Annotated in this window: 101 protein-coding genes, 10 pseudogenes and 4 other annotated features (1 of these 115 only partly in view); of the genes and pseudogenes, 56 read left to right on the top strand and 55 right to left on the bottom strand. The window is 65.3% G+C overall.

From position 1 onward, the window contains the following. The 3 genes from AC3B6C_RS08130 to AC3B6C_RS08120 form a co-directional block, all read left to right on the top strand. Positions 1-1778: the 3' portion of an IniB N-terminal domain-containing protein gene (locus AC3B6C_RS08130; protein ID WP_488375627.1), read on the top strand. The gene continues 1540 nt to the left of window position 1, outside the view; 1778 of the gene's 3318 nt are visible here — the last part of the coding sequence; the start codon falls outside the window, past its left edge; the stop codon is at positions 1776-1778. Positions 1779-1967: 189 nt separating this feature from the next. Then, positions 1968-3977, top strand: a complete 2010-nt coding sequence (locus AC3B6C_RS08125; protein ID WP_488375626.1) for a dynamin family protein — start codon at positions 1968-1970, stop codon at positions 3975-3977. Continuing rightward, the gene (locus AC3B6C_RS08120) at positions 3974-5482 is read left to right on the top strand and encodes a dynamin family protein (RefSeq protein WP_010844916.1); all 1509 of its coding nucleotides are present in this window, start codon (positions 3974-3976) and stop codon (positions 5480-5482) included. The genes AC3B6C_RS08125 and AC3B6C_RS08120 overlap by 4 nt, the downstream gene beginning before the upstream one ends. On the opposite strand, the gene AC3B6C_RS08115 is transcribed toward AC3B6C_RS08120, so the two are convergent. After that, positions 5463-6005, bottom strand: a complete 543-nt coding sequence (locus AC3B6C_RS08115; RefSeq protein ID WP_488375625.1) for a hypothetical protein — start codon at positions 6003-6005, stop codon at positions 5463-5465. The genes AC3B6C_RS08120 and AC3B6C_RS08115 overlap by 20 nt on opposite strands. Positions 6006-6225: 220 nt before the next feature. Here AC3B6C_RS08115 and AC3B6C_RS08110 point away from each other — a divergent pair, with 220 nt between their 5' ends. Then, positions 6226-6690 carry a hypothetical protein gene (locus AC3B6C_RS08110; RefSeq protein ID WP_488375624.1) on the top strand — a complete coding sequence of 155 codons (465 nt, stop codon included), beginning with the start codon at positions 6226-6228 and terminating at the stop codon, positions 6688-6690. Between the two features lie 71 nt (positions 6691-6761). On the opposite strand, the gene AC3B6C_RS08105 is transcribed toward AC3B6C_RS08110, so the two are convergent. The 4 genes from AC3B6C_RS08105 to AC3B6C_RS08090 all read right to left on the bottom strand — a co-directional run bounded on the left by AC3B6C_RS08105 (position 6762) and on the right by AC3B6C_RS08090 (position 11347). After that, on the bottom strand, positions 6762-7187 hold the full coding sequence (locus AC3B6C_RS08105; protein ID WP_010844677.1) for a DUF779 domain-containing protein: 426 nt from the start codon (positions 7185-7187) through the stop codon (positions 6762-6764). Between the two features lie 173 nt (positions 7188-7360). Continuing rightward, positions 7361-8884, bottom strand: a complete 1524-nt coding sequence (gene exaC, locus AC3B6C_RS08100; RefSeq protein ID WP_010844678.1) for an acetaldehyde dehydrogenase ExaC — start codon at positions 8882-8884, stop codon at positions 7361-7363. A 212-nt stretch (positions 8885-9096) separates the two neighbouring features. Further along, positions 9097-10389 (bottom strand): GAF domain-containing protein, encoded by a 1293-nt coding sequence (locus AC3B6C_RS08095; RefSeq protein ID WP_488375623.1) that lies wholly within the window; start codon positions 10387-10389, stop codon positions 9097-9099. 106 nt (positions 10390-10495) lie between these two features. After that, a complete protein-coding gene (locus tag AC3B6C_RS08090) occupies positions 10496-11347 on the bottom strand; it encodes a helix-turn-helix domain-containing protein (protein ID WP_488375622.1) in 852 nt (283 codons plus the stop codon). A 37-nt stretch (positions 11348-11384) separates the two neighbouring features. Between AC3B6C_RS08090 and AC3B6C_RS08085 the strand changes: the two genes are divergently transcribed. After that, positions 11385-11948 carry a maleylpyruvate isomerase family mycothiol-dependent enzyme gene (locus tag AC3B6C_RS08085; RefSeq protein WP_488375621.1) on the top strand — a complete coding sequence of 188 codons (564 nt, stop codon included), beginning with the start codon at positions 11385-11387 and terminating at the stop codon, positions 11946-11948. A 228-nt stretch (positions 11949-12176) separates the two neighbouring features. On the opposite strand, the gene AC3B6C_RS08080 is transcribed toward AC3B6C_RS08085, so the two are convergent. Beyond that, positions 12177-12431 carry a hypothetical protein gene (locus AC3B6C_RS08080; protein WP_488358479.1) on the bottom strand — a complete coding sequence of 85 codons (255 nt, stop codon included), beginning with the start codon at positions 12429-12431 and terminating at the stop codon, positions 12177-12179. Positions 12432-12522: 91 nt separating this feature from the next. Here AC3B6C_RS08080 and AC3B6C_RS08075 point away from each other — a divergent pair, with 91 nt between their 5' ends. From AC3B6C_RS08075 to AC3B6C_RS08050, 6 genes are all read left to right on the top strand, one after another. Further along, positions 12523-12930, top strand: coding sequence for a YccF domain-containing protein (locus AC3B6C_RS08075; RefSeq protein ID WP_488375620.1), 408 nt, complete (start codon positions 12523-12525; stop codon positions 12928-12930). A gap of 65 nt (positions 12931-12995) precedes the next feature. Then, entirely contained in the window at positions 12996-14315 is a 1320-nt protein-coding gene (locus AC3B6C_RS08070; protein ID WP_488375619.1) for an NAD(P)/FAD-dependent oxidoreductase, read from the top strand. Continuing rightward, entirely contained in the window at positions 14312-15115 is an 804-nt protein-coding gene (locus AC3B6C_RS08065) for a DUF1365 domain-containing protein (RefSeq protein ID WP_488375618.1), read from the top strand. The genes AC3B6C_RS08070 and AC3B6C_RS08065 overlap by 4 nt, the downstream gene beginning before the upstream one ends. Further along, entirely contained in the window at positions 15112-16443 is a 1332-nt protein-coding gene (locus AC3B6C_RS08060; RefSeq protein ID WP_010844686.1) for a class I SAM-dependent methyltransferase, read from the top strand. The genes AC3B6C_RS08065 and AC3B6C_RS08060 overlap by 4 nt, the downstream gene beginning before the upstream one ends. After that, positions 16440-17246 (top strand): DUF1295 domain-containing protein, encoded by an 807-nt coding sequence (locus AC3B6C_RS08055; RefSeq protein WP_488375617.1) that lies wholly within the window; start codon positions 16440-16442, stop codon positions 17244-17246. The genes AC3B6C_RS08060 and AC3B6C_RS08055 overlap by 4 nt, the downstream gene beginning before the upstream one ends. Before the next feature lie 70 nt (positions 17247-17316). Further along, positions 17317-18201 carry an anti-sigma factor gene (locus tag AC3B6C_RS08050; RefSeq protein WP_488375616.1) on the top strand — a complete coding sequence of 295 codons (885 nt, stop codon included), beginning with the start codon at positions 17317-17319 and terminating at the stop codon, positions 18199-18201. Positions 18202-18229: 28 nt separating this feature from the next. Here the strand turns inward: AC3B6C_RS08050 and AC3B6C_RS08045 are convergent, their stop codons facing one another. Then, on the bottom strand, positions 18230-19426 hold the full coding sequence (locus AC3B6C_RS08045) for an MFS transporter (protein WP_488375614.1): 1197 nt from the start codon (positions 19424-19426) through the stop codon (positions 18230-18232). Between the two features lie 171 nt (positions 19427-19597). On the opposite strand from AC3B6C_RS08045, the gene AC3B6C_RS08040 reads away from it, so the two are divergent. From AC3B6C_RS08040 to AC3B6C_RS08020, 5 genes are read left to right on the top strand one after another with little or no spacing between them, the layout of a single operon-like run. After that, positions 19598-20959, top strand: coding sequence for an RraA family protein (locus AC3B6C_RS08040; protein ID WP_488375613.1), 1362 nt, complete (start codon positions 19598-19600; stop codon positions 20957-20959). Then, the gene (locus AC3B6C_RS08035; RefSeq protein ID WP_488375612.1) at positions 20956-22296 is read left to right on the top strand and encodes a TRAP transporter large permease subunit; all 1341 of its coding nucleotides are present in this window, start codon (positions 20956-20958) and stop codon (positions 22294-22296) included. The genes AC3B6C_RS08040 and AC3B6C_RS08035 overlap by 4 nt, the downstream gene beginning before the upstream one ends. A 21-nt stretch (positions 22297-22317) precedes the next feature. Then, a complete protein-coding gene (locus tag AC3B6C_RS08030) occupies positions 22318-22587 on the top strand; it encodes a hypothetical protein (RefSeq protein ID WP_488375611.1) in 270 nt (89 codons plus the stop codon). Between the two features lie 23 nt (positions 22588-22610). Next, complete coding sequence (locus AC3B6C_RS08025; protein WP_488375610.1) at positions 22611-23585, top strand: cyclase family protein; 975 nt, start codon at positions 22611-22613, stop codon at positions 23583-23585. Between the two features lie 56 nt (positions 23586-23641). Continuing rightward, positions 23642-24409 carry an IclR family transcriptional regulator gene (locus AC3B6C_RS08020; protein WP_488375609.1) on the top strand — a complete coding sequence of 256 codons (768 nt, stop codon included), beginning with the start codon at positions 23642-23644 and terminating at the stop codon, positions 24407-24409. Between the two features lie 49 nt (positions 24410-24458). Here the strand turns inward: AC3B6C_RS08020 and AC3B6C_RS08015 are convergent, their stop codons facing one another. The 9 genes from AC3B6C_RS08015 to AC3B6C_RS07975 form a co-directional block, all read right to left on the bottom strand. Then, positions 24459-25976 carry an ATP-dependent DNA ligase gene (locus AC3B6C_RS08015; protein ID WP_488375608.1) on the bottom strand — a complete coding sequence of 506 codons (1518 nt, stop codon included), beginning with the start codon at positions 25974-25976 and terminating at the stop codon, positions 24459-24461. A gap of 595 nt (positions 25977-26571) precedes the next feature. Continuing rightward, on the bottom strand, positions 26572-27144 hold the full coding sequence (locus tag AC3B6C_RS08010; protein WP_488375607.1) for a DUF1214 domain-containing protein: 573 nt from the start codon (positions 27142-27144) through the stop codon (positions 26572-26574). A 9-nt stretch (positions 27145-27153) separates the two neighbouring features. Further along, on the bottom strand, positions 27154-28005 hold the full coding sequence (locus AC3B6C_RS08005) for a DUF1254 domain-containing protein (RefSeq protein ID WP_488375606.1): 852 nt from the start codon (positions 28003-28005) through the stop codon (positions 27154-27156). A gap of 137 nt (positions 28006-28142) precedes the next feature. Then, complete coding sequence (locus AC3B6C_RS08000) at positions 28143-29870, bottom strand: SulP family inorganic anion transporter (protein ID WP_488375604.1); 1728 nt, start codon at positions 29868-29870, stop codon at positions 28143-28145. 183 nt (positions 29871-30053) lie between these two features. After that, a complete protein-coding gene (locus AC3B6C_RS07995) occupies positions 30054-31421 on the bottom strand; it encodes an MFS transporter (protein WP_055477182.1) in 1368 nt (455 codons plus the stop codon). A 167-nt stretch (positions 31422-31588) separates the two neighbouring features. Then, a complete protein-coding gene (locus tag AC3B6C_RS07990) occupies positions 31589-32482 on the bottom strand; it encodes an SGNH/GDSL hydrolase family protein (RefSeq protein WP_488375603.1) in 894 nt (297 codons plus the stop codon). A gap of 164 nt (positions 32483-32646) precedes the next feature. Beyond that, positions 32647-33108, bottom strand: coding sequence for a hypothetical protein (locus AC3B6C_RS07985; RefSeq protein WP_488375602.1), 462 nt, complete (start codon positions 33106-33108; stop codon positions 32647-32649). Positions 33109-33171: 63 nt separating this feature from the next. Further along, on the bottom strand, positions 33172-33801 hold the full coding sequence (locus AC3B6C_RS07980) for an MBL fold metallo-hydrolase (RefSeq protein ID WP_055477179.1): 630 nt from the start codon (positions 33799-33801) through the stop codon (positions 33172-33174). Further along, a complete protein-coding gene (locus AC3B6C_RS07975) occupies positions 33801-34889 on the bottom strand; it encodes an S-(hydroxymethyl)mycothiol dehydrogenase (protein ID WP_488375601.1) in 1089 nt (362 codons plus the stop codon). The genes AC3B6C_RS07980 and AC3B6C_RS07975 overlap by 1 nt, the downstream gene beginning before the upstream one ends. A 256-nt stretch (positions 34890-35145) precedes the next feature. Here AC3B6C_RS07975 and AC3B6C_RS07970 point away from each other — a divergent pair, with 256 nt between their 5' ends. Then, positions 35146-35421, top strand: a complete 276-nt coding sequence (locus tag AC3B6C_RS07970; RefSeq protein WP_010844697.1) for a DUF7218 family protein — start codon at positions 35146-35148, stop codon at positions 35419-35421. Positions 35422-35664: 243 nt separating this feature from the next. Here the strand turns inward: AC3B6C_RS07970 and AC3B6C_RS07965 are convergent, their stop codons facing one another. Then, positions 35665-36552: a DUF5995 family protein gene (locus tag AC3B6C_RS07965; protein ID WP_010844698.1), complete on the bottom strand. Its 888-nt coding sequence runs from the start codon at positions 36550-36552 to the stop codon at positions 35665-35667. Positions 36553-36905: 353 nt separating this feature from the next. After that, complete coding sequence (locus tag AC3B6C_RS07960; protein WP_010844699.1) at positions 36906-37709, bottom strand: helix-turn-helix transcriptional regulator; 804 nt, start codon at positions 37707-37709, stop codon at positions 36906-36908. Positions 37710-37804: 95 nt separating this feature from the next. Between AC3B6C_RS07960 and AC3B6C_RS07955 the strand changes: the two genes are divergently transcribed. Beyond that, positions 37805-39382 carry an AMP-binding protein gene (locus tag AC3B6C_RS07955; RefSeq protein ID WP_488375600.1) on the top strand — a complete coding sequence of 526 codons (1578 nt, stop codon included), beginning with the start codon at positions 37805-37807 and terminating at the stop codon, positions 39380-39382. Between the two features lie 198 nt (positions 39383-39580). On the opposite strand, the gene AC3B6C_RS07950 is transcribed toward AC3B6C_RS07955, so the two are convergent. Further along, positions 39581-40234: a pyridoxamine 5'-phosphate oxidase family protein gene (locus AC3B6C_RS07950; RefSeq protein ID WP_488375598.1), complete on the bottom strand. Its 654-nt coding sequence runs from the start codon at positions 40232-40234 to the stop codon at positions 39581-39583. Positions 40235-40439: 205 nt separating this feature from the next. Here AC3B6C_RS07950 and AC3B6C_RS07945 point away from each other — a divergent pair, with 205 nt between their 5' ends. After that, entirely contained in the window at positions 40440-41009 is a 570-nt protein-coding gene (locus tag AC3B6C_RS07945) for a DinB family protein (protein WP_010844888.1), read from the top strand. A gap of 140 nt (positions 41010-41149) precedes the next feature. Beyond that, complete coding sequence (locus tag AC3B6C_RS07940; protein WP_193363213.1) at positions 41150-41815, top strand: fasciclin domain-containing protein; 666 nt, start codon at positions 41150-41152, stop codon at positions 41813-41815. A 98-nt stretch (positions 41816-41913) separates the two neighbouring features. On the opposite strand, the gene AC3B6C_RS07935 is transcribed toward AC3B6C_RS07940, so the two are convergent. Next, complete coding sequence (locus AC3B6C_RS07935) at positions 41914-44154, bottom strand: molybdopterin-containing oxidoreductase family protein (RefSeq protein WP_488375597.1); 2241 nt, start codon at positions 44152-44154, stop codon at positions 41914-41916. A gap of 135 nt (positions 44155-44289) precedes the next feature. On the opposite strand from AC3B6C_RS07935, the gene AC3B6C_RS07930 reads away from it, so the two are divergent. From AC3B6C_RS07930 to AC3B6C_RS07920, 3 genes are all read left to right on the top strand, one after another. Then, a complete protein-coding gene (locus AC3B6C_RS07930; protein ID WP_488375596.1) occupies positions 44290-45768 on the top strand; it encodes a flavin-containing monooxygenase in 1479 nt (492 codons plus the stop codon). A 244-nt stretch (positions 45769-46012) separates the two neighbouring features. Beyond that, complete coding sequence (locus tag AC3B6C_RS07925; protein WP_488375595.1) at positions 46013-47749, top strand: DUF6777 domain-containing protein; 1737 nt, start codon at positions 46013-46015, stop codon at positions 47747-47749. 62 nt (positions 47750-47811) lie between these two features. Further along, positions 47812-48444: an LGFP repeat-containing protein gene (locus AC3B6C_RS07920; protein ID WP_488375594.1), complete on the top strand. Its 633-nt coding sequence runs from the start codon at positions 47812-47814 to the stop codon at positions 48442-48444. A gap of 97 nt (positions 48445-48541) precedes the next feature. On the opposite strand, the gene AC3B6C_RS07915 is transcribed toward AC3B6C_RS07920, so the two are convergent. Next, positions 48542-49171, bottom strand: a complete 630-nt coding sequence (locus tag AC3B6C_RS07915; protein WP_488375593.1) for a hypothetical protein — start codon at positions 49169-49171, stop codon at positions 48542-48544. A 170-nt stretch (positions 49172-49341) separates the two neighbouring features. On the opposite strand from AC3B6C_RS07915, the gene AC3B6C_RS07910 reads away from it, so the two are divergent. The 6 genes from AC3B6C_RS07910 to AC3B6C_RS07885 all read left to right on the top strand — a co-directional run bounded on the left by AC3B6C_RS07910 (position 49342) and on the right by AC3B6C_RS07885 (position 55411). Then, a complete protein-coding gene (locus AC3B6C_RS07910) occupies positions 49342-50532 on the top strand; it encodes a lipase family protein (protein WP_488375592.1) in 1191 nt (396 codons plus the stop codon). A gap of 164 nt (positions 50533-50696) precedes the next feature. Further along, a complete protein-coding gene (locus AC3B6C_RS07905) occupies positions 50697-51128 on the top strand; it encodes an STAS domain-containing protein (RefSeq protein ID WP_044505591.1) in 432 nt (143 codons plus the stop codon). 6 nt (positions 51129-51134) lie between these two features. Then, on the top strand, positions 51135-51602 hold the full coding sequence (locus tag AC3B6C_RS07900) for an ATP-binding protein (protein ID WP_010844879.1): 468 nt from the start codon (positions 51135-51137) through the stop codon (positions 51600-51602). A 284-nt stretch (positions 51603-51886) separates the two neighbouring features. Continuing rightward, positions 51887-53056, top strand: a complete 1170-nt coding sequence (locus AC3B6C_RS07895) for a TY-Chap domain-containing protein (protein ID WP_010844878.1) — start codon at positions 51887-51889, stop codon at positions 53054-53056. Between the two features lie 142 nt (positions 53057-53198). Then, a complete protein-coding gene (locus AC3B6C_RS07890) occupies positions 53199-54011 on the top strand; it encodes a hypothetical protein (RefSeq protein ID WP_055476686.1) in 813 nt (270 codons plus the stop codon). 86 nt (positions 54012-54097) lie between these two features. Then, entirely contained in the window at positions 54098-55411 is a 1314-nt protein-coding gene (locus AC3B6C_RS07885; RefSeq protein ID WP_488375591.1) for a TY-Chap domain-containing protein, read from the top strand. A 247-nt stretch (positions 55412-55658) separates the two neighbouring features. On the opposite strand, the gene AC3B6C_RS07880 is transcribed toward AC3B6C_RS07885, so the two are convergent. Then, positions 55659-56201, bottom strand: coding sequence for a dihydrofolate reductase family protein (locus AC3B6C_RS07880; protein ID WP_488375590.1), 543 nt, complete (start codon positions 56199-56201; stop codon positions 55659-55661). A gap of 190 nt (positions 56202-56391) precedes the next feature. On the opposite strand from AC3B6C_RS07880, the gene AC3B6C_RS07875 reads away from it, so the two are divergent. Further along, on the top strand, positions 56392-57189 hold the full coding sequence (locus AC3B6C_RS07875; protein ID WP_488375589.1) for an SDR family oxidoreductase: 798 nt from the start codon (positions 56392-56394) through the stop codon (positions 57187-57189). A gap of 24 nt (positions 57190-57213) precedes the next feature. On the opposite strand, the gene AC3B6C_RS07870 is transcribed toward AC3B6C_RS07875, so the two are convergent. The 7 genes and pseudogenes from AC3B6C_RS07870 to AC3B6C_RS07840 all read right to left on the bottom strand — a co-directional run. After that, positions 57214-58173, bottom strand: coding sequence for a phosphotriesterase family protein (locus tag AC3B6C_RS07870; protein WP_488375588.1), 960 nt, complete (start codon positions 58171-58173; stop codon positions 57214-57216). A 127-nt stretch (positions 58174-58300) separates the two neighbouring features. After that, a complete protein-coding gene (locus AC3B6C_RS07865) occupies positions 58301-59740 on the bottom strand; it encodes a cytosine permease (RefSeq protein ID WP_488375587.1) in 1440 nt (479 codons plus the stop codon). Positions 59741-60479: 739 nt separating this feature from the next. Further along, positions 60480-61004 (bottom strand): annotated as a pseudogene (locus tag AC3B6C_RS07860) (IS630 family transposase); the annotation flags it as partial. A gap of 34 nt (positions 61005-61038) precedes the next feature. After that, positions 61039-61347, bottom strand: a pseudogene (locus tag AC3B6C_RS07855) (integrase core domain-containing protein); the annotation flags it as partial. A 4-nt stretch (positions 61348-61351) separates the two neighbouring features. Beyond that, entirely contained in the window at positions 61352-62806 is a 1455-nt protein-coding gene (locus AC3B6C_RS07850) for an IS30 family transposase (protein ID WP_420871536.1), read from the bottom strand. A 28-nt stretch (positions 62807-62834) separates the two neighbouring features. Next, positions 62835-63808: pseudogene (locus tag AC3B6C_RS07845) on the bottom strand (IS3 family transposase); the annotation flags it as partial. Positions 63809-63857: 49 nt separating this feature from the next. Then, positions 63858-64340 (bottom strand): annotated as a pseudogene (locus AC3B6C_RS07840) (IS630 family transposase); the annotation flags it as partial. 29 nt (positions 64341-64369) lie between these two features. Here AC3B6C_RS07840 and dszA point away from each other — a divergent pair. The 7 genes from dszA (at position 64370) to AC3B6C_RS07805 (ending at position 70834) form a co-directional block, all read left to right on the top strand. Continuing rightward, positions 64370-65668 carry a dibenzothiophene-sulfone monooxygenase DszA gene (dszA, locus tag AC3B6C_RS07835; protein ID WP_068970850.1) on the top strand — a complete coding sequence of 433 codons (1299 nt, stop codon included), beginning with the start codon at positions 64370-64372 and terminating at the stop codon, positions 65666-65668. Beyond that, positions 65665-66759 (top strand): type 2 periplasmic-binding domain-containing protein, encoded by a 1095-nt coding sequence (locus AC3B6C_RS07830; RefSeq protein ID WP_004022072.1) that lies wholly within the window; start codon positions 65665-65667, stop codon positions 66757-66759. The genes dszA and AC3B6C_RS07830 overlap by 4 nt, the downstream gene beginning before the upstream one ends. Positions 66760-67029: 270 nt before the next feature. Beyond that, on the top strand, positions 67030-67347 hold the full coding sequence (locus tag AC3B6C_RS07825; RefSeq protein WP_004022138.1) for a transposase: 318 nt from the start codon (positions 67030-67032) through the stop codon (positions 67345-67347). Further along, positions 67308-67436, top strand: a sequence feature (AL1L pseudoknot). It overlaps the preceding gene by 40 nt. Continuing rightward, entirely contained in the window at positions 67350-68090 is a 741-nt protein-coding gene (locus AC3B6C_RS07820; RefSeq protein ID WP_014928955.1) for an IS3 family transposase, read from the top strand. It overlaps the preceding feature by 87 nt. Next, on the top strand, positions 68005-69459 hold the full coding sequence (locus AC3B6C_RS07815) for an IS30 family transposase (protein WP_078114170.1): 1455 nt from the start codon (positions 68005-68007) through the stop codon (positions 69457-69459). Before AC3B6C_RS07820 ends, AC3B6C_RS07815 begins: the two co-directional genes overlap by 86 nt. Beyond that, positions 69440-69811 carry an integrase core domain-containing protein gene (locus tag AC3B6C_RS07810; protein ID WP_065632759.1) on the top strand — a complete coding sequence of 124 codons (372 nt, stop codon included), beginning with the start codon at positions 69440-69442 and terminating at the stop codon, positions 69809-69811. Before AC3B6C_RS07815 ends, AC3B6C_RS07810 begins: the two co-directional genes overlap by 20 nt. Positions 69812-69910: 99 nt before the next feature. Beyond that, positions 69911-70834 (top strand): acyl-CoA dehydrogenase family protein, encoded by a 924-nt coding sequence (locus AC3B6C_RS07805; RefSeq protein WP_014928945.1) that lies wholly within the window; start codon positions 69911-69913, stop codon positions 70832-70834. Between the two features lie 67 nt (positions 70835-70901). Here the strand turns inward: AC3B6C_RS07805 and AC3B6C_RS07800 are convergent. Further along, a pseudogene (locus AC3B6C_RS07800) lies at positions 70902-71144 on the bottom strand (MMPL family transporter); the annotation flags it as partial. Between the two features lie 4 nt (positions 71145-71148). Further along, positions 71149-71274 (bottom strand): annotated as a pseudogene (locus AC3B6C_RS07795) (TetR family transcriptional regulator); the annotation flags it as partial. 108 nt (positions 71275-71382) lie between these two features. Here AC3B6C_RS07795 and AC3B6C_RS07790 point away from each other — a divergent pair. Then, a complete protein-coding gene (locus AC3B6C_RS07790) occupies positions 71383-71859 on the top strand; it encodes a PaaI family thioesterase (RefSeq protein ID WP_004020623.1) in 477 nt (158 codons plus the stop codon). A gap of 5 nt (positions 71860-71864) precedes the next feature. On the opposite strand, the gene AC3B6C_RS07785 is transcribed toward AC3B6C_RS07790, so the two are convergent. Next, the gene (locus tag AC3B6C_RS07785) at positions 71865-72890 is read right to left on the bottom strand and encodes a helix-turn-helix domain-containing protein (protein ID WP_004020622.1); all 1026 of its coding nucleotides are present in this window, start codon (positions 72888-72890) and stop codon (positions 71865-71867) included. 99 nt (positions 72891-72989) lie between these two features. On the opposite strand from AC3B6C_RS07785, the gene AC3B6C_RS07780 reads away from it, so the two are divergent. The 6 genes and pseudogenes from AC3B6C_RS07780 to AC3B6C_RS07755 form a co-directional block, all read left to right on the top strand. Continuing rightward, the gene (locus AC3B6C_RS07780) at positions 72990-73310 is read left to right on the top strand and encodes a 2Fe-2S iron-sulfur cluster-binding protein (RefSeq protein WP_004020621.1); all 321 of its coding nucleotides are present in this window, start codon (positions 72990-72992) and stop codon (positions 73308-73310) included. Between the two features lie 26 nt (positions 73311-73336). Continuing rightward, complete coding sequence (locus AC3B6C_RS07775; RefSeq protein WP_004020620.1) at positions 73337-74728, top strand: cytochrome P450; 1392 nt, start codon at positions 73337-73339, stop codon at positions 74726-74728. Further along, complete coding sequence (locus AC3B6C_RS07770) at positions 74725-75924, top strand: NAD(P)/FAD-dependent oxidoreductase (protein ID WP_014928948.1); 1200 nt, start codon at positions 74725-74727, stop codon at positions 75922-75924. The genes AC3B6C_RS07775 and AC3B6C_RS07770 overlap by 4 nt, the downstream gene beginning before the upstream one ends. Then, positions 75921-76592 (top strand): transglutaminase-like domain-containing protein, encoded by a 672-nt coding sequence (locus AC3B6C_RS07765; RefSeq protein WP_004020618.1) that lies wholly within the window; start codon positions 75921-75923, stop codon positions 76590-76592. The genes AC3B6C_RS07770 and AC3B6C_RS07765 overlap by 4 nt, the downstream gene beginning before the upstream one ends. Positions 76593-76679: 87 nt before the next feature. Next, positions 76680-77717: a BtrH N-terminal domain-containing protein gene (locus tag AC3B6C_RS07760; RefSeq protein WP_472892132.1), complete on the top strand. Its 1038-nt coding sequence runs from the start codon at positions 76680-76682 to the stop codon at positions 77715-77717. 300 nt (positions 77718-78017) lie between these two features. Beyond that, positions 78018-78365, top strand: a pseudogene (locus tag AC3B6C_RS07755) (transposase); the annotation flags it as partial. A gap of 142 nt (positions 78366-78507) precedes the next feature. Here the strand turns inward: AC3B6C_RS07755 and AC3B6C_RS07750 are convergent. Next, positions 78508-79329, bottom strand: a pseudogene (locus tag AC3B6C_RS07750) (IS256 family transposase); the annotation flags it as partial. 31 nt (positions 79330-79360) lie between these two features. Then, positions 79361-80643, bottom strand: a protein-coding gene (locus AC3B6C_RS07745) for an IS3 family transposase (protein ID WP_085949824.1) whose coding sequence is annotated in 2 segments (ribosomal slippage) — positions 79361-80355 and positions 80355-80643 — 1284 coding nt in all. Because the reading frame shifts where the segments join, the coding sequence is not laid out codon by codon here. Continuing rightward, positions 80237-80365: a sequence feature (AL1L pseudoknot), on the bottom strand. Its footprint overlaps the gene before it by 129 nt. A gap of 148 nt (positions 80644-80791) precedes the next feature. Between AC3B6C_RS07745 and istA the strand changes: the two genes are divergently transcribed. Both istA and istB read left to right on the top strand, forming a co-directional pair. Then, complete coding sequence (istA, locus tag AC3B6C_RS07740) at positions 80792-82090, top strand: IS21 family transposase (RefSeq protein ID WP_165629285.1); 1299 nt, start codon at positions 80792-80794, stop codon at positions 82088-82090. Between the two features lie 6 nt (positions 82091-82096). Beyond that, positions 82097-82861 (top strand): IS21-like element helper ATPase IstB, encoded by a 765-nt coding sequence (istB, locus tag AC3B6C_RS07735; RefSeq protein WP_004021756.1) that lies wholly within the window; start codon positions 82097-82099, stop codon positions 82859-82861. A 56-nt stretch (positions 82862-82917) separates the two neighbouring features. On the opposite strand, the pseudogene AC3B6C_RS07730 reads toward istB, so the two are convergent. The 9 genes and pseudogenes from AC3B6C_RS07730 to AC3B6C_RS07690 all read right to left on the bottom strand — a co-directional run. Continuing rightward, positions 82918-83424: pseudogene (locus tag AC3B6C_RS07730) on the bottom strand (transposase); the annotation flags it as partial. Positions 83425-83667: 243 nt separating this feature from the next. After that, positions 83668-86709: an MMPL/RND family transporter gene (locus tag AC3B6C_RS07725; RefSeq protein WP_033206569.1), complete on the bottom strand. Its 3042-nt coding sequence runs from the start codon at positions 86707-86709 to the stop codon at positions 83668-83670. An 86-nt stretch (positions 86710-86795) separates the two neighbouring features. Next, positions 86796-87422, bottom strand: coding sequence for a TetR/AcrR family transcriptional regulator (locus AC3B6C_RS07720; protein ID WP_488375586.1), 627 nt, complete (start codon positions 87420-87422; stop codon positions 86796-86798). Between the two features lie 302 nt (positions 87423-87724). Next, on the bottom strand, positions 87725-88477 hold the full coding sequence (locus AC3B6C_RS07715; protein WP_238422777.1) for a TetR/AcrR family transcriptional regulator: 753 nt from the start codon (positions 88475-88477) through the stop codon (positions 87725-87727). An 85-nt stretch (positions 88478-88562) separates the two neighbouring features. After that, positions 88563-89468: an alpha/beta fold hydrolase gene (locus tag AC3B6C_RS07710; RefSeq protein WP_064572152.1), complete on the bottom strand. Its 906-nt coding sequence runs from the start codon at positions 89466-89468 to the stop codon at positions 88563-88565. Beyond that, positions 89458-90531 carry a ferredoxin--NADP reductase gene (locus AC3B6C_RS07705; protein WP_238422776.1) on the bottom strand — a complete coding sequence of 358 codons (1074 nt, stop codon included), beginning with the start codon at positions 90529-90531 and terminating at the stop codon, positions 89458-89460. The genes AC3B6C_RS07710 and AC3B6C_RS07705 overlap by 11 nt, the downstream gene beginning before the upstream one ends. Next, entirely contained in the window at positions 90528-91397 is an 870-nt protein-coding gene (locus AC3B6C_RS07700) for an SDR family NAD(P)-dependent oxidoreductase (protein WP_238422775.1), read from the bottom strand. Before AC3B6C_RS07700 ends, AC3B6C_RS07705 begins: the two co-directional genes overlap by 4 nt. Before the next feature lie 46 nt (positions 91398-91443). After that, positions 91444-92964 carry a flavin-containing monooxygenase gene (locus AC3B6C_RS07695; RefSeq protein ID WP_238422784.1) on the bottom strand — a complete coding sequence of 507 codons (1521 nt, stop codon included), beginning with the start codon at positions 92962-92964 and terminating at the stop codon, positions 91444-91446. A gap of 159 nt (positions 92965-93123) precedes the next feature. After that, complete coding sequence (locus AC3B6C_RS07690; protein WP_238422774.1) at positions 93124-94092, bottom strand: AurF N-oxygenase family protein; 969 nt, start codon at positions 94090-94092, stop codon at positions 93124-93126. A gap of 132 nt (positions 94093-94224) precedes the next feature. Between AC3B6C_RS07690 and AC3B6C_RS07685 the strand changes: the two genes are divergently transcribed. The 6 genes and pseudogenes from AC3B6C_RS07685 to AC3B6C_RS07660 all read left to right on the top strand — a co-directional run. Then, positions 94225-94563 carry a DUF4873 domain-containing protein gene (locus AC3B6C_RS07685; RefSeq protein WP_064572173.1) on the top strand — a complete coding sequence of 113 codons (339 nt, stop codon included), beginning with the start codon at positions 94225-94227 and terminating at the stop codon, positions 94561-94563. Positions 94564-94642: 79 nt separating this feature from the next. Further along, positions 94643-97675, top strand: coding sequence for an MMPL/RND family transporter (locus AC3B6C_RS07680; RefSeq protein ID WP_369519011.1), 3033 nt, complete (start codon positions 94643-94645; stop codon positions 97673-97675). A gap of 257 nt (positions 97676-97932) precedes the next feature. Beyond that, a complete protein-coding gene (locus AC3B6C_RS07675) occupies positions 97933-98250 on the top strand; it encodes a transposase (RefSeq protein WP_004022138.1) in 318 nt (105 codons plus the stop codon). Next, positions 98211-98339 (top strand) — a sequence feature (AL1L pseudoknot). (Overlaps the previous gene by 40 nt.) After that, a complete protein-coding gene (locus tag AC3B6C_RS07670) occupies positions 98253-98993 on the top strand; it encodes an IS3 family transposase (RefSeq protein WP_014928955.1) in 741 nt (246 codons plus the stop codon). Its footprint overlaps the feature before it by 87 nt. Next, positions 98908-100362 carry an IS30 family transposase gene (locus AC3B6C_RS07665; protein ID WP_078114170.1) on the top strand — a complete coding sequence of 485 codons (1455 nt, stop codon included), beginning with the start codon at positions 98908-98910 and terminating at the stop codon, positions 100360-100362. Before AC3B6C_RS07670 ends, AC3B6C_RS07665 begins: the two co-directional genes overlap by 86 nt. A 4-nt stretch (positions 100363-100366) precedes the next feature. Continuing rightward, positions 100367-100657, top strand: a pseudogene (locus AC3B6C_RS07660) (integrase core domain-containing protein); the annotation flags it as partial. 119 nt (positions 100658-100776) lie between these two features. On the opposite strand, the gene AC3B6C_RS07655 reads toward AC3B6C_RS07660, so the two are convergent. Genes AC3B6C_RS07655 through AC3B6C_RS07610 form a run of 10 tightly spaced genes read right to left on the bottom strand, consistent with a single transcriptional unit; the run spans position 100777 to position 110886 of the window. Further along, the gene (locus tag AC3B6C_RS07655) at positions 100777-102417 is read right to left on the bottom strand and encodes a long-chain fatty acid--CoA ligase (RefSeq protein WP_014928958.1); all 1641 of its coding nucleotides are present in this window, start codon (positions 102415-102417) and stop codon (positions 100777-100779) included. 29 nt (positions 102418-102446) lie between these two features. Further along, the gene (locus tag AC3B6C_RS07650; RefSeq protein WP_223258800.1) at positions 102447-103175 is read right to left on the bottom strand and encodes a hypothetical protein; all 729 of its coding nucleotides are present in this window, start codon (positions 103173-103175) and stop codon (positions 102447-102449) included. A gap of 6 nt (positions 103176-103181) precedes the next feature. After that, on the bottom strand, positions 103182-104138 hold the full coding sequence (locus AC3B6C_RS07645) for an MlaD family protein (protein WP_004023297.1): 957 nt from the start codon (positions 104136-104138) through the stop codon (positions 103182-103184). Continuing rightward, positions 104135-105178 carry an MlaD family protein gene (locus AC3B6C_RS07640; protein WP_004023296.1) on the bottom strand — a complete coding sequence of 348 codons (1044 nt, stop codon included), beginning with the start codon at positions 105176-105178 and terminating at the stop codon, positions 104135-104137. The genes AC3B6C_RS07645 and AC3B6C_RS07640 overlap by 4 nt, the downstream gene beginning before the upstream one ends. Beyond that, the gene (locus AC3B6C_RS07635; protein WP_004023295.1) at positions 105175-106236 is read right to left on the bottom strand and encodes an MlaD family protein; all 1062 of its coding nucleotides are present in this window, start codon (positions 106234-106236) and stop codon (positions 105175-105177) included. Before AC3B6C_RS07635 ends, AC3B6C_RS07640 begins: the two co-directional genes overlap by 4 nt. Continuing rightward, positions 106230-107225: an MlaD family protein gene (locus tag AC3B6C_RS07630; protein ID WP_004023294.1), complete on the bottom strand. Its 996-nt coding sequence runs from the start codon at positions 107223-107225 to the stop codon at positions 106230-106232. Before AC3B6C_RS07630 ends, AC3B6C_RS07635 begins: the two co-directional genes overlap by 7 nt. Continuing rightward, positions 107222-108235 carry an MlaD family protein gene (locus tag AC3B6C_RS07625; RefSeq protein ID WP_004023293.1) on the bottom strand — a complete coding sequence of 338 codons (1014 nt, stop codon included), beginning with the start codon at positions 108233-108235 and terminating at the stop codon, positions 107222-107224. Before AC3B6C_RS07625 ends, AC3B6C_RS07630 begins: the two co-directional genes overlap by 4 nt. After that, positions 108232-109269 (bottom strand): MlaD family protein, encoded by a 1038-nt coding sequence (locus AC3B6C_RS07620; protein ID WP_004023292.1) that lies wholly within the window; start codon positions 109267-109269, stop codon positions 108232-108234. The genes AC3B6C_RS07625 and AC3B6C_RS07620 overlap by 4 nt, the downstream gene beginning before the upstream one ends. 8 nt (positions 109270-109277) lie before the next feature. Next, positions 109278-110141, bottom strand: a complete 864-nt coding sequence (locus AC3B6C_RS07615; RefSeq protein ID WP_014928961.1) for an ABC transporter permease — start codon at positions 110139-110141, stop codon at positions 109278-109280. 10 nt (positions 110142-110151) lie between these two features. Continuing rightward, a complete protein-coding gene (locus AC3B6C_RS07610) occupies positions 110152-110886 on the bottom strand; it encodes an MlaE family ABC transporter permease (RefSeq protein ID WP_033206584.1) in 735 nt (244 codons plus the stop codon). Between the two features lie 258 nt (positions 110887-111144). Here AC3B6C_RS07610 and AC3B6C_RS07605 point away from each other — a divergent pair, with 258 nt between their 5' ends. Beyond that, the gene (locus AC3B6C_RS07605; protein WP_004023289.1) at positions 111145-111621 is read left to right on the top strand and encodes a PaaI family thioesterase; all 477 of its coding nucleotides are present in this window, start codon (positions 111145-111147) and stop codon (positions 111619-111621) included. 135 nt (positions 111622-111756) lie between these two features. Here the strand turns inward: AC3B6C_RS07605 and AC3B6C_RS07600 are convergent, their stop codons facing one another. After that, on the bottom strand, positions 111757-111897 hold the full coding sequence (locus AC3B6C_RS07600) for a hypothetical protein (protein ID WP_156422439.1): 141 nt from the start codon (positions 111895-111897) through the stop codon (positions 111757-111759). A gap of 129 nt (positions 111898-112026) precedes the next feature. Here AC3B6C_RS07600 and AC3B6C_RS07595 point away from each other — a divergent pair. Beyond that, a protein-coding gene (locus AC3B6C_RS07595; protein ID WP_085949824.1) for an IS3 family transposase occupies positions 112027-113309 on the top strand; the annotation gives its coding sequence in 2 pieces (ribosomal slippage) (positions 112027-112315 and positions 112315-113309; 1284 coding nt in all). Beyond that, positions 112305-112433: a sequence feature (AL1L pseudoknot), on the top strand. Its footprint overlaps the gene before it by 129 nt. Before the next feature lie 133 nt (positions 113310-113442). Here AC3B6C_RS07595 and AC3B6C_RS07590 read toward each other — a convergent pair. After that, on the bottom strand, positions 113443-113706 hold the full coding sequence (locus tag AC3B6C_RS07590) for a helicase associated domain-containing protein (protein WP_004022477.1): 264 nt from the start codon (positions 113704-113706) through the stop codon (positions 113443-113445). A 135-nt stretch (positions 113707-113841) separates the two neighbouring features. Between AC3B6C_RS07590 and AC3B6C_RS07585 the strand changes: the two genes are divergently transcribed. Continuing rightward, on the top strand, positions 113842-114933 hold the full coding sequence (locus AC3B6C_RS07585) for an IS630 family transposase (protein WP_068884350.1): 1092 nt from the start codon (positions 113842-113844) through the stop codon (positions 114931-114933). Positions 114934-114956: 23 nt separating this feature from the next. Continuing rightward, positions 114957-115295, top strand: a complete 339-nt coding sequence (locus tag AC3B6C_RS07580; protein WP_033204248.1) for a hypothetical protein — start codon at positions 114957-114959, stop codon at positions 115293-115295. Positions 115296-115343: the final 48 nt, after the last annotated feature.

The raw sequence follows: 115343 nt of genomic DNA, 5'->3' as shown, positions 1-115343 counted from the left end.
CAGGCCTCGGCGGCGCCCTCGAGACCGGACTCGGTCTCGGTGGTGCACTCGGAGCCGGGGTCGGTGGCGCACTGGACGCAGGCCTGGGGCTCGGTGCCGGACTGGGCGCCGGCCTCGGTGGCGCGGTCGAGGGCGCACTTGGCGGCGGCCTCGGGGTCGTGGGCGGTCTCGGCACCGAACTCGGTGCCGCACTCAACGGTCTGCTGTCGGCCGGCGCAGGCCTCGACACCGCGCTGAGCACCGTGCTCTCCGGCGTCCTGGGTGCTGCCGCGGGTGCCGACCTGGGGGCAGCCCTGGGCGGTGCGCTCGAGCTGGGCGGCGTTCTCGGTGCCGACCTCACGGGTCTGCTCGAGGGCGGCCTGGCCACCGACCTGGCCGCGCAACTGGGCGCGATCGTCGGCGGTGGCGGCGACCTCGCAGCCGGACTCGGGGCCACCCTGGGCGGCGTGCTGGGCGCGACCACCGGCATCGAGGGCATCCTCGACGCCGCGGCCGGCGCCGGCCTGAACCTCGGCGAACTGCTGGCCGCGGATCTGGGTGGTGCTCTCGGCGTCGACGGCGCACTGATCGCGCAGCTCGGTGGGGCGCTGGACGCCGCGCTCGACGCCGGCGCAGGACTCGGCCTGGTGACCGAGACCGCAGCCGACCTCAGCGGGACCCTCGAGGCCGTGCTGGCAGCCGGCGGCGATGTCGGCGCCGACCTCGGCGCGTCACTCGGTGCCGTCCTCGGGACCGCGTTGAGCGGGGAACTCGGTGGTTCGCTCGCCGGCCAGCTGACGGCCGGAGCGGACCTCCCCGCGGCGCTCAGCACCGTTCTCAGCACCGCGCTCGACGTGGATCTGTCGGCCACCGACGGCCTCGTCGCCACCCTGGACTCGACCCTGGAGGCCACCGGTGGCCTCGGCGGCGCGCTGACCGGTGAACTCGAGGCGATCATCAACCCGAGCCTCATCCTCTCCCCCGAGGGCACCATCACCGTCGGCGGCCCGATCCTGGTCACCGAATCACTCGGCGGCACGGTCGTCGACAGCCTCACCGGCAACCTGGGCGCCGGGACCCTGGCCGGCCTGGGCACCGTGGCCGAGACCGGCACGGACCTGGTCGCCGGACTGGACACCACCCTGGAGGGCGGACTCGCCGGCACCCTGGAGACCGGTCTCGGTATCGGCGACGCCGCGCTGGGAGCCACCGCCGGTCCGGTGCTCGACGGAGCCCTGGGTCTCGACACCGGCGCCGGCCTCGGCGGCGGACTGGGTGGGGATCTCGGCCTGGGTGGCGACCTGGGCCTGGGCGGCGCGCTCGACACCGAGCTGCCGGCAGACGTCACCGCGGAGCTGACCAACGCGATCTCCGGCACCGCCGGCGGGGCGGTCGACGCGGTCGGCGAGACCGCGGGTTCGCTCGAGACCGGGATCGGCGGCGCACTCGACACGACCGTCGGCGGCACCCTCGACACGACGACGGACATCGTCGGCGGGGTGGCCGGTGGACTCACCGGTGGCGCGGTCGCCGGTGGCGGAGTCGACGCGGGTGGCGGAGTCGACGCGGGTGGCGGTGCCGGTGCGGTGGGCGGCCTCGACCTCGGCGGCGCGACCGACACCGACGCCGGACTCGGCGGCGCACTCGACACGACCGTCGGCGGCGTGGCCGACACGACCGCCGGTCTCACCGGCGGATTGACCGGGGGCCTCACCGGAGGCCTGACCGGTGGCCTCGGTGGCGACACAGACACCGGGATCGGCGTCGACACCCCGGACGCCGGACCCGAGGCCGACTGACCCCTTCAGGTCGGCAACCCGCCCCGGGACCGCCCATCGCTCCAGCAACCCTGGACGTGGGCCGGCCCCGGGGCGGTCCTCGTCCGCGTCCCGTCAACCGGCCCGACCGCGGTCGCACCGACCGGCCACATGCGAAAGCCCGGCCGATGCCGACCGGACGCGCCGACTCACCGCTACCGTGAGGACACCATGACGACTCCACCCGCCGAACCGCCTCGGGTCGGCCGGCACGCCGCCGGTCGGGACGCCCAGGACCCCGCCCCGGCCCGGACACCGCCGACCCCGGCCACACCGGCTCGATCAGCACATGCCGCCGTCCCGTCCCGGACGTCTCCGCCCGCGACGACGCCACCGGCCCACTCACGTCCGGCGGGAACGACACAGTCGCCCAGCACCATCGGCGACCTGCTGGCCACGATGTCCGAGGTGGCCCGGGAGGCCGGTCGCAACGATCTCGTCAGCCGGCTCGACGGCGCGCGCACCCGGATCACCGACCCCCGGCTGCGGATCGTCGTGGTGGGTCAGCTCAAACAGGGCAAGAGTTCGTTCGTCAACGCGCTGCTCAACCTCGACGTGTGCTCGGTCGGCGACGACGAGACGACCGCGGTCCCGACCGTCATCTCACACGCCCCGCAGCCGGCGGCTCATCTGATCGTCGACGGCCCGTCGACAGACAACCGCATCCCGGTGCCGATGGACGCCATCGCCGGCATCACCCCCGACTCCCCGCTCGCCGGAGGCCGCGAGGTCCTTCGCCTCGAGATCGAGGCACCCGGCCCGCTGCTGGCCGACGGCCTGGTCCTCGTGGACACCCCCGGCGTCGGCGGCCACGGGCACCCGTATGCCGCAGCAACATTGGGCATGGTCGCGGCGGCCGACGCAGTGCTCGTGGTGTCCGATGCCAGTCAGGAGTTCACCGCACCGGAGATGTCGTTCCTCCAGCAGGTGGCCGGGCTGTGCCCGACGATCGCGTGCCTGATCACGAAAACCGACCTGTATCCGCACTGGCGGGCCATCGTCGACGCCGACCGGGCGCATCTGCAGACCGCGGGCCTCGACATCCCGCTGCTCCCGGTCTCGTCTGTGCTCCGTGCCCACGCGCTGCGCCTCGGCGACGAGAAACTCAATGCGGAGGCCGGATTCCTCGAGCTGTACCGCTATCTGCGCGAGCGCGTGGTGGCGACCGCCCGGCAGGCGACCCGCACCACCGTCGCCACCGACCTGCGCGTCGTCAGTGAACATCTCGCCCTCACGCTGAGCAGCGAGCTCGCCGCCCTGCGTGATCCGGAGACCGCCGGCCGCGCCGTCGGAGCCCTCCGGGAGGCCAAGTCCGACGCCGAGGCCATGCGCCGGCAGTCCGCCCAGTGGCAACAGACGCTGGCCGACGGGATCGCCGACCTCGCCGCCGACATCGACCACGACCTGCGGGACCGTCTCCGCGCGGTGACCCGGGAAGCCGAACGGGCGATCGACGAGGGCGATCCGGGGGTCGACTGGGAACAGTTGAGCGACTGGCTGGCCGACCAGACCGCGGCGGTCGTCGGCGACAACTTCGTCTGGGCGCACGAGCGGTCGGTGTGGCTCGCCGAGAGAGTCGCCGACCACTTCGCGGCCGCCGGTCAGAACTCGCTCCCCGACATCGACGTCGCGGACCTCACCGGCGTTCTCGACTCCGTCGCCGAACTCGCCGAACTCGACAGCGGCAGAGTCGGTGTCGCCCAGAAGCTGCTGATCGGCATGCGCGGCTCGTACGGCGGTGTGCTGATGTTCGGGCTCATCTCGACGATGGTCGGCATGGCGCTGATCAACCCGGTGTCCGTCGGCGCCGGGTTGCTGCTCGGCACCAAGGCCTACCGGGACGACAAGGAGGCCAAGGTTCTCGAGCGCCGCGCCAAGGCGAAGGTCGCCGTCCGCTCGTTCACCGACGACGTCAGTTTCCAGGTCGGCAAGGAGTCCCGCGACCGGTTGCGGGTCATCCAGCGGGTCCTCCGCGACCACTTCAGCTCGGTGGCCGAACAGACCGCCCGGTCGATCTCGGAATCCCTCAGTGCCGCACAGTCTGCCGCGACCCTCGCCGATTCGGAGCGATCCGGGCGGGTCGCCGAACTCGAGTCCCGGCTCACCGCGGTGGCCGCCCTGCGCAAGGCCGCCGATCACCTCGACCCCGACGACCCCGCCACGGAGCTCCCCCGCCGATGACCGACATCGCCCGCGTCCGAGCACTTCTCGAGGCCACCCGCACCGCCCTCGCCGACGACCCGCGTGCACAGGCCGAACTCGACGTGTGCGCACACCGGTTGTACCAGCCGGTGCGGGTCGCGCTGGCCGGCTCGCTCAAGGCGGGGAAGTCGACTCTGCTGAATGCCCTTGTCGGACAGGACATCGCCCCCACCGATGCCACCGAGTGCACGCGGGTCGTCACCTGGTACCGCAACGGCCGGTCGCCGTCGGTCACCGCCCACGTCGACGACGGCCGCGCGGTCGGCATCCCGGTCACCCGGATCGACGGCCGGCTCGGCTTCGATTTCGGGCGCCTCACCGCCGAACGCGTCGACCACCTGGACGTCGAATGGCCGGCACGGGCGCTGCAGTCGACGACCATCGTCGACACCCCGGGCACGGCGTCGCTCTCGACCGAGCTGTCCGCGTCCACGCTTCGGCTCCTCACCCCCGACGACGGCCTGTCCGGCGTCGACGCCGTCGTCTACCTCCTGCGTTCACTGACCGCCACCGACACGACGATGCTGCGTCGTATCGGGTCCGCCATCGGCGGCTCGTCGGGTCCGCTCGGCGTGATCGGCGTCGTGTCCCGGGCCGACGAACTCGGCGCGGGCCGGATGGACGCGATGATCTCGGCGCATCAGATCGCCGGGCGGTTCGCCGGTGAGCTCGAACGCACCGGGCTCTGCCAGGCGGTCGTCCCGGTCGCGGGACTCCTGGCCCTCGCCGCCCGCACGATGCGGGAGGTCGAGTTCCGCGCGCTGGCACAGCTGGCGTCGACCCCGGGACCCGACCTCGAGGCGGCATTGCTGACCATGGACAGGTTCTCCCGGCCCGACATCCTGCCCGACATCCCGGCGGACCTGCGTCGTTCGCTGGCCGAACGCTTCGGCGCCTTCGGGATCCGGATGGCGGTCACGCTCATCCGCTTCGGCGCCACCTCGTCGTCAGCGCTGGCCGCCGAGCTCGTCGAGCGCAGCGGACTCTCCGAGTTGGGTGCCATCATCGACACCCAGTTCGGACAGCGCGCGGACCAGCTCAAATCCCATTCCGCTCTGGTGACGATGGATCATCTGCTGGCCGCGTCACCGTCGGCGGGAGCCCGCGACGTCCGCGCCTCGGTCCGTCGGGAACTCGCCGACGTGCACGGGTTCCGCGAATTGCGCCTGCTCAGCACCATCCGGGCCGGTGGCGTCGACCTGCCCCCCGACCAGACCGCCGAGGTCACCCGACTCATCGGCGGTTCGGGTATCGACCCCGCGGCCCGGCTCGGGCTGCCACCGACCGCCGATGTGTACACGCTGCGAGACGCCGCCATCGACTCCGCGCGTGTCTGGCGGGCACGTGCCGGCCACCCGCTCCTACCGCCGTCCTCGGCGTCGGCGTGTCAGGTGGCGGTGCGCAGCGCGGAGGGCATCGTCGCGCAACTGGGCGCGGCCGTCCAGGCCGGCGGCAACGGCGGGTTCAGCGCAGGGATGCCGTGACCGACCGGCTGTAGGAGAACCCGGTGGCGATCACCGCGACGAGTGCCGCGGCCGCCGGAATCCATTGTGCGAGAACCGGAAATCCTACATCGGCGAGAGCGGTCGCGGACGGACTCACCGTGAGGTGAAACGCCCCCGCGCCGGCCACGGCGACGACTGCCCCGACGGTCAGGATGGTCCGGCCGGACCGTCGGCTGTCCCAGAGCCGGGCAGATCCGTACAGGCCCAGGACCGCCACGATCCCGGCGATGACCGCGCCGACCATCAGCGAGATGTCGACAGCGCGTGCGGCGTCGGTTCCGCTGTCCGGATTGGCCCGAACCAGGTCTGCGGCCAGGGTGGCCCGAATGTCGTTGAGGGACAGCAGTGTCAGTCCGACTGTCACCACCACCAGGGCCACCGAGATCAGCCAGCCGAGAATCACATACCGGATGGCGGGGGCGCGGCCGACCGGCCGTTGCGGGCGCATCGGTGTGACGGCGACGCGCGGGCGGGGCGGTGGGGAGGCGTCGGCGTTCGACATTCCTCGATGGTAGTGCCCATGTGGGTTGCCACTCCCCGAACTCGACGCACCTCGTGTCTCGTCCCTATCGTTTCTCGTCCACATCGGCCGGTGTCCCCCGATCGGTGGAGGTGCGGTTCAACCCCTCCATCACCCGGTCAGCGGAAACCACACACCGCCCCCGGCGAGCACAGTCATTGGTGTCACCGAAACAACCCCACCACCACACCGGGAGCACACCATGAAGACCACCACCCGCATCGCCACCGCCACCCTCGGACTCGCCGCCGCCACCGGCATCGCCCTCGGCGCCGCCGGAGCAGCCCACGCCGGCACCCTGCCCATCACCCGCCCCGGCGAACCCACCGTCGCCATGACCATCACCAACCACACCGACAAGCCCGAATACCTCCAAGGCGCCAACGCCGACGGCGGCCAATGGGTCAACGCACCCCAACACATCCTCTACCCCGGCGCCACCGAAACCATCACCGCCACAGCCCCCTACAACAACCACCTCGACGTCAACGCCATCTACCGCATCGGACTGTTCGGCCCCACCGCCAACTACCAACTCACCAACCACCCCCACAACGTCAACACCGACATGACCACCATCTGGGGACCACACGCCCAGAACTACTGGATCAACCCACACATCGACACCGGCTACCCCCAGGTCAACGTCGGCTTCGACCAGTGGTGAGACGCTGCGGAACGCAGAATGCGTCATACGTATCGGCTTCCGATACGTATGACGCATTCTGTGTGGGCCGGCTAGGGGCCGGCGGTGGCCCCCGTCAGCGGCGGGGACGCCGCCAGGACCTCGTTCTCCTCGTCGGTGAAAGTCCTTGCACGCGAGAGGAAACGGACCCCTTCCGGTGCTTCGAGGCTGAATCCGGCGCCACGACCCTTCACGACGTCGAGGATCAGCTGGGTGTGCTTCCACAGCTCGAACTGGTCGCCGTTGATCCAGACCCTGACGGCCGGAATGGGTTCGGGGAGTTCGATCTCGCCGACCAGCACATCCCGCTGGCCCACGCGGTACTCCCCGACCGGGTAACACATCGGGGCCGAGCCGTCACAGCACCCACCGGACTGGTGGATCATGAGGCCGCCGTGCAGCTCCGACAACTTGGTCAGGAGCTGCACGGCGGAGTCTGTGGCGACCACGCGATCAGGAACACTCTGCTCGGCGGTCATCTCGCTTCACTCTCTGTCGTCGTGCGTGGACCCTTCGTGACGCTCGCAAGCTCGCTCCTCAGGGAGCGGGATGAAGCCGAAGCGCTACCCCCAGCTCCCCGGGGAGCGGGTCTGCGGGCGTCTTCTCTCCGCTCCCTGAGGTGCGAGGAGCGTTAGCGACGAGCCTCGAAGGGTCAGAAGAAACCCTTGGCACTCTGAGCGTATCCGACCAGGAGGTTCTTGGTCTGCTGGTAGTGCTCGAGCATCATCAGGTGGTTCTCGCGGCCGATACCGGACTGCTTGTAACCGCCGAAGGCGGCGTGTGCCGGGTAGTCGTGATAGGTGTTCGTCCAGACGCGGCCGGCCTGGATCTCGCGGCCCGCGCGGTATGCGGTCGCACCGTCGCGGCTCCAGACACCGGCGCCGAGTCCGTAGAGCGTGTCGTTGGCGATGTGCATGGCGTCGGCGAAGTCCTTGAAGGTGGTGACCGCAAGGACCGGACCGAAGATCTCTTCCTGGAAGATGCGCATCTTGTTGTTGCCCTGGAAGACAGTCGGTTTGATGTAGAAGCCGCCGGCCAGGTCGCCGTCGAGCTCGGCCGCCTCGCCGCCGATCAGCACCTCGGCGCCCTCGTCCCTGCCGATGGCGAGGTAGGAGGAGATCTTCTCGAACTGATCGTTGGAGGCCTGCGCGCCCATCATCGTGTCGGTGTCGAGGGGGTTGCCCTGCTTGATCTTTCCGACGCGGTCGACGGCCTTGGCGATGAACTCGTCGTAGATGTCCTGCTGGATCAGCGCGCGACTGGGGCAGGTGCACACCTCACCCTGGTTGAGCGCGAACATCGAGAAGCCCTCCAGCGCACGGTCGAGGAACCCGTCGTCGGCGGACATCACGTCGTTGAAGAAGATGTTGGGGCTCTTGCCACCGAGTTCGAGGGTGACCGGGATCAGGTTCTCCGACGCGTACTGCATGATGAGCCGGCCGGTCGTGGTCTCACCGGTGAACGCGATCTTGCGGATGCGGTTGCTCGACGCGAGCGGCTTGCCCGCCTCGACACCGAATCCGTTGACCACGTTCAGGACTCCGGCGGGGAGCAGGTCGCTGATCAGGCTGACCAGGTACAGGATCGACGCGGGTGTCTGCTCGGCGGGCTTGAGCACGACCGCGTTGCCCGCGGCGAGGGCGGGGGCAAGTTTCCACACGGCCATCAGGATCGGGAAGTTCCAGGGGATGATCTGGCCGACGACGCCGAGCGGCTCGTGGAAGTGGTAGGCGACGGTGTCCTCGTCGACCTCGGAGATCGAGCCCTCCTGGGCGCGCAGCGCGCCGGCGAAGTAGCGGAAGTGGTCGACGGCCAGCGGGAGGTCGGCGGCGAGGGTCTCGCGGACGGCCTTGCCGTTGTCCCAGGTCTCGGCGACAGCCAGCTTCTCGAGGTTCTCCTCCATGCGGTCGGCGATGCGGAGCAGGGCCAGCGAGCGCTCGGCGACGGGGGTCTTGCCCCACCCGGGTGCGGCCTTGTGCGCGGCGTCGAGCGCGAGGTCGATGTCCTCGGCCGTCGAACGCGCGACCTCGCAGAACACCTTGCCGTCGACCGGCGACGGGTTCTCGAAGTACTGCCCCTTCACCGGCGGGGTCCACTGTCCGCCGATCCAGTTGTCGTAACGAGACTCGTAGCTCATCACCGATCCGTCGGCACCCGGCTTTGCGAAGACGGTCATGGTTGCTCCTTGCGTGTGGGCCTCAGCGTGAGGACGCTCTGCGGATGTCACACAGGACACCGAGGGCGTCCGTTGTGATCTGTTCCACACCTTAGGAGCGCGGTGGTTGCACGAGCGTTGCAACGTTGATTCCCCTGCCAGGCCGCCAGGGGCTCGCCGACGGAACCGTGCACCCCGCCCGGCGATCGGGCTCGGCCGGCGGGTTGCAGCCTTCAGGCCCCGTACCGCTTGTCGAGGAGCCGGATGCGTCCACCCACGACGGCGCGGTCGGGATCGCCGACGGGCAGGCGGTGTTCGAGGCGACGCCACGCCGCCAGGTCGTCGCGTCCGTGCGTCGACGAGGTCCACCGGCGCAGGGCTGCTATGTCGCCGGTCGCGAAGAGACGCGACCGCAGGTCCTCTCGCAGTTCCTCGAAGATCTCGACGATCCCCGGTGCACTCGATTCGGCGAGCAGCCCGCCGCGGCCGAGGTCGTCGACGACCGACACGAGGTCCGACCCCGACGCGATACGCGACCGGAGGGCATCGACGTCGGAGGTGATGTCGAGGGTGAGCCGGTAGGGCCGGCTGGCGACGACGTCGGCGCCGAGATCGCGGCGGAGCCGGGAGATCTCGGCCCGCACGGTCACCGGGTCGACTCCGTCCTCGGCCAGCTTCAGTGCGAGTTGCTCGGTGTTCAGTCCCTCGGGAAAGGCTTGCAGCAGAACGAGTATCTCCGCATGCCGACGCGACAAGGTGCGGGCGCCCGATCCGTCGGCGGTGCGGTGCCAGCGTCCCGAACCGTCGCCGAGGACGGTGAGATGCGCTGCGGCCCGGGACCCGAGAGCCGGTTCGAAAGTGGACGGGTCGGCGAGGTCGACGGCGCCCGCCCGCAGTTCACGCTCGACGGCCGCGACCACCGACCGGACGGCTGCCAGCGCGAACGGCGCCGCGACCTCACGCCCGCCGGTCACGTCGACGACACCGATCACGTGCCCGGTCAGCGGATCGTGCACGGGGGCTGCCGCGCAACTCCACTCCTGCACCGGCCCGGCGAAGTGTTCGGGTCCGACGACCTGCACGCCCCGATCGACGGCCAGCGCGAGGCCGGGGGCGTTGGTGCCGACCACCTCCTCGCTCCACACCGAGCCCTCGACGAAGTTGATGTGCCCGGCACGGTCACGGGCGGCGGTGTCGCCCTCGATCCACAGCAGCCGTCCGGCCTGGTCGGTCAGCGCGACGACGACCCCGGTGTCGGCGATCGCGTCGACCATCAGCGATTGCACCAGCGGCCGGACCGCGGTGATGGGGTGGGCGGCTCGATAGGCGGCGAACTCGTCGGGCGACATCGCGGACGCACGATCGCCGTCCGGCGCTGCCTCGCTCGGGTCGACGCCCCTGGTCAGCGACCTCGCCCACGACTCGCGGACGATCGAACGGACCGCATCCGCCGGTGGGTTGACACCGGAGAGGAAGTCCTCGTACGCCCGGCGGATGCGCGTGGCCACCGTAGCCGCGTCAGTCATGCACCCTCCGTCGATTGCCCGATATGTCGTCGATTCTGCCTGCACCGATGTGATCTCGGCAACATTCGACCAGCTTGTCGCCGTCGATCGGTGCACGACCCTACGGTCAGCTTCCGGGCCCGGCCTGGGAGAACCGGGCCGAGAACGTCCGCGGGGTCATGCCGGTGACGGTCTTGAAGTCACGCACGAAGTGCGCCTCGTCGGCGTAGGACAGATCCGCCGCGAGCGAGGCGAGGGTCCCCGACCGTTCTCGCAGTCGCTCGGCCGCCTCGTGCAGACGACGACGCTGGATCAGCCATTTGGGGGTCAGGCCGAGGCGCCGCCGCGTCAGCCGCTGCAGGCTGCGTTCGGTGAGGTGGAAACGCTCGCAGATCTGCGCGACCGCCGTGACGGTCGAGTCGGTCTCGACGTACTCCACGATCGCGTTGATCAGCCGGCCGTCGTCGTCGAGCGGGAGATAGGACCGCAGCCAGTCCTCGACCCGGTCGGTCGCGGCGCGCTGGGTCTCCTCGAGCCCGGGTTCGACGGCCATCGCCGACCGCACCGACCGCTCGAGATCGCTGCCGCGCCGGCCGAAGACCTCGGACAGTTCCGCGTGCCGATCCGTCCACTCGCCGACGTCGCCGGTCAACAACCCCCCGGCACCCGGCGTCAGCATGACCCCGACCGCCCAGCCGCCACCCGTCAGCACCGTCTCCGACAAGCCGGTCACCACGCCGTAGAAGCGGGCGTAGGTGTTGCTCACGACGATGAGGCACACGGGGTACTGCAGCACGCGCTGCGGCGCCTCCGCCCCGGGCGGCACCCACCACACCGGAACCCAGAAACGACGCACCAGGTCGGCGAGATCGGGGCTCGGCGTCCACCGTCCGATGCGATAACTCGCGTCCGATGGGTCGACGAGGTGTGCGCGCTCGACGTCGTCGAGCCGCGCCCGCCCCGGATTGTCGGGTTTCATCAATCACCGTCCCGTGGTCTCGCGGTTGACTCTCATCATGACCGCAATCAACGACACCTCACCATTGCTCGACCACTACGCCCGCCTCGCCGACGGATTCGCCGCCGTCCTCGACGCCGCACCCGCGGACACCTGGACCGAGAACTCCCCGTGCGAGGGATGGACCGGCCGCGACGTCGTCGGCCACGTCATCGACACCCAGCGCGAGTTCTTCGCGCGCCACGACGTCGATCTCGGGCCCGCACCCTCGCTCGACGACCCCGCCGCAGCCTGGCACACCCATCGCGACACCGTCGCGGGTCTGCTCGCCGACCCGGCCGTCGGCGACCGCGCCTTCGACGGCCACTTCGGACCGACCACCATCGGCGAGACCCTCATCCGCTTCTACGGTTTCGACATGATCGCCCATCGCTGGGACATCGCCCGTGCCGCCGGGACAGAGCATCGTTTCACCGACGACGAACTGTCCGAGATGGAGACGGCCGTCGAGGGTTTCGGTGACGCGCTCTATTCCGAAGGAGTGTGTCGCAAGGTCGAGATCCCCGCCGGCGCCGACCGTCAGACCACCCTCCTCGCGCGCCTGGGTCGCGTCGCGACCTGACAACCGGCTCTCCCGATCCGAAAGGAGCGCGTAACCCTTGCTCCCTGAGGTGCGAGGAGCGATAGCGACGAGCCACGAAGGGTCATCGCAACCCGACTCACCAAGACCCTTCGTGACGCTCGCAAGCTCGCTCCTCAGGGAGCAGGGGGTGAGCCGCAAGCTCGCCCCTCAGGGAGCGGAGTGACGCTCGCAAGCTCGCACCCCAGGGAGCAAGCGGGGCAGCGGAACTCAGGGAATCCAGCCGTTGTGCCGCGGGTAGCGTGCGCGCAGGTGGCCGTAGACGTAGGTGCTGACGAGGAGCGCGGCACCGGTCGCGATCGACGGCCAGAGGAACTCGTTGTCGAGCGACCCACGGACCGCCGCGACGGCCCAGCCGATCACGAGCAGCACGAGCGCGATGGTCGCCAGGATGCGGATGACGAGCACGACGGTGGCCAGCACCGCCCACAACGCCTCGCGCGCACGCCCCGCCCGTCCACCCACCAGGTCATCGTAGTGTCGCGCCGACCCGCAGGCAGTGCTCCTGCGTCTCGCATTTGTGCCCATCGACCCGCACCGCATGGACAATGGAGGAATGAAGACCATCCTCAACGTCATCTGGCTCCTGCTGTGCGGACTGTGGATGGCGATCGGCTACGTCGTCGCGGGCATCATCTGCTGCATCCTGATCATCACCATCCCGTTCGGCATCGCGTCGTTCCGGATGGCGAGCTACGCGCTCTGGCCCTTCGGCCGAACCGTCGTCCGCAAGCCGACCGCGGGCGTGGCGTCGATGATCGGCAACATCATCTGGATCATCGTGGCCGGCCTGTGGCTCGCGATCGGTCACATCACGACCGGCCTGGCCATGTGCCTGACCATCATCGGCATCCCGCTCGGTATCGCGAGTTTCAAGATGGTGCCGGTGTCGCTGCTGCCGCTGGGCGCCGAGATCGTCCCGACCGATCAGCAGATGCCAGGTGGTACGCCGGTGCGGATGTGACCGACCGAACGCCGCGCTGACCTCCCCGGACCCATCCGACGCGCCGTCGGATCCGAACAGCGGGCATGACACTCACGACCGGCCCCGACGAGGGGCCGAGATCCATCGCCGTGATCGGCAGTGGAGTTGCGGGCCTGACCGCCGCCCACGTCCTGTCCACGCAGGCGACGGTGACCCTGTTCGAGGCGGATTCGCGACTCGGTGGTCATGCGCACACGCATCTGCTCGACCTGCCGTCCGGTCCGCTGGCCGTCGACTCGGGCTTCATCGTCCACAACGACCGCACCTATCCGACGCTGATCCGGTTGTTCGACGAGCTGGGTGTGGCCACCCTCGACACCGACATGTCGATGTCGGTGTCGTCGACGGTCACCGGCCTCGAGTACGCGGGCGCGCTCGGGGCGTCGGGACTGTTCCCGACTCCGCGCAATCTCACCCGTGGGCGCTACCTGGTGATGCTCGGCGAGGTCGTGCGGTTCCATCGCGCGGCACGTCGCGTGCTCGACGATCCGCGAGCCGACGTGCCTCTCGCACACTTCGTCGAGCGCGAGGGCTTCTCCGAGTACTTCCGCGACAACTTCCTGCTGCCACTGGTGGCCGCGGTGTGGTCGTGCGATGAGCAGACCGCGGCGGACTATCCCGCGCGCTACCTGTTCGCGTTCCTCGAGCATCACGGCATGCTCACCGTTTTCGGTTCGCCCACCTGGCGAACGGTGGCCGGCGGGTCGATCCGCTACGTCGAGGCGGTCGCCGACGGAATCGTCGCACGTGGTGGGCGGATTCGTCGTGGTTCGCCCGTCCGGCATCTTGCGGCCACCGATGCGGGCGTCGAGGTCGGCGTCGGCCAGCTTCCGGTCGAGATGTTCGACGCCGCGGTCGTCGCCACCCATCCGCACCAGGCGTTGTCGATGCTGGCCGCTCCGACGCCCCAGCAGCGCGAAGTCCTGAGCGCGATCCAGTACCTGCCGAAACCTGCTGTGCTGCACTCGGACACCTCGCTGATGCCACGGGCCCGTCGGGCATGGGCGTCGTGGAACTACCAGATCCGCAACGATTCGTCGGCGTCCGAGGTCGCGGTCACCTACGACCTGACCCGGCTGATGCGTCTACCCGACACCGCGCCGCGGATGCTCGTCACCCTTGGTCGGACGGACCTCGTGGACCCGTCGACGGTGCACGCCGAGATGCAGTACGAGCACCCGATCTACACCACCGAATCCGTTGCCGCGCAGTCCCGCTTGGCCGACATCGGGACCGATCGGCTGGCTTTCGCCGGCGCCTACCACGGGTGGGGCTTCCACGAGGACGGCGCGGCGTCGGGCGCCCGTGCGGCCGCGCGGCTCGGGGTGAGCTGGGAGCAGACCACCCCGCCGGTGCCGGCATGAGCACCGCGCCGACGGAAAGACCCCTTTCCACGACGACCGCGCCGGTCCTGCCGGCACTCGTCGACGCCGAGATCGGGCACTCGCGGATCACGCCGCTGCGACACGCGTTCACCTACCGGACCACGTCGTGGCTCATCGACCTCGATGCCCTCCCCACGCTGCCGCGCGCGTTGCGTCCGTTCGCCCGCTTCCGCCCCGACGACCACTTTCCCGAGCCCGCCACTCCCGGTGCGACACTTCGGGATCGGCTGGACGCGCACCTGCGTGGGGCGGGCGTCGAGCCACCGGCCGGGCGGGTGACCGCGTTGCTGTCACCGCGAGTGGCCGGTTATGTGTTCAATCCGCTGAGCGTCTTCTGGTGCCACGACGCCGGCGGCCGGCTCGTCTACGTCGTCGCCGAGGTCCACAACACCTATGGGCAGCGGCACTGCTACGTCGTGCACACCGACGCCGCCGGCCGGGCCGACGTGGACAAGGAGTTCTACGTCTCGCCGTTCAACCCGGTGGACGGCCGATACCGCCTCTGGCTGCCCGAGCCGGCCGGGCGGCGCGTCGCGCTGTCGGTAACCCTCGAACGTCCCGGCCACCGCCCGTTCGTCGCGTCCCTGTCGGGTACGACGACCCCCGCGACACCCCGGTCCGTCCTGTCCGCGCAGCTGCGAACGCCCCTGGCGCCCATCGTCGTCGCCGCGCGGATCCGCCGTCACGGAATCGCCCTATGGGCGCGCCGTCTGCCCCTTGTCCCCCGACCCGACCACCCCGTTTCCACCACCATCGCACTTGAGGAGAAGGTTCGATGAGCATCCCCATCCGCCATCCCGGCCTGCCCGACCACGCGTCCGTGGACAGCACACGCTGGCCCGACGTCGCCGCCCCGCCCGTGGGACGAACGGTGTCCACGCGCGCCCGGGCCGCCGAGCATCTGTTCCGCCGGGCCACCGACCGTCTCGACATCCGGATCGAATACCCGGATGGCGCTCTCGGAGGACTCCGTCACTCCGTCGTGCAGCCGCGGATGATCGTCCGCCGCCCCGACGCACTCTGGCGCCGGATCGGGTCCGGGGGACTCATCGGATTCGGCGAGGCGTTCATGGCCGGCGACTGGACCACCGACGACCTCGTCGGCGTCCTGACCGCCTTCGCCGAACGCCCCGGCGATCTCGTCCCGCGGCCGCTGCAGTGGTTGCGGGCCGCCGCGCTCCCGAAACATCCACTGTCCGAGCACAACACGGCTGCGAACACGCGCCGCAACATCGCCCGGCACTACGACCTGTCGAACGATCTGTTCGCGTCCTTCCTCGACGACACGATGAGCTACTCGAGCGCTCTGTTCGACCAGCCGCTGCGGGGTTCGGACCGGCCCGCATGGTCCGACCTCGCCACCGCACAGCATCGGAAGATCGACCGGCTCCTCGACCTCGCCGGAGTCGGGCCCGGCACCCGGCTGCTCGAGATCGGCACCGGATGGGGAGAACTGTGCCTGCGCGCCGCGGCGCGCGGCGCCACCGTCCGATCGGTGACCCTGTCCTCCGAGCAACGCGACCTCGCACGAACGAGGGTCGAGGCAGCCGGCCACGCCGACCGCGTGCAGATCGACCTGCTCGACTATCGCCAGGTCGACGGTACCTACGACGCGGTGGTGTCGGTCGAGATGATCGAGGCCGTCGGCCAGAGGTACTGGCCGGCCTATTTCCAGACCATCGATCGGGTCCTCGCACCGGGAGGACGCGTCGCCATCCAGGCGATCACGATGCCCCACGACCGGCTCATGGCCTCTCGCAACACCTACACCTGGGTGCACAAGTACATCTTCCCGGGCGGACAACTGACGTCGATTCCCGGTCTGCGAGCGGTCGCCGCCGGCTCCACCTCCCTACGCCTCACCGAGACCGGTGCCATGGGCCGGCACTACGCGGAGACGCTCCGACTGTGGCGCGAACGCTTCCGCGGCAACGCCGACGAGGTGCTGCGCCTCGGCTTCGACCAGACCTTCCTGCGGATGTGGCAGTTCTATCTCGCGTACTCCGAGGCGGGCTTCCGGTCCGGGTACCTCGACGTCCACCAGCTCCTCTTCACCCGCGAAGTCGCCGGCACTGGTGACGGTCCGACGGGCCGGTCACCGCGATGACCGGATGGTCCGGCTTCCTCACGATCACGGTGGCGAGCCTGGTGTTCCTCGCGGTACTGCAGGCCACCACCTTCGCCGTCGGTCACCGCATCGGCCGCTACAACGTCGTCGATGTCGCCTGGGGGCTCGGATTCGTCGGCGTGGCCTGGCTGGGTCTGCTGCTCGGCGGCGGTGACCCGCTGCGCAACTGGCTGCTCGCCGTCCTCGTCACGGTGTGGGGCGTGCGGTTGTCGTGGCACATGCACGCCAAGTCCACGGGCAAGGGCGAGGATCCGCGATACGTGGACCTGCTGGAACGATCCGGTGGTACCGGCCTCGGTACCGTCGCGCGCAAGATCTTCGGAGTCCAGGGGGCGTCGCAATGGTTCGTCTCGCTACCGCTGCAGGTGTCGGCGGTGACCGAGTCCGCCGGCCTCCTGCCGGTGATGATCCTGGGCACGCTGGTGTGGGTGCTCGGCGTGTCCTTCGAGGCGGTCGGCGACGCGCAGTTGCGCGCGTTCAAGGCCGACCAGTCGAACCGGGGCACGATCATGGACCGGGGTCTGTGGGCGTGGACGCGGCACCCCAACTACTTCGGCGACTCGTGCGTCTGGTGGGGGCTCTGGCTCATCGTCGCGAGTGCGTGGCCGGGCGTGCTCACGGTGCTGTCGCCGCTCGCGATGACCTACTTCCTGGTCTACGCCACCGGTGCCCGCCTGCTCGAGAAGTCGATGAGCCGACGGCCCGGATACCGCGAGTACCAGCAGCGCACGTCATACTTCTTGCCGCGGCCCCCTCGTCCCCGGACGCACGCGGGCACGTGACACCCGCCCACCGGCGGGCGAGCCCGGTGGACCACCCATTCAGGTCGACGACGACGGCAGGAGGTACGTGATGACCGACCATCTCGATCCCGACGCTGCCGAGTTGTTGGAGATGGCCCCGCTCGTCGCGCTCGATGCACTGTCCGACGACGAACTGCGAGACGTCCAGACTCGGGTCGCGGCGGCGCCGCAGGATCTCCGCACCCTGTTCGACAAGCAGGTCCGCGCGACGCGCGAGGCGATGGCCGCGATCAGCAAGACCACCGCGACCCCGCCCCCGCCGACACTGCGCGACCGCATCCTCTCCGCCGCGCGTGCCGATGCCGGTCTCGATGGGCCGGACACCACGGAACCGCACGCCGACCCGTCCGCCGGCGCGGGGAACCCCGAGACGTCCGACCAGCCGCCCACACCCGGGCCCGCTGCCCGGGAATCTGCTGTCCCACAGCAGGATTCCACGTCGATCGCCGCCGAGTCCGAACAGGAAGACCGACGACCACGACGCCGCTGGACGTATCTCGCCGCCGCGGCGGTACTCGCCGTCGCCATCGGCGCCGCCGGGTGGGTCATCGGACAGTCGAGTTCGCCGGAACCGGAGGTGCGGCCGCTGGCCTCACCCGCCGAGCAGGTCTTCTCCGCGGAAGACCTACGGTCGACGGGAGGTCCGGTCGCGACCGGGAAGGTCACCGTCTATCTCGCGAAGTCGGCGGACACCGGTGTGCTGGTGATGGATTCGGTCCCGCCGCCCCAGCCGGGGACCGTCTATCAGATGTGGCTCATCGGGCCGGACGGTCCGCGCTCGGCGGGCACGATGACCGACAAGGACGTCGAACCGGTCACCACCGCCGTCCTGTCCGGGATCAACTCCGCCTCGACCCTCGCGTTCACCGTGGAACCGCCCGGTGGTTCGGACCGACCCACCACCACCCCGGTCGCACAGTTGTCGCTGATCTGACGAAACCCGGTGTGGCATCGGGCCGCGGTCAGCCCCTGGTGCCGTGCCACGTCAACGCCGCGGCCGCCGACAGCATTGTCGCCGTGGCCGCGAAGACCGCTCCGACACCGCTGACGGCGGCCAGGCCTCCGGCTGCGACCGGGACGATCACCTGGCCGAGCCGGTTGCCGGTCATCCTCAGCGACAACGCAGATCCGCGGTTTCCGGGCGGCACGAGTTGAGCCACCCACGTCATGCTCAGCGGCTGCGCGATGCCCCAGAAGAAGCCGGCCACCACCATCAGTGCCGCGGCCGCCCACGGATCGGTGAACACCGGTAGCGCCGCGACCGGTATCACCGTGGCCGCGGTTCCTGCGACAAGCAAGGCGCGTCGGGGGACCCACCGTAACAGCGGGGTCAGGAACGCTCGCGAGATCATCGAGGCCACGGCGCGACAGGTGAGGATCGCCGTGACGGCGGCGACGGTCCATCCGCGCTCGACGCCCAACAAGGGCAGATAGGCGGCGATCACGTCGATCGCGGTCAGCACCGTGAGGCTGCTGAAGATGGCAGCACGCATACCCGGATCGGCGATCATCGCCCGCGCAGTCCGTGGCGGAACGGCCCCCGGCACCGACCGATCGGCGGTTGCGGTGAGGGATCGGGCACAGCTCACACCGACCGCGATCACCGCGATACCCGCCATCGCGAACAGTGCACCGACCGTGCCGGCCGGGGTCGATGCGACCGCGCCCGCCACCGGCAACCCGACGGCCTGCCCGATTGACACCCACAGGGAGAACGCGCCGAATCGCCGGTCGAAGTCGCCGGGTCGACTACGCCGCGGCACATAGGACTGGGCGGCGACCATCGTCAGCAGATTTCCGACGCCGAGCATGATGCTGCCGACGAGCAGCACCCAGAAGTCGAACGACAGCGCGATTCCGCACACGGACAGAACGGTGAGGACGACCCCGGTGCGCAGAGTCACCGAGAGATGGCGTCCGTCGACGAGTCGGCCGAGGCGGAGGGCGATCATCAGCGGCACGAGCGAGTAGGCGGCGGTCAGGACACCGATTGCCGCTGCGCCGCAACCCAATTCGAGCGCACGGTAGGAGATCAGGACGCGCACCGCCACGAAGACGGCCTGCAGGAGTCCCGCGAGTACGCAGAGCCACCGGAACCACGGCTCCCCGCAGGACTTCATGGCGAACCCGGAAACGTCAGCACGCCCCCACTCTTTCATGGAATGAGAGGAAGTCTCTGAGAGTGGTACCTGATCCCGGGCCTCACCGAGAGAGCTCCCATCGGGTGCCGGCCTCGATGGAGCGGCAGAACACCGCTTGACACCATCCCTCTGGTGTGATCACCATTACAGCATCAGGTGATAGCTACTATCAGAGAATGAGAGCAGACAATGAAAGTTGCCATCCTCGGACTGGGTGAGGCCGGTACCCTCTACTCCGCCGGCTTCCTGTCGGCGGGCTGGGACGTGTCGGGATTCGACCCCGGTGATGTCGCCACCCCGCCTGGCGTCGCGCGGCATGACGTGGTCGCTCACGCAGTTGCCGGCGCCGACCTGGCGCTCAGCCTGGCGAGCGCGTCGGTCGCGGTCCGCGCGGCCACGGATGCGGTGCCGTACCTGCGCGAGGGAGCGGTGTTCGCCGACATGAACTCGGCAGCGGTCGCGATCAAGACCGCCGTCGCCGAGGTCGTCGGACAGCGTGACGACATCGCATTCGCCGACGTCGCGGTGGTCGGCTCGGTGCCCGCCCACGGCGCCCGGACCGCCCTCGTCATCAGCGGTGATGGGTCGGAGGCCGCGACGCGGATGTTCGCCGGGCTGGGCGCGCAGGTCGAGGACATCGCCGGCGCCCCCGGTGACGCCTCCCGCCGCAAACTGCTCCGGAGCAGTTTCATGAAGGGACTCGGTGCTCTCATAGTCGAGTCGACCGACGCCGGGGTCGCCGCGAACGCCGAGGACTGGATGCGGGCCCAGATCGCCGCCGAACTCTCCGGCAACTTCGCCGCGTTGGACCGTCTCAACGACGGCACCCGCAAACATGCTGCTCGACGCTCCGTCGAAGCAACCGCAGCCGTCGAGCTGCTCGACGAACTCGGCGTCTCACCAGTCATGGCCCGGGCCGGTGCCAAGGTCCACCGGGCCCTTGCGGACAAGAATGGACGGTCGGAATCCAGCCTGGCCGAAGCCTATGCTGGACTACCGGTGGCCAATATCGGCGACGCCCGCAATCGGATGGGCATGGTCGATTCCGGAATCCGCGCGATGTGGAAGGGCGCCCGCGTCGTGGGTCGAGCCCGTACCGTCTGGACACGGGCCGGCGACAACAAGGCCCTGCACGCAGCACTCACACGGGTGCAACCCGGCGAGGTGATCGTCATCAACGGTCAAGGTGATCTCAACCGCGCGCTGATGGGCGAGCTCATCGCCGAGCGGGCGCGGTCGCGCGGCTGCGTCGGCATGGTGATCGACGGAGCCGCCCGGGACATCGACACTCTCGAGGAGATCGGGTTCGGAGTATGGGCCCGCGCGGTCAACCCGGCGGGCCCCTACAAGGACGGTCCGGGCCAGATCGACGTGCCCGTGGCGGTCGGCGGTGTGGTCTGCTGCCCCGGCGACCTCGTCGTCGCCGATGATGACGGCGTGATCATCGTGCCTGCTGCCGAGGCCTTCACAAGCCTCGACGGTGGCCGCGCGGTCGAGGCCGACGAAGCGCAACGACGCGCCTCCATCATCGCCGAGCGGTCCGCGTCATGAGTGCCATCTGGGCGCTCGTCGCCTTCATCTCCGCGATCGTCGTCTGGAACGCGGTTCTCAAGCGGAACATCGGCGAGGCCATGATCGTCGGTTTCATCGTGGTCGGCGCTTTCGCCGGACGCGACGCCCCGGCCTACATGTGGCATGGATTCGTGGAGTCCATGCAGGAAGAGGTCACCTTCGCCGGTCTCGCGTTCATCTTCATGAGCTTCATCCTCGCGAAGACGCCCGTGCTCGACCGTCTCATCGACATCCTGAACTCGTTCCTCGGTCGGCTCCCCGGCGGGCCGATCTACACCTCCACGGTGGCCGGCGGCATGTTCGGGGCCATCGCCCACGTCGGGGCATCGGTCACCGCCGCAGTCGGCTCGGTAACGGTGCCCTGGATGAAGCGCTCGGGAGTCAGCCCCGAGTTGTCGGCGACTGTCGTCGCGGGATGTGCGGGGATGGGCGTCACCTTCCCGTTCAGCGCCACGATGTTCATCCTCGTCGGCACGAGCACGGTCAGCGGCCTGATGGAACCTGACGAGATCGTCCTGCCGCTGGCCATCGCGGGACTGTGGTGTCTCGGCTACCGACTCGTGCTGAACTTCTACCTGGTCCGGAAGAACAATCTGCAACCGATCGCGGCCGAGGACCGCATGCCCGCGCGGCGCAGCCTCCGCCTCGGATGGACCTCGTTGCTGCTGTTCGTGCCGATCATCATCCCGCTGCTCTTGACCCGCGGGCCCATCGCCGTGCCGATCGCCGAGTACACCGAACTGGTCATGTCCAAGGCCCTCAGCCTCATCACCTGGATTCCGGTGCTGATGATCCTGCTGGTGCTGTTCCTCGGCCGGCGCCATCTCCCGCACAGCACCAAGGGCTGGTGGAAGGTCCTGGGTGAGGTGGCTCCGCAATTCGGCGTCATCGGCGTCACGATCGTCGCCGCATTCTCCGCGTCGAACGTCCTGGCCAACCTCGGCCTACCTGAGCAGCTCACGACTGTTCTCGAATCCCTCAGCGCCCCGGCCTGGTTGATGGCGATCGTCATCGGGATCATCATCGTCGTCATCGCCATCCCGCTCACCGCCTCGGCCACCATGGCCGCAGTCGGCGGCGTCGCGGTCGCGGCGCTGGTCGGGGTCGGGGTGCCCGCTCCCGTCGCCGCAGCAGCAGTTCTCGTGTTCGCCTCCACCGAAGGCGCGTCGCCTCCGTCGGGCGCACCCATCTACGTCGCCGCCGGAATCGCCCGTGTGGACCCGGCCAAGACCTTCATCCCGCTGCTGAAGTACTACTGCATCCCGATCCTCGGAGTCGGTGTGCTCATCGCACTGGGTCTTCTACCCGTCAGCTGATCGAATCGACAAGGAAAAGCCATGCTCGAGAACACACTCTCCGCGATCTTCCGGGTCAGCGTCGTGACCTTCCTCCTCGGTGGCCTCGCCATCGTTGTGCTCCAGACCGGCGGGCTCATCGCCGGCAGCGGCACATTCGTCGTCGAAGTGGAGGAGCTGCTCGCCCCGTGGGCGTACGGCGCGGCGGGGGTCGCCGGACTGCTCGCCTTCGCGCTGTCCTACTTTCGCTCCCCGGAAGACGACCCCGACGAGGTCACCGTCCGCGAGATGACGTCCGGCGCGGCATCGTGACCGGGTCGGTCTCTTCGGCGCCCGTGGTCGGCAGGACGAGCTCGTACCGCGAACTCCTCGATCGGTCGGACGCACCCGCCGGTTCGAGCTGGGGATTGTTCGACGAGCCCGACCGCGGCACGGCATCCTTCGCGGGGCCCGACGAGGTCGTCGCCGCGGCCGGTTCGGTGACCCGTGGCGCCGTCTTCAGTCTCGACCACCCGCTCGGCGCGTTCGATCCACCCATGTCGCGGTCTCGGTCGGCGCCGACGCACACCATCACCTCCGCGCACAGCGAGTCGCGCGACGACGTCCTGGACGAGTTCTACCTGCAGGCGAGCAGCCATCTCGACGGTCTGCGACACCGCCGTGCGTCGGGGCACGGCTTCTACAACGGCGTGGCCGACGACGCGATCGCTCCCGGCAGCACCCCACTGGGTGTGCAGGCCTGGGCCGACCGCCCCATCGTCGGCCGGGGGTTGTTACTCGACCTCGAAGCACTGTTCGCACAGGAGGGAACTCCCCTGGATCATCGTGTGGGTCCGGCGATCTCGCCGCAGGCACTCGACCGGGCGGTCCAACACCAGAACTGCGCAGTCCGGCCGGGCGATCTGATCCTCATCCACACCGGATGGTGTCAGTGGTATCTGGGGGCCGATCCGGAGGATCAGCGATCGGTGCGGGAGAACCGGCGCGCCACCGGATTCGCTCAAGACCGCGGCCTGCTCGAGTGGCTGTGGGATCACCGGATCGCTCTGTTCGCCACCGACACCTTCGCCGTCGAGGTCCTCCCGGTCCTGCCTTCCAGCCCGTTCCACGAGTCCGCGCCGGAAGACCAGGGGATGATGCATCAGGAGCTCATCGCGAAACTCGGAGTGCCACTTGGGGAACTGTGGAACCTCACTGAAATCGCGGCAGACAGCTGGGCGACCGGCCGCTGGGACGCGATGGTGACCGTGAAGCCACTCGCCCTCACCGGGGGTGTCGGTTCTCCCTGCAACGCGACCGCGCTGCGATAGCACGGTCTCGCAGAATGATAGGTTCTCTTGGCGCAACCCGAGCCAGGAGAGTGAGCATGTCGGCACCGTCCAACAACATGCGGTCGCTCGATCGCGCCTTCGATGTGTTGCACACGTTGCAGGCCGCGACGCAGCCCCTCCGGCTCAGCGAGGTGGCGCGCGGCACGGGACTGCACATCGCGACCGCCCAGCGCATCATCAATGTCCTCGTCGCCCGAGGCTATGCCGCCCGCTCCGGCGACGGATACACCGCGGGGCCGGCGGCGCTCGCTGTCGCTCACGCCTACATGATGACCAACCCGCTCAGCGTTGTGGCCCAACAGGTTCTTCAACAGCTTGCGGCGAACACCCGCTTCACGGCCTCGCTGTTTGTCCGGGTGGAGGACAGTCGCGTGCTGGTGGCGCGCGTCGAGAGCGACGATCCGCTCAGTTACGTGCTCCCGATCGGTGAGCGCCTGCCGCTGCATCTCGGCGGTGCGGGCAAGGTGATACTTGCCGAGCTCGACGAGGACGAGCAACAGCGAATCCTCGGCGACGTGTCGGCCGTGGACCTCGCCGACGGGCGCACCGTCGACCGCACGAGTCTCCTGGAGGAACTCGCGACAATCCGGGCCGACGGCTACGCAACGTCGGTGTCGGAACGCCTCTACGGCATCGCGTCGGTGACCGCCCCCGTCTACGACCCCGACGGCCACCTGGCAGCCGTGCTGGGTATCACCGGACCGGAGAACGCGCTCACACCCGACACCTTGGATCGAATCATCCCCGAGGTACGCCGGGCGGCAACGTCTTTGGGTTCACGACTGCCGCATCACCGGAGCTGAACGCCTTCGCCTTCAGGGTGACGCGAGCGAACGGGCGCGAGGGGCGCACTCACTTCAGCAGCGCGCGGATCGCCTCGATGCTGTCGGCCTGCCCGGGCGTCTTGTCCGGCCGGTAGCGCACCACGCGGGCGAAGCGCAGCGCGACGCCTCCGGGATACCGCGAACTGCGCTGAGCACCGTCGAGTTCGATCTCCACCACGATCTCGGGTCGCAGGTACACGGTGTACGAGTCCCGGTGCGTCTCGTGCTTCGGGAACTCCTCGGTCTGCCAGCGAAGCAGCTCGTCGGTCAGACCCTTGAACGTCTTACCGACCATCACGAGTTCACCCGTCTCGGGATCACGGGCGCCGAGGTGCAGGTTCGACAGCCATCCCGACCGCCGCCCCGAGCCCCACTCGGCGCCGAGCACCACCAGATCGAACGTGTGCGTCGGTTTGACCTTCTGCCACGCCTTTCCGCGGCGGCCGGCCACATACAGGCCGTCGAGCGATTTCACCATCACGCCCTCGTGTCCGTCGGCCATCGCGGCGTCGAAGTGTCGGCGCGCCTCCTCGAGGTCCGGCCGCGTCACCGCGGGGATCCGCAGGTGCGGGGCGATCGAGTCGATCGCCGCGAGCCGCTCGGAGAGGGGGCGGTCGATGAGGTCGGTGCCGTCGAGGTGCAGGCAGTCGAAGAAGAACGGCTTGAGCAGACGTTCGGGTTCGCCGGCGGCGGTCGGACCGGAACCGAAGCGGCTCATCGTGTCCTGGAAGGACCTCGGCCGACCGTCGTCGGACAGCATCAGCGTCTCCCCGTCGAGGATCACCGAGTCGCACGGCAGGGCGGCTATCACCGAGACGAGGTCGGGCACGTTGGACGTCACATCGCGCAGCGTGCGGGTGAACACCGAGATCTCGGTTCCCTTGCGGTGCACCTGGATGCGCGCTCCGTCGAGTTTGTAGTCGACGACGAGGTCGGGTCCGAGGAGAGCCAGCGCGGAGTCGAGGTCCTCGGCGGGTGTCGCGAGCATGGGTTCGACGGCGCGCCCGACCTGCAGGCCGACCCCGGCCAGCGCGTCGGCGCCGAACCGGGCCAGCGCCGCGGTCTCCGGCAGCGAACCGGTCAGCATGTTCGCCCGGCGCACCAGCGTCAGATCCTGCCCGGTGACCTTCGCGATCGCGTCGGTCATGACACCCGCGAGAGCCCCCTGCCTCAACTCGCCGGTGAGCAGTGCGACCAAGAATTTCTGTTCGGCTTCGGTCGACGCCCCGAACAAGGACGCGATGATCTCGCCACGACGTTTCGTCGAACCGGGGCCCGACGCCGACGCGAGTTCACCGAGCGCCGCGTCGACTGCAGCGACCTCCAGCGTCGGCGAATCGGCCGGGGGGGCCATCAGTTTCGACAGCGAACGCCAACCTACGCCGAGCCTGCCCTGCGGTATCTCGCCCGACAGCCAGGCGACGACGATCGGGAGTTCCACATCTGTCGCCGCGGTCAGCGCATCGGCCAGCACCGCCGTCTTACGGGTTCGCGACCGATCGCGAGCGACGTCGGCGGAGGTCTCGACGACATCGATCAGTCTCACGCCGCCCCACCACCTGTCGTACGAGCATTCATCCATTCGACGGTACGCTGCGCGTCCGACAATCCGGCTCGGTGCGTGACGAGTCGTACCGATCACCTCGCGAGCACTTCGGGCGTACTCGATCACCGGGTCGTCGCATCTGGTGACCAGTCACCAAACCGGCCCGAGTATCGCGGAGCGAACCCGAGGTCGCACACAACGTGCGTTCGCACGCGACACGTGCTCGTCTGGACCAGGGAGCGCGCGGTTCGTCAGATCAGGACGCGCACGTGCTGATCAGGTCGGAGACGTTGTGTTCGCCGCACAGCGGTACCGACATCTCCGGCGAGGTCCCGCTCGGGGTCACACGGCCCCAATGGGTGGCACTGCGGCGGCAGTCAGCGATATAGCAGGCGGGCGCTAGGGAGTCGTACACACGGAACACAACGGGTTTCGACGCTCTCCCATTCCCGTCACCAGCGCGCTAAGACCAGGACCGTTGGCGAATCACTGCGAGTACCACTCTTGGCGGCGGCGATATCTCGGGCCCGAAGTCAGCCGCTGGAATCGGATTTCCGGCCGCGAGGCCGCCTTGCAATGACTCAGCAGGTGAGCGTCAGTCGATGGGTGTCATGTCGCCGGGTATCCAGGTGTGGTCGAAGAAGGCTTGGCCTGGTCCGTAGAGGCGCAGGATCACGAAGTAGCCCTTCCCGGGCACCGTCCGCAGCCAGTTGGTGCTGTCGGCACCGGGCGGGGTGTCCGGTCCGAAGTGGATGTCGTGTGAACCGTCGGCGTTCGGTGTGGGTTTGTCCATGGTGTTGATCGAGGGAAACCGTTGGCCGTTGTCGAGGCCCGAGGCGGTCACGTTGTCGTAGATGGCCACTGACCAGAACAACGCAGCCGGTAGGTTGGCTGGTAGGCGAAGCCGGTAGGACTTCGCGCCGTCGAGCCAGTCGCCGTTCGAATCACGAAGCGTGGCTGGGTATTTGGCTCCCTTGTCGACGACGTTGACCACCATGCCCGGAGAGTCGGAGTACGCGGACGTGAAGAATCCCGTGCGCTGCTCGAGGTTGGTGAACGTACCGCTGGACTGGAACTCGGTGTTCTCCCCGGCAAAAGTGTTGATCCACGGCCTGTCTGCGTAGTAAGTACCGCCTGGTTCGAGGGCGAGCAGACTGGTGATCGTCACCTTGCTCAGTTAGAACGCGGTGCGCGCCGCCCGGTCGAGGAGTTCGCGATCACCTGGGCTGGGCTGGAATGGGCGCCCTTTCTCGATGCCGAGTGTGTGCAAGAATCCGCGCATGTCCAGGTCGTAGGGGTCGACGGCTTCGGCCTGGATGAACCGGTCGAGCATGTCGAAATACGCGCCGTCCGACGGGAACAGCAGGTCGACCGGAACGCCCGAAGCATGCGGGAACTGCATCGGCAGGGCGTCACCCTTCGCCTCCAGCGGGTAGATCACGGTGTCCTTGATCCGGGCAACGGCTGCCGTCAGATCGTCGGGATCCTGAAAGAAGGCCCGCCAGAACAGGAACACGTTGTGAGTACGGGAACGGTAGACGAAATCATCCTCGGGTTCGGGTCCGTCGTAGTCCGGCGGCAACAGCACATATGTGCCCCCGGCACCGGCATCCGGGCCGGCCAGACCCACGTCACCTTTCCACGTATGTCCGTCGATGGTCGGTCCGACGATCGGTCGTTGCCAGAAGTCGTCGAACATTCCCTGCACGCCAGGGGGCGCCTCGACCACCAGCGGACCGTACTCATGCAGGTCGAGATAGCCCATCGCATAGACGACGTCGAAGTTCGGAGTGGTCACCAGGGTGGCGGCATCGATCCGTTCCTGCCAGATCGGCAACACGTGATAGCCGGTCCCGAACTGTCGCTCAGAACCCTCCTTCATCGCCCAGATGTTGATGGCCGGAAGCGACCACAGGTAGCTCTGGACCGCGCGCTGGAAAACCAGCTCCGTGCGCAGGGTCTCGATCGTCTCCGAGGTCGGGAATCCGCGGTCGAATTCGGCATCGGCCAGCTCGTCATAACGGCTCATCCACACACCTCTGGTCAGCGGTATCGTCCGCAGCCAGTTAACCAAAGCACCGGCACGGTTGCGCCCGAATCGACCGGCACCGCATGAAGAGTCACGCGGAACCCCCGACCGTGCGTGCCCCGTCCCGCGTCACGTATCTAGGGATCGTTCGTGTCTGGCGGTGTCGCTGGATCGGGTCTCCCACGCGCCTGAGCGGTCAGCGCCTCGGCAACGGTCGGAAAGACCTGCAGCGCACTGTCCGGCGCGGCAGTGCCGATGACGTCCCGGAACTGTCCGACCTCACGGGCAATCGCGAATTGAATACCTCTGCCGGACAGCGCGTCATGGAGTTCGACGAGCATGGACACGGCACTGACGTCGATGAAGGGTGACGTCTCGGCGTCCAGGACGATGGCGCGGGTGTCTCCGGTGGCGAGGTCGGAGATCCGATCGCGGACGGTGTCGGCGTTGGCGAAGAACAATCCCGCTTCGACGCGGATGACCGTCACGCCCTCGACGTGGCGGGGGTCCGCCTCGTCGGTGGTCTCCACCCAGCGGGTTCCGTCCTTGACCACGGTCGCCACGTGCGGCCGCGAGACCCGGTAGAGGAGCAGCAGCATGGACGCGGCGATGCCGATGATCAGGCCGGGCAGGGTGTCGAAGACCAGAACACCGAACAACGCGACGAGGGCGGCGATGAAGTCGGCGCGAGCGGCGCGGCCGTAGATCGTGCCCAATCGGCCCGTCCACACCCGGTACAGGCGCCGCAACGCAGCGAGGTCGACGAGCTCGACCACCGCCGCGATGACCACCGCGGCCAAGGTCGCCTCGGGCAGCTTCTCGAACAGACCGGTCAGGAACATCAGCGTCAGGACAATCAGTACGGCGACGACGAGCCCGCTCGCTTGTGTCTTCGCGCCGGCACCCCCGTTGACAGCTGTCTTCGACAAGCTGCCGTTGACGACCATCCCCGAGCACAAACCGGAGCCGACGTTCGCGGCCCCGAGACCGATGAGCTCACGGTTGGCATCGACGGTGTATCCGGCTCTGGCGGCGTATGTCTTGGCTGCGCCGAGGCCTTCGGCGAAACCGATCAGCACGATCCCGGCCGCGGGTCCCACCAGTTCGAGGTACTGATCCATCGACATCCCGGACGGCAGACCCAGCTCGGGCAGGCCGGGATCGATCTCACCGACGATGTCGACACCGGAGTCATCGAGACCCAACAGCCACACGGCCCCGATACCGCCCAAGACCGCCACCAGTGATCCGGGAACCAGCGGTAGCCACCGCCGGATCGTCAACACCAGGACCAGGCTGGTCACGCCGATGATCGTGGTGCGCCAGTTCCATTCCGACAGATGGGTGAGGAAGGAACCGGCCTGTTCGAAGAAGTTTCCCGAGCCCTTCGGGACGCCGAACAGCTTCGGGACCTGACCGATGATGATGGTCAGCGCGAGCCCGACGATGAATCCCTTGAGGACCGGCTCGGAGATGAACGAGGCGATGAACCCCATCCGCAGGACGCCCGCGAGAAGCGCGGCCAGCCCGGCCGTGATCGACAGTGCGACCGTGGTGGCGAGAAAGAGTTGCGTATCGTCTCCGGCGATCGGGCCCACGGTCGCCGCGGACAACGCAGCGGTCGCCGACATCGGCCCGACCACCAGATGACGTGAGCTGCCGGCGGCGGCGTAGAGCACCAGCGCCGGGACAGCGGCATACAGACCCACCACCGCCGGCACACCGGCGATGGTCGCGTACGCCAGGGCCTCGGGTACCAGGACCGCCCACACCGTCAGCCCGGCAACCACGTCGGGGCGCAGGTAGGCCATCCGATAGTCGTGCAGGGAACTGAACACCGCTCCCGTCGGACGCCGCGCTGTCATCGTCCGGGGTCAGTCCGCGACGACGGCGCCGACCTCCGAGCCGAACCACTCACAGACCAACCTCCGCCACCGATCGTGCCCGGATCATCCACCGCCCCGGATGCGCACGGCATCCACGGCCAGTGTGCCGCAACGCGGCGCATCCGACAGCGATACGCCTTCCAAGCCCGCCGCGGGCGCGGCTCAGACCTCCGTGAGGTCGACGGTCTTGGTCTCCTTGACGCTGAGCAGCGCGATCATGGTGGCGCAGGCGGCGATGGCGAGGTAGACACCCACCCAGCCGACGCCGTAGTCCGCGACGATCCACGTGGCGATGAACGGGGCCACGGCGGCGCCGAGGATCGATGCGACGTTGTAGGCGATCCCCGAGCCGGTATAGCGCACGTTGGTCGGGAACAGCTCGGGCAGGATGGCGCTCATCGGCCCGAAGGTGAGACCCATCAGCGTCATTCCGAGGATCAGGAAGAACAGCATCATGCCGTCGGTCATCGACGACGGGTCGAGCAGCCACTGGAAGCAGAGGCCGAACACGATGATCGCCGCGGTGATCACGATGAGGAAGGCGCGACGGCCGTACCGGTCGGCGAGACGCCCCGAGATCGGCACGCAGGCGGCGAAGAAGAGGACCGCGACGAGCTGTAGCTGAAGGAAGTCGACGTAGCTGATCGAGAGCTTCACGCCTGACTCGTCGGTCACCTTGCCGGTGCCGTAGGAGATCACCCAGGTGGTCACGATGTAGAACAGCGTGTAGGTCGCGACCATGATGAACGTGCCGGCGATGAGCGGGCGCCAGCTGGTCTTCACGACCTCGGCCAGCGGAGCCTTGACCTTCTTGCCGTCGGCGACGGCCTTGGCGAAGACCGGCGTCTCGGTGAGCTTCAATCGGACGTACAGCCCGACCGCCACCATGATGGCGCTGGCCAGGAACGGGATTCGCCAGCCCCAGGTCATGAACGCATGGTCGGAGCCGGAGGACGAGGCGTCGAAGTCGAGCCCGAGCATCAGCAGCAAGAAGGTGCCGTTGGCGAAGAAGAAGCCGATCGGTGCGCCGAGCTGCGGCCACATGGCCGCCCACGCGCGTTTGCCCTTCTCCGCGGTCTCCGTCGCGAGAAGCGCTGCGCCAGACCATTCTCCGCCGAGGCCGAGACCCTGGCAGAAGCGCATGAGCGCCAGCAGCGCGGGCGCGAGGTAGCCGACGGAGTCGTAGGTGGGCAGAAGTCCGATCACGAAGGTCGCGATTCCCATGGTGAGCAGCGAGCCGACGAGCGTCGCCTTACGCCCGACCCGATCTCCGAAGTGGCCGAACAGGATCGAGCCGATGGGCCGCGCCACGAACGCGAGGCCGAAGGTCGCGAACGACGACAGCAGCGCCGCGGTGTCGTCGCCCTTGGGGAAGAACAGGACTGGAAAGACCAGGACCGCGGCCGTCGCATAGATGTAGAAGTCGAAGAACTCGATGCTCGTCCCGATCATGGACGCGACCACGATGCGGCTACGGGGTACCGGCGCCTGATCGGGGTGGTCGATGTTGCGGACCGCGGAATCGCTCATTCGCGCGACGTTACGCCTGCGGATCGGCGCCCGAGCTCCGACCCCTGAGAAAATCCTGAGCGCCGTCCCTGGACAATCCGGGGAGCTGTCGGGTCTCCAGATTCACTACTTTTGCCCCCGCCGTGCGTGGTGCCCACACACGGCTAGCAAGTTCTCGGCGCGGTGCTTCAGCGCAGTGCGGCTGCGACCTGGTCTGCCATCGCCTGCTGGCCTCGTGTGTTGGCGTGCATCGCCGGGAAGCTGACCGCACCCAACGTCGGTTCGACCCATCGCTGATCGCCCGCGCAGGCATGGTGGCCGGCGGAGACCTTGGTCATGTCGACGTAGGTCGCATCCGTGGCCGCAGCGGCGCGGCGCATGGCGTCGTCGAGGGCGGCGAAGACCCGGTGCAGGAATCCGATATCTCCGGGCGCGGTGAGCAACGACGCCGAGCAGAGCGCAGTGCCCCTGGCCGGGAAGATCTGCGGATAGCCGACGAGGAGGACGCGGGCGCGCGGCGCGGCGCGGTCGATGCGGCGCAACGCGTTCACGAGGTCGGGATAGGTCGAGGTGTTGATCTTGTCGACCAACGAGGTGCCGAACTCGTCGCGGCACGGGGTGGCCGACAACGGCGCGGACAGCCAGGCCTGCTGGCAGGCCGAGGTCGAGTCGTTGAACAGCCCGTTGTTGTTCGCGCCGATCGTCATGGTGACCAAGCGGGTGGCCGGCCCCAACGCGCTGATCTGCGGTCCCTGCCACCGGTATTGCGACTTGGTCAGATTCTCGGTCGTCGCGCCCGCGCAACTGACGTCGGCGACCGGGGTGCCGCGTCGCTTGGCAACGAGGCTGGAGTAGTTGACCAGCGAGTTCGAGCAGAAGGTTGCCGCACTCGTCGCCTGGGGGAACACCGATGCGCCCGCGCTGTAGCTGTCGCCGAGATTCACGTACGGATACCCGTCCGCTGCCTGGGCCCCACCGGCCTGGACGAGTCCGCCGACGAGCGCGACGGCAGTGGCCGCCGCGGTCAGCGCGGTTCGGATGCCGAGGCGTCGGCGCGGTCCGCGGCGGTACGGCAAGGGCATTCCGAACTCCGGATCATGGTGCTCAAGTTACTGATGTTGTTATTGAGACTAACACTCGCCTCCCGACAATCCCGCGTCCGGCGTGCGCATCAACGGGAACAGTCCGATCAAGAACCCGCAACACTTCGTCACTGACGACGAAACCCGTTGCATCACAGATGCACTTACCAGGCGTCCTGGTGTGCGAACTCAGCAGTTGTCGCGTGCCGCGAGTCGCGGTACGCCGTCACGCCGAGGTGGGATGCCGCGATCACGATGGCGGCCACCGTCATGGGGGCGCCGCCGACCATCAGCAGCCCCCAGAAGCCGGTCCAGTGCGCCACCCCGTAGACGGTCACACCCGCCAGCGCCGCTATCGCGAGCCACGACACCCACCAGCGCATCACCAGCGCGGCGACAACAGGTGCGGCACTCAGCAAGACACCGACAGTCACCGGCGGCCATGCGCCGTACACGAACCACACCGGGTCATCACACGTGGCGTCTGCGCGAACACCAGGCTCGTCCAGTTCGCCGATCTTGCCGCACGACATCGACGACCACCCAGCAGGTTCGAACGCGTTCCACACCGCGAACGCGACGCCGAGCACTCCCAAGACCACCCAGGCCGCCCGCACCCACTTCATGGCCGCACGCTACCCGCACACGACGACTCACAGATCCTGGTGCCGCCTTCACGCAGTCTCCGGTCAGCTACCCCGCTTGATCCACTCCTCCAGGTGAGGGGCCTCGGTGCCGACGGTCGTGCCGTCGCCGTGGCCGGTGTAGACCTTCGTCTCGGGGTCGAGGGTGAAGATCTTCTCGGTGATCGAGGCGATGATCGTGGGGAAGCTCGAGTACGAGCGACCCGTCGCGCCCGGCCCGCCCTGGAACAGGGTGTCGCCGGAGAACAGCACCTTCGCCTCGGGCAGATGGATCACCGACGAGCCCGGCGAATGGCCCGGGGTGTTGATGATCGTCAGCTCGGTACCGGCGACACCGATCTTCTGGCCGTCCTCGAGGTCTTGGTGCGCGACATCGGGATGGGTGTCGTTCCAGAGCATGTCGTCGCCGGGATGCAGCAGGATCGGCGCGCCGGTGGCCTGCGACAGTTCCGGGGCAACGGTCACGTGGTCGTTGTGGCCGTGCGTGAGCACGATCGCCTTCACCGTGCGGTTGCCGACGCCGTCGAGGATCGGCTTCGCCGAGTGCGCGGCGTCGATGATGATCACCTCGTCGTCGTTGCCGACGAGCCACACGTTGTTGTCGACGTCCCAGGTTCCGCCGTCGAGACTGAAGGTGCCCGAGGTGACGACGTTGTCGATGCGCAGATCCGACATCAGAGTTCCACCACCGAACGCAGCACCTTGCCGGCCTCCATCGCCGAGAACGCCGCTTCGACGTCGTCGATGCCGATGCGTTCGGTGACGAACTTGTCCAGCGGCAGGCGGCCCTGTTCGTAGAGGTCGATGAGCATCGGGAAGTCACGCTCGGGCAAGCAGTCGCCGTACCACGACGACTTGAGCGCACCGCCGCGGGAGAAGAAGTCCACGAGCGGCATCTCCAGCGTCATCTCCGGGGTCGGCACACCGACGAGCACGACGACGCCGGCGAGGTCGCGGGCGTAGAAGGCCTGCTTGTAGGTCTCCGGGCGGCCGACCGCGTCGATGACGACGTCGGCGCCGTTGCCGTCGGTCAGTTCCTGCACCGCCGCGATCACGTCGTCGACCTTCGAGCCGTCGATGGTGTGGGTGGCACCGAGGTCTTTCGCCCACTCGAGCTTCGAGGCGTCGCGGTCGATCGCGATGATGGTCGTCGCGCCGGCCAGGCGGGCACCCGCGATCGCGGCGTCACCGACACCACCGCAGCCGATGACAGCGACCGAGTCGCCACGACCGACGTTGCCGGTGTTCATCGCCGCGCCGATACCGGCCATCACACCGCAGCCGAGCAGCCCGGCCACGGCCGGGTCGGTGTCGGGATTGACCTTGGTGCACTGCAATTCGTGAATGAGGGTCTTCTCGGCGAACGCGCCGATACCCAGCGCCGGGGTCAGTTCGGTGCCGTCGGTCAGGGTCATCGGGACGCTGGCGTTGAAGGTGTCAAAGCAGTACCACGGGCGTCCGCGCTTACAGGCGCGACACTGCCCGCACACCGCACGCCAGTTCAGGACGACGAAGTCCCCGACCTCCACATGGGTGACGTCGGAACCGACCGACTCGACCACACCCGCGGCCTCGTGGCCGAGCAGGAACGAATACTCGTCGTTGATGCCGCCCTCGCGGTAGGCCAGGTCCGTGTGGCAGACACCGCATGCCTTGATCGCCACGACCACATCGCGTGCGCCCGGGTCCGGGATCACCACGTCCACGACCTCCGTCGGCGCCTTCTTGCTGCGCGAGATGACTCCCTTGACTGTCTGCGACATGCGCTCTTCCTTCCGCAACTGCGTTGTTCGGGGTACGTGTGCGACGTGTGTCCGCGGGCGAAGCGACGCACCGCGGCATCGCCGGAACACATCGTCACAACCTTATCCGTAGGTCGATCGTCGGTCCACTGGGAGTGGACAACGTCCACTATTGATAGTCAGTCGTGTCGCACGGCCCAGGTTTGTTTCGCGCCGCGGGCGCGCGGGCACACCGAAGAGGAACCACCACTCACGTTCGATCACGAGGAGGTCGACCATGGCACAGAACAAGAAGGACCCCGGACCCTCGGTCAAGGACGACGAACTCTACGAGAAGCTGCGCGACGAGGGAAACTCGAAGGAGAAGTCCGCGCGCATCGCCAACGCCGCCGCCAACAGCTCTCGCTCGGACGTCGGCAAGAGCGGCGGGAAGTCCGGCTCCTACGAGGACTGGACCGTCGACGAGCTCAAGAAGCGCGCCAAGGAACTCGACCTGTCCGGCTACTCGGATCTGAAGAAGGACGAGCTCATCGAGAAGTTGCGGGATCACTGAACCGGGACGAACCGGTCCGACAACACCGAAGCCGCCGACCCTGAGGGATCGGCGGCTTCGGCGTGTTGTGGGACGGTGCCGGTCAGTGCGCCTCTCGGCAAACAGGCCGCTCGAAGCGGCAAAAGGGTGGGACCCGGGGCATTGAGTCCGTCACCGTCGCGGGGTACAACTGCGGCGATCGGAAAGTTATTCCGCCGGGTCACCACCACGTGCCGAGGGCGTCCGGGCACAGTGACCCGCCGGTCACCGGACCAGGCCGAGACGCTGGAAGGCCGTGAGTGCGGTCTCCCCGGTGTTCCAGAGCGCGCGGACATCGTTACGCGCACCGGCGGCCGCGCGCCCGTCTTGGAGCGCGAGGCCGTTGCGGAAGGTGAGCACGTTGTAGCCGACGTCGGCGGCTCGCAGCATCGGCCCGGTGGCCCGGCCGGCGCCGACCACACGGTCGAGGCCCTCCCCGACGGTGTAGAACCGGAAGATCGGTCCGAGGTCGACGCCGTACTCCCGAAGTGTAGATGTCACAATCGAGTTCCCATGCGCTGCTATGGCATCGACGATGAAGAAGAAGTCACGCGCGTTTCCTGTCGTCGCGCGGGAGGCGGCCGTCGCGTAGGCGAGGTCGACCGTGATGTGCGAGTTGTACCCGGCCATCGCCACCCGCTGACCCGGGACAGCGCAGTCGGCCGCCATGTCGAAGTAGTGCCGCCACTGGGATGCGACCGGACCGCCCCCGAACTCGCCGCGCACGGCGTCGAGGAACCGGTTGAGGAGTTCGAGGCTGATGACCGGGGCCCATCGCGGGGTCTGGAAGACGCGCGGGTTGTTCTGCAGGGGCATCACCGCGTCGCGTTCCACCGCGGCAAGTCCCAGGGCGAAGAGCCCGCGGCGGTCGCGACGGTCGGTGAGGATGTCCACGATCCCGTACAGCTTCGTGACGTTGCGTCGTAGCTGTACCAGGGGCAGGTCTCGCGAATCACGCTCATAGGTACTGAGCTCGACGAGCCGCTCCCGGTCGGCGGGGCGGAGCTCGGTGCCACACGTCTCGGCGGGTGCCGCCGTCGACGTTGCCGGCGCGGCGACGAGGAGTGTTCCGAGCAGAGCGGCGGTCAGCAGTGCCACCGAGAGTGTTCGCATGGAACCCGGTGTTACCCCTCCGCGCGCGGATCAACCCTCCGACGGGGTTGCGAGACCCTTCGTGACGCTCGCAAGCTCGCTCCTCAGGGAGCAGGGTGACGCTCGCAAGCTCGCTCCTCAGGGAGCAGGGTGACGCTCGCAAGCTCGCTCCTCAGGGAGCAGGGTGACGCTCGCAAGCTCGCTCCTCAGGGAGCAGGGTGACGCTCGCAAGCTCGCTCCTCAGGGAGCGGAGGTGCGGGTTGCGAGACCCTTCGTGACGCGCCCTCCGCAAGCTCCGGGCGCTCCTCAGGAAGCGGAGGTCCTCAGGAAGCGGAGGTCCTCAGGAAGCGGAGGTCGTCAGGGAGCGGGGGTCGTCAGGGCAGGAGACCCGCGCTGCGGGCGGTCACCACGGCCTCCAGCCGCGACGACGCCCCGAGCTTGCGCATCGCATCTTTCATGTAGCCCTTCACCGTGTACACGGTCACGCCGAGCGTCTCGGCGATCCGCGCATTCGAGTATCCCAGTGCGGCAAGGGAGATCACATCCTGCTCGCGCCCGGTCAGATCCACCTGCGTCCGCGCTGCCGGGTTCGCCGCGACCAGGACCTCGGTGATCGCGGCGAGCTCGTCGGCAAGCCGGTCGTCGTCGACGGTGTCCACCAGCGATCGGAGTCGTGTGTAGGCCGCGGTCATCCGGTCACGCATCTCCGCCTCGTCCCGGGCGGCGTGTTCGAGCCGCGCGCGCGACGCGACGATCTCGTGTTCGACGGTGCGGGCCTCCATGGCGAGGACGTCGAGCATCCGTCCGCCGATCGGGTCCGGGGTGTGCAGCGCGCCGTAGAGCACCGCCACGGGCGTCCGATCGACGATCACCGGCGCGGCCATCATGGCGCGCAACCCCTCGCGCTCGATGATCGTGTTGTAGCGATGGGTGATGCGCGGGGTGCGGAGGTAGTCGTCGACGACCATCGGACGGTTCAGCGAGACGACCTTGCCGCCCAGCCCGTGCCCGACGTCGACCGACACCCCCCTCAAAGCTCCGACCGTCGAGCCGGCGAAATGCTGCAGACGCAGGTTCGACGGCCCGTTCAGGACACCCGCGAAGGCCAGCGGCACCCCGCTGGACTTGCGAACCCGGCGCAGCGCGTCGGTGACGATCCCGCTCAGCGGCTCGGGCATCTCACCTCACTCTCCCCCTCTTCGGAGGGTGTTCCAGGAAGTCGTCCGCGGAGGACACTGTGACTCAGCTTACTCAGTCAAGAGCGAGGTTCACGATGACACAGGCCACCACGACCCCCACCGACCTGGTCGACCGCTGGTTGGCGATCTACGGGGCGCCCGACGCCGACGCCGCGTCGCTTCTCGTCGACGGACACGATCCCGACGCGGTCGCCTTCTCCGTGATCGAGGTCGAGCAGACCGGCGATCACCAGTCCGGCGACGTCCGGCCGGTCACCACCGACGTCACCTACGGCGAGCTGGCCGAGCGGTCCAAGCGACTCGCCGCGGCTCTCGCGGAGCTGGGCGTCGGTCGCGGCGACACGGTGGGCGTCCTCATGGGCAAGCGCGAGGAGCTCGTCGTCTCGCTGCTGGCGATCGCTCGCCTCGGCGCGGTCTACATCCCGCTGTTCACCGCCTTCGCGACCCCCGCGATCGAGATGCGCCTGCAGGCCGGTGCCGCGAAGGTCGTCATCACCGAGCCGAGTCAGGCGGACAAGCTCTCGGGGATCGACGGCATCACCACCGTGGTCGCCGGCGAGCAGTTCGAAGAACTGATCGCCTCGCACGACGCGGTCACCGAGTCGGTCGCGGTCGGCGGCGACGGGACGTTGATCCTGCTCTTCACCAGCGGTACCACCGGTGCGCCGAAGGGCGTTCCCGTGCCGGTCAAGGCGCTCGCCTCGTTCGTCGCCTACATGCACTTCGGTCTCGACGTCCGGGCCGACGACGTGTTCTGGAACGCCGCCGACCCCGGCTGGGCCTACGGGCTGTACTACGGTGTGCTCGGCCCGCTGGCGGCCGGGCGGCGCAATCTGCTGCTGCACGCCGGATTCACCCCCGAACTCACCGCCAAGATCCTCGGCGACCGCGGCGTCACCAACTTCGCGGCGGCACCGACCGTCTACCGCTCGCTCAGCAAGGACTCGCGCATCTCCGGGTTCTCGCTGCGCCGGGCATCCTCGGCCGGTGAACCCCTGACCCCTGACGTCATCGACTGGGCGCTGGGCGCCATCGGCACCGAGGTCCGCGACCACTACGGCCAGACCGAGCACGGCATGTTCATCAACAACCACTGGCACGAGTCGGTCCACGAGACCCTGGTCCCGGGTTCGATGGGCCGGCCGATGCCAGGGTTCGCCGCGGGCGTCGTCGACGGCCAGATCGCCATCGACGTCCCGGCCAGCCCGCTGATGTGGTTCTCGGGCTACCTCGACGCCCCGGAGAAGACCGAGCAGCGATTCTCCCCCGACGGCCGGTGGTACCTGACCGGCGACACCGGACGGGTGGACGACGAGGGCCGCTACTTCTTCACCGCACGCGACGACGACGTGATCATCATGGCCGGGTACCGGATCGGCCCGTTCGACGTCGAGAGCGTCCTGATCACCCACCCGTCGATCGTCGACGTCGCCGTCGTGGGCCGTCCCGACGAGCTCCGTGGCGAGGTCCTGGAGGCGTTCGTCGTCCTCGCGGACGGGGTCGAGGGCACCGATGCTCTCGAAGCCGAGCTCCAGCAGTTGGTGAAGACGCGGTTCGCCGCGCACGCCTATCCGCGCACCGTCCACTTCGTCGACGCCCTGCCCAAGACCCCGAGCGGCAAGATCCAACGGTTCCTGCTGCGCCAGAGATGAGTCGCGTTCGCGCGTAACGGCCTCACCGTGTGTGAGCGATGAACCGACTGCGCGGCCACTGACGCCGCCGCGCGAAGACCGACTGCGCCGGCCGGGCTTCGACGACCTCGCCCGGCCCACGACGCGGTCACCGGACGCGCAACCAGCGGGTCACACCCCTATCCGCTGGTTGCGCTTCTCCGGTCCCTCCCGGTCACTTCAGCCAACATCCCGCGACGGGTCCACGAGCGCCCGCACCGAATCCGGCGGCGACTCCCCGCTGTGGGTCACCGGGGCGTCGTAGACCGTCCGTACGGGGACGACGCCGGTCCACTCCGCCGACTCCCCACCAGGCCCACCGGTCCGCGCCTTCGCGATCCACTGTCCGTCGACGATCGGCAGACGCAGTGCGACGGTCGCCGCCAGCTCTTTGCGCGTCGTCGACCGGACTTCGGCGACCCGACCGGGAATGAGTTTGTCCGACAACATCTCCAATGCCGCCTGGGCATCGTCGGCGACTTCGGGCACACCGCGTACGACGGCCGACCGGTAGTTCGCCGAATGGTCGAAGAGGGTGTCGGCCACGACCAGCCCGTCCAACACGAACACCGTGAAGGTCACCGGCGCGCCCGCCGCCACGTGCCGCAGGGCACCGGCCCCGGTCGATCCGTGCAGGACGATCGAGTCGCCGTCCCGCGCAAAGAGCATCGGCACCGACCAGGGGAGGCCGTCGACGACGGTGCCCAGGGTCCCGACCTTCGCCTCGTCGAGCAGGGCGTCGAGCAACGCACGGTCGGCTGCCCGCTCGGGTTTGCGCGTCAAGGACGAGAGCGGCGATGCCGCGTCCACCGGAGTACCGCCGTTCGAAGTCATGCGGACATGGTCGCCCGCGACGGCTGTCGGCTCAACAGGTTTGCTGGGGCACCCCTGCTGGAAACCACCCGCCACAGCGCGCCGAGCGACACATGGTCGCCAATCCACTTCTGTGGGGTGGTTTTCACCAGGGCTGACCAACGAGGACCGAAACTGTCCTCTATCGCTCATAGCGTGGTCCTCACACACATCGAGAGGACACACCATGAGCACCTACACCCCCGCAGAACTCAGCGTCGAGGTCACCGGCGAGAAGAAGGAACTGCTGACCGTCCTGCAGGACCAGCGCAACATGCTGAAGATCACGGCGCGCAACCTCTCCGACGACGACGCCCGGAAGCAGTCGACGGTCAGCACCCTCACGATCGGCGCTCTCATCAAGCACCTCGCACACGGCGAGGAGAACGCTGCGCGCGTCATCACCGAACGGGACGAGAACGCCGAGTTCGACATGAGTCAGGCCATGACCGAGTACGAGATGGGCGACGACGAGACCCTGGCCGGCTGGCTGGACGCCTACGATCGCGCGGCGGCAGAACTCGATCGCGTGATCGCCGGCGCGGCGAGTCTCGACGAACTCATCCCCCAGCCCACCGCGCCCTGGGCACCCGAGCGGGAGTGGGTTTCTATCCGCACGATGATCGCCCATCTGCTCCGCGAGACCGCCCATCACTCCGGCCACGCCGACATCATCCGCGAAGCACTCGACGGCCAGACCACCATGGGCGCGGTGTCCGAAGGGCAGGACTGGGCCGACGCCGAGTGGGCCCAGTGATGCCCAGGTCGCGGTAGGGAACGGCCGGCATTCGGCGATCAGTCTCGCCTTCGACCAATCCGCGGGGCCCCCTGCACCGAAGACGTTGTGAGGCTGCCGATCAGACGCAGTCGACACCGACCCCACAGATTGGATCGACGATGATCAAGCGAGTTCCCCGTGTAGCAGGTGCGTTGACAGGACTGGTCCTCGCTGTCGGCGTGATGGCCGGCTGTTCCAGTGACGACTCCGACACCTCGAGCGAAACGACCGGCGCTGCAACCGAATCCAGCGCCATGATGAGCGAGAGCGCGATGGCGGACCCGGCCGCGAACCTCGTCGGACCCGGTTGTGCCGCATATGCCGAGGCCAACCCCTCGGGCCCGGCGTCGGTCAACGGGATGTCCACCGTCCCGGTCGCCACCGCGGCTGCCACCAATCCCGAACTCACCACGCTGACCCAGGCCCTCTCGGGCCAGCTGAATCCCGAGGTCAACCTCGTGAAGACGCTGAACGAGGGTGAATTCACCGTGTTCGCACCGACCAACGATGCGTTCGCGAAGCTGCCCCCGGAGACCATCGAGCAGCTCAAGACCGACGCCCCCTTGTTGAACAAGATCCTGACCTACCACGTGGTCGAGGGTCAGACCGCCCCCGACCAGATCGTCGGTGAGCACACCACGCTCGAGGGCCAGCAGGTCACCGTGACCGGATCCGGCGACGACCTCAAGGTCAACGAGTCCGGCGTCGTCTGCGGCGGCGTCACCACGTCGAACGCCCAGGTCTACCTGATCGACACGGTGCTGATGCCCCCGGCCGGCGAGTGATTTCCCGGTAGCGCTGTGTGACAACGTTTTCCGCGATCCCCACCGGCGAAATCCGCCGGTGGGAATCGTGCTGTGCGGGGCCGGCCGTGTGATCCTCGTCAGATCCGCGCCGACGGCACTGCCTCGCCGGGCCGCACGTGGGTGTCGGTCAGAGCCGCCACCTGGATCGGAACCCCGGTCATGTTGGCCATCCCGGCGAGCCGCTCGAGGTCGGCCGGATCCGACGAGATGAGGGCATTGACGTTCACGCCACCGGCGCCGAGGTCGTTCTCCGCGGCCGCGTTCGCCTGCGTCCACCCGCCGGATCCGTTGTGCCCCCACCCATGCGGGATCGCGACCACACCGGGCTTGATGTCCTCGGTGATGGTGACGGGCAACGAGATCCGTCCGTGTCGGGACGCCACCGTCGCGAGATCGCCCTCGGCCAGCCCGCGTGCCGTGGCATCGTCGGGATGCATTCTGGCTGCGTGAGATCGTCCTCCGCGCAACAACATCGGTGCGTTGTGCTGCCAGCTGTTCTCCGAACGGATCTCGCGCATGCCGATGAGCCGCAACGGGTAACCCGTGTCGTCCTCGACCGCCAGTCGTTCTATCTCGGCCATCAGTTCCGGTGCCGCCAACCGGATCTTGCTGTCGAGGTAGGTGATGTTCTTCCCGAGCTGCCCGGGTGCGAGATCGTCGGCGACCACGACCCCGTGCGGATGGTCCTCGACCAGACGCCGGTAGGTCAATCCGCCGCGGCGCAGACCGAATCGGTCGCCGCCCAACCCCATTCGGATCACCAGGTCGGAGATGCCGCGCGGGGTGACCGGACGCCCGAGGCGTCGTGCCAACCGGTTGCCGGCGTGCAGTGACCGGATCAGCAGATTCTCCGGCGCCAGGAAGCCGATGAGCTCGTTGATCACCGTCCACTCCTCGCGGGCCTCGCCCTGCGGTGGGATCACGGCCTCGGTGGCCTGTTTGAACGGGGTCGTGAACAGCGCCTGGAACGGGAGCAGGAAGTCCTCGCGCTCGTACATCGTGGTGGCCGGCAAGATGTAGTCGGCCCGGGCGTTGGTCTCGTTGCGGTAGATGTCCAGGGACACCATGAGATCGAGTTCGTCGAGCGCCGAGCGCAGTTCGTCACCATTCGGGACCGACAGCACCGGATTGCCGGCACTGACGAACAGCGCGCGGAGCCGGCCACGTCCGGGTGTGGTGATCTCCTTGGCCATCAACGACGCCGGCGCCGTCCCGAGGACCTGCGGCAGATTGCCGACACGACTCCGGCGTCCGGCCCAGCGAAAGCTCGACACCCGTTGCAGGGCAGTCACACCCAGGCGCTGTCCGGGAATTCCCAGATCGCCGAACATCGAGCCACCGGGCACGTCCAGGTTCCCTGCGACGAGGTTGACCATGTCCAGGAGCGCGGTCGTCAACGTGCCCGTGCGCCCCAACGACGTACCCACCCGCCCGTACACCGCGGCCCGATCCGTCCGCGCGAGCGACCGGGCGACCTCGCGCACCCGCTCGGGATCGATGTCCGTGCGGGCGGCGGTCACCTCCGGTGCATATGCCGCGACGAGCGTCTCGAGCTCGGCCACCCCGCGCGCCTGCCGCCGGAGCCGATCACGGTCGGCGAGGTTCTCGTCGAAGAGCACGTGCAGGAGCGACAACAGGAACAAGGCGTCGGTGTCGGGCGTGATCGGCAGCCAGTCGAACTCCCGGGCGGTCTCGGTGTGGCGAGGGTCGACGACGACGACGGACCCACCGCGTGCCGTGATGGCGTTCAGGCCCTCGCGGATACGCGGCGAGCTCATCACACTGCCGTGCGACACGACCGGGTTCGCGCCGATGATCACCAGATAGTCGACCCGGTTGATGTCGGGGATCGGCGCGGTCAGCGGGTTGCCGTACAGGAAGTGACTGGCGACGAACCGGTTGTTCACGTCCTGCGACCCCGCCGAGTACACGTGCGGCGTCCCGAGCAGGTTCATGAATATCGCGGTCCACAGCACGTGTCCGGTCGAGAACGTCGCCGGATTCCCGAAGTACCAGCCGATCGAGTCGCTGCCGGACGACTTGTACACCTCGACCAAGCGCCGCCCGATCTCGTCGAGCGCGGTGTCCCACGAGACCTGTTCGAACTCACCGTCGGGGCGCCGGCGGAGCGGGTGCCGGAGACGGTCGGGGTCGTTGACGATCTCGGTGAACGCGATCCCCTTCGGACACGCGAAGCCTCGCGACAGCGGATGCTCCTTGTCGGGCCGCAGCGAGACCAGCCGATCGTCCTCGACGGTCGCGATCATGCCGCACAGCGGCTCGCAGATACGGCAATAGGTGTGCTTGTCCATCGGCATCGGTGCGTCCCCTCGACCTCGCGCAATGATGTTCCGCAGACGGGCCGGCCTGCGGTTCGGTGTGATTCCGTTCACATCTGAGGACAAGTGTTGCATGATGACAGCACCTGAGGCATCCCCAGCGAGGAGGTCCCTGTGACCGACAGCGACACCGGCGCCACGCAGTCATCCGTGCGCGACGTGATCATCATCGGCGCCGGTCTGTCCGGCATCGACTGCGCCTACCGACTGAAGGAGCAGAACCCCGACGCCGACTACCTGATCCTCGAGCGCCGTGAGCGCATGGGCGGGACGTGGGACCTGTTCCGGTATCCCGGCGTGCGCTCCGACAGCGACATCTACTCGCTGAGCTACCCGTTCGAGCCATGGCGCAAGCCACGTGCGCTGGCCCACGGGGACGACATCCGGGAGTACATCGAGGACACCGCCCACAAGTTCGCCATCGCCGAACACATCCGGTTCGGCCGGCACGTCCTGACCGCCGACTGGGATTCGGCGACCGACACCTGGACGCTCGGGGTCGAGGTCGGCGAGGACCGGCGCCACGAGACCCACCGCGCCAGGTTCGTCATCTTCGCGACCGGCTACTACGACTACGACAATCCGTACACGCCACGGTTCACCGGCGCCGACGACTTCACCGGCCAGATCGTGCACCCTCAGCACTGGCCGGAGGACCTCGACTACCGGGGCAAGCGGATCGTGGTGATCGGAAGTGGCGCAACCGCGGTGAGCCTCATCCCGAGTCTGGCCGAGAAGGCCGAACACGTCACGATGCTGCAGCGCTCGCCGTCGTACATCTTCTCGTCCAAACAGAAGCAGTACCTCGCGCCGCTGGTGCAGAAGCTGCTCCCGCCACCGGCCGCGCACAAGGTCATCCGCACGCGATATGCGGCGCAGACCGCCGCGATCGTCCATCTCACCCATCGTTTTCCGAAACTCGGACGCAGGATGATCCGGAACAACGTCGTGGCGAACCTGCCGGCGGACTATCCCGTCGACCTCCACTTCAACCCGACGTACAACCCGTGGGACCAGCGCATGTGCATGGTCCCCGATGCCGATCTGTTCACCGACATCGCTGAGGGCACAGTCGAGATGGTCACCGACCACATCGATCGATTCGACGCGTCGGGGGTCACCCTCACCTCGGGTCGGCACCTCGACGCCGACATCATCGTGACCGCGACCGGGCTACAGCTGCTCGGCTTCGGCGGCACCCGGCTGCGCGTCGACGGTGCGGAGGTGAAACCACACGACCGCTTCGTCTTCAAGAGTTACCTCATCGAGGACGTCCCGAACCTCGCCTGGTCGGTCGGGTACACGAACGCCTCGTGGACCCTCCGCGCGGACATGACCGCCCGTGCCGTCGCCGAGCTGGTGAAGTACATGCGCACGCACGGCTACACCCATGCCTATCCGCATCTCGGTTCGGAGGTCATGGGTTCGCGGCCCGTGTGGGACCTCAAGGCGGGCTACGTCGAGCGGTCCCCGGAGGCGTTGCCGAAGTCGGGCACCCGGGGTCACTGGCAGGTGCGTCACAACTACTACCGCGACGCCATCGATCACCGGATCAACAAGGTCGAGGACTCGATGGTGTTCGGCAGGGTCTGACTTCCGCGGAACCGGGCCCAGGTAGGTGTCGGCCTCCCCGCCCACGGCGTTACGCCGGTGTGGTCCAAACGGTCGAGATTTCGCCACACCATCGTAAAATTGCTGGTCAAGCCTTGCTCCTCACTCTCCGCCGCGCCAATACTGGGCTCGGCGAGCCAGCCGTCTCGCTGAATCCGCCCCGCCCCCGCGGGGCGCCGCTCCCCACCATGTGACCCAGCGGGAGTGGACCAGTAGGAGCTGCGAGATGACCTATCCGCCCGGTCCCCCGACTCACCCGCCAACCCCGTACGGCCCGATTCCGCCGCAGTCCGACAGCCGGCGCGCGCTCACCCTCGTGCTGGGCGCGATCGTCGTCGTCCTCGCGCTGATCCTCGCCGCGGGCATCGTCTTCGTGGCCAAGGCGCGCGACGGGGACATCTACGTTCCCGGGCTCACCCTCACCGCGGCCAACGACCCGGGGATCGACCCGTTCACCGATCCCGTCCTCGTGGCCGGATCGGGCGACCTGCCGGCGAACGTGGCCCTCACCGGCACGGCGGGGGCCGCCGACCTCGGCGGCCGCGCGGTGAACGGCACCGACGCCGGGTTGTACGGCTCGGGCGACGCCGCGGCCTGCGACACCGCCGCACTCAGCAACCGGCTGCTCGCCGATCCCCCCGCGGCCCGCGCCTGGGCGAGTGTCTACGGCATCAGCACCGCCGACATCCCGCACTATCTGAACACCCTCACCCCGGTGGTGCTGACGACCGACACCTGGGTCACCAATCACTCGTACACGTCCGGCCGGGCCGTGCCGTTCCAGTCGGTCCTGCAACGCGGGACCGCCGTCTACGTCGACTCCGCCGGTGTCCCGCGCGCGATGTGCTCGTGCGGCAATCCACTCGCCCCGCCGACCGCCGCCCCCCTTGGTGGATATCGACTCGAGGGTCGGCCGTGGGAGGGGTACAAGAGTCGATCTGTCGCCCGGATCGCGTACAGCAACCAGCACGTCACCGCGGTCGGCAAGTCGACGACCATCGTTCCCGCGCCGCCTGCGCCGGAACCGGGCACACCCGCCGGAGACGTCCTCGAGTTGCTGAATTTCCTTACCGGACAGCTCTTTTCTCAACCGGCGGGCGGACTGCTCGATCTGAGCGGATTCCCGCCGCCGTCCGGTCCCCTGCCCACTCCGGCCGCGTTGAACACCCCGTTCGAGGCGGGCACCGACGAAGACGCCGAGCGCAACGGCCTCCTCGCCCCGGGCGATCCCGCGGCCGCGCCCGCATTGGAGAAGCGCGCCGAGGAACACGACGGTCTGCCGGAAGGCGCGCCGTCCACGGACTCCCCGGCTCCGGACTCATCAGCACCGGACTCAGCCGGGCCCGATACCCCCGATCCGGGCTCGGACGCGCCCGCCCCGGACGCATCGGTGCCGGCTTCCGACGCCCCCGCGCCGGAGGAGCCCGGTTACGAGGCACCCGGTTCCGAGGTCCCCGGACCGGCGTCTGAACCCGGTGCACCCGGTGTGCCCGGACCGGAGACCCCGGCCGAGGCCCCCGCGACGCCGACAGCGTTCAGCGGCTCGGGCGAGGTCGTCGGCAGTTTCAGCTTCGACGACGCCGGGTTGTCGGTGGGCTGCACCGTTCCCCACACCCCCGAACTCGGCACCGTCGCGCTGTCCTGCACCGACGGCGTGGCGAGGTCGGTCGCCGGCGCGGCACTGCAACGCGCCTCGGTGTCGGGTTCCACCACCGGCACCGGTGTGTGGACGCTGACGCTGACGGCGGTCGGTGCGTCGCAGACGGTGACCGTCCGATCGGCCAACTGGATCGTCGTACCGCCCGCGGCCCCGGCGTCCGAGCCGCCGGCACCCGACGTCTCCACAGATGCCGCGCCGCCCACCGAGGAAGCCGCCGTCGACACGACCACGACGACGACCACGGAGAACCCACCTGCCCCGGAAGCGCCCGCCGAACCGGAGGCACCTGCGGGAACGCCGTGACACGTCCGCGATTGTGAGCTGTCCAACAGCAAGCACCCTGGCACGTCCGTACCATCGCGCGCATGTCTGTTCTGACGACGTCGACGCGACGCCCCTCTGGTGACCTCCGTCCGGAATCCGTCCGCAGACGTGTCCGGGTGCGTCTGGCGAGCGTCGCGGTCGTGGCTGCGCTGACGTCGCTGGTGATGCTCGCGCCGAGCGCGCAGGCCGACCGCATCATCAACGGGCATCTGGTGGGCGGGAAGATCGGAGAGGCCTACTCCGCGACGGGTGGCTTCTTCAAGTGGGGCGTTCCGACCGGTCCCGAACGCGCGGCCGCCAAGCGCGGCCGCTTCCAGTCGTTCTCACGCGACACGTCGTTCTACTGGCATCCCGCCGCCGACGCCGGCACCGCGCATCAGGTCGGCGGCGCCATCCGGAGCCGCTGGCAGAAGGCCGGGGCCGAGCGCGGCGCGCTGGGATACCCGGTCAGCAACGAGTACAAATCGGGCAGCGGCCGGAGCAACGACTTCCAGGGCGGCGTGGTCACGTGGTCCAAAACCGGTGGGGCACAGATCGTCTGGGGTCAGATCCGGCAGAAGTGGGAGAACACCGGCGGTGCCGGCGGGTACTTCGGGGTTCCGCTCGGCGGGGAGTACCGCACCGGGGGCCGGTTCGCACAGGACTTCTTGAACGGCACCATCTTCTGGCCCTGACGCGACGAACCGCCGCGGGTGGCGTTGGTGTGTCCCGGGCCCGACTCGTCCGGGTCCGGTCACTGACGCCCTTCGGACTCGAACCGTTGCGCGGCGGTCACCGCTCGGCGATGTCGGCATGGGCGGCCGCCGGGCCGAGTATCCGCCGCAAACCGGCCTCGGTCACCTCACCTGCGGGTTCGATCATCGCCCGTACCCGGGTAGCCAGATCGGCAGGAGGCGGGAGTCGCAGCTCGCCGAACCAGTTCCCCAGCAGATCTACCAGCGCGTCGACGGTCTTCTGGCTGTCGACGAACGGCAGACCGACACCGGTGAAGCCGTCCTCGATGTCGTAGCCGGACCGGGTCCACCGGCCGTCGAAGCCGTAGACGAACCCGATCCACATCCCCTCGGTGCGCTGCCTCTCGAGGTGGGGCGCGATGGCCGCCTCCCACCACGGTGGCGCGCCGTCGAGCAGGTCGGTCTCCGGCTCGCCGAAGTACGCCGCGCCCTCCCGGAAGTACGTCTCGGAGTACTCATGGTCATGCCCGACGAGCACCGCCCGGTCGTCACCGACCAGCACCATGTCGGCCCAGTTGCCGCCGCCGTCGTCGTAGTGCCACCCGTCAGGGGTCGCACGCGCGCCCTGCGCCCAGCGCTCGCCTCGCACCGCCAGTAGGGCCGCGTAGGCAGCCCACCTCGGTCTCATCTTCGCGGGAGCCGGCAGCTCGACCGTCTGCAACGTCATGGCCTGACACCTCTCTGTCCGGATTGTCCGGACCCGCACGCCGCCAGCGTATTGCCGGGGCCACCCGCCGCGCTCACCGGATCCGATTCCGAACACCGAATGAGTCTGAGCGGGAACGGGATATGTGAGCGGATCGTAGACCAGGACGCGTTCGCAGTACGGTGTGGACCGTGACCCGATGGCATCGCAAGGTTCTGACACTCGCCGCATGTGCGGCGGTCGTGCTCGGGAGTTCCGGTGCGGCCGGCACCCTCGCCACCGGTCCGGCGACCGGCTCACCGCCGCCCGCCGGCGAAGCCGGTTCCGTCGTCTCGTCGAGACCGCTGCCGCCGCAGTACTGGGTGCCCGGTTCCGCCGACGCCTCCGTCCTGACCTACGTCACCACCGACACGTTCGGCAACAGGGCACTGAGCACCGGGACCGTCTTCATCCCTCGGGGCACCGCCCCGGCCGGCGGCTGGCCGGTGATCTCGTGGGCCCACGGGACCTCCGGGCTCGGCGACGACTGCGCACCCTCGGTCCGGGGACCGGGCCTACCCGAGCGCGACCTGCCGTACCTGGCGAAGTGGATGCAGCAGGGCTACGCCATCGTCGCGAGCGACTACGCCGGGCTGGGCACCCCCGGTCTGCACGCCTACCTCGACGGCCGGACGACGGCCCACAACGTCGTCGACATGGTCCGCGCGGGTCGGGAGTTCTCCGCGACTCTCCCTGTCACCCAACGGTTGTCGCGCTCATGGGCGGCGGTCGGACAGTCCCAGGGCGGCGGGGCGGCGATCTACACCGCGCGCCACGCCACCGAGTTCGGCGGTCCCGAACTCGACTACCGGGGCGCCGTGGGCACCGGCACGCCGGCCTACATCGAACGGCTCGTCCAGATCGCCGGCCCGGGCGTACCCCCGGTGGCGATCACGCCGGCACTGACCGCCTACCTCAGCTACATCACCGCCGGCCTCCGGTACGCACATCCCGAACTCGGCATCGACCGCATCCTCACCCCGACGGGCCGCAAGTACGTGGCGCTCGCCGAGACCCGGTGCGTCGGCGACTTCGAGGAACAACTCCGGGGAGTCTCCGTCGGCGACTACTTCACCGCCCCGCTGAACAGCCTCCCGAGGTTCTCCGCAACCCTCGCCGATTACCTTGCGATGCCCGAAAAGGGTTTCGACAAGCCGTTTTTCATGGGCCACGGCCTGCTGGACACGGACGTGCCGTATGCCACCACCGCTGCGTACGCGGCGACGCTGACGGCCAACGGCCAGCCGGTGACCTTCCGGACGTATCCGAGTGACCACAGTGGCACCCTGGTCCGTTCGCAGGCCGACACCATCCCGTTCCTCAACCGGCTGTTCGGCAAGTAACCGCTCATCGACTCCGCCGAAATTCTCGCGCACCCCGGTTCCGACGCGGCGTCGTCTCGTGGCACGATGGACAGCACCGGTTGAGCAGCTGCCGTCACACATTTGCCGGGACGGGCGGCCGCGTGTCGGCCTGCCGCGTCCCCCGTGGAGAGGGCCATCAACCGATGCAGGCAGAACATCCTGACGCTGTGATCGTCGACGACTCCGGCCTGAGCGCCGGCCGCGCCCTGATGACGGTGGTGTCGGCAGCACACGAGCAACTGGTGATCCTGACCGTCGAGGGCAGCATCGACGTCCTCACCGCTCCGCAGTTGTCCGAGGCGGTGTCCGAGGCGCTGAGCGGTCAACCGGACGGTCTCATCATCGACCTGACCACCACCGAGTTCCTGGCCTCGGCCGGGATGGCGGCGCTCGTCGCCGCACACGAGGCCATCGCGCCCAGGGGCATGTTCGGGGTCGTGGCCGCCGGACCGGCGACCACCCGTCCCCTCACCGTGATGGGGCTCGATCAGACGATGGTGCTCTACCCGACACTGGACGACGCGGTCACGGCCATGACCACCACAGAGGGGCTGGCCGACCGTCCGGCTGGATAGACCCCGATGGTGTGGATTTCGTCGGCCCACCGCCCCGCAGACCCGGACGGTGGCCTCGCGCTCTCGGTCACGGCCACCCCCGAGGCCGCCTTCCGCTTCCGGCAGCACTTCGCGCAGTGGCTGGACGCGACGGTCAGCGTGGACGCAGAACGTCGCAGCGACATCGTCCTCGCGGTCTACGAGGCGGTGGCCAATGCGGCCGAGCACGCGTACGCCGCCGGCACGCAGTCTTCGAGCACGCAGCCGTCGGGCACACGACCCGGTGCCATCGAGGTACGGGCACGCCTGACGCGTGAGGAGTCGCTGGAGGTCACCGTCACGGACGGAGGGCGCTGGAAATCCGATGCCTCGTCGTCGCCGTACCGCGGGCGCGGACTCGCCCTGATCTCGGCGCTCAGCGACGCGTCGGACGTCACCAGCGGGCCGGACGGGACCTCGGTGACACTGCGCTGGCACGAGCGGCTCGGCGTCTGAGGCCCACCTCCGCGAGCATGTCCCCAGCGCTGGGGACACAGGCGCTCGTTGTCGGTTCACAACCCCTGCCTGACACAGCCAGGTCACCGACCGAGGGGTACGGTTCGGACAGGAGTTCGTCGTGGGTCTGTTCAACCGACCAAGTCTGTCGGCCGAGTCACCTAACCTGATCTCCGAAGGCGGGTTCGGGGCCGGCCGTCGAAGAAGCTCGGTGGAGCGTACTCCCGATCCTGACATCGCTGCACAATGCGCATGCACGTCAGCGCACGAGGAAGGGAGTCGACATGACCGACTTCACCGTGGACTCGAACATCGACGACGCCTGGCGCACGTTCGCCTTGCACGTCGGTGATCGGCTGTCGCATCTCGAGCCGGGCCAAACCCTCACGATCCAGCAGGACCCGATGATCCCGGAGGGTCCGCACGGGACGCTGCGGTTCACGATCACCGGGTCACGTCGGTTGCGCTGCACCATCGACGACACCGACCTGCATCCGACCGCCGAGTACTTCGCCGAGCACCTGGCCCTGCTCGCCTCCCTCGGGTGGCGGCGCCTGCGCAACGGCACCCACATCTTCGAGGTCGGCCGCCGCCGCGTGGACCAGCTCGCGCACGTGACGGTGCAGACGCTTCGTCAGGTCTGGGAGGTCGTGCACCCCGCGTTCCTCGACCATTCCCCCGCCGCACGCCCGGAACCCCAGATCGAGGTCGCGGTCCAGCCCTTCGATGCCGACCATCTGCGTGCTTTGCTCGTCGGCTCGCTCGAGGACCTCACCGGCTGCCGCATCCAGACCGACGCCGACGGCGACATCGCCCTGCCCACCAAGCCCGTCTCGTCCTGGCTGAGTCCGCGCAGCGACGCACCGCGTCTCGAGTTCTTCGCGCGCCTGGCCGGCGACATCACCGACCGGCGCCGCGCCGCCGACATCGTCGCCGCCCAGCCGACCATGGGTTCGGCGGTGCGGGTGCACCTCCTCGAGGACGAGGTCTTCGCGACGCTGACCGTGGAATGCGCCGTCTTCCACCCGCACAACCTCAGTTCCGCCCTGGCCGAGTGGTTCTCGTTCCTGGCCGACTGCGCCCCGTCCGTCATCGCCAAGGTCGGTGAGGACGCACCGATGACCGCGCGGAACGGCGGCCGGCTCCCGGACGCGCTGCAGACCCTGCTCGAACTCGACCCCGACGGGCGGTCGCTCAGTGCCCGCGAGGTCGCGAAGATCTGCCGCTACAACCAGGCCGACATCCTCTCCTTCATCAACACCAGCGAGGAGCAGCACCTCACGTGGCGGCGGTCGGCGGTCGACGCGGCCGCGGCGTCGGACTCGGTGGAGGCCGACGCCTGCCGCCACGAGGCCGACGCCTGGAAGGCGACCACGCACAACCTGCGGGCCGCGCTGCGCGTCGTCGTGCTGTCCGACGACGACACCGCGGACCGGAACTCGCCGGCCAAGTGATCCGGGCAAATCGGGCTCCGAATAACTGGTGCACGTAGTCTGCGCGGACGATTTTCGACGCCGGGCATCGCGCCGGCGCCAGCCGAGGCGTTCAATTGTTAGGTAACCCTCAGCGGTTCGCGTCGTCGATCGGAGCCCTCGCATGGCCATCACCACGGATCGCGGCGCGCTCACGTTCACCTTTCCCGAACTGGGTCGCGACGCGCGGCTGCACGTCACCTTCCAGCGGACTCTGCGCACCCCCGACCCGGTCGGACGGTACGGCCCGGTCGGTGACGACGGCGCGCTTCGCCTCGCTCAGGGCTCACCCGACGGCGATGCGCACGCAACCATCCCCATGTGGCAGTCCGAGGCCACCTGGCTCGACTTCTCCTCGCCGCACATGCATCCCTTCCTGGTGATGGTCGGCGTCGACGGCGTGAACGCGATCAGCGGTGACGTCTTCACCGGTATGCCCGACTTCGACGCCGACGACTACCTCGAGGTCCCCACACAACCGTCACTCGCCTCCCACCGGGGCCCGGCCGGCGACGGGTTCGACGACCGCCAGTTCATCGCTCCCTCGACCCACACCGTCGCGGACGGCGGTCGCACCGGGACGCTCGTGCAGCTGACGGTCATCCCGATGCGCGCCGACGCCTGGGCCCGGCGACGCCGCCACCTGCCCTCGGCTCCGGGAACGTGCGTGCTCTGCGACATCTCACGAGCCGAACAATCCCGTGCCCGTCCCCGCCTCACCGCGCCTCGCGTGACAGGTCCACTCGAGTCCGCGGACACCTGGCATCCGACGACGTTCGACACCGCCGCGGTCCGGATCGTCAACTCGGTCGCGTGGAAGTCCCTGACCGGAGAACCGGTGCCGCGCGCCGCGCTGACGAGCGCCGACTACGCCGCGCACGACCTCCCCTGGTACCCCGTCTACGACGAGACGGTCGAGCACTCGGCCCCCCTGTAGATCTGTCGCGGGTGTCGCCCCGGGTGTCCGCTCCGCGTCGTACTATTCGGATCCGGTCCGCGTACGTCCCGCCCAGGAGGAGCCGCATGTCCCCCGATTTCGACGCCGTCCTCGAGGCGGCCTGGCGGGACTTCGCCGACACCCTCGCAGTCCGGGTGCCACGCCTCCTGCCGGGTCAGAGCCTGGCCATCGTCGAGGCGGCGGCCGGGGGCTGGCGCCGGCGGATGACCTTTGCGATGACCGGAACCCCCGGGTCGACCGACCGCCTTCGCTGCACCATCTCCGCGGGCGACCTCACCTGGACCGACAAGGACCGGTGGATGCGTCAGGCCACCTACATCGTCGACCGCGGCTGGTGTCGGCTCGAGGGTCGCAGTGCCTTCTGCTTCGAGGTCGATCCCCTTCGGTCCAGCGACCTCGCCGACGCCGCCGTGCGAGCGTTGCGCGAGGTGTGGGGCGTCATCCATCCGTCGTTCGTCAGCATCGGCGACCCGTCGTTCGCCCGCCACCACTCACCGGTGCCCGCGGACGATCTCGACACCGATCGGGACCGGCTCCGGCCGTCGGAATCGGGTCGAGCGGTCGGAGAGGATCTCGACGACACCGTCCGCATCACCGACGCCGACACCCTCCGCTTCACCGCACCGGCCCGGTTCGTCGACGCCCCGGTCGAGGGCGGTGTGGTCCCGCAGTCGAAGGACCATCTCGTCGAACTGGTCCGCGCCGCGATGACGGCGGCCGGACGTCCCGCGGTGGTCAGCCCGCGCAAGGCCATCTTCCTGCGATCGACCGGCACCTCGCTGTTGCGACCCACCCGCGACGCCCGCTCACTGGAGATCGTGACCATCCTCAGCTCGTCGGTGCCCGCACCCTCACTGCTCGGTATGGTCGTCGCCGAATTCTCCCCGCGGTGGCCCGAGGTCGCGGTGGTCGTGCGCAACGGGCTCGTCTACGCCCAGCGCCGCATCGATGTCGCGGTCTTCAACCCCGCGAATCTCGATGCCGCGCTCCGACGCTGGGACGACTTCGCCCGGACGGCCCGCGGCGAGATGATCAGACGGCTCGACAGCAGCCCGAAACTGGAACGCCGGCGACGCGGCGACCGGCTCCCCGGCGCATTGCTGGGGCTACTTCGGGTCAACCAGAAACTCGACAACACGCTGTCCCCCACGACCGTTCTCGCGGCCTGTCACCAGGACCGGGAGCGCGTGCACGAGTTCTTCGACATCTGCGCCGCCGAGATGCGCGAGTGGATGGACAACCTCACGGCCGCCCGCAAAGCAGAACTCGGCGAGGAGGAGATCGCACTGTGCGAGGCCGAGCACCAGGCCTACTCCCGGATCGCCCGGCTGCTCCTCACCGCCATGGACCTCGCCGGCGGGGCGCCTTCCGCTCCCTGATCCGAAAGAACCACATACCCGCTGGCCCGCCCTGCTCCCTGAGGAGCGCCCGGAGCCTGCGGAGGGCGCGTCACGAAGGGTCTTCGCAACCCGACTCGCCAAGACCCTTCGTGACGCTCGCAAGCTCGCTCCTCAGGGAGCAGGGGTGTCGCTCCGCTCGCTCCTCAGGGAGCAGGGGTGTCGCTTCGCTCGCTCCTCAGAGAGCGGAGACGCTCGCATCTCTGGGGCCGAGGCCGGCCGGAGCCGCTCAGTCGGCGGAGCTGTACGAGAGGTGCACGACTCCGTTGTCGAAGACGTCGGTGCCGACGAGCGTGAGCGGCAGATCGGCCAGACCGTCGAAGAGGCGGGCACCGCTTCCCAGGACCACCGGATAGACCAGCAGGTGCAGCTCGTCGATCAGCTTGTCGCGCAGCAACGCTCGCACGAGCGTGCCGCTGCCGCTGATGTAGAGATCGCGCTCCTGCTTGAGTTCGCGAATCCGGTCGGCGTCATAGGCACCGATGACCGTCGAGTTCTGCCACGCGCTCGTGTCGTCGAGAGTCGACGACACCACGTACTTGGTGGTGTCGTTGAAGAACGGGGCGCCGGGGTCGTCGTCGACGGTCCGGGTCGACCAGGCCGGGGCGAACATCTCGAATGTGTTGCGCCCGAGCAGGATTCCAGTGCAGTCGGACATGAAGGACCCCAGGAGCTCGCCCATCCCGTCGGCGAATCCGTACGGCATCGTGAAGCTCGGGTCCTCGTAGCTGCCGTCGAGGGTGATGAACTCGTGGACGTGGATCTTTCCCATGGTGTGCCTCTCGTCTCTTCGCGGTGAACGTCACGATGTCAGACCGGGCGTCGCCGGGAAACTCATCGGCGTCAGAATGCCGCGCCTGAGCCCCGTCCCCGCCGCCTGAGCCCCGTCCCCGCCGCCTGAGCCTGTCGAAGCCCCCCGTCTGGTAACTCTGGACCCACACATCGGCGATCGAAGGAGATCCATGGACGTCGCAGACAAGGTGGCCATCGTCACGGGTGGCGGTGGGGGTATCGGCGCGGCGATCGCGCATGCGCTGGTCGATGCGGGCGCCAAGGTCGTCGTCACCGACCTCGACGAGTCCGGTGCCCGGGACGTCGCCGGGTCGCTCGGGGATGCGGCGACCGCGCTCGGCGGTGATGCCTCGTCCGACGACCACATCGATGCCGCGGTTCGGCTGGCGGAGAGCACCTTCGGTCCGGTCGACCTGTACTTCGCCAACGCCGGCGTCGGCCTGGGCGGCGGGGTCGACACCGACGAGGCGGTGTGGGATCTCGCTGTCGACGTCAACCTCCGCGCCCACATCCGAGCGGCCCGACGCCTCGTCCCGGACTGGGTGGAGCGCCGAACGGGATACTTCGTCAGCACCGCGTCGGCCGCGGGCCTGCTCACCCAGATCGGCAACGCACCGTACTCGGTCACCAAACACGCCGCGGTCGGTTTCGCGGAGTGGCTCAACATCACCCACTTCGACGACGGCGTCCGGGTCAGTTGCCTCTGCCCCATGGGCGTCGACACCAAATTGCTTCGGCCGGACGGTGATTCCGCGAGCGAAGAGCAGCGGCTGATGCAGCGCGCCGTGGAGAGCGCGGGCGCGGTGCTGACTCCCGGGGCGGTGGCCGCGATCGTGCTGGAAGCCGTCGCCGACGAGCGCTTCCTCATCCTCCCCCACCCCGAGGTACTCGACATGTACCGCCAGAAGGGCGCCGACTACGACCGGTGGCTGCGCGGGATGCGCCGGTACCAGACCAGCCTGCGATGATCCCGCGCCGATGTGTCGCGGTTGCTACTCGAAGTAGCGTCGCGGCACGTCGACGAGCATCGTCGTGATGTCGGCCTCGCTGACTCCGCGCTCTCGCAGCGCCGGCAGCACCTCTTCGCTGATGTGTCGGTAGTTCCATTTGGGGAGTGCCTGTTTCTTGGCCTCGTGGTCGAACCAGTCGATGAAGCAGGCGGCGTCGTGCGCGAGGGCCATGCGGTCGGCGTATCCGCGCCTGCACAGTTCGGCGACCGTGTTCACGCGCTCCTCGAACGGCAGGAGGAGGTCGAGACCGAAGCGGTCCATGCCGAGGATCGAACCGGCGTCGGCGAGTCTCATCAGGTAGTCGAGGTCGACGCTGTCGCCGGAGTGGCCGATGACCACCTTCGTCAGGTCTGCCCCCTCCTCGGCGAACACCTTCTGGGCGACCAGTCCCGACTGGCTGTGCGGATCGGTGTGGACGGTGATGGGCGCGCCGGTCTGGGCGCTGGTCTGTCCCACCGCGCGCATCACGCGCTCGACGCCCGGTGTGAGGCCCTGGGATTCGATGGCGCACTTCAGGAAGGCCGCTCGCACACCGGTGTCCGCGATGCCCTCGGTGAGGTCCTTGGTGAAGAGCGTGACCAGTGGCTCCGGCACGTCGAACAACATTCCCGGGCCCGCATAGTGGAATTGGAACGGGATGTCGTTGTAGGTGTAGAGACCGGTCGCGACGACGATGTTCAGGTCGATCTGTTCGGCGATCCGTTGGATACGCGGGATGTACCGGCCGAGGCCGAGAACCGTCGGGTCGAGGATCGTGTCGATCCCGAGCTCCTTCAGTTCCGTCAGATCACGGACCGCTTCGGCGACCTTCTCGTCCTCGTCCCAATCATCCTGGTAGTTCTGCCGGAATTCTTCGCCGACGATGAAGACGTGCTCGTGTACCAACACGTTTCCGAGGTCTGCGGAATCGATCGGGCCGGTCGCGGTGTGGACGGTGGCCATGGAGCCTCCTCATCAGGAGGCGCCGTTGCCTCCCACTGCGGCGAACCCTAGTCGATTCCCCCGGCGTGACAGGCGGCTTTCGTCCGTCGTTCTCGTCGACCGCTCCCGCAGGGTTCGCCGCGGCGCGTCACGCGGCGCGCGGCGCGGTGAGCTTCTCCATGACCCAGTACGACGAGCCGGCGACCACCGCACCGGCAAGCCAGGACAGGTCGATGCCACCCAGTGCGACCGCAACCGGACCCTGCAGTGCCGGCAGCATCCCGTACATGAACATCCAGGTCGCGGTGACACCGAGAGCGAGTGCGACGAGGGCGGTCGGCCGGACCATCGGCAGGACGCTGTCCGCCGGTGTGGCGAACAGGCTCTCGGCGTCGATCTGTTGCCGAGCGATCAGGAACCAGTGCACGAGAACAACGCTGCCCCAAGGGCTCAACCAGCCGACGATCGACACCAGCCAGAAGTCGATGGTGGTAGCGAAGTCGCTGTTGAGCACGAAGTAGACGACGACCGCCATCGCCACGACGCCGATGATCAGGTTCAGCACGCGCCGGTCGACGCGGATGTCGAGCGCCTGCGTCGACACCGTGCACGTGTAGATGTTGAGGATGTTGGTCGCGAGCGGTCCGTGGATCACCAGCAACAGAACCGGCAGTGCGAGAACGCCATAGGCATCGACGATGATCTCGCCCGGATCGGCGGAGTCGCTCAGGGTGGCCAGCGACGCACCCAGCACGCCGAGCCAGACGACCGGAATGAACTGCCCGAGTGCGCTCGCGAGGAACAGCTTGCGCGACGGCACGTCCCGGGACACGAAGCGCGAGTAGTCGCCGGCGTAACCGATCCACGTCAGGCCCCACCCGATGCCGATCGCGGTCATCACCGCGGTGATCGCACCGATGTGCGCCGATCCCGTGAGCTCTGGCGAGGTCGTCTGTCCCCAGTTCACGTCCAGACCGACCCACGCGACGACGGTCATGACGAGCAGGATCGCGACCGTCGGCGGCACCGTCCACCGTTCGAAGGCCGAGATCACCCGGTACCCGAACCAGGCGATCGTCACCTGCATCCCCATGATGATCGCCGCCACGACGATCCGCGCGGCGTTGTTGTCGAGGTCCGGGTCGACGAGTCCCATCTCACCGAGCAGCGCCATCACCAGGTCGAGAACGATCCAGGTGTTGACCGCGCACCAGCCCATGCAGACCAGGGCCTGGACGGCGGCGGGAACGTAGGCGCCGCGGCGTCCGAAGACGGCTCGCGACAGCACCATTCCGGTGACCCCGGTGCGCTGACCGATGACGACGAAGACGCCGAAGATGGTCATGCCGATGGCATTGCCGACGACGAGGACCGCCACTGTCTCCCACAGCCCGAGGCCCATCGTGACGCCGAGTGCACCCAGCACCCAGTTGATCGGCGCGATGTTCGCACCGGCCCAGATCCAGAACTGTCCGCGCACGTCATGGGTCTTCGCGGATTCGGGGATCAGTTCGAGTTCGGCCTCGGCCTGCGGGCCCGAATGGCCCGGTCCGGGTGCCGACGGGGTCGCGGCGTCGAGTGCGGTCATTGAGTCCGTCCAGGAGGTGTCGGCCCCCGATCGGGCGGGGTGCGTTCGGGCATGGCGCGCGACGATGCGCAGTGCATCCATGGTGGTCGCACCGCCCGTCGCGCGATACCTACAGAACGTTCGCACTCCTCGGGTACGGAACGGACAGAATGTCACACCTTCGGCGTTCCTCGCACAGCCAGCTGGACTGTCCGGGCTTCTCCTGCATACCGGCCTGGGGGATGCGTTGTTCGGCGGCGTCGGCGATGCGTAGCTGTTCTTAAGCCCGGTAAGCCAGGGCGACGTCGTGGTCGCGGCCGGTTTGGGCGTCGGCGGCCGCCGGGGTTGTGGCGCACGAGGGTTCCGAGGTCACGGCGGCATTGTCTGCAGGGGTGGCCCTGGGTGTCGGTGGGGATCGCGCAGCCGGGCAGGGCGCAGCGGGGGAAAAGTTCGGCGGTGATGGTCACGATGGTCCCTCGAGGTGGCGGGTGTGAGCGGGGCCGGGGCGATGGGCCACGACCGTGAGCGGTCGCGGCCTACCGCTGGACGGGGTCTAGTCGGGTGGCACGTCGACGGCATCGGTGTCCCCGGCGATGACCTTCTCGACGTCGGAGAGGGTGTACTCGTTCCGCAGGATCAGCTTGGAGAACGCCTCGACGGCCGAACGGTTCGTGATTGCTCCACAGTTTCGTCATTGATGACGAAATGACCTGACTTTCTCCAAGATTCGCCGATAACCTACGTTATGACATAATTCCCGCTAGTGTTCTGAGTCATTAATTCGTGTGCAGTAGTGGGCGATGGAGTCGAGGATCTGGTCAGCGGTCTTGACCCACACGTAGGGGCGGGGGTTGTCGTTCCAGGTCTCGATCCATGCTCTGATGTCGGCGTTGAGCGCTCTCACGGTGCGGTGGGTGGAGCGTTGGAGCTTCTTGGTGGTCAGTTCGGCGAACCAGCGTTCGACGAGGTTCATCCAGGATGAGCTCGTCGGGGTGAAGTGGACAACGAATCGTGGGTGCGAGGTCAGCCATCGTTTGACCGCGGGCGTCTTGTGGGTAGAGGCGTTGTCCATGACCAGGTGGACGTCGAGCTCGTCGGGCACCTCGGCGTCGATCTTGCGGAGAAACCCGATGAATTCTGTTGCCCGATGCCGTGAGTGAAGCGAACCGATCACTTTTCCCGACGCGATGTCCAACGCCGCGTACAGACTGGAGGTGCCGTTGCGCACATAGTCGTGGCTGGCCCGTTGCGGGGTGCCCGGGAGCATGGGAAAGATCGGCTGGGTGAATCACCCTAGGGTTTTGTGCCGCCTCCAGTGTGGGCTGGTCCTCGGGGCCGAGGCCAGCGTAGTGGAGCGTTTCGAACTCGGTCGGGGGAATCTGGCCGATACTCGAGTGCAGCCTGCTGTTGTTGTACCAGTCGACCCAACCAGCGGTCGCGAACTCGACGTCGGAGATCGTCCGGTACGGGCCGGAGTGGAAGATCGTGGTCCGGATGCACTCGGTCTTGTACAGCCCGTTCACCGACTCGGCCAGAGCGTTGTCGTAGGCGTCTCCGACCGACCCGATCGACGCGGCGATGTCTTCGAGCCGCAGCCGCTCAGTCAGTGTAACCGATGTGTACTGGGCGCGTTCAATCGGTCGATGCAACACTGGGTTGTTGTAGCGAGTGTAGTTGTTCGCCAAAGACTTCGGCGGGAGTTTTCCATCCAAGGACTTTTCTAGGACGGTTGTTGAGGGTGTAGGCGATGGCCTCGAGGTCCTCAGCTGACCACCGCGACAGATCAGTTCCCTTAGGAAAATATTGGCGCAGAACACCATTGGTGTTCTCGTTGGATGGTCGCTGCCACGGTGAGTGCGGATCGGCGAAGAACACCTGCGTTCCGGTGTCCATCGCGAACTGGGCGTGAGCGGACAGTTCCTTGCCGCGATCCCACGTCAACGTTTTGCGCAACTGCTGCGGCAGCGCGGCGATCGACGCTGTCAGTCCTGCATTCATCGCGATGGCACCGTAGCCACCGAGTGCGGGCCCGTTCTTCACAGGCGGCTGCTCACCCCAGCCCTGCTGGCGTGGCAGATGCACCAGAAGTGTTGCACGACTACGACGTTCAACGATCGTGCCGATCGCCGATCTCCCAGTTCCGATAATCAGATCACCCTCCCAGTGCCCGGGGACGGCACGGTCCTCGGCCTCGGCAGGGCGCTGACTGAACACGACATCGGAGGTGACGTGACCCTGCGGCTTGTTGCGCGAGCGGGCCCGCGGCTCCCTCAGTGCACGTCCGGTGCGCAGGCACGCGACCAGCTCACGTTTGAGCGCGCCGCGGCCCTCGATGAACAGGGACTGGTAGATCGCCTCGTGACTGATACGCATGGATTCATCATCGGGGAAGTCGACCTTCAAACGCTGGGAGATCTGCTCTGGACTCCACGCCAGCGACCACCGCCGGTCGGCCCGGTGCGGTTTGTTAAGCCCCTTCCATGGCGGTGGCGTGGGGCCCGCAGCGATCGTGCCATCGGGACGGCGGACAACGCCGGCCAGGCGGTCCTGTACGTACTCCCGCAACTCGACGTGGGCCACGAGCTTCGCTGTTTTCGGGCGCTTGGCGGCCTGCTGGGCTTTCCACTGCGCCACCAACGCCCGATACTCGAGCTTCCCGCTCCTGGTTGCGGCGTTGCGCCGTAGCTCACGCGAGATCGTGGCCGGACTCCGCCCGATCCACCGTGCGATCTCACGCACCCCACGATCCTGGGCGCGTAGCAGCGCGATCTCTTCCCGTTCGGCGAAGGATAGATAGCGGCCCGAAGGCTCATCCAGACTCAGCGGCCTCATGCCGCCAGCGTGGCGGAACCAGCGTGTACCCACCGGCACCGACACACCGACAGCGATCGATGCCTGTGCCGTGCTCACCCCCGTCGCGACCACCCGCCAAAACTCACGTTGCACCTGCCGCGACGGCTCCGGCCGCCCCGGCGATCGCATCGCCGGCCGAAGTGCACGATCAGCACGCCACTGCCGACGAACACCTACCGCCACATCGCTGGTCCTCCGACTCCAGTCCGCCGTAGCCACCGCAAACACCTCCATGATCATGGTGTTGCGACGACCAGTTGAATCCGCCCTGACTTCCAGCATCCGAATGATGAATCAGCTCAGCAGCTTTCACCGGATGACCCTCTCGTTTCCGCTGCCACAGCGCCATCCGAAGCGGGACCGTCACCAGCTCCACCGTCTTCGACGTCGAGGCGTGCCACGCCACGATCCGACGTGAGAACACGTCGATGATGAACACCACGTACACCCACCCCGCCCACGTCCGGCAGTAGGTGAAATCGGTCACCCACACCCGGTTCGGCTCGACGGCACTGAACTGTCGATTCACCAGATCCTCCGCACGTACACCATCAGCGGACCGCACGGTCGTACGGACTCCCTTGGACCTTCGAATCCCGTTGTGGCCTAGCACTTTCATCGCTCGATCAACGGCGCCATAGGACACCCCGGGCAGTGTTGTCCGATGCAGATGGGCGCGCATCTTCACCCGCCCGTAGAGGCCCTCCGGAGTCATCTTCCGCCGGCCGTCGTCACCGGTCCGCCAGACCACGGTGCGCACCGCATCGACGACGTGAGCATCGGAGACGGTCCGAGCGGCAGGCGTGCGTGTTCGCCACGCCCGATAGGTTCGTGCGGCAATCATGCAGCCCTGCTCACGCAAGACCCGACAGATCGACTCGACCGCAAAACCGTTGGCGCGCATCTGATCTATGAACGCCACAATCATCGATTGCGGCGGTCGAGTTCCCCCGCGAAGAAAGTCGTCGCCGCTTTCAAAATGGCAACGTCCTCTCGCAACTGCTTGTTCTCCGCCTTGAGTCGCTTGATCTCAGCGGACTCCTTCGACGTGGTCCCCGACCGGGCGCCGGCATCGACCTGGGCCTGCACGGCCCACCGACGTACCGTCTCCCCACCGACACCGACCTGCTTGGCGATCGCCTCTGCCGCGGCAGTCAACGACGTGTACTCGCCGCCGTGCGCCTCCAGCAAACGCAAGGCCCTCGAACGGACCTCCGGATCGATCTTCTTAGGCATGTGCTCATCCTTCCTGACTCAGAAGGAAGCGGCATCAAACCAGGGGTGATTCACGGACCTTCTCGGTGAACAAGGGATCTCTCGACAGCTTCCACGAATCCTGTTTGTGCGGAGCCAATCCGAACGCCCGCCACACACGCGACACGGTTGACTGTGACATGTCGAGATGCTCGGCCATCGCCCGCGTCGACCAGTGTGTCGCATTCTTCGGAGTGGTCTCGAGAGTCGCGGTGATCAAGTTTTTGATCTGCTCGTCGTCGACGGTGCGAGGTCGCCCAGGCCGGGGTTCGTCGAGCAACCCCTCGCAGCGGTGCTCGACGAACCGGCCTCGCCAGCGCCGCACGGTACTGCGATTGAGGCCGAGTCGTTGTGCCACTTCAGTATTCGAACCGCCATCAGCGGCGGCGAGAACGATTCGTGAGCGCATCGCCAAACCCGAGGCCGTCGTTCGCCGACGCGCCCACCCTTCGAGCTCACGGCGCTCGTCATCAGTCAGAACAATATCCACTGCTCGCGGACCCCGGGTTGCCATTCCCTAGCCTAACAACCGAACGGAAATTAATGACTCAGGACACTAGATCCGCAGCAACTAACGATTTTCTTTCCGGTGCATACTATAAGAAGATCGCTCAGACCCTTGAACGCGGAAAGTTTGATCTTCTTTTCCTTCCGGATGCTCTCGCAGTCGAGGACAGCTACGGCCATGATCTGCAAACAGGCGTCGGACTGGGCGGCCAGGGCGCGATCGCACTCGAGCCCGCCACGGTGGTGGCGACGATGGCCGCCGTGACCGACCGGTTGGGACTTGGAGCCACCATCTCCACCACGTATTACCCGCCGTTTCACGTCGCCCGTATCCTGGCAACGCTGGATAACCTGTCCGACGGGCGGGTGTCGTGGAACATCGTGACATCGCTGAACGATTCAGAGGCAAAGAACTTCGGAATCGATGCTCATCTTGAACACGACACCCGTTACGACCGCGCGGACGAGTTCGTCGAGGTCGTACGTAAGCTGTGGAACTCGTGGGACGATGATGCGCTGCTGTTGGACAAGATCTGCGGCCGGTTCGCTGATCCTAAGAAAGTTCATTACGTCGATCACCGTGGTGACTGGTTCGACGTGCGCGGCCCCCTGCAAATCCCCCCTTCAAGTCAGCGCGAGCCAGTACTCCTCCAGGCCGGATTGTCGCCTCGCGGTAGACGTTTCGCGGGCCAGTGGGCCGACGCCGTGTTCAGCATCTCGCCGACGCTGGAGATGATGCAGCGCACGTACCAGGACATCAAGGGGCAAGTGAGTGCCGCGGGTCGCAACCCCGACGCCACGAAGGTTTTCACAGCTGTCATGCCCATACTTGGGGAGACCGAGGCGATCGCACGCGATCGCCTCGAATACATCAACGGTCTCGTCCACCCCGAGGTCGGTCTGTCGACGTTGTCGAGTCATAGTGGAATCGACTTGTCCGCCTTCCCCCTAGACGCGAAGTACTCCGACATCGTCGCGAGCTTGGGGGACGCGCACATCCCCACCATGCTCCACATGTTCTCCACGGTTGCGAGCGACGGCGAGGATCTGACACTGGCCGACCTTGGAAAGCGTTATGGCACGAACGTGGGTTTTGTCCCGCAGTGGGGAGGAACGCCCACCCAGATCGCCGACAGACTGGTCGAGTACTTCGATGCGAGAGCGGCTGATGGGTTCATCATCTCCGCCGCCTATCTGCCCGGCGTTTACGAGGACTTTGTCGACCAGGTGGTGCCGCTGTTGCAAGAACGTGGGGTATTCCGCGACGAGTATGAGGGATCAACGCTGCGCGACCACCTCGGCCTGGAACTGCCAAGCGGGGCGGCGGCGCTGTGACCGACACCAGCTCAGCGGTCCACACCCTCGCGTACAGCAACTGCCCTGTTCCCAACGCCCTGCTGGTTGGCCGCGAGTCGCAGTTGCTCGCCGAGGCTGGCATCAATCTGGACGTGCTGGGAGGGCCGCTGGGCTCCTTGCACTTCACCTACGATCATCCCGCTTACACCCGATTCGGCGGAGAGATCCCGCCGTTGGTGAGTGAGGGCCTGCGTGCACCGGGTCGCACACGCCTCCTGGGCGTCACCCTGTTCGAGGGAAAGCTGGGCTTTTACGCGGCCGACCCCACCCTGACCGCACCGGAGCAACTGGCGGGGCATCGTGTCGGCGTATCCGCATCGGCAATCCGGATCCTGCGCGGCGACCTTGGTGACTACCGACAGCTCGACCCGTGGCGCCAGACTCTCGTCGCACTGGGCACTTGGGAGGCGCGAGCCCTGCAGCACACCCTTCGTCACTCCGGCGTAACAGTAAACGATATCGAGCTCGTACCCATTGAGACGGCGGGAGTCGACTTACCGCAGGACCGACTCAGCGCATCGGCATCAGTGAACGGTTCGGACCTCTTTCCCGCCGTCGGGGCCCATCAGGCACAAGTCTTTGCCGGGGGGACGGTCGATGCGCTATTCAGCTGGCTTCCGTGGTCCGCGGAGTTCGAAGACCTCACCGGTGTTAGACCGCTGCGTGACCTGAGCTTGGACAGGACAAGCCACTACGCCAGCGTTTGGACAATCAGCGCGCAACTCGTCGATAAGAACCCGTCACTCGTGCAGCATCTGGTGGATACGGTGGTCCGGGCAGGCTCCTGGGCGCGCGATCATCTGACCGAGACAGTCGCGATTCATGCCCGCAACCTCGGTGTTAGCGAGACTGCGGTGACACGCGGTTTCGGCGAGCACTTCACCGACAACTTAGTACCCACCCTCGACCACGATGCGCTCACTGTCCTTGCTGCGACACAGCGGTACCTGGTCGACCACGATCTGGTGGATAAGGCGATCGACCTGACTGATTGGTCGGCCCCGGAATTTCTGCAGACGAGCCTGCGTACATGCGCGGCCGGCACATCAGCGATTGGAGAATACGAATGACAGTCACCGACGACACGGCGGCGGCCACCGATCGGCGGGCGGGCGATCCTCTCGCGGTGGCTCGAGACCTTGCTGCAAGCTGGCGGGAGGGAATCGTCGAACGGGATCGCGATGGGGGGCCAGCCACCCGTGAGAAAGAGGACTTACGCCTAAGTGGTCTGCTGGCGCTCGCGGTACCCGAGGAGCACGGTGGTTGGGGCGCAGATTGGCCGACGGTCTGAACCGCCCCGGGTCTGTCGGAGGCTCTCGAACCTGTGAAGGATGGAGAGCATGGCAGCACCACGCAAGTACAGTGAGGAACTCAAGGACCGGGCCACCCGGATGGCATGTGAAGCGCGACGAGATCCCGATTCGTCGAGAGGTGCGATCAAGCGGATCGCCGATCAGCTCGGAGTCCATCCCGAGGCGTTGCGCAATTGGGTTCGTCAGGCCGAGATCGACGGCGGGGTCCGCCCGGGCACCACGAGTGAGGACGCTGACCGCATCGCGGCGTTGGAGCGGGAGAACCGTGAACTGCGGCGAGCGAACACGATCTTGAAGCAGGCTTCGGCTTTCTTTGCGGCGGAGATCGACCGCCCACAGCGCTGATCGTGGAGTTCGTCGCGGCTCACCGCGATGAACACGGAGTCGATCCGATCTGTGCGGCATTGCGCGATACGTCCGCCCAGATCGCTCCGTCCACGGTACGAGCCCACCTGAGCCCCCAGAAGACCGAGGCGCCTCGTGTGGTGCGTGACCGGGAGCTCCTTACCCAGGTCCGCGCGGTGCATGCCGACAACCTCGGCGTCTACGGTGCCCGCAAGGTGCATGCCCAATTGCGCAGACAGGGCCATAGTGCTGCCCGCTGCACCGTCGAGCGATTGATGAAAGCCGATGGGCTGCAAGGGATAGCGAGACTCAAGACACGCAAGACCACGCGCAGCGAGGGAGCTGAAACACCCCGGCCGGCTGACCGGGTCAACCGTCAGTTCACCGCGGCGGCACCGAACGCGTTGTGGGTGGCGGACCTGACCTACATCCGCACCCACTCGGGCTGGGTGTACGCGGCGTTCGTCCTGGACGTGTTCTCGCGGATGGTCGTCGGCTGGCAGGTCTCGACCACCATGCACACCGACCTCGCCCTCGACGCCCTGAACATGGGATTGTGGGCACGGTCGCGTGCCGGCCACGACGTGGCCGGGCTGATCCACCACTCCGACCGCGGAGTGCAAGGCGGATTCAACTGGTCGTCGCAACACCATGATCATGGAGGTGTTTGCGGTGGCTACGGCGGACTGGAGTCGGAGGACCAGCGATGTGGCGGTAGGTGTTCGTCGGCAGTGGCGTGCTGATCGTGCACTTCGGCCGGCGATGCGATCGCCGGGGCGGCCGGAGCCGTCGCGGCAGGTGCAACGTGAGTTTTGGCGGGTGGTCGCGACGGGGGTGAGCACGGCACAGGCATCGATCGCTGTCGGTGTGTCGGTGCCGGTGGGTACACGCTGGTTCCGCCACGCTGGCGGCATGAGGCCGCTGAGTCTGGATGAGCCTTCGGGCCGCTATCTATCCTTCGCCGAACGGGAAGAGATCGCGCTGCTACGCGCCCAGGATCGTGGGGTGCGTGAGATCGCACGGTGGATCGGGCGGAGTCCGGCCACGATCTCGCGTGAGCTACGGCGCAACGCCGCAACCAGGAGCGGGAAGCTCGAGTATCGGGCGTTGGTGGCGCAGTGGAAAGCCCAGCAGGCCGCCAAGCGCCCGAAAACAGCGAAGCTCGTGGCCCACGTCGAGTTGCGGGAGTACGTACAGGACCGCCTGGCCGGCGTTGTCCGCCGTCCCGATGGCACGATCGCTGCGGGCCCCACGCCACCGCCATGGAAGGGGCTTAACAAACCGCACCGGGCCAACCGGCGGTGGTCGCTGGCGTGGAGTCCAGAGCAGATCTCCCAGCGTTTGAAGGTCGACTTCCCCGATGATGAATCCATGCGTATCAGTCACGAGGCGATCTACCAGTCCCTGTTCATCGAGGGCCGCGGCGCGCTCAAACGTGAGCTGGTCGCGTGCCTGCGCACCGGACGTGCACTGAGGGAGCCGCGGGCCCGCTCGCGCAACAAGCCGCAGGGTCACGTCACCTCCGATGTCGTGTTCAGTCAGCGCCCTGCCGAGGCCGAGGACCGTGCCGTCCCCGGGCACTGGGAGGGTGATCTGATTATCGGAACTGGGAGATCGGCGATCGGCACGATCGTTGAACGTCGTAGTCGTGCAACACTTCTGGTGCATCTGCCACGCCAGCAGGGCTGGGGTGAGCAGCCGCCTGTGAAGAACGGGCCCGCACTCGGTGGCTACGGTGCCATCGCGATGAATGCAGGACTGACAGCGTCGATCGCCGCGCTGCCGCAGCAGTTGCGCAAAACGTTGACGTGGGATCGCGGCAAGGAACTGTCCGCTCACGCCCAGTTCGCGATGGACACCGGAACGCAGGTGTTCTTCGCCGATCCGCACTCACCGTGGCAGCGACCATCCAACGAGAACACCAATGGTGTTCTGCGCCAATATTTTCCTAAGGGAACTGATCTGTCGCGGTGGTCAGCTGAGGACCTCGAGGCCATCGCCTACACCCTCAACAACCGTCCTAGAAAAGTCCTTGGATGGAAAACTCCCGCCGAAGTCTTTGGCGAACAACTACACTCGCTACAACAACCCAGTGTTGCATCGACCGATTGAACGCGCCCAATACCGAGCCATCCGCTACACCGAACGACTGGCCGAAGCCGAAGCGGTGACATCTGTTGGCTCCAAAGGGGATTCATACGACAACGCGATGGCTGAGGCGTTCAACTCGCTGTTCAAAGCCGAATGCATCCGTAACCCCGTGATGCGCCCGCGAGGCGGCTGGGCAGGTGTGGGCGAGGTCGAGATCGCCGTCGCTGAGTACGTCGAATGGTTCAACCACCGCCGCCTGCACGGCGAGATCGGACACGTCCCACCCGTCGAGTACGAGAGCGCCTACTGGTCGACCCACACCGTCACCAGCTACCGTGAGAACCCGGTCCCCGCAAACGCTGGAACCAACTAACCGAGCCTCCAGCAAACCCGGGGCGATTCAGTCTTCGCAGTAATCCGCGAGATTGCCAAGGTCGACGGCTCGCTTGGCCACCTCTACGGATACCACCTCGTGTGTGCAGCCTTCATCGAACTCCTCGGCTCGCCGGAGCAGCGCGACGCCACTTACCGCCGCGTGGCGCAGGGTTCCTGGACGGGGAACGCGTTGAGCGAGAACAACAGTCACATTCTCGACTGGAAGGTGCGTGCAACCCCACGCGACGACGGTGGTTACGTGCTGAACGGGACCAAGCATTTCTGTAGCGGGGCGCTCGGATCCGATCTGCTTCTGGTGTTTGGCGTGGCGCAGGATGATGACTCACCCGAGCGGTCGGGAATTATCACAGCGGTCATACCCACCGACCGAGGGGGAGTGCGTCCCAACAATGACTGGAAAGCCCTGGGGATGCGGCGGACCGACAGCGGTACAACGGACTTCAAAGATGTTCAAGTGCTTCCGCACGAGGTGTTGGGGGCTCCGAACAGCGTGATCACCGACTTTTTCGGCTATAGGCGCGCCAGCCTATTCGGCCCGTTGGTGCAACTGATCTTCTCGCACGTCTACATAGGAATTGCCGCCGAAGCGCTGGACTCCGCTCGCGAATACACGCTGGAGCACGCACGGCCATGGACCCCTGCGGGGGTTTCTGAGGCCACGCAGGATCCATACGTAGTTCGGACCTTTGGAGAGCTTGCGATTAAACTACAAGGCGCTGACGCGGCGGCCCGCGATGCGTCGCACGCGGTGCAGCGGATCTGGGAGAAGGGTGATGCTTTGGCACCCGCCGATCGGGCCTCGCTGATGGTTCAGGTGTCGGGGGTGAAGGTCTTGGCCACCGAGGCGGGTCTGTCTATAGGCAGCCGGATCTTCGAGGTCATCGGGGCGCGTGGGACACACCCGCGTTTGGGGCTGGACCGGTTCTGGCGCAACATCCGGACGCACAGCCTGCATGACCCGGTGGCCTACAAGATTGCCGACGTCGGCCAGTACTTCTAGAACGACCGTGATCCCGTCCCAGGCTTTACATCCTGACAAGTTCGACAACACACATCGGCGATCCCCCCACCAGGTCGCGGGCGGAAGCGACATCGGCGGTGGTGCCACGAAGTTCCTGGACAAGCTCGTCGTAGCGTGCACGCACCGTCGGGGTGAGGCCGCCACGGTTCTCCATGGCGATAAACGCCGTTGTCTTGGCGCCTTTCTCCCCGAACGCCGTGCCCATCCGGTCGAATGACTGAAACGACGGCACTCCCGCAGGGATCGGGTCGACCGACTGCTGCCGCACGACTGTCTCCAGCTGCGGGAACGCTCGTGACCGCCTCGACGGTGACAGCCTCCACTCCCCCGCTGCGCAGCAACACCGCCGTGGCGTCGAGCAGACGGTTCCGGGAACGAACCCGCCGCGGATCGACGTCGTCGAGGCCATTGATGCTCACCGCCACCAGGTCTCCTCACGCTGTTGGTCCAGCGTGGATGTGGCATTCTACCAACGATACCGTTGGTAGTGGTCTGCTACCGGCACGAGCATCGATTCGAGGACTGTGATGTCAGCACCCACCAAACTGCCCGCACACTCCCCATCGTGCATGGGCTGCGGGCCGGAGAATGCCAGCGGCCTGCAGCTCGAGGTGTACCGCGACGGCGACCGCGTTTTTGCCGATCACTCTTTCACCACCAAGCATTCCGGTGGACCAGGTTTGGCGCACGGAGGCGCTATCTCGGCCGCGTGCGACGACATCATGGGATTCACGCTGTGGATCGCCGGCACCCCGGCCGTCACGCGCACGTTGACCGTCAAGTACCGCCGACCGGTACCCCTCCACGTACCAGTACGTCTTACGGCGTGCATCGACGAGGACGCCGATCACATCCTGCACATCGGGGCGAGCGGGACTGTGGACGGCGAGACCTACTTTTCCGCCACCGGCGAGTTCGTGAAAGTCGATCTCATGCACTTCGCGCGCTACGCCGACACCTCCACGGTAGACAGCTTTTTCGTCAATCTTCTTCGCGCGGACTGACCTGCTCAGATGCCCGGCGCTGCCTGCCGATTCGCCGGTGCGCGGCGAAACCGCGTCGGGGAGCATCCGACCCACCGTGTGAACGCATGAGAGAAGCTGGCGGCGTCGGAGTACCCCAGTTCTGCGGCTATCTCGCCGACACCGATGCCCGGATCCAGCAGTCGCGCGGTGGCCCGTTCTTGGACGAACTGCTGCCGCAGGCGACGCAGGGTGGTGCCCTCGGCGTTCAGGCGTCGCTTGAGTGTGCTCACCGATATCGACAGCTCCGCCGCGATACGAGCACCGTCAGCGCGGGCAGGGTCGGCATCGAACTGTGCGCGGACCAGCTGCGTGTAGGAACTGGGCCTACGCTGTTCGTAGACGCGTCGAAGCTCGGCAATACCGATCCGGTAGGCCACGGGGTCGGAGAAACGGCACACGTCGTAGAGCACGGCAGCCGGTATGTGCACGAACGCCGCGGGCGCGTTGAAAACGATCCGATGGCCGATCTCACCCACGGCGATCAGGTCTGCCGGCGCCTGGCATGTCAGATGAAGCTCCACGGAGGGGACGGCACCGGCGAGCATGTCCACCAACCGCAGGACAGCCAGACCACCGTAGGTGACGGCGAAACAATCGGTGCCGGCGCTGTCGGTGCGCCCGGCCAGAGCGATCGTCAGTCCAGAATCTCCGTGCTGGAACTCGGTGCTCAGCGCGGTCGATATCAGGGGCAAGAACTGAAGCAGTTGAACAACTTCGACGACGGAACCCGCACTGACCAGCGGCAAACTGATGGGGCCGAACGAGGTGAGCTGAGCGTGCTCGGCGAACGCTACGCCCAACCGGAATCCCTGCTGGGAATCCATCGCCGGATACACCTCGTGAAACCACCGGACAGGCACTTGGCCCTGTCGCGCAATGACGACCGCGAGATCGACGCCCTCGCGGGCCATGATGCGTTCGAACGCTCGGGTCTCCGCCGCGCCCAAGGCGCCGCTGTCGAGGAGCTGGGCGAACGCCAGCGGCGGCATCCCCGACTCGACAAGGCTCATATGAGCCAAGTTAACAAGACATCGCGACGTCCGAACCTGGATCGACCACATTCGCCGCGCGCACACTCATCTCTACGACCCAGGAACAAGGAGGTGGCCATGGCCACGATCACCTACGTGACCCACGACGGCGAGGACTACCCCGCGCCGGTGATGCCCGGCAGGTCACTGATGCAGACCGCGGTCGACCAGGCGATACCGGGCATTGATGGCGACTGTGGCGGTGAGGCGGCATGCGGAACCTGCCACGTCGTCGTCGACAGCGCGTGGATCGACACCGTCGGCCACAGCACAGACGTCGAAGAAGGCATGTTGAGCATGCACCCCGAGCGTGAGGCCAACTCGCGGCTGTCGTGTCAGATGACCGCGCGCGAAGAGTGGGACGGGTTGACCGTTCACCTCCCCGAGTTCCAGTTGTGAAGTGAGAGAATGAGAGCGACTTTCAGATGAGCATTACCACCGCGATCGCCGAGAAGGCGCAGTCCATGATCCCGATCGATCTGCAGATCCGTGGCGCTCACGTCTATGACAAGACCCGCCGGATCGTCACCCGAACCGACGGCAAGAAAATCTTCACCGAGACCCCCATCCCGCCGGTCGAGGACGTCGAACTCACTGACATCGATCTGAGCAACCCATTTCTCTACCGACAGGGCATGTGGCGGTCCTACTTCGAGCGTGTGCGCAATGAGGCGCCCGTTCACTTCCAGCCCCGCAGTCCCTTCGGGCCGTTCTGGTCGGTCACTCGACATGCCGACATCATCGCTGTCGACAAAAACCATGAAGCGTTCTCCGCCGAACCGTTCATCATCATCGGTCGGCCCCCGCGTTTCATGGATATCGCGATGTTCATCGCCATGGACCCGCCGCGGCACGACAAGCAGCGCGCCGCCGTCCAGGGAGTCGTCGCACCGAAGAACCTGCGCGAGATGGAGGGCCTCATCCGGTCTCGCGTCCGGGAAGTCGTCGAGGAGCTACCGCTCGACGAACCGTTCGACTGGGTCCAGACCGTGTCGGTCGAACTGACCGCGCGGATGCTCGCGACATTGCTCGACTACCCCTACGAGCAGCGCCACAAACTCGTCCAGTGGTCGGATTTGGCCACGTCGATGGAGCAGGCCAACGGCGGACCATCGGACAACGACAAAGTTTTCCGCGAGATGGTCGCGATGGCACAGGGCTTGAGTGCGCTGTGGCGAGACAAGGCCGCGCGGACCGCGGCAGGCGAGGAGACCGGATTCGACCTCATCACCATGCTGCAGAGCAACGAGGACACCAAGAACCTTCTCGACAATAGCCCGATGGAGTTCCTCGGGAACCTCGTGCTGCTGATCGTCGGCGGCAACGACACCACCCGCAACTCGATGAGCGGCGGAGTGCTGGCTCTCAACGAGTTTCCCGAGCAGTTCGAGAAACTCAAAGCCAATCCGGATCTGATTCCCAATGCGGTGTCGGAGATTATCCGGTGGCAAACCCCGCTGGCATACATGCGTCGGGTCGCCAAGAAGGACGTGATGCTCAACGGTCAGTTCATCCGCGCAGGTGACAAAGTCGTCATGTGGTATGCCTCCGGCAACCGCGACGAGCGAGTGTTCGACCGCCCGGACGAGCTCATCATCGATCGGTCCAACGCTCGCAACCACATCGCGTTCGGTTTCGGTGTGCACCGTTGCATGGGAAACCGTTTGGCCGAATTGCAGTTGCGCATTCTCTGGGAAGAACTTCTCGAGCGCTTCGACGACATCGAGGTGGTCGGTGATCCGGAGTACGTGCAGTCCAACTTCGTTCGTGGGATCAGCAAGATGATGGTCCGTCTGACTCCCAAGCCGGAGACGTGAGTACTGATCGGGTCGTGATCGTCGGCGCAAGCCACGCGGGCGCACAGCTGGCGGCCAATTTGCGCAAGGAGAAGTGGGCTGGGGCCATCCTGCTGATCGGCGACGAGGGCCGCCTGCCGTATCAGCGGCCGCCGCTGTCCAAGGCATACCTGGCTGGCGATTGCCATCTCGACGATGTCGCGATTCGGAGCCGCCAGTTCTACGACAAGCAACGGATCGAGCTCGTCGACGGGACCGTGACCTCGATCGACCGTGCCGAACGAACCGTCACTCTTGGCAACAACGACGCGGTGTCCTACTCGAAGTTGGCCCTGTGCACCGGCGCTCGAGCTCGCGCACTGCCGGTCCCCGGCGCCGACCTGCCGGGCGTGCACTATCTGCGCACCGCCACCGATGTCGAGGCCATCCGCGCCGCCGCGGTCCCGGGTTCGCGGGTCGTCATTGTCGGCGGCGGGTACATCGGCCTGGAGACAGCGGCCTCGCTTCGAACCCTGGGTGTCGAGGTCACCGTCCTGGAGGCGGCAGGACGCGTACTCGAACGTGTCACGGCGCCCGTCGTGTCGGAATTCTTCGATCGAATTCACCGCGAGAAGGGTGTCGAGGTACGGACCGACGCAATGGTCGAAGGGTTCCGCGGCGACGAACGAGTCGACGGCGTTGTCCTGTCCGGGGGGGAGACGCTGGCCGCTGACCTGGTCATCGTCGGCGTCGGCGTCATTCCGAACACGGAGCTCGCAGCAGCTGCGGGCATCGACGTCGAAAACGGCATCCTCGTCGACGACCGCGCTCGTACCAGCGATCCTGACATCGTCGCAGCCGGCGACTGCGCCAACCACCGAATCGAGCGGTACGGGCGACGTGTTCGTCTCGAGTGCGTGTCCGCAACAACCGAGCACGCCAAGATCGCGGCGGCCACAATCTGCGACAACACAACCGGTCGCGCCGCACTGCCATGGTTCTGGTCCGACCAATACGACCTCAAACTCCAGATCGCCGGGCTCAACACCGGATACGACGAGGTGCTGGTCAGCGGCAACCCCGCCCATGGCCGCGACTTCACCTGCTACTACTTAACCGCCGGAGAACTGATTGCAGCTGACTGCGTCAACAGACCCGCTGACTTCGTGACCGCCAAGCGCGCCATTGCACAACGAGCGCCGATCGTCAGGTCCGAATTGATCGGAGCGGCCCCATGACCACATCACCGACAAATGCGGTCAGCCCGGCGGCGCTGACGGGTTCACGCTTCCTCGACATCGAGCACGCCACCGTCGCAACCTTCACACGCGAAGCCGTCGGCAACGCGACCACCGACAAAGACAAAGCCGGCCGCCTGTTCACCGCGGTGCGCGACGCCATCCGCTACGACCCGTACACCGTCTCCAACGACCCAGAGCACTACCGGGCCAGCCATGTAATCGAATCCGGGCGTGGATACTGCGTCCCCAAGGCCGTCGTGCTTACCGCCGCATTCCGCGCCGCCGGGATCCCAGCGCGGCTAGGCTTCGCCGACGTCCGTAATCACCTCCAAACGGGCGCCCTACGTGAGCTGATGGGAACCGACGTCTTCGTCTATCACGGGTACAGCCACGTCTACATAGACGGACGGTGGCTCAAGGCGACACCCGCGTTCAACTCGGAACTGTGCGCGCGGTTCGGAGTCGCCCCGATCGACTTCACCGGCGACAGCGACGCGTTGCTCCACGCTCACTCCGCGGACGGCTCAACACACATGGAGTACGTCCGCGAAAGAGGTGTGTACAACGACCTGCCTCTCGACAACATCCTGGTGGCTCTCAAAGAGGCCTATGGCCCTCTTATACTCACGCAGCGTGCGACGTCACTAGATGCATTCCACGCCTAACCCGGTCTGCCTCAGTCGTCGGCCCGGCAATCGACAATTTTCGTACCGCCTCAACACAGGAGGATCGTGTCAGTGTCCGGCCCCTCGATGATCGACCCCTACCCGCACCGAATGGGTGGCCACTGTGGGTCCGGTGCGATGCGAGACCTCATGGAGTGGACCGGGCTCGGTTACGACGGCCCACCCGACGAGGGCCTCGTCTTTGCCCTCGGCGGAGCCCTCTCCCTCACCTACATTCGATCAAAAGCGCTGATGCCACCCGTGTACTTAGTCGGACGAGGACCTGATTTTGAGATCGACCTCCCCCGCCGTCTGGGCGGCACCGTCGAGGTGCTTGCCACAGACGACCCGGCCGAGGGTTGGGAGAACCTTCGTGGCGAGATCGATCAGGGACGCCCTGCACTGGTCTGGGCGGAGATCGCAGAACTCCCCTACCTGCGGGTCCAGTTGCGCATGAGCCGCCACGACATCGTTGTAGTCGGCTACGACGAGACGCAAGGCGTCGCGTACATCGCCGACAACGATCGCGAAGACCTTCAACGCGTCCCACTGGACGCACTCGCACGCGCGCGCCGCTCGACCTCCTTCCCGGAGCCAACCCGACACACGCTGTTTCGTATCAATTGGCCACAGACGCCACCTTCGATTCTCGAGGTGGCCGCACAGGCATTCGCACAATCCGCAGCGAGCCTGAGCACCCCAGGCGCATCGACGATCGCCGGGCCCGCAGAACACGGGTCACACGGCCTCGACGCTGCCAGCGCGCTCGCATCCGACGTCTGCAGCTGGGGAGCCCTGTCGACCGACGACCTCGAGATGCATTTATTCAGCCTCGGCGCCTTCATCGAGAAAGCGGGGACCGGCGGCGGCCTGTTCCGCCGACTGCTGGCACAGGGCTGCGACGAAATCGCGCGCCTCACCGGCGATCACGCCACCGCCATCCTTGCAGCCAACGCCCACCATGCGGCGACATCCTGGACTGCAGTCGCACGCGCAGCAGTACAGAAGGATCACGCCTCATCCGAGCGGCTCCGATCCGTCACAACCCTCGCGGCGGCTCTACCCGAGGCGGAAACGACCCTGGAGGCGTCACTACGAAAGGCCGCAGCATCCTTGTCAGGCTAACCGGCCTGTCGCGGCAAGTCCGCGAGGAGGACGCTAAGCAGGGCCGCCGCGTTCACACAAACGCACGCAGGAGCATTACCATCAGCAGGACGCCGGTTCCCGCTGACCCGGGTCCTGTGACATCGACAGGAGGCAACCGGGAAGCCTGCAGTTCTTCTCGCAGCGTCACGTATCCTGGCCTTCGACCACGCCACCGTGCAGGCGTCCACCCGTGATGCTACCGGCGACGCGGACAACGATCGAGACATGGCGCGGAGCCACTTTGCCGCGGTGCGAAACCAGATCCGCTACGACCCCTACACAGCAGCCCGCATCCTCCTCGAAGTCGGCGACGGTTCAGCATTCGCCACCGCAGGCCACCTGGCCGCCTACGCCGGCATCGCACCAGTCACCCACCGATCCGGCACCTCCATCCGTGGCGAGCACCCCGCCCGATTCGGAAACCGCAAACTCAAACGAGCCTTCTTCCTCTCCGCGTTCGCCGCACTGCACGACCCCACCAGCCGCGCCTACTACGACCGCAAACGCGCCGAAGGAAAGAAACACAACGCCGCCCTCATCTGCCTGGCACGCCGACGATGCGACGTCCTCTACGCGATGCTCAAGCACAGCGAGCCCTACCGAACCCCAATCGCTTCAGCTGCTTGACAAACCCATAGGGACACCCCCCGTTCTGGACGACCCCCACCCAGCGTCTCACGCACGCTCACCACGAGCTCGGCGGGAATCGGGCCCCGACGGGTCTGTCCGATATTCGGTGTAAGCGGCGGTTTTCCGATTGCTCGGCGGGTCAGCGTTCTTCGGCTGCGGGCATACGATCGGCGAACGTGATGGCCGGGGCGTTGAGCGCTGGCTTCCAGCGTACGGCCCACTTCGTCTGACCGGTACCCTTCGGGTCCAGCGACCGGGTGACCAGGTAGAGCGTTTTGAGTGCGGACTGCTCGTTCGGGAAGTGTCCTCGAGCGCGCACCGCACGCCGGTAGCGGGCGTTGAGACTTTCGATCGCGTTGGTGGAGCACAACACTCGCCGTATCTCGACGTCGTAGTCAAGGAACGGGATGAACTCCTCCCACGCGCTCTCCCACAGGGTCACGATCGCCGGGTACGGCGTGCCCCATTTCTCGGCGAATTCCTCCCACCGCGCCCGGGCGTCAGCGGCGGTCGGCGCGGTGTAGATCGGTTTGAGATCGGCGCTGATCGTGTCCCAATACTTGCGGGAGGCGTACTTGAAGGTGTTGCGGATCAGATGGATGATGCACGTCTGTACCGTGGCCAACGGGAACGCGGCAGATACACTGTCGGGCAACCCTTTCAATCCGTCACACACAACGAAGAAGATGTCGCGGACACCCCTGTTCTTGAGGTCGGTGAGCACCGCCAGCCAGAACCTGGCCGACTCGCCGTCGCCGTCGCCGGCCCACATGCCGAGGATGTCTTTGTGCCCGTCGAGATCCACCCCGATCGCGGCGTAGATGGGCCGGTTACGCACCTGCCCATCCCGGATCTTGACCATGATCGCGTCGATGAACACCGCCGCGTACACTTTCTCCAGCGGGCGTGCCCACCACGACACCATCTCTTCGATGACCCGATCCGTGATTCGGGAGACGGTGTGAATCGCCCCGGGTTTGCTGGAGGCTCGGTTAGTTGGTTCCAGCGTTTGCGGGGACCGGGTTCTCACGGTAGCTGGTGACGGTTTGGGTCGACCAGTAGGCGCTCTCGTACTCGACGGGTGGGACGTGTCCGATCTCGCCGTGCAGGCGGCGGTGGTTGAACCATTCGACGTACTCAGCGACGGCGATCTCGACCTCGCCCACACCTGCCCAGCCGCCTCGCGGGCGCATCACGGGGTTACGGATGCATTCGGCTTTGAACAGCGAGTTGAACGCCTCAGCCATCGCGTTGTCGTATGAATCCCCTTTGGAGCCAACAGATGTCACCGCTTCGGCTTCGGCCAGTCGTTCGGTGTAGCGGATGGCTCGGTATTGCACTCCGCGGTCGGAGTGGTGGATCAGCCCGGCCACGTCGTGGCCGGCACGCGACCGTGCCCACAATCCCATGTTCAGGGCGTCGAGGGCGAGGTCGGTGTGCATGGTGGTCGAGACCTGCCAGCCGACGACCATCCGCGAGAACACGTCCAGGACGAACGCCGCGTACACCCAGCCCGAGTGGGTGCGGATGTAGGTCAGGTCCGCCACCCACAACGCGTTCGGTGCCGCCGCGGTGAACTGACGGTTGACCCGGTCAGCCGGCCGGGGTGTTTCAGCTCCCTCGCTGCGCGTGGTCTTGCGTGTCTTGAGTCTCGCTATCCCTTGCAGCCCATCGGCTTTCATCAATCGCTCGACGGTGCAGCGGGCAGCACTATGGCCCTGTCTGCGCAATTGGGCATGCACCTTGCGGGCACCGTAGACGCCGAGGTTGTCGGCATGCACCGCGCGGACCTGGGTAAGGAGCTCCCGGTCACGCACCACACGAGGCGCCTCGGTCTTCTGGGGGCTCAGGTGGGCTCGTACCGTGGACGGAGCGATCTGGGCGGACGTATCGCGCAATGCCGCACAGATCGGATCGACTCCGTGTTCATCGCGGTGAGCCGCGACGAACTCCACGATCAGCGCTGTGGGCGGTCGATCTCCGCCGCAAAGAAAGCCGAAGCCTGCTTCAAGATCGTGTTCGCTCGCCGCAGTTCACGGTTCTCCCGCTCCAACGCCGCGATGCGGTCAGCGTCCTCACTCGTGGTGCCCGGGCGGACCCCGCCGTCGATCTCGGCCTGACGAACCCAATTGCGCAACGCCTCGGGATGGACTCCGAGCTGATCGGCGATCCGCTTGATCGCACCTCTCGACGAATCGGGATCTCGTCGCGCTTCACATGCCATCCGGGTGGCCCGGTCCTTGAGTTCCTCACTGTACTTGCGTGGTGCTGCCATGCTCTCCATCCTTCACAGGTTCGAGAGCCTCCGACAGACCCGGGGCGGTTCAGTGTCTTTCGATACCGACGCACCGTATGTTGACGACGCCTGAAAACTGACCCCCTGACGACGGGTGAATTTTGACCCCCCCCGTCTTGTTAGGAGGGTGATTTCAGTGGAGCAATGGGCAGAGATCCGCCGTTTGCATCGCAGTGAGGGTGTGCCGATCAGGGAGATCGCGCGCCGGTTGGGGGTGGCCCGCAACACCGTTCGTGCGGCGTTGGCTTCGGATACCGCGCCGAAGTACTCGCGGCCGGCGACGGGCTCGGCGGTCGACGCGTTCGAACCGCAGATCCGGGCGTTGCTGCGGGAGTATCCGACGATGCCGGCGACGGTGATCGCCGAGCGGGTTGGGTGGACGAGGTCGTTGACGGTCCTCAAAGACCGGGTCCGGGCTATTCGTCCAGAGTTTCGTGGGGTAGATCCAGCCGATCGGGTGATCTATCAGCCCGGCGGCTGTTCACAGTGGGATTTGTGGTTTCCGGACTACCGAATCCCTCTGAGCCACAATCAGTTCGCCATGCTACCGGTGTTGGTGATGACGTTGGCGTTCTCCCGGTACCGGTCGGCGGTGATGATCCCGTCTCGCCAGGGCGGAGACATCCTGACGGGAATGTGGCTGCTGCTGTCGCAACTGGGCGGGGTGACCCGCAAACTGGTGTGGGACCGCGAAGCCGCGATCGGCCCCAAGGGCACACCCACCGCGTTGGCGGCCGGCTTCGTGGGCACGTTGGGTACGCGGCTGGAGCTGGCGCCACCGCGAGACCCCGAGTACAAGGGCATGGTCGAACGCAACAACCGGTTCTTCGAGAGCTCGTTCCTGCCGGGCCGCCAGTTCAGCTCACCGGCCGATTTCACCGCCCAGTTCGATCGGTGGCTGGCCGATCATGCCAACACCCGAGTGGTGCGCGCGATCGGTGATCGACGCCCGTGTGACGTGTTCGCCGAGGACCTCGAGCAGATGACCGGCCTACCTCCGACCGCACCGCATATCGGCTTGAGTAGCCGGGTGCGACTCGGTCGCGACTACTACGTACGTGTAGCCGGCAATGACTATTCGGTGCACCCGTCGGTGATCGGTCGGTTCGTCGACATCACTGCCGACCTGCAGCAGGTGCGCATCCTCTGCGGCGAGGTCACCGTCGCCGACCACGCGCGCAGCTGGGCCAACCACGTCACCATCGCCGACCCTCAGCACGTGCGAGCAGCCAAAGAACTGCGCCGCGATTACCGCCGCCAAGACCTCGCCAACCGGGCCCGAAACGCCGCCCGCATCCGCGCCCACCCTGATGGCCACGAGGTGCCGATCCGGGCGTTACCGGACTACGACGAGCTGTTCGGGGTGAACTTTGCCACCCCGCCCCAAGCTCACCCGCCCACCACATCCACCAGCATTGAAAGGTGAAAGACTGTGTCCGACAATCAAACAGGTAAACAGATCGAGTTCGCGGCGCGGGCGTTGAAGATGCCAGCGATCCGCCGATGCTGGGCGGAATTGGCCGAGCGGGCCCGCACCGACAACTGGACCCACGAGCAGTACCTCGCAGCGATTCTTGACCGCCAGGTCAGCGAACGCGAAGCCAACGGCACCATGCTGCGGATCAGCGGCGCGCGCTTCCCTGCGGTCAAAACACTCGAGGACTTCAACTTCGACCACCTTCCAGGACTGCGTCGTGATGTGATCGCCCACCTGGCCACCAGCACCTGGATCGCCAAGAGCGACAACGTGATCCTTCTCGGACCACCCGGGGTGGGAAAAACCCACCTCGCGATCGCGCTCGGGATCAAAGCCGCACACAACGCCTACCCCGTGCTCTTCGACACCGCCACCGGATGGGCCACCCGCCTGACCGAGGCACACACCACCGGCCGCCTGGCCGCCGAACTCAAACGGCTCCGCCGCTACCGACTGATCATCATCGACGAGATCGGCTACCTCCCATTCGACTCCGACACCGCCAACCTGTTCTTCCAACTCATTGCCAGTCGCTACGAACAAGGCTCGATTCTGATCACCTCGAACATGCCATTCGGCCGTTGGGGCGAAGTCTTCGCCGACGACGTCGTCGCCGCCGCACTCATCGACCGCCTCGTCCATCACGCCGAGGTCATCGCTATCGACGGCGACTCCTACCGCACCAAAGCCCGACGAGAACTCGTCAACACCGACCAGTAACCACACCAAAGGGGGTCAAAATTCAACCGTCGATAAGGGGTCAGTTTTCAGCCGCCGTTGACACCGTAGACATCGGCGAAATGCGCTGAGATCTCGCCGGTTGTGAGGCCTTTGGCATACAGCGACAGCACTACCCGATCCACATCGGTGACGCGACGTTTGCTCTTACCGACAATTACCGGGTCGAAGGTGGCGTTGCGGTCGCGGGGCACCTCGATGGGCACCTGCCCGCACGCGTCGGTCAGGACCCGTTTCGTGCGCGTGCCGTTGCGTGAATTGCCGGTGTTGCGGCCGGCCACGTCATGTTTGTCATAGCCAAGATGTTCGGTCATCTCTTCATCGAGCGCGGCTTCGAGCACGCTCTTGGTCAGCGCTTTGAGCAGCCCGTCAGGACCGGTCAGAGCCACTCCCTGAGCGCGTGAGCTACGTACCAGATCGCTCACCAAAGCCTGCTCGGCCTTCGAGAGCTCACGCACCGCATCCGCGGTGGTGACATCGTGTTCCTGACCGGTCTGAACCGGCCCTGCCACCGGGGCATCCACGCCCCCGATTGTGTCGGTCATCGTCGTGATTCCTCCTGCCCCACGCCGGGGGCGATCAAAACCACTTACACCGAATCAGCGACAGTCCCCAACGCCGCGACGGGCCCTCCTGCGAGTTCTACCAGCGTCAACGACGCGAGGGGCGCTCGCACGTGGGTCGGGTGTGGTGCCGCGGCCGACCGTCGAGCGGGTGTCAGTCGATGAGGTGGGCGCGATGGCTGGATGACTGGCGGGGCCGGTCAGATCTCGGCACGTGCGTGCGTACTAGCGGGACGCTGGATGCGTGTCGGTTCGGGTACTCGGCCACCAGCTTGCTCTGCCGACAAGTGTGGCGATGGTCGGCACGACGATGGTGCGGACGATGAAGGTGTCGAGCAGCAGGCCGATGCCGATGATGAGTCCGACCTGGGTCATGATCGAGATGGATCCGGCCATGAGTCCGAACATGCTGGCAGCGAAGATGAGGCCGGCCGAGGTGATGACTGATCCGGTGTTGGTGACGGTTCTCAGGACGCCGATGCGGATGTTGTTTTGGGATTCTTCGCGTAGGCGAGAGATGAGAAGCATGTTGTAGTCGGCGCCGACCGCGACGAGGACTATGAAGGCCAGTAGTGGTACGGGCCAGGCGATGTCGGTTTTGAGGATGTGTTGAAAGATCAGGACGCCGATACCCAGTGCCGCGGTGTAGTTGAGTATGACGGTGCCCAGAAGGTATAGCGGCGCGATGAGTGCTCGGAGTAGGAGTATCAGGATCAGGCCGACGATGGTGAGGGTGGCCAACGCTAGGAGTCGGAAGTCTTCGGTGAGTAGACGTTGCAGATCGGCGTTGATGGCGGGGAACCCGGCTGTCGCGATGTTGGAGTCCTGCAGGGTTGTGTTCGGTCTGGCGGCGAGTGCGACATCGGTGATTGTGTCGGCCAGTTGCATGGCCTCGGTGCTGTAGGGGTCGAAGCTGGTTTGTATTGCGTAGCGCACGGTATGGCCGTCGGGCGAGACGAACTGGCGAGCGACGTCGACGAAACGGCGGTCTGCGTTGGCCTGAGGTGGGAGGTAGAAGCCGGTTGCTGAGTTTGTTCCGGCGGTCTCGCGGGCGGAGGTTTGTAGTTGTGTGGCTAGCGCGGCCATCCCGGCGAGTTGTTGAAGGTTGCTGTCGATCAGCGCGGATACACCGGCGGCGAGTTGGCGTGATCCCGCCGCGAGTTGACTGATACCTGTTTGCAGTTGGGTGAGCTTGCCGGGAAGGTCTTGGCTGCTGATGCTTCCCAGCGTGGAGCCCAGTGAGTTGACGGTGGAAGTGAGTTGGTCGGTGACTGTTGAGATCGGTGTATCCAGCTGCGCGAGTTGTGTTGACAGCGTGGCGATCTGGTCGAGGGTCCCGTTGCTCAGTAGGGCGTCGAGATTGCGGGTCTGCGCGCGCAGAGCTGCGCACTGCGGGACTTGGGTGCACCAGGGCGCATTATCGAGGATGGGCAGGATCGAGGTCACTGTTGCCAGGGCTGCAGATGTTTGGCGGGTGAGCGCGGCCAGCTGTGGGGCATTCTGAGAAGCGCGATCGAGCGCTGGTGCAGATGCGGCGAGTTGGCGTAGTAGTGGCTGGTACTGCTGAATTTGCTGCCCGGCTGTGCTTGCCTGATCGAGGATGCCGGCCAGGGGGGCCAAGTTGGTGCGTACCTGGGTGTCGAGCTGAGTAAGCCCGTCGGCGAGTTGGAATGCGCCTGTACGGAGCTGTTCGAGGTCACCGCGGCGGTTCTGGCCATCGTCGACCGCACCCGCCAGCCGGTTCCCGATCTGGCCGTTCTGCCAGGACAGCTCGGCTTGCTCGAGCTTGTCCCCGGTGGGACGGGTAACGCCGATGACTCGAGTCACTCCGGGGATCTGGGATACACGTGAGGCCATTTGCTCAAGATCGGCCAGCCCGCTGGCAGTACGGAGATCGATCGGTGCATCTACGACGAGGAACTCGGTGATAGTGACGTCTTGAGGGAAATGACGGTCGAGCAACGCGTAGCCTTCGTTGCTGTCGGTTGTCGCGGGTTGCCCCTCACGATCGTCGAAGGTGATCTGGATGCCCGTCGCGAAGACGCTAAGCACGATTAGCCCGACCAGGGTTAGTGCCAGCAGCGGCACAGGACGCCGCACGACGAGCACGGCGACGCGATTCCAGTACTTTCGGGTCAGATCTCGCCTGGGTGCGCCCCAGCCGAATCGTGCCGCCCACAGCAACACCGGTGGTAGCAGGGTGACCGTGGCGAGGAATCCGATGAGGATGGCGATCGCGCATGCCGGACCCAAGGTGGAGAACACGCTCAGCTGACCAAAGACCATCGCCAAAAAGGCCAGCGCCACCGTGGCAGCTGAAGCCAGGATGACCCGTCCGATAGTTGCTGTCGCGTCCACGAGCGCAACCTCGGTGGTGGCGTCCTGGCGTAGCCGTTCGTGATAGCGACTGATGAAGAAGACTGAGTAGTCGACCCCGGCTCCGAGCAGGATGACGGTCATGAACGCGACGGTGAACTGCGATACCGGCATACCGAGTTCGCCGAGTGCGGACAAGATGCCACGGCCCACGCCGAGGCTGACACCGATCACCAACAACGGCACCAGCGCGGTGAACAGCGATCGGTAAACGATCAACAGAATGATCGCGATAAGCGCCACCGTCGCCAGAGTGATCACGACTAAATCGCTTTCAGCACTGACGATCTGGTCACTGAAAGTGGCTGTCGGCCCGGTGACATGGACAGTGGTGCCCGTACCGTCAAACACGCGCTGCGCGGTTTGGCGCACGGTCTCCACAGCATGCGTGGCCGTTGGCCCTCCCAATGTTCCGGTGACCCCGACAGGCAGGTACCAGGCTTGCCCGTCCTCACTCAAGGCTTGGCCGGCCGTCGTCGGATCGGAAAGCAAATCCCGCACTGACTGCACATCGTCGAAATTTTCGCGCAGCTGCAGAACGAGCATGTCGTAGCGTTCCCGCGCCACGTCGGTGAACCCGTTCGGGTTCTCCATGGTCACGAAAACAGTGGTCTTGGCGCCCTTCTCACCGAACGCACCACCCATCTGATCGAGTGCTTGAAACGATGGAACCCCAGCAGGGATCGGATCAACAGACTGCTGCCGCACCACCGTCTCCAGCTGGGGAAACAGAATCGCCAAGACGATACCCACAGCCACCCACGCCCCGATGACGAGGAATCTGTGCGCCAAGGTGAACCGTGCCAACCGCCCCAATGTCGTGCTGTACTCGCTGCGTTCCGCCAACCGGCGCGCCGCCAAGCGCCCACCACTTGGACGTTGGACCACCATATGCAGCACCTCACCCTCGACCCAGCCCGTCTACGAAACCGACGGTATCGTTACGGTACTAGCAGTACCGTAGATGGGGAAGGAGGTCAGGAGGTTTGGTGTCGCCGGTGGGCCATGAGGAAATCGTCGACAAGCTGTTCGAGATCGCCAACGGTCATCGACCGAATGCCCGTGAGCTTGGCAAAGATCAGCGGGCCCGCGAGCTGGGTGACAGCCATGGTCAAATCGAAGTTGTCGAGCTCAGCCGTGGCCACGTCACTCGTCAAAACTCGATCGAATGGTTCTCGATACTGCTCGACGACTCGACGACGCAGTGGCGCGAGCGCGTTCTGATCCCCGTCGGATTGCCCGGATTGCCGGGGCTGCTCGGGAAGCATTGCCAACCATGCCAGCGTCGTCAACTGCAGCGGTGCCTGCTCGATTAGTTCAGCTTGCCGCTGCATCAGCTTTAGCAGGTCATCGCGGATCGACGTCGTCATCGCGGGGGTCTCGGCCTGGGGTAACAACCGCTCGAAAGCAGCCGCCACCAGATCTGTGGAGCTCTCGAAGTGACGATACAAGGTAGTGCGAGCAACACGAGACAGTCGAGTGACCGCCTCCACGGTAACGGCTTCGACCCCGCCGCTGTTCAGCAAGGTCACAGCGGCATCCAACAAACGCTGGCGCGACCGAACCCGCCTCGGGTCAACATCGTCGAAATCGATGGTTTCCACCCTGGCCACTCCCTACGAAACCAAATCAAGAACCTCTGACTGCACAACAATACCGTCGGTAACAGAACGAAACAGCCAGTGGCGGTACCGATGGAAGGCTCGAGGGGGGGCCTTATGAGTGGCGCCACGACTGTGGCACTGTCGTCAACAGTACTGTCTGTAGCGCTTCGCTACTAAGATGAGCGGCGACCAAGGATGATCCCCCATGACAGCCAGCAGTCAGGATTGTGAAATGCGCTCCGTTTGTGTGAGCAGTTCTGCCGCGTGCGTGACTACAGGGCGGACCACCCGTACGAAGGGGATCAGACGGCGTCGAGGCGAGTGGCGAATCCAGGGTTGCCTAAGGGCCTGTCCCTATGAAATCGAACGCCTACTGTGGCCGCAGCGCCGTCTATGATCCCCCACGACGTCTGGCACAGGTGCGCGGCAAACATGTCCCTGCTCATTCCATTCTGCCGACCGTTATCGATCCACCACTGGGTCGCTGATAGGCCGGCCCCCAGGATGGAGGCTACTGCTACGGCGACGGGGGACTCCTCGGCACCGACCTCTCGGAGGCCACGTGCGAACTCGTCGGAAATAATCTCCATTGCCGATCTCAGCTGATCTGCGGCCCCACCCTCGCCGGACTCAGAGTACTGGAACATGTGGTTCGTCATGAGGAAACGGACGACCGCTGGATGTTCATCAACCAAGGATACGTATGCGGACACCGCTGAACGGAAAAGTTCGTCGACGGTGCTGTCTGCCTGTCCGGAGAGCAGAGTTGACTGCGCTGACTCCCACATCATAGAACCCAGACGGGCTGCCACGGCGGAGTAGAGCCCAGCCCTGTCACCGAAATGGCGGTAGAGCTTAGGCTTCGACGCACCAGCCTCTTCCGCAAAATCGTCCATGCTCACGGCATCGCCGAACTTTTCGATCGCGCGTATCGCTGCATCGACGAGTTCAGCTTTGACGACGGCGCGGTGGTCGTCCCAGCGCGTGCTTCGAGCGTCGCGCACACGTCGCTGCACTTTCACCGGGGCCGCGGAGATGCGACGGACTACAGACATGACCTCCTACGTTATCAGGATGGCTGACTTGTCGCGCCAGTGACGCACTAGCCAGTGAACATGGGTTGGGTCGACGAGACCCGCTTCAGGCGGATTTGTCTAATCTGGCCACGGCTGAATTGAAGTCTTCGACGGCCTCTAGGTTGGACATGTGACCGACTTTGTCAAGAAGAGTGAATTCAAATAGAACGCCCTTCCGACCCAGGCGCGCTGCGAGATCCACTGAATGGGTCGCTGGGGTCAGTCTGTCGGCATCACCTACGATGACCGTCGCCGGCACCTCCAGCGAGTCAACCCCCTTACTGACGTCGATTGTCGCCAACACTGAACCCCACATCCCGCGCACCTGTGGTGGGCATCGCAACACGATGTCGGCGCACTCATCGACTACCTCGGCAGTCGCGCCCGGGCCCAGGGTTCCGTAACGAATCAGGCGGCGAGACAAACGCGTGCCCTGCATCTCGGGTCCGGCGACTGCAAGACTGGCCGCGAAGGCCCGCTCAAGTCTCGGTCGTAGCTGTCGGGGAACCTTGAGCAATGTAGACCGATCCACCAACTGTGATGGCCCGGTGCTTGCCAGGACTACTCCGCGGGCCAGCTCCGAAACCGAGGCGGGGTACTCAGCCGCCCAACTCATGATGGACATGCCTCCCATGCTGTGTCCGACCACGACAGCCTTGTCGGCGGGAGTCGCCACTGCCCGGACTACGGCCTCCATATCATCGGCCAGGAGCTTCGCCGAGAACGGTACCCGGCCCCGGTCGCTCAACCCGTGTCCGCGTTGGTCGTAGACCACCACCCGATGCGTCGCCGCGAACTGCTCGACCTGCGGACGCCAGAAACGTCCCTGACAAGCCCAGCCGTGACTAAAGACTAGGAGCGGAGCATCCCGGCCCGGACCGAATTCCTGAGCGAACAACTTGGTCCCGTCGGAGGAAAGGACCTCGAGGTCACGCGATCCTCGCGACGCACTCGCTAACTCAGAGGTCATCGAAGCTCACCGTGACAGCATCCGTCAGCGGAAGTGCCTGGCATGCGAGCCGTTCACCGTCGGCAACATCATCCTCAACGAGGATGTGGTTTTGCGCCATTTCTACATCACCCTCGACCAGCTTGCATACACACGCGCTGCAGGCTCCTTCTCGGCAGGAGTACGGGGCATTGTGGCCTTGGGCCAGTAGCACGTCGAGCAACGGCGTGTTGCGCGGCCACTCAGTCGTGATGGACTGCCCATTCAGATAGACCGTAGCGGTCGCCACACCGTCGTCGTCACCAAGCTGACGCATCGTGGCTGTATCGAACGGATCCCCGGTCAGTGACTGGAAGACTTCTCGATGTACCGAGGAGTGCTCGACACCGCAGGCCTCCGCCGACTTCTGCACCAGATCCATGAACGGCGCCGGACCGCAGGTGAAAATCTGTGCACCGCGGTGCTCACGTATGGCGGACTCGACATTCTGAGGCGTCGGAATACCCATAGCCGACTCCAACCAATGGAAGACGGTGAAACGCTCAGGAAACTCGGAGACGATCTGCGTCAGTTGCCCCCCGTACATGATCGACTCGGCATCGCGGTTCGCGTAGAATAGTGTGACTTCGCCCCCGCCGCACACAAGTGCCGACTTAATCAGCGACAAGACCGGAGTGATCCCACTTCCTCCTGCGAAGAATAGAAAATCGACGTCGAGATTCTTCGCCGTGAAATGCCCTGACGGCGGGAGGACGGTCAATTCCATTCCCGTGATCGCGTTATCGCACAGCCAGTTCGATGCGTAACCGTTCTCGGTCCGCTTGATGCCGATCTCGAGACGGAAGTCGTCGACGTGAGGCGAGCTGCTCAATGAGTAGCACCGTGCGACATGACCGGTCCGATCAGATGGGATCTTGACGGTGATGAATTGCCCTGGGGTATGCTTGAACTCCTCGACCATGGCGTCGGGGATTTCGAACGAAATGGTAACGGAGTCTTTCGTTTCCTGGATCACTTCCGAGACGGTTAAGGTGCGTGAGCGGGCCGCCGCGGCAGCCGGACGTGAATCGGGTTCGACGGTCACTTGAGGATCCCCTGTCTACGTGCGACCGCGTAACCCGCTCGTGTCAGTGGAGCCGCGATGTCCTGGTAGCGGGGACCGATCACCCGTGCCACGAAGTCGAAACCGCGGGCGTCCGCACCGATCAGCACTCGCGCTCTCTTCTTGTCCATACCTTTCAGGATTGTCGCCGCTGCTTTCTCTGGGGTGCTTCGTGCGATCTTGTCGAACAGCGAGGCGACAGTCGCGGTGTCTGCCCCCATGGCGGAGACGCCTCTGGCATTGTTGACGATATTGGTTTTTACCCCCCCCGGGTGCACACAGGTCACTGTGACCGGGTAACGACTGATCTTCATCTCCTGTCGGAGCGCCTCGGTAAAGCCTCTGACGCCGAATTTCGCGGCATTATAGGCGCTTTGGCTGGGGATTCCGACCAAGCCGAACACGCTCGATGTGTTGATGAGATGTCCGTCCCCGGACGCGATCAGGTGAGGCAGAAACGCCTTTGACCCGTTCACGACTCCGCCAAAGTTGATGCCCATGAGCCAGTCGAAGTCTTCCCAGGCCATGTCGACTACGTCGACGCCCAAAGCCACGCCGGCGTTGTTGAACACCATGTCTACGTGGCCGGACTCTGACCGCACTGCGTCGGCATAGTCCTGAAAAGCAGCACGGTCCGCAACGTCTAACACGGCGGCGGTTACCGTTGCCCCATGCGTGGTGCGGCAAAGTTCTGCAGTCTCCTTCAAGTGCATCTCATCAACGTCGGACAGTGCCAATGCCGCACCTCGCTTCGCCAACTGGAGTGCCAGAGATCGCCCGATCCCTGACGCAGCACCGGTGACCACTGCCACCTTGCCGGTATAGTCATGCCGATTAGAACTGCTCACCGTCGTCCCACCATCTCTTCGAATCGTGTCTCCGTGCGTTCGGGCATCAGGCGATGTCGTACTCGGCGGGCTCGAAATCTTTCGTGGCGCGCCAGTACTGCCAGGTGAAGCCCGGCCACACGGTGCGGTTGACGCCCTTCGAATCGAGATACCAACTCGTGCAGCCGCCGTTGGTCCACACTCCCTTGGCCAGCTTCCGCTGGATGTCGGTGTTGAAACGTTCCTGCACGGACGGGCGTACGTCGACCTTCTCAGCGCCTCGGCGTTCTACTGCGTCGATTGCCTTCATGATGTACTTGATCTGCTGCTCAATCATGAACACCACGGAGTTGTGGCCGAGGCCCGTGTTGGGTCCGAGGAGGAAAAACAGGTTGGGAAAACCCTCGGTCGTGATGCCCAGGTGCGTATTAATGCCAGTCTGATGCCAATGGGACGGGAGATCCTCGCCACTGGCGCCCTTGAGGGCGAGCTGATCGAAACCGTCAGTCACGTGAAAACCGGTCGCATAAATTATAACGTCCACGAGATGCTCGACACCGTCTGAAGTAATGATGGAATCAGCGGTCACCTTCTCAATCCGGTCGCTGATGACAGTGGTGTTAGGTGCCGCAAGCGCCGGGTAATAGTCGTTTGACCCCAGAATCCGCTTACAGCCGATACGATACGACGGGGTCAGTTTCTTGCGCAATGCCGGATCAGTGATGGAGCGTTCGATGTTCCATTGAGCGACCTTTTCAATTGGCCGCATGAGGTTAGAGTGACCGTTGAGGCCGAAGGCCAGGCTCTCCGCACCCCAGTACACCGACCACCTGGCGATACGACGTGCAATCGGGAGTTTACTCAGAAGAGTCCGCAGGGCCGGCGGAACGGAGAAATTCTTGCGGGGTAGGACCCAGGCGGGGGTTCGCTGGAATACCTTGAGGGACATGGCCTCCTTCTGCACGAAAGGTACAAACTGGATAGCGCTGGCGCCAGTGCCGATCACGGCGACACGCTTGCCCTCTAGATCCACCGAATGATCCCACTGTGCGGAGTGAAACGCGTCGCCTTTAAAGTCCGCAATACCCGAAATTTCGGGGAAATTGGGGATATGCAGCGCGCCGACTCCTGACACCACGAACTGAGCAATGTACTCACGTCCGGACTCAGTGCGCAGGTGCCACCGCGACTCCGACTCGCTCCAGTATCCAGAAACCAATTTCTGGCCGAAATGAATCTTTTGTGTCACGCCACGCTTATCCGCGACATCCTGTAGATACCGCTCAATTTCTGGCTGTGATGACCACACCTTCGACCAGCTACCTCGACTCTCGAATGAGTACGAGTACATCAGCGACGGAACGTCACATGCACAGCCTGGATAGGTGTTGTCGCGCCAGGTCCCGCCGACGGAGCTGGCCTTTTCCAGAATCAGAAAATCGCTATACCCGCGACGTCTAAGCTGCGCGGCCATCCCGAGACCAGAGAACCCGCTTCCAATAATCAGAATCTTGGTGGAAATCGGGTCGTTGGTTGAATCCGTCTTGGCGGTTGCGCGCGTGGCGCGCCGGGTAGTCGATGATGCCATGGTTATGCTTTCTCCCTCGTAGGTTGGATCGCACAACACATCACCTGCGCACAGTGGCGGCAGGTGATCTGTTGAGGCGGAAGTGATCGCGAAGCGATCGAGCATGCTTCGCGCGGGTCTATAGTGTCGATCACGACGTCACGGTCGCGTGAACGGAGATCAGCGAAGATCGTCGGGAAGGCTGCGCGTCGCACGCCACATGGCCATTGTGAATTTGCCTTCCAACATTCCCGCCTCATGGAAGAACCGAATCATGGGCTCAGACATAAATTGCAGGTTGGTTCGGTAGTTTGGGCTGGTCTGCTGCGCCCACACGCCACGCCAGCGACTAATTCCCACTGCGGGGTACACTTTCGGATTGATGAGCAGCGGGTACGCCAGGTTCGCGATGACGGCGAGCACGCCTCGGTGCCAGGCGCGCGTTGCCTTACGACGACGCTGCATGCCTTCGATCATCTCCAGTCGCGCAAAGGTAATGTGGCGGGCTTCCTCAAGGACGTGGATCTTCATGAGCTGGCGAAGCTGCGGCTGCATGTTGGGGTCGTTCATCGCCTCGCGTTGGGCGCGGTCCAGGATTTCCTCGATCAACAGCGTAGCTCCAGACACCGACGGCCCGAGAGGGACGAAATGCAGGATCTTCGCGAAGCTTAAGAAGCCCTTAGGAAGCTTGTAGGGGGGCACGCCCGTCTTGTTGATGAGGCGCGCGAACATAGTGGAGTGGCGGGACTCATCGCCGATCTCTGTCAACGCGTATAGAGACTTCTGATCGGTTAAAGCCCCCTTCGCCGACATGCGCAGAAGCGCTGAACTCAACAGATTCTCTGCGTAGATGCCGAAACTGAGGATGCTTACGATCTCATGGCGCCCCAACTCGCGGCGCTGCTCCTCAGTCATCTTGTCCCACAGCCTGGTGCCGTATAGCGACACTCGATGCTCTGGCAGAAAGCACTTGCCGTCCTCCCAGGGCGACTCCCAGTCGATGTCGATCTCCGCGTCGTAGAACTTCTCTGCGGAAGACCGCAGCAATCGACCCGCAGATCGTTCCATGTCGACGGGCTTACGCCCGTTCACCCGAGCCATGCCCTCCTTCGAAAAGTCGGGGTTCATCTGGACATCCTGCACGGTCATGTCGTCTCCTCGGTCGTTCAAGGCTGGGAGTTGGGTCTGGCGCCCAGTACCCATTACTCGTAGTATCTGGTACTGCTAGTATCCACGAACTGCGATATTTGTCAACGCTCAGTGCGAAGAAGGTAGGACTGTATGTCTGACGACCATGACCTCGACTACTCCGGCGAAGGGACCCTGGTGTGCCGCGGGGCGGAGATCCATGTCGAAGCGAAGATCAAAGGCTATTTCCAGCCGCTGAACGGCCTGTACACCTGGTATGGCCGTATTCAGAAGAATGAAGAGCTCGACGGTCTCCTGAAAGGCGCTCGCGCGATCGCTGTGTTTACGACCCCCGAGGGCCGAGCGGAGTGTGTCGTCGGGGATCCCGACTTCTGGGGCCGATACCGCATCTCAGGCAAGAGCACTCCCCCATACCACCTGCCCACCACTCTCGAGGAAGTCGAGAACATGGTCGAGCATCACCACAAGTGACAATCATCCACCGCATGGACGTTCGCGAAACGGGTCCGCACGATTGGGTCGCCCACTGTAGGTCGAGAGGATATTGCACATGGTGAGTTCGTCTCCCATTCGAACCCGCCCGTCGAGAGGGGGCGAGAGACTCGGCGAGTACAGTCCGACCCTTGAGCGGGTTGCATGGTTTACCCTCCGGCGCAAAGGAATTGTGACGCTGGTCTGGCTCGGCGCTGCTATCGGCTTAGGCCTTGTCTTTCCTCAACTGGAGTCGGTGGTCAGGGAACAATCTGTGGATCCAATCCCGGCCGGAGTCCCGTCTTTTCAGACCTTGGACCGTATGGGTGCCTCGTTCGACGAGCGCGGCGCCAAGACCACTGTATTCGTTGTGATGGAGAGCAGTGCAGGCCTGTCCGACAACACCCGCGATCGATATCACGTGCTTGTCGACACCCTGCGGGCGGACGACAGGCACGTCATCGCTGTCCGGGACCTGCTGAGCGATCCCCTCACCGCAAGTCAGGCTCTCAGCAAAGACAAGCAAGCCTGGTATCTGCCCGTGGGAGTGGCCGGCACACTCGGGGGACCCGATACCGCGGAGGCGGTCGCAGCGGTGCGTGAGATCGCTGAGAGTATCTTTCGTGACAGTGGGACGACAGTCCGTGTGACAGGCCCGCCCGCGACCTTTAGCGACCAACTCGCCGTGGGCGAGTCGGATCTGGTCCTGATCACTGTTGCCACCGTGCTGCTGATCGCCGTGATCCTCCTGATCGTCTATCGTTCGGTCTTCACCGCGCTGATGCCGCTGCTTGTCGTGGGCATGAGCTTGGCTGTGGGTCGCGGAGTTCTATCTGGACTGGGCGAGCTGGGCATGCCGGTATCCCAGTTCACATCAATGTTCATGACCGTCATCATCTTCGGTGCCGGAGTTGACTATTCGGTGTTCCTCATCAGCCGCTATCATGAAGGTATTCGAGCGGGTTACTCTCCTGATGTCGCTATCGCCCACGCGAATGCAACTATCGGCCGCGTGGTTCTAGCGTCGGCGGGCACTGTGGCCCTAGCGTTCCTGGCTATGGCCTTCGCCAAGCTCAGTGTGTTTAACACTTTGGGTCCGGCCTGCGCAATCGCCATAGCGTTCGCATTCTTGGCGACGGTGACATTGCTGCCCCTCGTACTCTCTTTCGCTGCCAAGAAAGGTGCCGGCCTTCCCCGCCGTGACCTGACGCGGGATTACTGGAGAAGAGTCGGAGTCATGGTTATCCGGCGGCCGGTCCCTCTGCTCGCGATCAGTGTGGTCGTGTTGATCGGCCTCGCCATGGTCGCCGCAACAATTCAGATCACCTACGACGATCGCGAGGGGCAGCCAACTGACACAGGGAGCAACGAAGGATACGCGCTTCTCAACCGCCACTTCCCGAAAGACATCATCATCTCAGAATTCTTGGTGGTGGAGTCCGAGAACGACATGCGCACGGCTCAGGGCCTTGCCGACCTCGACCAGCTAGCCTCCCGCGTCGCGCAGATTCCCGGCGTGACCAGGGTCATTGGCGTGACGCGGCCGACCGGTGAGAAGCTAGAGCAGGCGCAATTATCTTGGCAGAATGATCAGATCGGTACCAAGATCACCGAGGAGACCGGTGATGGACAGGCCCGCAAGGGTGATCTGGCCGTCCTGAAGACGGGGTCAGAGCAGCTCGCCGGAGGCCTGGCACTGTTAGAAGACCAGATATCCTCCAACCTCGCTCCGCTGTCGGGGTTGCTCGACGAGGTGTCGTCATTTGGCCCGCAGCTCGACGAGTATCGGCCGCTTGTGAACCAACTGGCGAACGCTGCCCCAAGGCTTAGACAGTTTTCCAAGCAAGCGCCTGAGCTGTCTCAACTCGCACGTCGGGCCCAGTCTGCGGCAGATGCGGTCGCGCCGGCGTTGTCCGCGTTAGACAATCCGTGGTGCCAGCAGATCGCGCAGTGCTCGGCACTGCGCGCGCAAACGGCCGACATCCGGGCACTCGCGGATGATCAGTCGCTTGGGAGGGTGGCTGACTTTGCCGCGCAGCTCGGCCGCGTGAGTGCGCCAGGCTCGACCAACATTGCACAGCTGCAGCGTTCTCTTCAAACGCTGGATTCTGCACTACAAGCCATCGGCGGACAGGACCTGGGGAACAGGCTCTCGCAACTCGAATCCGGCGTCGGCGCACTTGCCGACGGCGCGCGTCAGTTGTCGAACGGAGTCGGTGCTCTGGTGGACAGCAACCTTCAGCTACTCAGTGGACTGGCACAGGTCGCCGCACAGCTTCGGGCTCCCGCACGGGAGGTCGGCGATTCTGACTCGGCAACCGGCTTCTATCTCCCCGCGGATGCGTTCAAGGACCAGCAGTTCAGTCAGGTCGCTCGACAGTTCATCTCGTCCGACGGGAAAACCGTGCGCTATGCGGTACAGACCGCCTACGACCCATACTCTGCCGATGCAATGACGCTGGCGAACGAGCTGTCCAGCGTCGCCGAGAACGCGATGCCGAACACCACTCTGGAGGGCGGACGTGCTTCTGTTGCGGGCTTTCCTGCGATCAATTCCGACGTCCAGCGGCTGTTGTCGTACGATTTCAAACTGCTCGGCATAGCCACCCTTCTCATCGTGGGTCTGATCCTGATGCTGCTGTTGCGGGCCGTCGTTGCACCTGTCTATCTCCTTGCAACCGTCGTCTTGAACTACATGGCGGCTCTCGGTATTGGTGTGCTCGTACTTCAACACATCCTCGGTGCCGGGATCGCCTGGCCCGTGCCACTGGTGTCGTTCATTGTCTTGGTGGCGGTGGGCGCCGACTACAACATGCTGCTGGTGTCACGGCTGAGAGAGGAAACGAGGTGGAGCGTGCGGGTCGGCGTAATGCGTACCGTCGCTTACACCGGGTCGGTCATCACCTCGGCTGGGTTGATATTCGCGGCCAGCATGTTTGGGCTGATGGTCGGGTCCATCGATGTGATGGTGCAAATCGGGTTCATCATCGGTGTCGGTTTGCTGCTCGACACGTTCCTGGTGCGGACCTTAGTAGTCCCGGCGCTAGCGGTGCTGCTGGGCACTGCGAGCTGGTGGCCGGGTGACATCGACCGTTTCCGGCTCGCCCCTTGACCATCGCAAAAGTCACGCGGACGGACAAACTCACGCGGACGGACCCATGGGGATCTGACAAGCGTCGGTCGCTGAATATCCCGACCATTCCGTCAACAGGTAGGAGGGGCATAAGCATGACGCAGCACCGTCGCCCGTGATAGATGAGTTGCGTCCTAATTCAAACGCTAGCTGCACTGACCTTGGTACGCGGCTGGCTGGTGGTTGAACCGCCCCGGGTCTGTCGGAGGCTCTCGAACCTGTGAAGGATGGAGAGCATGGCAGCACCACGCAAGTACAGTGAGGAACTCAAGGACCGGGCCACCCGGATGGCATGTGAAGCGCGACGAGATCCCGATTCGTCGAGAGGTGCGATCAAGCGGATCGCCGATCAGCTCGGAGTCCATCCCGAGGCGTTGCGCAATTGGGTTCGTCAGGCCGAGATCGACGGCGGGGTCCGCCCGGGCACCACGAGTGAGGACGCTGACCGCATCGCGGCGTTGGAGCGGGAGAACCGTGAACTGCGGCGAGCGAACACGATCTTGAAGCAGGCTTCGGCTTTCTTTGCGGCGGAGATCGACCGCCCACAGCGCTGATCGTGGAGTTCGTCGCGGCTCACCGCGATGAACACGGAGTCGATCCGATCTGTGCGGCATTGCGCGATACGTCCGCCCAGATCGCTCCGTCCACGGTACGAGCCCACCTGAGCCCCCAGAAGACCGAGGCGCCTCGTGTGGTGCGTGACCGGGAGCTCCTTACCCAGGTCCGCGCGGTGCATGCCGACAACCTCGGCGTCTACGGTGCCCGCAAGGTGCATGCCCAATTGCGCAGACAGGGCCATAGTGCTGCCCGCTGCACCGTCGAGCGATTGATGAAAGCCGATGGGCTGCAAGGGATAGCGAGACTCAAGACACGCAAGACCACGCGCAGCGAGGGAGCTGAAACACCCCGGCCGGCTGACCGGGTCAACCGTCAGTTCACCGCGGCGGCACCGAACGCGTTGTGGGTGGCGGACCTGACCTACATCCGCACCCACTCGGGCTGGGTGTACGCGGCGTTCGTCCTGGACGTGTTCTCGCGGATGGTCGTCGGCTGGCAGGTCTCGACCACCATGCACACCGACCTCGCCCTCGACGCCCTGAACATGGGATTGTGGGCACGGTCGCGTGCCGGCCACGACGTGGCCGGGCTGATCCACCACTCCGACCGCGGAGTGCAAGGCGGATTCAACTGGTCGTCGCAACACCATGATCATGGAGGTGTTTGCGGTGGCTACGGCGGACTGGAGTCGGAGGACCAGCGATGTGGCGGTAGGTGTTCGTCGGCAGTGGCGTGCTGATCGTGCACTTCGGCCGGCGATGCGATCGCCGGGGCGGCCGGAGCCGTCGCGGCAGGTGCAACGTGAGTTTTGGCGGGTGGTCGCGACGGGGGTGAGCACGGCACAGGCATCGATCGCTGTCGGTGTGTCGGTGCCGGTGGGTACACGCTGGTTCCGCCACGCTGGCGGCATGAGGCCGCTGAGTCTGGATGAGCCTTCGGGCCGCTATCTATCCTTCGCCGAACGGGAAGAGATCGCGCTGCTACGCGCCCAGGATCGTGGGGTGCGTGAGATCGCACGGTGGATCGGGCGGAGTCCGGCCACGATCTCGCGTGAGCTACGGCGCAACGCCGCAACCAGGAGCGGGAAGCTCGAGTATCGGGCGTTGGTGGCGCAGTGGAAAGCCCAGCAGGCCGCCAAGCGCCCGAAAACAGCGAAGCTCGTGGCCCACGTCGAGTTGCGGGAGTACGTACAGGACCGCCTGGCCGGCGTTGTCCGCCGTCCCGATGGCACGATCGCTGCGGGCCCCACGCCACCGCCATGGAAGGGGCTTAACAAACCGCACCGGGCCAACCGGCGGTGGTCGCTGGCGTGGAGTCCAGAGCAGATCTCCCAGCGTTTGAAGGTCGACTTCCCCGATGATGAATCCATGCGTATCAGTCACGAGGCGATCTACCAGTCCCTGTTCATCGAGGGCCGCGGCGCGCTCAAACGTGAGCTGGTCGCGTGCCTGCGCACCGGACGTGCACTGAGGGAGCCGCGGGCCCGCTCGCGCAACAAGCCGCAGGGTCACGTCACCTCCGATGTCGTGTTCAGTCAGCGCCCTGCCGAGGCCGAGGACCGTGCCGTCCCCGGGCACTGGGAGGGTGATCTGATTATCGGAACTGGGAGATCGGCGATCGGCACGATCGTTGAACGTCGTAGTCGTGCAACACTTCTGGTGCATCTGCCACGCCAGCAGGGCTGGGGTGAGCAGCCGCCTGTGAAGAACGGGCCCGCACTCGGTGGCTACGGTGCCATCGCGATGAATGCAGGACTGACAGCGTCGATCGCCGCGCTGCCGCAGCAGTTGCGCAAAACGTTGACGTGGGATCGCGGCAAGGAACTGTCCGCTCACGCCCAGTTCGCGATGGACACCGGAACGCAGGTGTTCTTCGCCGATCCGCACTCACCGTGGCAGCGACCATCCAACGAGAACACCAATGGTGTTCTGCGCCAATATTTTCCTAAGGGAACTGATCTGTCGCGGTGGTCAGCTGAGGACCTCGAGGCCATCGCCTACACCCTCAACAACCGTCCTAGAAAAGTCCTTGGATGGAAAACTCCCGCCGAAGTCTTTGGCGAACAACTACACTCGCTACAACAACCCAGTGTTGCATCGACCGATTGAACGCGCCCAATTCCGATCGCGAAAATTCGTACACGCCTTGAACACTCATGGACTCACGGGGTCGATGGGCAAAGTCGGAGCGTGCGGGGACAACGCAGCGATGGAGAGTTTCTTCGCACTCCTGCAACGCAACGTGCTCGACCGCCAACGCTGGGACACCCGCGAGCAGCTTCGGATCGCGATCGTCACCTGGATCGAACGGACCTACCGCCGCCGGCGCCGGCAAGCCCGCCTCGGTCGGTTGACGCCTGTCGAGTTCGAAGCAATGATCAACACCGCCGCTGCCGCGGCATGACACCCAAACTGTCACCTATCCGTGCAGCAGTCCCCATCGGCAAATGCATTGCTTCTATAGAAGTGTGCCCACCGAACGCTGACGACGTTCGGTGGGCACACTTGCGCCCTATAGCGGCGCTAATTCGATACAACCGGCAGCTCGCCCTGCTCATGCTTCGCGCGTAACACCTTCTTATCGAACTTGCCCACGCTCGTACGCGGTACCTGCTCCACGAACGTCCAGTTCTTCGGGATCCACCAGTGTGGGATCTCCTCCGGGCAATTTCTTAGGCACCACTCGTGAAGCGTGTCAGCCGACACCTTGCGACCCGGTACCGGAACCACCACGGCGAGAGCTGTTTCCTGCCACCGGGGGTCGGGCATCGCGACAACCGCGGCCTCGGCGACATCTGGGTGCGACATGATCCAGTTCTCGAGCTCCACTGACGAGATCCATTCGCCCCCTGACTTGATGACGTCCTTGGACCTGTCGGTCAGCGTCAGGTACCCGTCCGGGCTGATGTGTCCCACGTCTCCGGTCCGCAACCAGCCATCCCGAAACCTCTCGGCGTCCTCGAGCCGGTAGTAGCTGCCTGTGACCCACGGACCCCGCACTTCGAGTTCGCCGACGGACTTGTCGTCACGGGGAACCGGCAGGCCGCCCTCGTCGATGAGGCGCATCTCCACCCCGCAAATTGCCCGTCCCTGTCGCTTGCGGTACGACATTTCCTTTGTGGGGCTGATCCCGGCGGGAGGCCGACTTACCGCTGCAAGCGGGGACGTCTCAGTCATGCCCCACGCCTGGATAATCTGTACGCCGAAGCGGTCCGCAAACCCTTCGATCAACGACTGCGGGACAGGAGCTCCACCACAGGCGACAAGGTCGATTGATGACAAGTCGACACCCGGATTCGCGATACCGTACTGAAGAAGATCGTTCCAGATTGTCGGTACTGCTCCTGCCTTCGTGGGGCGATGCTGTTGGATCAAGTCGGCGAGCGGCGCCGCTTGAAGGTATCGATCAGGCATGAGCAAGTCCGCGCCGGCCATCAGCGACGCGTAGGGCAGACCCCAGGCGCTGGCATGAAACATCGGCACGACGGGAAGTACACGATCGGCTTCTGCGATCGCCAGAGCGTTACCAGTACACGCTGCAATGGAGTGCAGAAACACCGAGCGATGACTGTAGACGACCCCCTTGGGATCGCCTGTAGTGCCGCTCGTGTAACACATACCCGCAGCCGACCGCTCGTCGGGATCGACCCAAGAGAACATTGGTGATTCTGCTGCGAGCGCGTCATGGTATCGCATCACGGTCACGCCGTGGCCGTCGAGCGGGGAGGTGTCGCCGTCGCCGGTAACGAACACAACCCGAACCGTCGCCAAGCCCGGTAAGACCGCCGCCAACAACGGCACCAGCGACCCGTCCACAATGATGACCTTGTCTTCGGCGTGGTTCGCGATGAACTGCAGCTGAGCCGGTGACAACCGGATGTTCAGCGTATGCAGCACCGCGCCCATCGCGGGTACCGCAGCGTACGCTTCGAGGTGCTCCTGGTTGTTCCACAGCATGGTTGCCACGCGGTCGTCGCCGACCACGCCGACCCGGCGCAGAGCATTCGCCAGACGTGCGCATCGCTCTTCGAGATCGCCGTAGGTTGCGTACCGGGCAGAGTCGCTCGCGGAATAAGTAATCACCTGCCTATCAGTATGATTGGTTGCGACGTGACGCAGTATCGATGACACTGTCATCGGCACCTCCTGCATGGTGCTTTTCATCAAATTCTCCTTTCGCGGCGGACGCTGGATCATTCGGCAGGTCCGTAATCCTGGATCTGCCAGCCGTTCTCGGTCTTCAGCACGACTACTTTCAACAGTGTGGGGAGTTCGCTCGGCTGAGGGTTCTGAACATTCTGGGTCTTCTGGGTGGCGAAGACCAGCACCGTGTATTCCCCCCGGTTCTCGCTGGCGCTGCCGGTGACACTGGTCGCCAGTACGCGTCCCGACGCTTGGACCTTGGCCTGTTCCATGATTTGGGTCAGGGTGGGTTCGACATCGTCGTATCGCTTGACCAACGCATCGCTGGCATTCTCTTTCACTTCGGTAAAGAATGCGCCGGTGTTTTGGTAGCTGTAGGTGAGCGACTTTGTGGTGTAGTCCGATGCTGCCTGCGCTGCCTGCGCTCGTTGTGTGGCAGCGTTCTCCGCGGACGTCTTTGCTTCCCTCATGTCAATGTAGAGGTAAGCAAAGAGGCCGGCCAGCACCGCGAGTGCCACCACGAAAGCGCCGGCGGCCACCGCCTGGACGCGTGCTGATCTCCATCGGTGCCTGGCATCGGACGTCGGGGGGCTTGCCTCGTCCGGGGCGGGACCGTCTTGGGACGTCGCAGATTCTGTAGCACCAGTGGCGTCGCTGCGATCTGCTTTGTCGGAAGCCGCAGTCAGCTTATCCTCAGCGCTGCTGTCCTTGGATTCTGGTCCGTTGTCTTGTGCCGTCATTTGCTGCCTTCTGTGAATGCTGGTGTAGGAGGTATCCATCGGGCGTCAGCGAGGTGATGGCGTGACGGCGATCGGAATCTGCGCCTGCCCCCGATGTGACGCTGGGAATGTTCGAGCCAGAAGATCACCGATCGATCCGAAGTCGATGTATGTGTCTGCGACTTTCGCCGTCGCCGGCTTCACCGCGCGGGTAATGGCGACAATATCGGGCTGGAGTATCTGGATGTAGCCGCTGAGCTTTTCCACTAGCTTCAGGATCGGTGGCCATTTGTCGTAGGACGTAGAAGTGAAAACGATGAACGCACGTTGGATCCTCGCCAAACCGTCGACGGCATCCGGGGTCCGGACCGACGCGGTGCTGAGCACACCGCCCACGTTCGACATAAGGCCCAGGAGGAACTCGGCATTGTCCGCAGTGGTACGGACGGCACCGTCGTCACCGACGAAGTCCACGAGGCGGTGCATCATGTCTCCGATCGTGTCGAGGTCCTTTTGCCGGCCGTCGACTGCCGCCGAGATCGTTTCGTTGATGGACTGAATCGATGCTGGATCGAGCGCGTCCGCCACTGCCGACATTTTCGGGAGCACCTGGGGAACGGATTGCGACACGCGGATGGCGCCGGCGGGCACTAGGTCCCCACTACGCAAGTACTCACTGGTGGTTGTGCCCGGTGGGATGAAATTGATGTATTGTTCTCCCGCGACCGAGAGGTTCTGAATCGTCATGACACTGCCGCGAGGAATCTTATAGTCGGAGTCGATGGACATGTCGACGGCGAGCTGATTACCTGTGACGCGAATAGATGTCACTTTTCCCACCGGCACCCCCTCTAACATTACCGGTGATGTGTCTAGAAGGCCGCCCGAGCTCTCGAGTATGGCCGAGATCGCGTAGTCGGTGCGGAACGGGTTTACCCGTGCCACGTCGATGATCAAGTATGTCGCTCCGACGAGGAGAACGAGGACAAGGGCAACCAGCGATACGAGGGTGCTGCGGATCATGGCATCATTCCGATCGCTCGCAAGACGGTTATGAACGACTCGGCATCACGCCGCGCCAGTTCTCGGCCATCGATAGACACATCGGAGACGTTGATATCTGGCGAGCTGACGAATGGGATGAGCCTTTCGCGTATTACACGAGCCGCCTTGTCGGAAACATCCTTGGAGTAGATGTCCGAGTACGCGATGGACGCGACCACTGGCGCGATCGCGCCCACCGTTTCCTTGATGCGGGAATACTCAGGGTCGACGATACGGCCTGCGGATACCGCGAAGTCGCGCAGATTAGCGATGAGTAGCGCTACGTCAATTAGCGAGTAGCCCAGACCATAAAAGTTCACTCCCCCCTTGGTCAACATTCGGTCTGTACCTGACGGGTCGGCCAGGATCACTTTGAGTGTGCGATCGGCTGACTGCAGGATTACGTCGAGTTTGTCGGTGTTGGCAGACACCTCAGACACGGTGCGCAAGGTCGTGCGGTAGAGCGCATCGAACTGGGCGGGGTCACTCGGAAAAGTCGAGTTCAGCGTCGATATCGCGGTATGGATTTTATCGAGTTCACCCCCGCCCAATACGTTAGCCATACCCCGCATCACGTCCTCGACGTTGGCAGCCGGTTCGGTGCGTGAGAGAGGTATTACCGATCCCGCGCGCAGCAAGCCTTGGGTGGACTGCTGTGCAGGGGGAAGGATGGCCACATAAATCTCGCCCAGGAGAGTGTCTTGGCGGAGTTCCGCGCGCGAATCTTCCGGCAGCTGGGCGTCTTTATCAATTCGGGCAGCAACCAGCGCGTGGCCTCCGTCGTAAGCGACGCTGGTGACGGCACCGACGTCAATCCCTCGAGAGAGGACTTTGGCACGGGCAGGCAAGTTCAGAGCACTCGTGAACTCGATCTCGATGTCGTAGCCGTCTCGGGCGGATGATCCACCGATGGTCGGCGGGTTGTCAGCACTGATGCTGCAGGCGGCGAGGGCGATAGTCGCTACGAACAGCGTCACGATCGCGGCCGTGACACGACGAAGGTAGCCGTAGATCATCATCGAGGTTGCCCTCCGATCAAGTTGGCGATCGTCGCCGCTTCGTTACCCGTCGCGCAAACGTCCTTGACGGAAGGAGGAGCGCACGCGTTCTTGAGGGCCTGCAGTGGTACAGATATTGCGAATGCCCGCAGGATCGACTTCGCATCTGGATGCTCAACGATGAGGTCAGCTGTTCGAGCGGCGACGGACGCAAGTATGTTTTCTTGCTTGCCCGCTTGCGAGAGGAGGGGAACCGCAGCATCTCCAAGTGAGAAAATAGGTGGCCCGAAGTCAGACGATAGGCGCGACAGGATAGGGACGAAGGTGCCTGCGTACTCTGTTGCGGCGCCGAATGTTTGACCGAAAGCAACAATCACCTCAATTGCGCCTACGAAGTTGTCGAATAGCTGGGTCACCTCAGTACTGTTTTCGGTGGCAACACCGGTTAAGGTGGCGAGATTGGCTACAATCCTGCGTATCTGGCTATCACGCCGGGTCGGATCGTTGATTAGCGTGGCCGAGTCCTGGAGAATGCCGGATATATCACCCTGGGTCCCTTCCATGTTTTTCGAGACGAGTGTAAGTGCCTGAAGAATCGCATCCGTGTTACGTCCGTCGTCCTTGACGAGTTCGTCTGAAAGAGTGCTGATCGCGTCGAGCGTTTGACTAATCCCCAGTGGAGTCCTGGTCTTTTCCAGTGGGATACACTCAGCCGACTTGTAATATTCTCCGCCACGATAGGGATGGGTGAACTCGATTTGTCTTTCGGTGACAATCGAGGTGGACACCAGGGTCGCACCCACATCTGCGGGAAGCGGCACGGTCTTGTCGATCCGCATATCGACACGCACACCTTTCTGTCCCTCCTCGTGAATGCCTACGACCCTGCCCACCTTCTTGCCGAGCATCGCGACGGAATTGCCTTCGTACAGACCTGATGCGTCAGAAAACTCCGCACATAGTGATCGCGTGTCGTCGTCGGCTGTCGCATAGTCGATTCCGACGCCGCCGATCACTACTGCCAGTGTGACAATGGTGGCGATCGGGATCAGATGCCGACGCATCCGCTCCGTCAACATTTGTTATCACCAATCGGGATACAGACGCGGACGGTCGGTTCAGGACTCGCAGGTCCGACCTGCGGAGCATTGAGGAGAATGCTCAGTCTTCTGGTGATCTGATCGACCTGGGCCAGCGCGTCTTGGTAGGCGGGCATCTGGGCCGACACCTTGTTTAGAAGGATCTTAAACTGCTGTACCGATGGTTCTATACCGTCGCGGTACGCGACAAGCGGCCGGGTCAGCAACTTAAAAAGACGACGTAGATAATCGAACCCGCTCTGGACGTTGGCGATGTCTGGTCCAAGGGTGCGGGCAAGGAAGCTGAGCTGGCGTAGGAAGTCCACGAGTACCTGCTTGCGGTTTGCGAGGGCAGCGACATACTCGTCGGACAAAGCCACCGTCTTGTCGAGTTGTGCGTACTGACGCTCCAGCAAGTCCATCAGGCTGCTCGCGTTTTGCAGGGCATCAGGGATATTGGTGTTTCCGTCGGAAAAGGCATCCTGTAGCAACGCCGCCGTGCGCCGTAGATCAACACCACGCACGTCACGGAACACCGGTGTAGATGTCTCCAGGGTGCTGGAAATATCATAGGTGCTGCCTGTCTGCACCAGTGGGATCGCGCCGTCAATGGCCGACGGGCCTGAACCTGGGTCGAGGTCCAATACACGTCCACCGATAGGGGTGAGGAGACGGACGTTCGCCGTCGCGTCCGACCGAACGGCAATCGAGTCATCCAGCCGGAACCGCACGGTGATGAACGTTCCGGTCAGGTCGACCGACGCTACCTTGCCTTTCCTGATCCCGGCGATACGTACCTGGTCGCCAGCTTCCAATCCGCCGGTATTGACTAACTCCGCGCTGTAGATAGTTTGTCCGGGCGGCGAGATATACACAGCTCCGGCGGCGACGAGACCGGCCACCGTGACCATCGTTACGACCCCCGCCAGGATGAGGTCCCGCCGACGCTGCGGGCGGTGATGCGGACGCTTGCCGAAGAAACGGGTCACTGGCACACCACCAGTCGTTGACCCATCAGGGCGATCTGCACTGTTCTCGGTAGGTCGAGCACCCCTCGGGCACACCCTGCCGCCGAGGGCGGGGGAGTCGCGTTGGATGTTGCGGCCAGGGCGTCCAGGAGCGGCTTCAGGAGAACGGCACCATTCAGTAGGCCTTCTGTATCCCCTGGCTCCCGCACTAATCTCTGAAAGATAGCCGCGAAGCTGGTGTCGTAGGTCGACTCGATCTGCTCACCGGCGAGTACAGTCTTTGCCATCGAACGGTTGACCTCTCGCAGCGAGGCCCGCAGTCGATCGCTCACGCGGCTGAACGCATCGACGATTGACCCCAATTTGTCTATCAACTCAACCAGTTCAGCGGAGCGCCCCATCAACTGGTCGGACACCTGCCCCAGGCTCGTCACAATATTGGTGATGATCTCTGAACGCTGGTTCCCGTAATCAGTGATGTTCGCGACTTGCTTCATGACTGGTGCGATACCTCGACCGTCTCCCTGGGCAACCCGTAGAAGGTTCGACTGAAGCTCGTTGATTTCCGCAGTATTCAATGTATCGAATACTGGTTTGAAACTGTTGAATAGTGTCGATACGTCGAAGGACGGGACGGTCTTCTCGAGTGCCACCTGTGTGATCGAGTCCTGGTCGGCGCCTTGTCCGGCATTGATGAGTTCCACATACCGCTGCCCCAGCAGATTTTGGTAACGCACAGCGGCAGTCGTCGCGGGGGTAATCGCGACACCGTCATCCAGTTGGAAACGGACGATCGCTGTTGAGCCCTCGAGATCGACAGCCGTTACATATCCCACTTTCACTCCAGCGAGTCGTACCCCGTCGCGGGGCTTGAGTCCGGAAGCGTCGGCAAACACCGCGGAACGCTGCGAACTGGGTGACCCTTCGTTGGTCGGCTGCAGAATCGCGATGATGACATATGAAAGGACTCCGATGAGAGCGATGAAAGCGACGATTTTAATGATTGTGGGTGTTAGCGACCTCAGAGTCATCGCGTGGCACCCCCCATTCTCAATGCGCCTTGTAGGGCAGGCGACGTCTGGACCACCAGTGCTAGCTGGAGCTGGACCCGTTCGTTGAATTTCGGCAAGGCTTTGTCGATGCCATCGAGGATCTGCGGGATCGTGTACACCGTGCGAACTAGCCCCGAGGCGGATCTGGCGACGGGCCGCGCTAGGTCAAGGCCGACGTCTAACAGCGAACTCAGGGCTGGGTAATTCTTATCGAGCAGGCCGCCGAGCCCACCGAAAAGAACCTTTCCCGTGTCGCCGAGATTACTCTTCGTGCGGTCGATGTTTTGTTGGGTGGCGAAAAAGTCAGCGATATCGACGTTCTTCAAGACGCCAGGGACAAACGGCGTCATGAAGTCGGCGACTCCGGTGGACAGGTTAGCCGCAATTCCTAGGTCCTCCCCGACCGGCCGTTTCTGGACATCTCGCGTGAGTTGCGCAATCTGGAGAACGAGTCTTCCGCTATCAGCCATTGCCTGCGAGTCCTCAACGATGAACCTCACTACCGCTTCAAATGAGGGCTGGTCCAGTGCCTCGACCAGCGTGGAGATCTTGCGAACAAGCGTTGACACCGAGGTCTGTTCAGATTGCAACCTGCTCACGTAGACACTCCCGCCGGAACCGATGGGTGGTCCTTGTCCAGGATCTACGATCTCCAGTGCAGTTGGTCCCAATGCGTTTGACGAGGTGTAGTTCACCGTCATGCCCTGCCGGAGAACTAGGTCGTTACCGGAACCGGTGAGGTTGATTTTGACCGCCGCGCCACGGTCTCGAACCGCGATGCTCGAGACCTCCCCCACGGTGAACCCAAGGTACTTCACATCCGATCCCCCCTTCAATCCGTCGCCTATCGCGTCGGTGTTGATGGTCAACGACGTGTGATCGCTGAAGTCGCCGTTAGCGTCACTTATCAGTAAGTAGGCAGCTATCGCGCCGAGGATCAATAGGGCGACCCCCCGAAGGGCCAGGTTCCCGTGCGACGGCTCGCGTCCGGACGGATCATGAAAGACAGCCACTGAACCCCCTACCCTGAAATCCGTACGCCGGAATCGAATCCCCACATCAGAAGGGTCAAGATCATGTCCTCCACGACGATGACTATGAGGCTCGTGCGGATCGCTCGACCGGACGCTCGACCCACCCCCTCAGCTCCGCCTGTGGCGAAGTAGCCCTGATAGCTATGGATAATCACTACAGAAATGACAAATACAAGAACTTTGATAAGCGAGAAGGCAAGATCCTGAGGTTTGAGGAACTGGTCGAAATAGAAATCGTAAGTGCCGCCGGATTGGCCGTGAACTTGTGTGACGACGAGTTTGGCGGCCCCGAATCCGAGAATAAGCGCGACGATGTACAAAGGAATCACGGTCGTGATCGACGCAACTACGCGAGTGCTGACGACGAATGGAATAGGACGTACCGCCATAGCCTCGAGAGCGTCGATCTCCTCGGAAATGCGCATCGAGCCGATCTCAGCTGTCAACCGGCAGCCGGCTTGTGCTGCGAACCCGATCGCCGCGATCATTGGCGCAAGCTCTCGGGTGTTGGCATAGGAAGAGATGAACCCCGTCAGTGAACCCATCCCTACGAGGTCCAGAGAGGCGTAACCCTGGATACCGATTGAGGCGCCGACGGCGATGCCGAGGATGGCGAGGACGATGGCCGTTCCACCACCGACCAAGACTGCACCTCTACCCCAGGCGAATTCTTGTATGTAGAGCAGGGTTTGGCGTCGGTAGGTGGTGATCACATGGCGGATGCCGAGGACCGCGGCGATCACAAAGGTCGCGACGTGCCCCAAGCGTTCAGGTACGTGTACAACTGGCGCGATCACGGCTTCGACAGGGCGGGTGGCGGCGGAGAACCTCCGGGAGGGAACGGTGGTCACGAGGCGTTTCTCATCCAATAGTTTGGGGGACGAACATGGTTGTTAATTGCGTGATAAAGACATTGATCACGAAGCATGCGACGACGCCCAGTACTACGGTGGCATTTACTGAGGTTGCGACGCCTTTAGGGCCGCCTTTCGTCGACAGGCCGCGGTGACAAGCAATCGTCACCACTACAAGTCCGAACACAAGCGATTTGCATAGAGCGACAACGATGTCTGTTATCGATGCGAACGAAGCGAACGAGGCGACGTAGCTGCCTGGTGTGATGCCTTGGACGTCGACGCTGATGGCGTAGCCCGCCAGCAGCCCGGTGAAGACGATTAGCATGCAGAGCAGCGGCGCGGTGATCAACACAGATACGAACCGGGGCGCTACGACTCGCCTGATCGGATTGAGTCCGAGTGTCTCCATGGCAGCAATTTCTTCGCGAATCGTTCGAGCACCCAAATCAGAGGCAATCGCTGATCCGGCCGCGCCCCCGAGTAGGAGGGCGGTAACGATGGGCGCTCCCTGTTGAATAATCCCGAGGCCACCAGCGGCGCCAGCTATTGACGTGGCCCCAACTTGCTGAGTGAGGCTACCCACCTGTACTGACACGATGACACCGAATGGCACAGCTACGAGAATCGCCGGCAGAGTTGTCACGACGATGACGAACCAGGTCTGCGATACGGCTTCGCGAAACGGAAATCGTCCTGTAGCAATGTCTACTGCTACCCACCGCAGGGCCTGACCAGCCAAGCCGACGGTGTTACCAAAAGTGGCAGCGCCGTCTAGCAGACGGTTGACGCCTGTGCCGGTGGTGATGGCCATCTCCCCCCCTAGTGCGCGTGGTGTGCGCCACTCCATTCGCGTGTGCGTAATGGACAGTATCAGGTACTGGCAGTATTACCTATAGTGGTGAGCACAGACCGTGTTCGGGACCGGTTCCCACACCTCATCGATCCCCCCGCACCCTGTTGCGTAGGTGGCGGGCTGAGTTAAGGACAACGATCAGAGATGACCCCCGAAGCAAGACTGCCGGCACACTCGTCCCAGTGCATGGGCTGCGGAAGCAGCAACCCCCACGGACTTCAACTTGAGGTCTACCGGAGCGGCGAGCGGGTGTACGCCGATCACACCTTCGACGAGAAACACCTCGGCGCGCCCGGGTTGGCGCACGGTGGCGCGATCTCGGCCGCCTGCGACGACATCATGGGTTTCACCCTGTGGATCGCGCGGACCCCCGCGGTGACCCGCACCCTGACCGTCGAATACCGCCGGCCGGTCCCGCTGCACACTCCCATACGTCTCACTGCCTGGATTGACCACGAGTCGGATCGCCTACTGCACATCGCGGCCGCCGGATCGTTCGATGAGCAAACGTACTTCACCTCTAGCGGTGTTTTCGTCAAGGTCGACGTTGCTCACTTTCGACGTTATGCCGACGTATCAACAATCGATGACTTCTTCGCCAACTTCACGCGGTCAGACTGACGCCGCACGCGTCTCCGTTCTGCGCGCCGCCAACTCTGCGAGGTACGCGACCACGTTCGGCGATCCACCGCCAGCGGTCAGGCTGCGACGGTCAACAGGGCTGGAACTGCAAACGCTCGGCCTTCCACTGCCGGTTCAGTAGCGACAGGAAAACAACACCGCAAGGACCGGCTTGACCGCGAGGGTCAGGCCGAGCGGATTGCCCGCCCACCAGTCGCGGCGCTGCAGCATCAGGCTCGTACACAGCGGCTGAACCATAACGGTCACCGGCAGCACTGTTCTCACAGGATTGGAGGGGAGGGCGGCGAGCTCCCTCGAATGTGCAGCTCTCTTCCTTCCGTCCTGGCTACAGTTGAACCGCCCCGGGTCTGTCGGAGGCTCTCGAACCTGTGAAGGATGGAGAGCATGGCAGCACCACGCAAGTACAGTGAGGAACTCAAGGACCGGGCCACCCGGATGGCATGTGAAGCGCGACGAGATCCCGATTCGTCGAGAGGTGCGATCAAGCGGATCGCCGATCAGCTCGGAGTCCATCCCGAGGCGTTGCGCAATTGGGTTCGTCAGGCCGAGATCGACGGCGGGGTCCGCCCGGGCACCACGAGTGAGGACGCTGACCGCATCGCGGCGTTGGAGCGGGAGAACCGTGAACTGCGGCGAGCGAACACGATCTTGAAGCAGGCTTCGGCTTTCTTTGCGGCGGAGATCGACCGCCCACAGCGCTGATCGTGGAGTTCGTCGCGGCTCACCGCGATGAACACGGAGTCGATCCGATCTGTGCGGCATTGCGCGATACGTCCGCCCAGATCGCTCCGTCCACGGTACGAGCCCACCTGAGCCCCCAGAAGACCGAGGCGCCTCGTGTGGTGCGTGACCGGGAGCTCCTTACCCAGGTCCGCGCGGTGCATGCCGACAACCTCGGCGTCTACGGTGCCCGCAAGGTGCATGCCCAATTGCGCAGACAGGGCCATAGTGCTGCCCGCTGCACCGTCGAGCGATTGATGAAAGCCGATGGGCTGCAAGGGATAGCGAGACTCAAGACACGCAAGACCACGCGCAGCGAGGGAGCTGAAACACCCCGGCCGGCTGACCGGGTCAACCGTCAGTTCACCGCGGCGGCACCGAACGCGTTGTGGGTGGCGGACCTGACCTACATCCGCACCCACTCGGGCTGGGTGTACGCGGCGTTCGTCCTGGACGTGTTCTCGCGGATGGTCGTCGGCTGGCAGGTCTCGACCACCATGCACACCGACCTCGCCCTCGACGCCCTGAACATGGGATTGTGGGCACGGTCGCGTGCCGGCCACGACGTGGCCGGGCTGATCCACCACTCCGACCGCGGAGTGCAATACCGAGCCATCCGCTACACCGAACGACTGGCCGAAGCCGAAGCGGTGACATCTGTTGGCTCCAAAGGGGATTCATACGACAACGCGATGGCTGAGGCGTTCAACTCGCTGTTCAAAGCCGAATGCATCCGTAACCCCGTGATGCGCCCGCGAGGCGGCTGGGCAGGTGTGGGCGAGGTCGAGATCGCCGTCGCTGAGTACGTCGAATGGTTCAACCACCGCCGCCTGCACGGCGAGATCGGACACGTCCCACCCGTCGAGTACGAGAGCGCCTACTGGTCGACCCAAACCGTCACCAGCTACCGTGAGAACCCGGTCCCCGCAAACGCTGGAACCAACTAACCGAGCCTCCAGCAAACCCGGGGCGATTCAAGTCGCTACGACTCGCGGTAGTACTAGGTTGGCCGACTGTTTAGGCCAGTGCGAGGAACAGTTTCTCAAGCTCCGCTTCCGTGAGCGGTGGCTGCTCGCCATCTTACGGTCGCGATGCATTGACGCATCCCTGATTAGTCCGGATGGTCCACCGCCAGTCCGGGAACTCGGTCTCGAGCCGTTCGATCCGCTCGGCCGACAACCGGCCCTTGCGGTAGTCAGCGCTGCGGCTCTGCACCCAGGTGCCGATCGCGAATCCGTCAATGACATCGCGCCGGCGGGCGTTGCTGGTGCCGTACACCGCGACGTAGCGGTGCAGGTGCTCGAGCCCGGCCTCGAACCGCCCATCGCCAATAGATTCAGCCACGACAGCTCACGAGTGTGTTCGACGTTGCCGTAACGGGAAGACCGCGCTCAAGTGCGGTCATCACTGGAATGTAGCGCGGCGAACCCCACCTAGTGTCCTGAGTCATTAATTTCCGTTCGGTTGTTAGGCTAGGGAATGGCAACCCGGGGTCCGCGAGCAGTGGATATTGTTCTGACTGATGACGAGCGCCGTGAGCTCGAAGGGTGGGCGCGTCGGCGAACGACGGCCTCGGGTTTGGCGATGCGCTCACGAATCGTTCTCGCCGCCGCTGATGGCGGTTCGAATACTGAAGTGGCACAACGACTCGGCCTCAATCGCAGTACCGTGCGGCGCTGGCGAGGCCGGTTCGTCGAGCACCGCTGCGAGGGGTTGCTCGACGAACCCCGGCCTGGGCGACCTCGCACCGTCGACGACGAGCAGATCAAAAACTTGATCACCGCGACTCTCGAGACCACTCCGAAGAATGCGACACACTGGTCGACGCGGGCGATGGCCGAGCATCTCGACATGTCACAGTCAACCGTGTCGCGTGTGTGGCGGGCGTTCGGATTGGCTCCGCACAAACAGGATTCGTGGAAGCTGTCGAGAGATCCCTTGTTCACCGAGAAGGTCCGCGATGTCGTCGGGCTCTATATGAACCCACCCGAACGTGCCCTGGTGCTTTGCGTTGACGAGAAGACCCAGATCCAAGCTCTCGATCGCACCCAGCCGATCTTTCCCATGCTCCCGGGCACCCCGCAACGGGCCAGCCACGACTATGTGCGCAACGGCACCTCCAGTCTGTACGCGGCGTTGGACATCGCGTCGGGAAAAGTGATCGGTTCGCTTCACTCACGGCATCGGGCAACAGAATTCATCGGGTTTCTCCGCAAGATCGACGCCGAGGTGCCCGACGAGCTCGACGTCCACCTGGTCATGGACAACGCCTCTACCCACAAGACGCCCGCGGTCAAACGATGGCTGACCTCGCACCCACGATTCGTTGTCCACTTCACCCCGACGAGCTCATCCTGGATGAACCTCGTCGAACGCTGGTTCGCCGAACTGACCACCAAGAAGCTCCAACGCTCCCCCCACCGCACCGTGAGAGCGCTCAACGCCGACATCAGAGCATGGATCGAGACCTGGAACGACAACCCCCGCCCCTACGTGTGGGTCAAGACCGCTGACCAGATCCTCGACTCCATCGCCCACTACTGCACACGAATTAATGACTCAGAACACTAGCTGCCTACGCCGAGGCGGCTCGTATGTCGCAGCCCGAACTGGTGGCTGCGTTGCGAGATCTGCTCGGCGCGCGGCTGGTCGCCTACCTGGGTCGGGTGAGCGAGACCCGGGCGGTGCGGCAATGGGCTGACGGCACCCGCACCATCGCCAACCCCGAGGACGTCGAACGGCTCCGGATCGCCTACCGCGCCGCCCGCCTGATCACCGAACGCGACACCCCCGCCGTCGCACAAGCCTGGTTCCAGGGCCTCAACCCGGTCCTCGACGACCGGGCGCCGGCATTGCTGTTGCGCGACGGCGAGCTCGCCGACGTCGGACCGCAAGTACTCGCCGCCGCCCGCCAATTCGCCGCGGTGGGATGAACCAACCACAGCCTTCGACGATCAGCACCCCGCACGGCCCGATCACCA

The sequence above is a fragment of the Gordonia sp. 11cp genome (assembly GCF_057767225.1).
The sequence above is the reverse complement of the archived record's forward strand: the minus strand, read 5'-3'. Positions and strand labels throughout refer to the sequence as shown.

Bases quoted from the DNA above. Each gene is read 5' to 3' on its own strand.
- AC3B6C_RS08125 (WP_488375626.1), top strand. From the start codon at position 1,968: ATGACGACTCCACCCGCCGAACCGCCTCGGGTCGGCCGGCACGCCGCC.
- AC3B6C_RS08120 (WP_010844916.1), top strand. From the start codon at position 3,974: ATGACCGACATCGCCCGCGTCCGAGCACTTCTCGAGGCCACCCGCACC.
- AC3B6C_RS08115 (WP_488375625.1), bottom strand. From the start codon at position 6,005: ATGTCGAACGCCGACGCCTCCCCACCGCCCCGCCCGCGCGTCGCCGTC.
- AC3B6C_RS08110 (WP_488375624.1), top strand. From the start codon at position 6,226: ATGAAGACCACCACCCGCATCGCCACCGCCACCCTCGGACTCGCCGCC.
- AC3B6C_RS08105 (WP_010844677.1), bottom strand. From the start codon at position 7,187: ATGACCGCCGAGCAGAGTGTTCCTGATCGCGTGGTCGCCACAGACTCC.
- exaC (WP_010844678.1), bottom strand. From the start codon at position 8,884: ATGACCGTCTTCGCAAAGCCGGGTGCCGACGGATCGGTGATGAGCTAC.
- AC3B6C_RS08095 (WP_488375623.1), bottom strand. From the start codon at position 10,389: ATGACTGACGCGGCTACGGTGGCCACGCGCATCCGCCGGGCGTACGAG.
- AC3B6C_RS08090 (WP_488375622.1), bottom strand. From the start codon at position 11,347: ATGAAACCCGACAATCCGGGGCGGGCGCGGCTCGACGACGTCGAGCGC.
- AC3B6C_RS08085 (WP_488375621.1), top strand. From the start codon at position 11,385: ATGACCGCAATCAACGACACCTCACCATTGCTCGACCACTACGCCCGC.
- AC3B6C_RS08075 (WP_488375620.1), top strand. From the start codon at position 12,523: ATGAAGACCATCCTCAACGTCATCTGGCTCCTGCTGTGCGGACTGTGG.
- AC3B6C_RS08070 (WP_488375619.1), top strand. From the start codon at position 12,996: ATGACACTCACGACCGGCCCCGACGAGGGGCCGAGATCCATCGCCGTG.
- AC3B6C_RS08065 (WP_488375618.1), top strand. From the start codon at position 14,312: ATGAGCACCGCGCCGACGGAAAGACCCCTTTCCACGACGACCGCGCCG.
- AC3B6C_RS08060 (WP_010844686.1), top strand. From the start codon at position 15,112: ATGAGCATCCCCATCCGCCATCCCGGCCTGCCCGACCACGCGTCCGTG.
- AC3B6C_RS08055 (WP_488375617.1), top strand. From the start codon at position 16,440: ATGACCGGATGGTCCGGCTTCCTCACGATCACGGTGGCGAGCCTGGTG.
- AC3B6C_RS08050 (WP_488375616.1), top strand. From the start codon at position 17,317: ATGACCGACCATCTCGATCCCGACGCTGCCGAGTTGTTGGAGATGGCC.
- AC3B6C_RS08045 (WP_488375614.1), bottom strand. From the start codon at position 19,426: ATGAAAGAGTGGGGGCGTGCTGACGTTTCCGGGTTCGCCATGAAGTCC.
- AC3B6C_RS08040 (WP_488375613.1), top strand. From the start codon at position 19,598: ATGAAAGTTGCCATCCTCGGACTGGGTGAGGCCGGTACCCTCTACTCC.
- AC3B6C_RS08035 (WP_488375612.1), top strand. From the start codon at position 20,956: ATGAGTGCCATCTGGGCGCTCGTCGCCTTCATCTCCGCGATCGTCGTC.
- AC3B6C_RS08030 (WP_488375611.1), top strand. From the start codon at position 22,318: ATGCTCGAGAACACACTCTCCGCGATCTTCCGGGTCAGCGTCGTGACC.
- AC3B6C_RS08020 (WP_488375609.1), top strand. From the start codon at position 23,642: ATGTCGGCACCGTCCAACAACATGCGGTCGCTCGATCGCGCCTTCGAT.
- AC3B6C_RS08005 (WP_488375606.1), bottom strand. From the start codon at position 28,005: ATGAGCCGTTATGACGAGCTGGCCGATGCCGAATTCGACCGCGGATTC.
- AC3B6C_RS08000 (WP_488375604.1), bottom strand. From the start codon at position 29,870: ATGACAGCGCGGCGTCCGACGGGAGCGGTGTTCAGTTCCCTGCACGAC.
- AC3B6C_RS07995 (WP_055477182.1), bottom strand. From the start codon at position 31,421: ATGAGCGATTCCGCGGTCCGCAACATCGACCACCCCGATCAGGCGCCG.
- AC3B6C_RS07990 (WP_488375603.1), bottom strand. From the start codon at position 32,482: ATGCCCTTGCCGTACCGCCGCGGACCGCGCCGACGCCTCGGCATCCGA.
- AC3B6C_RS07985 (WP_488375602.1), bottom strand. From the start codon at position 33,108: ATGAAGTGGGTGCGGGCGGCCTGGGTGGTCTTGGGAGTGCTCGGCGTC.
- AC3B6C_RS07980 (WP_055477179.1), bottom strand. From the start codon at position 33,801: ATGTCGGATCTGCGCATCGACAACGTCGTCACCTCGGGCACCTTCAGT.
- AC3B6C_RS07975 (WP_488375601.1), bottom strand. From the start codon at position 34,889: ATGTCGCAGACAGTCAAGGGAGTCATCTCGCGCAGCAAGAAGGCGCCG.
- AC3B6C_RS07970 (WP_010844697.1), top strand. From the start codon at position 35,146: ATGGCACAGAACAAGAAGGACCCCGGACCCTCGGTCAAGGACGACGAA.
- AC3B6C_RS07965 (WP_010844698.1), bottom strand. From the start codon at position 36,552: ATGCGAACACTCTCGGTGGCACTGCTGACCGCCGCTCTGCTCGGAACA.
- AC3B6C_RS07960 (WP_010844699.1), bottom strand. From the start codon at position 37,709: ATGCCCGAGCCGCTGAGCGGGATCGTCACCGACGCGCTGCGCCGGGTT.
- AC3B6C_RS07955 (WP_488375600.1), top strand. From the start codon at position 37,805: ATGACACAGGCCACCACGACCCCCACCGACCTGGTCGACCGCTGGTTG.
- AC3B6C_RS07950 (WP_488375598.1), bottom strand. From the start codon at position 40,234: ATGACTTCGAACGGCGGTACTCCGGTGGACGCGGCATCGCCGCTCTCG.
- AC3B6C_RS07945 (WP_010844888.1), top strand. From the start codon at position 40,440: ATGAGCACCTACACCCCCGCAGAACTCAGCGTCGAGGTCACCGGCGAG.
- AC3B6C_RS07940 (WP_193363213.1), top strand. From the start codon at position 41,150: ATGATCAAGCGAGTTCCCCGTGTAGCAGGTGCGTTGACAGGACTGGTC.
- AC3B6C_RS07935 (WP_488375597.1), bottom strand. From the start codon at position 44,154: ATGCCGATGGACAAGCACACCTATTGCCGTATCTGCGAGCCGCTGTGC.
- AC3B6C_RS07925 (WP_488375595.1), top strand. From the start codon at position 46,013: ATGACCTATCCGCCCGGTCCCCCGACTCACCCGCCAACCCCGTACGGC.
- AC3B6C_RS07920 (WP_488375594.1), top strand. From the start codon at position 47,812: ATGTCTGTTCTGACGACGTCGACGCGACGCCCCTCTGGTGACCTCCGT.
- AC3B6C_RS07915 (WP_488375593.1), bottom strand. From the start codon at position 49,171: ATGACGTTGCAGACGGTCGAGCTGCCGGCTCCCGCGAAGATGAGACCG.
- AC3B6C_RS07905 (WP_044505591.1), top strand. From the start codon at position 50,697: ATGCAGGCAGAACATCCTGACGCTGTGATCGTCGACGACTCCGGCCTG.
- AC3B6C_RS07900 (WP_010844879.1), top strand. From the start codon at position 51,135: ATGGTGTGGATTTCGTCGGCCCACCGCCCCGCAGACCCGGACGGTGGC.
- AC3B6C_RS07895 (WP_010844878.1), top strand. From the start codon at position 51,887: ATGACCGACTTCACCGTGGACTCGAACATCGACGACGCCTGGCGCACG.
- AC3B6C_RS07890 (WP_055476686.1), top strand. From the start codon at position 53,199: ATGGCCATCACCACGGATCGCGGCGCGCTCACGTTCACCTTTCCCGAA.
- AC3B6C_RS07885 (WP_488375591.1), top strand. From the start codon at position 54,098: ATGTCCCCCGATTTCGACGCCGTCCTCGAGGCGGCCTGGCGGGACTTC.
- AC3B6C_RS07880 (WP_488375590.1), bottom strand. From the start codon at position 56,201: ATGGGAAAGATCCACGTCCACGAGTTCATCACCCTCGACGGCAGCTAC.
- AC3B6C_RS07875 (WP_488375589.1), top strand. From the start codon at position 56,392: ATGGACGTCGCAGACAAGGTGGCCATCGTCACGGGTGGCGGTGGGGGT.
- AC3B6C_RS07870 (WP_488375588.1), bottom strand. From the start codon at position 58,173: ATGGCCACCGTCCACACCGCGACCGGCCCGATCGATTCCGCAGACCTC.
- AC3B6C_RS07865 (WP_488375587.1), bottom strand. From the start codon at position 59,740: ATGACCGCACTCGACGCCGCGACCCCGTCGGCACCCGGACCGGGCCAT.
- AC3B6C_RS07850 (WP_420871536.1), bottom strand. From the start codon at position 62,806: ATGGAGGTGTTTGCGGTGGCTACGGCGGACTGGAGTCGGAGGACCAGC.
- dszA (WP_068970850.1), top strand. From the start codon at position 64,370: ATGACTCAGGACACTAGATCCGCAGCAACTAACGATTTTCTTTCCGGT.
- AC3B6C_RS07825 (WP_004022138.1), top strand. From the start codon at position 67,030: ATGGCAGCACCACGCAAGTACAGTGAGGAACTCAAGGACCGGGCCACC.
- AC3B6C_RS07815 (WP_078114170.1), top strand. From the start codon at position 68,005: ATGGAGGTGTTTGCGGTGGCTACGGCGGACTGGAGTCGGAGGACCAGC.
- AC3B6C_RS07790 (WP_004020623.1), top strand. From the start codon at position 71,383: ATGTCAGCACCCACCAAACTGCCCGCACACTCCCCATCGTGCATGGGC.
- AC3B6C_RS07785 (WP_004020622.1), bottom strand. From the start codon at position 72,890: ATGAGCCTTGTCGAGTCGGGGATGCCGCCGCTGGCGTTCGCCCAGCTC.
- AC3B6C_RS07780 (WP_004020621.1), top strand. From the start codon at position 72,990: ATGGCCACGATCACCTACGTGACCCACGACGGCGAGGACTACCCCGCG.
- AC3B6C_RS07775 (WP_004020620.1), top strand. From the start codon at position 73,337: ATGAGCATTACCACCGCGATCGCCGAGAAGGCGCAGTCCATGATCCCG.
- AC3B6C_RS07765 (WP_004020618.1), top strand. From the start codon at position 75,921: ATGACCACATCACCGACAAATGCGGTCAGCCCGGCGGCGCTGACGGGT.
- AC3B6C_RS07760 (WP_472892132.1), top strand. From the start codon at position 76,680: ATGATCGACCCCTACCCGCACCGAATGGGTGGCCACTGTGGGTCCGGT.
- AC3B6C_RS07725 (WP_033206569.1), bottom strand. From the start codon at position 86,709: ATGGTGGTCCAACGTCCAAGTGGTGGGCGCTTGGCGGCGCGCCGGTTG.
- AC3B6C_RS07715 (WP_238422777.1), bottom strand. From the start codon at position 88,477: ATGTCTGTAGTCCGTCGCATCTCCGCGGCCCCGGTGAAAGTGCAGCGA.
- AC3B6C_RS07710 (WP_064572152.1), bottom strand. From the start codon at position 89,468: ATGACCTCTGAGTTAGCGAGTGCGTCGCGAGGATCGCGTGACCTCGAG.
- AC3B6C_RS07695 (WP_238422784.1), bottom strand. From the start codon at position 92,964: ATGGCATCATCGACTACCCGGCGCGCCACGCGCGCAACCGCCAAGACG.
- AC3B6C_RS07690 (WP_238422774.1), bottom strand. From the start codon at position 94,092: ATGACCGTGCAGGATGTCCAGATGAACCCCGACTTTTCGAAGGAGGGC.
- AC3B6C_RS07685 (WP_064572173.1), top strand. From the start codon at position 94,225: ATGTCTGACGACCATGACCTCGACTACTCCGGCGAAGGGACCCTGGTG.
- AC3B6C_RS07680 (WP_369519011.1), top strand. From the start codon at position 94,643: ATGGTGAGTTCGTCTCCCATTCGAACCCGCCCGTCGAGAGGGGGCGAG.
- AC3B6C_RS07675 (WP_004022138.1), top strand. From the start codon at position 97,933: ATGGCAGCACCACGCAAGTACAGTGAGGAACTCAAGGACCGGGCCACC.
- AC3B6C_RS07665 (WP_078114170.1), top strand. From the start codon at position 98,908: ATGGAGGTGTTTGCGGTGGCTACGGCGGACTGGAGTCGGAGGACCAGC.
- AC3B6C_RS07655 (WP_014928958.1), bottom strand. From the start codon at position 102,417: ATGAAAAGCACCATGCAGGAGGTGCCGATGACAGTGTCATCGATACTG.
- AC3B6C_RS07650 (WP_223258800.1), bottom strand. From the start codon at position 103,175: ATGGATACCTCCTACACCAGCATTCACAGAAGGCAGCAAATGACGGCA.
- AC3B6C_RS07645 (WP_004023297.1), bottom strand. From the start codon at position 104,138: ATGATCCGCAGCACCCTCGTATCGCTGGTTGCCCTTGTCCTCGTTCTC.
- AC3B6C_RS07640 (WP_004023296.1), bottom strand. From the start codon at position 105,178: ATGATGATCTACGGCTACCTTCGTCGTGTCACGGCCGCGATCGTGACG.
- AC3B6C_RS07635 (WP_004023295.1), bottom strand. From the start codon at position 106,236: ATGTTGACGGAGCGGATGCGTCGGCATCTGATCCCGATCGCCACCATT.
- AC3B6C_RS07625 (WP_004023293.1), bottom strand. From the start codon at position 108,235: ATGACTCTGAGGTCGCTAACACCCACAATCATTAAAATCGTCGCTTTC.
- AC3B6C_RS07605 (WP_004023289.1), top strand. From the start codon at position 111,145: ATGACCCCCGAAGCAAGACTGCCGGCACACTCGTCCCAGTGCATGGGC.
- AC3B6C_RS07585 (WP_068884350.1), top strand. From the start codon at position 113,842: ATGGCAACCCGGGGTCCGCGAGCAGTGGATATTGTTCTGACTGATGAC.
- AC3B6C_RS07580 (WP_033204248.1), top strand. From the start codon at position 114,957: ATGTCGCAGCCCGAACTGGTGGCTGCGTTGCGAGATCTGCTCGGCGCG.